The sequence below is a fragment of the Aliivibrio salmonicida LFI1238 genome (assembly GCF_000196495.1).
Lineage (GTDB): Bacteria > Pseudomonadota > Gammaproteobacteria > Enterobacterales > Vibrionaceae > Aliivibrio > Aliivibrio salmonicida.
Genome location: NC_011312.1, coordinates 2533687 through 2649029, shown reverse-complemented (window position 1 = coordinate 2649029; position 115343 = coordinate 2533687). Strand labels below are relative to the sequence as shown.

At 39.2% G+C, this 115343-nt stretch carries 110 protein-coding genes and 9 pseudogenes (1 of these 119 running past the window's edge); 73 read left to right on the top strand and 46 right to left on the bottom strand.

Going from position 1 to position 115343, the window contains the following annotated elements; translation table 11 throughout:
* Nucleotides 1-115 precede the first annotated feature (115 nt).
* The 5 genes and pseudogenes from grpE to VSAL_RS12910 form a co-directional block, all read left to right on the top strand.
* Nucleotides 116-700: a nucleotide exchange factor GrpE gene (grpE, locus tag VSAL_RS12930; protein WP_012550952.1), complete on the top strand. Its 585-nt coding sequence runs from the start codon at nt 116-118 to the stop codon at nt 698-700.
* A gap of 231 nt (nt 701-931) precedes the next feature.
* Nucleotides 932-1867, top strand: a complete 936-nt coding sequence (locus tag VSAL_RS12925; protein ID WP_231850851.1) for a hypothetical protein — start codon at nt 932-934, stop codon at nt 1865-1867.
* A 251-nt stretch (nt 1868-2118) separates the two neighbouring features.
* Nucleotides 2119-4020, top strand: a complete 1902-nt coding sequence (gene dnaK / locus VSAL_RS12920; RefSeq protein ID WP_012550950.1) for a molecular chaperone DnaK — start codon at nt 2119-2121, stop codon at nt 4018-4020.
* 318 nt (nt 4021-4338) lie between these two features.
* Nucleotides 4339-5481, top strand: a complete 1143-nt coding sequence (gene dnaJ, locus VSAL_RS12915) for a molecular chaperone DnaJ (protein WP_012550949.1) — start codon at nt 4339-4341, stop codon at nt 5479-5481.
* 181 nt (nt 5482-5662) lie between these two features.
* A pseudogene (locus tag VSAL_RS12910) lies at nt 5663-5998 on the top strand (DUF3541 domain-containing protein); the annotation flags it as partial.
* Between the two features lie 27 nt (nt 5999-6025).
* Here VSAL_RS12910 and VSAL_RS12905 read toward each other — a convergent pair.
* On the bottom strand, nt 6026-6907 hold the full coding sequence (locus tag VSAL_RS12905) for an IS982-like element ISVsa6 family transposase (RefSeq protein WP_012550948.1): 882 nt from the start codon (nt 6905-6907) through the stop codon (nt 6026-6028).
* 14 nt (nt 6908-6921) lie between these two features.
* Between VSAL_RS12905 and VSAL_RS12900 the strand changes: the two are divergent.
* Nucleotides 6922-7764 (top strand): annotated as a pseudogene (locus VSAL_RS12900) (DUF3541 domain-containing protein); the annotation flags it as partial.
* 85 nt (nt 7765-7849) lie between these two features.
* Here the strand turns inward: VSAL_RS12900 and VSAL_RS12895 are convergent.
* From VSAL_RS12895 to VSAL_RS12875, 5 genes are all read right to left on the bottom strand, one after another.
* Nucleotides 7850-8104: a YfhL family 4Fe-4S dicluster ferredoxin gene (locus tag VSAL_RS12895; protein WP_012550947.1), complete on the bottom strand. Its 255-nt coding sequence runs from the start codon at nt 8102-8104 to the stop codon at nt 7850-7852.
* A 3-nt stretch (nt 8105-8107) separates the two neighbouring features.
* Nucleotides 8108-9496: a prephenate-dependent tRNA uridine(34) hydroxylase TrhP gene (trhP, locus tag VSAL_RS12890; RefSeq protein WP_012550946.1), complete on the bottom strand. Its 1389-nt coding sequence runs from the start codon at nt 9494-9496 to the stop codon at nt 8108-8110.
* A gap of 150 nt (nt 9497-9646) precedes the next feature.
* On the bottom strand, nt 9647-10657 hold the full coding sequence (locus tag VSAL_RS12885; protein WP_012550945.1) for a LacI family DNA-binding transcriptional regulator: 1011 nt from the start codon (nt 10655-10657) through the stop codon (nt 9647-9649).
* A gap of 167 nt (nt 10658-10824) precedes the next feature.
* Nucleotides 10825-11841, bottom strand: coding sequence for a nuclear transport factor 2-like protein (locus VSAL_RS12880; protein ID WP_012550944.1), 1017 nt, complete (start codon nt 11839-11841; stop codon nt 10825-10827).
* A gap of 71 nt (nt 11842-11912) precedes the next feature.
* Nucleotides 11913-13208, bottom strand: coding sequence for an MFS transporter (locus VSAL_RS12875; RefSeq protein ID WP_012550943.1), 1296 nt, complete (start codon nt 13206-13208; stop codon nt 11913-11915).
* Nucleotides 13209-13535: 327 nt separating this feature from the next.
* Here VSAL_RS12875 and VSAL_RS12870 point away from each other — a divergent pair.
* Nucleotides 13536-14778: pseudogene (locus VSAL_RS12870) on the top strand (sodium:solute symporter family transporter); the annotation flags it as partial.
* 16 nt (nt 14779-14794) lie between these two features.
* Here VSAL_RS12870 and VSAL_RS22570 read toward each other — a convergent pair.
* From VSAL_RS22570 to tnpA (VSAL_RS12850), 3 genes and pseudogenes are all read right to left on the bottom strand, one after another.
* Nucleotides 14795-16284: pseudogene (locus VSAL_RS22570) on the bottom strand (IS66-like element ISVsa2 family transposase).
* Nucleotides 16285-16355: 71 nt separating this feature from the next.
* On the bottom strand, nt 16356-16703 hold the full coding sequence (gene tnpB, locus VSAL_RS12855; protein WP_012549126.1) for an IS66 family insertion sequence element accessory protein TnpB: 348 nt from the start codon (nt 16701-16703) through the stop codon (nt 16356-16358).
* Nucleotides 16700-17014, bottom strand: coding sequence for an IS66 family insertion sequence element accessory protein TnpA (gene tnpA, locus VSAL_RS12850; RefSeq protein WP_012548925.1), 315 nt, complete (start codon nt 17012-17014; stop codon nt 16700-16702). Before tnpA (VSAL_RS12850) ends, tnpB (VSAL_RS12855) begins: the two co-directional genes overlap by 4 nt.
* An 83-nt stretch (nt 17015-17097) precedes the next feature.
* Between tnpA (VSAL_RS12850) and VSAL_RS12845 the strand changes: the two are divergent.
* Nucleotides 17098-17409: pseudogene (locus VSAL_RS12845) on the top strand (sodium:solute symporter); the annotation flags it as partial.
* A gap of 72 nt (nt 17410-17481) precedes the next feature.
* Here VSAL_RS12845 and rdgC read toward each other — a convergent pair.
* Nucleotides 17482-18393: a recombination-associated protein RdgC gene (gene rdgC / locus VSAL_RS12840; RefSeq protein ID WP_026025370.1), complete on the bottom strand. Its 912-nt coding sequence runs from the start codon at nt 18391-18393 to the stop codon at nt 17482-17484.
* Between the two features lie 213 nt (nt 18394-18606).
* Between rdgC and phoB the strand changes: the two genes are divergently transcribed.
* The 8 genes from phoB (at nt 18607) to VSAL_RS12800 (ending at nt 27751) form a co-directional block, all read left to right on the top strand.
* On the top strand, nt 18607-19299 hold the full coding sequence (gene phoB / locus VSAL_RS12835) for a phosphate regulon transcriptional regulator PhoB (protein ID WP_012550941.1): 693 nt from the start codon (nt 18607-18609) through the stop codon (nt 19297-19299).
* A gap of 30 nt (nt 19300-19329) precedes the next feature.
* Nucleotides 19330-20628, top strand: coding sequence for a phosphate regulon sensor histidine kinase PhoR (gene phoR, locus VSAL_RS12830; protein ID WP_012550940.1), 1299 nt, complete (start codon nt 19330-19332; stop codon nt 20626-20628).
* Nucleotides 20629-20634: 6 nt separating this feature from the next.
* Complete coding sequence (locus VSAL_RS12825; protein WP_012550939.1) at nt 20635-21624, top strand: PstS family phosphate ABC transporter substrate-binding protein; 990 nt, start codon at nt 20635-20637, stop codon at nt 21622-21624.
* A 94-nt stretch (nt 21625-21718) separates the two neighbouring features.
* Entirely contained in the window at nt 21719-23926 is a 2208-nt protein-coding gene (locus tag VSAL_RS12820; protein WP_012550938.1) for an ABC transporter permease subunit, read from the top strand.
* A gap of 10 nt (nt 23927-23936) precedes the next feature.
* Complete coding sequence (pstA, locus tag VSAL_RS12815; protein ID WP_012550937.1) at nt 23937-25466, top strand: phosphate ABC transporter permease PstA; 1530 nt, start codon at nt 23937-23939, stop codon at nt 25464-25466.
* Nucleotides 25467-25470: 4 nt separating this feature from the next.
* Entirely contained in the window at nt 25471-26289 is an 819-nt protein-coding gene (gene pstB, locus VSAL_RS12810) for a phosphate ABC transporter ATP-binding protein PstB (RefSeq protein WP_012550936.1), read from the top strand.
* Nucleotides 26290-26324: 35 nt separating this feature from the next.
* A complete protein-coding gene (phoU, locus tag VSAL_RS12805; protein ID WP_012550935.1) occupies nt 26325-27023 on the top strand; it encodes a phosphate signaling complex protein PhoU in 699 nt (232 codons plus the stop codon).
* 167 nt (nt 27024-27190) lie between these two features.
* Nucleotides 27191-27751, top strand: a complete 561-nt coding sequence (locus VSAL_RS12800; protein ID WP_026025368.1) for a VC2662 family protein — start codon at nt 27191-27193, stop codon at nt 27749-27751.
* Between the two features lie 112 nt (nt 27752-27863).
* On the opposite strand, the gene VSAL_RS22865 is transcribed toward VSAL_RS12800, so the two are convergent.
* The 4 genes from VSAL_RS22865 to VSAL_RS12775 all read right to left on the bottom strand — a co-directional run bounded on the left by VSAL_RS22865 (nt 27864) and on the right by VSAL_RS12775 (nt 31297).
* A protein-coding gene (locus VSAL_RS22865) for an IS630-like element ISVsa8 family transposase (protein WP_085941784.1) occupies nt 27864-28870 on the bottom strand; the annotation gives its coding sequence in 2 pieces (ribosomal slippage) (nt 27864-28492 and nt 28492-28870; 1008 coding nt in all).
* 101 nt (nt 28871-28971) lie between these two features.
* On the bottom strand, nt 28972-29454 hold the full coding sequence (locus VSAL_RS12785; protein WP_044583313.1) for a hypothetical protein: 483 nt from the start codon (nt 29452-29454) through the stop codon (nt 28972-28974).
* Between the two features lie 123 nt (nt 29455-29577).
* Nucleotides 29578-30207, bottom strand: a complete 630-nt coding sequence (locus tag VSAL_RS12780; RefSeq protein WP_012550933.1) for a YadA C-terminal domain-containing protein — start codon at nt 30205-30207, stop codon at nt 29578-29580.
* A gap of 163 nt (nt 30208-30370) precedes the next feature.
* The gene (locus VSAL_RS12775; RefSeq protein WP_012550932.1) at nt 30371-31297 is read right to left on the bottom strand and encodes a LysR family transcriptional regulator; all 927 of its coding nucleotides are present in this window, start codon (nt 31295-31297) and stop codon (nt 30371-30373) included.
* Nucleotides 31298-31585: 288 nt separating this feature from the next.
* Between VSAL_RS12775 and VSAL_RS12770 the strand changes: the two genes are divergently transcribed.
* Together VSAL_RS12770 and VSAL_RS12765 are read left to right on the top strand one after the other, a co-directional pair.
* A complete protein-coding gene (locus VSAL_RS12770; protein ID WP_012550931.1) occupies nt 31586-32215 on the top strand; it encodes an AcfA family outer membrane beta-barrel protein in 630 nt (209 codons plus the stop codon).
* A gap of 44 nt (nt 32216-32259) precedes the next feature.
* On the top strand, nt 32260-32625 hold the full coding sequence (locus VSAL_RS12765; protein WP_012550930.1) for a NirD/YgiW/YdeI family stress tolerance protein: 366 nt from the start codon (nt 32260-32262) through the stop codon (nt 32623-32625).
* Between the two features lie 66 nt (nt 32626-32691).
* Here VSAL_RS12765 and VSAL_RS12760 read toward each other — a convergent pair whose 3' ends face one another.
* Nucleotides 32692-33435: a copper homeostasis protein CutC gene (locus tag VSAL_RS12760; protein ID WP_012550929.1), complete on the bottom strand. Its 744-nt coding sequence runs from the start codon at nt 33433-33435 to the stop codon at nt 32692-32694.
* 266 nt (nt 33436-33701) lie between these two features.
* Nucleotides 33702-34310: a peroxiredoxin C gene (locus tag VSAL_RS12755; RefSeq protein ID WP_012550928.1), complete on the bottom strand. Its 609-nt coding sequence runs from the start codon at nt 34308-34310 to the stop codon at nt 33702-33704.
* 148 nt (nt 34311-34458) lie between these two features.
* Between VSAL_RS12755 and VSAL_RS12750 the strand changes: the two genes are divergently transcribed.
* From VSAL_RS12750 to aceA, 3 genes are all read left to right on the top strand, one after another.
* Nucleotides 34459-35358: a hydrogen peroxide-inducible genes activator gene (locus VSAL_RS12750; protein ID WP_012550927.1), complete on the top strand. Its 900-nt coding sequence runs from the start codon at nt 34459-34461 to the stop codon at nt 35356-35358.
* A gap of 585 nt (nt 35359-35943) precedes the next feature.
* Nucleotides 35944-37548, top strand: a complete 1605-nt coding sequence (aceB, locus tag VSAL_RS12745) for a malate synthase A (RefSeq protein ID WP_012550926.1) — start codon at nt 35944-35946, stop codon at nt 37546-37548.
* Nucleotides 37549-37562: 14 nt separating this feature from the next.
* Nucleotides 37563-38891: an isocitrate lyase gene (gene aceA / locus VSAL_RS12740; RefSeq protein ID WP_012550925.1), complete on the top strand. Its 1329-nt coding sequence runs from the start codon at nt 37563-37565 to the stop codon at nt 38889-38891.
* 96 nt (nt 38892-38987) lie between these two features.
* Here the strand turns inward: aceA and VSAL_RS12735 are convergent, their stop codons facing one another.
* Nucleotides 38988-39431 (bottom strand): CBS domain-containing protein, encoded by a 444-nt coding sequence (locus VSAL_RS12735; RefSeq protein WP_012550924.1) that lies wholly within the window; start codon nt 39429-39431, stop codon nt 38988-38990.
* Between the two features lie 242 nt (nt 39432-39673).
* Between VSAL_RS12735 and queA the strand changes: the two genes are divergently transcribed.
* The 5 genes from queA to secF all read left to right on the top strand — a co-directional run bounded on the left by queA (nt 39674) and on the right by secF (nt 45346).
* A complete protein-coding gene (gene queA / locus VSAL_RS12730; RefSeq protein ID WP_012550923.1) occupies nt 39674-40726 on the top strand; it encodes a tRNA preQ1(34) S-adenosylmethionine ribosyltransferase-isomerase QueA in 1053 nt (350 codons plus the stop codon).
* 192 nt (nt 40727-40918) lie between these two features.
* On the top strand, nt 40919-42046 hold the full coding sequence (tgt, locus tag VSAL_RS12725; protein WP_012550922.1) for a tRNA guanosine(34) transglycosylase Tgt: 1128 nt from the start codon (nt 40919-40921) through the stop codon (nt 42044-42046).
* Between the two features lie 93 nt (nt 42047-42139).
* Complete coding sequence (yajC, locus tag VSAL_RS12720; protein WP_012550921.1) at nt 42140-42472, top strand: preprotein translocase subunit YajC; 333 nt, start codon at nt 42140-42142, stop codon at nt 42470-42472.
* 53 nt (nt 42473-42525) lie between these two features.
* A complete protein-coding gene (gene secD / locus VSAL_RS12715; RefSeq protein ID WP_012550920.1) occupies nt 42526-44382 on the top strand; it encodes a protein translocase subunit SecD in 1857 nt (618 codons plus the stop codon).
* A 13-nt stretch (nt 44383-44395) separates the two neighbouring features.
* Nucleotides 44396-45346 (top strand): protein translocase subunit SecF, encoded by a 951-nt coding sequence (secF, locus tag VSAL_RS12710; protein ID WP_012550919.1) that lies wholly within the window; start codon nt 44396-44398, stop codon nt 45344-45346.
* Between the two features lie 73 nt (nt 45347-45419).
* Here secF and VSAL_RS12705 read toward each other — a convergent pair whose 3' ends face one another.
* The 4 genes from VSAL_RS12705 to map all read right to left on the bottom strand — a co-directional run bounded on the left by VSAL_RS12705 (nt 45420) and on the right by map (nt 50603).
* The gene (locus VSAL_RS12705; protein ID WP_012550918.1) at nt 45420-45800 is read right to left on the bottom strand and encodes a DUF3461 family protein; all 381 of its coding nucleotides are present in this window, start codon (nt 45798-45800) and stop codon (nt 45420-45422) included.
* Nucleotides 45801-45955: 155 nt separating this feature from the next.
* Nucleotides 45956-46837, bottom strand: coding sequence for an IS982-like element ISVsa6 family transposase (locus VSAL_RS12700; RefSeq protein ID WP_012548944.1), 882 nt, complete (start codon nt 46835-46837; stop codon nt 45956-45958).
* A gap of 93 nt (nt 46838-46930) precedes the next feature.
* Nucleotides 46931-49552 (bottom strand): bifunctional uridylyltransferase/uridylyl-removing protein GlnD, encoded by a 2622-nt coding sequence (gene glnD / locus VSAL_RS12695; RefSeq protein WP_044583489.1) that lies wholly within the window; start codon nt 49550-49552, stop codon nt 46931-46933.
* A 223-nt stretch (nt 49553-49775) separates the two neighbouring features.
* The gene (gene map / locus VSAL_RS12690; protein ID WP_012550916.1) at nt 49776-50603 is read right to left on the bottom strand and encodes a type I methionyl aminopeptidase; all 828 of its coding nucleotides are present in this window, start codon (nt 50601-50603) and stop codon (nt 49776-49778) included.
* A 365-nt stretch (nt 50604-50968) separates the two neighbouring features.
* Here map and rpsB point away from each other — a divergent pair, with 365 nt between their 5' ends.
* From rpsB to VSAL_RS12585, 21 genes are all read left to right on the top strand, one after another.
* Entirely contained in the window at nt 50969-51700 is a 732-nt protein-coding gene (gene rpsB, locus VSAL_RS12685; RefSeq protein WP_012550915.1) for a 30S ribosomal protein S2, read from the top strand.
* A gap of 132 nt (nt 51701-51832) precedes the next feature.
* The gene (tsf, locus tag VSAL_RS12680) at nt 51833-52681 is read left to right on the top strand and encodes a translation elongation factor Ts (RefSeq protein WP_012550914.1); all 849 of its coding nucleotides are present in this window, start codon (nt 51833-51835) and stop codon (nt 52679-52681) included.
* A 170-nt stretch (nt 52682-52851) separates the two neighbouring features.
* A complete protein-coding gene (gene pyrH, locus VSAL_RS12675) occupies nt 52852-53583 on the top strand; it encodes a UMP kinase (RefSeq protein WP_012550913.1) in 732 nt (243 codons plus the stop codon).
* A gap of 34 nt (nt 53584-53617) precedes the next feature.
* Nucleotides 53618-54175: a ribosome recycling factor gene (gene frr, locus VSAL_RS12670; protein ID WP_012550912.1), complete on the top strand. Its 558-nt coding sequence runs from the start codon at nt 53618-53620 to the stop codon at nt 54173-54175.
* Nucleotides 54176-54310: 135 nt separating this feature from the next.
* Nucleotides 54311-55072, top strand: a complete 762-nt coding sequence (locus VSAL_RS12665) for an isoprenyl transferase (RefSeq protein WP_026025364.1) — start codon at nt 54311-54313, stop codon at nt 55070-55072.
* Between the two features lie 3 nt (nt 55073-55075).
* Nucleotides 55076-55915: a phosphatidate cytidylyltransferase gene (locus tag VSAL_RS12660; RefSeq protein ID WP_012550910.1), complete on the top strand. Its 840-nt coding sequence runs from the start codon at nt 55076-55078 to the stop codon at nt 55913-55915.
* Between the two features lie 108 nt (nt 55916-56023).
* A complete protein-coding gene (gene ispC, locus VSAL_RS12655; RefSeq protein ID WP_012550909.1) occupies nt 56024-57226 on the top strand; it encodes a 1-deoxy-D-xylulose-5-phosphate reductoisomerase in 1203 nt (400 codons plus the stop codon).
* Between the two features lie 2 nt (nt 57227-57228).
* Entirely contained in the window at nt 57229-58587 is a 1359-nt protein-coding gene (gene rseP, locus VSAL_RS12650) for a sigma E protease regulator RseP (protein WP_012550908.1), read from the top strand.
* A gap of 28 nt (nt 58588-58615) precedes the next feature.
* Nucleotides 58616-61036, top strand: coding sequence for an outer membrane protein assembly factor BamA (gene bamA / locus VSAL_RS12645; RefSeq protein ID WP_012550907.1), 2421 nt, complete (start codon nt 58616-58618; stop codon nt 61034-61036).
* Between the two features lie 75 nt (nt 61037-61111).
* Entirely contained in the window at nt 61112-61627 is a 516-nt protein-coding gene (locus tag VSAL_RS12640) for an OmpH family outer membrane protein (RefSeq protein ID WP_012550906.1), read from the top strand.
* An 8-nt stretch (nt 61628-61635) separates the two neighbouring features.
* Complete coding sequence (gene lpxD / locus VSAL_RS12635) at nt 61636-62655, top strand: UDP-3-O-(3-hydroxymyristoyl)glucosamine N-acyltransferase (RefSeq protein WP_012550905.1); 1020 nt, start codon at nt 61636-61638, stop codon at nt 62653-62655.
* Nucleotides 62656-62782: 127 nt separating this feature from the next.
* Nucleotides 62783-63235: a 3-hydroxyacyl-ACP dehydratase FabZ gene (gene fabZ, locus VSAL_RS12630; protein WP_026025362.1), complete on the top strand. Its 453-nt coding sequence runs from the start codon at nt 62783-62785 to the stop codon at nt 63233-63235.
* Between the two features lie 2 nt (nt 63236-63237).
* Entirely contained in the window at nt 63238-64026 is a 789-nt protein-coding gene (gene lpxA, locus VSAL_RS12625; RefSeq protein WP_012550903.1) for an acyl-ACP--UDP-N-acetylglucosamine O-acyltransferase, read from the top strand.
* Between the two features lie 76 nt (nt 64027-64102).
* Nucleotides 64103-65254, top strand: a complete 1152-nt coding sequence (gene lpxB / locus VSAL_RS12620; RefSeq protein ID WP_012550902.1) for a lipid-A-disaccharide synthase — start codon at nt 64103-64105, stop codon at nt 65252-65254.
* A 4-nt stretch (nt 65255-65258) separates the two neighbouring features.
* Nucleotides 65259-65882 (top strand): ribonuclease HII, encoded by a 624-nt coding sequence (gene rnhB, locus VSAL_RS12615; RefSeq protein WP_012550901.1) that lies wholly within the window; start codon nt 65259-65261, stop codon nt 65880-65882.
* Complete coding sequence (gene dnaE / locus VSAL_RS12610) at nt 65882-69361, top strand: DNA polymerase III subunit alpha (protein WP_012550900.1); 3480 nt, start codon at nt 65882-65884, stop codon at nt 69359-69361. The genes rnhB and dnaE overlap by 1 nt, the downstream gene beginning before the upstream one ends.
* Before the next feature lie 51 nt (nt 69362-69412).
* Complete coding sequence (gene accA / locus VSAL_RS12605; RefSeq protein ID WP_012550899.1) at nt 69413-70372, top strand: acetyl-CoA carboxylase carboxyl transferase subunit alpha; 960 nt, start codon at nt 69413-69415, stop codon at nt 70370-70372.
* A 107-nt stretch (nt 70373-70479) separates the two neighbouring features.
* Nucleotides 70480-71811: a tRNA lysidine(34) synthetase TilS gene (gene tilS / locus VSAL_RS12600; protein ID WP_012550898.1), complete on the top strand. Its 1332-nt coding sequence runs from the start codon at nt 70480-70482 to the stop codon at nt 71809-71811.
* A 52-nt stretch (nt 71812-71863) separates the two neighbouring features.
* A complete protein-coding gene (locus VSAL_RS12595; RefSeq protein ID WP_012550897.1) occupies nt 71864-72175 on the top strand; it encodes a c-type cytochrome in 312 nt (103 codons plus the stop codon).
* Between the two features lie 92 nt (nt 72176-72267).
* Complete coding sequence (glnB, locus tag VSAL_RS12590) at nt 72268-72606, top strand: nitrogen regulatory protein P-II (protein WP_012550896.1); 339 nt, start codon at nt 72268-72270, stop codon at nt 72604-72606.
* A 65-nt stretch (nt 72607-72671) separates the two neighbouring features.
* Complete coding sequence (locus VSAL_RS12585; protein WP_012550895.1) at nt 72672-73526, top strand: endonuclease/exonuclease/phosphatase family protein; 855 nt, start codon at nt 72672-72674, stop codon at nt 73524-73526.
* Here VSAL_RS12585 and VSAL_RS12580 read toward each other — a convergent pair.
* Nucleotides 73507-73869, bottom strand: a pseudogene (locus VSAL_RS12580) (YIP1 family protein); the annotation flags it as partial. The gene VSAL_RS12585 and the pseudogene VSAL_RS12580 overlap by 20 nt on opposite strands.
* A gap of 73 nt (nt 73870-73942) precedes the next feature.
* On the opposite strand from VSAL_RS12580, the gene tnpA (VSAL_RS12575) reads away from it, so the two are divergent.
* From tnpA (VSAL_RS12575) to VSAL_RS12565, 3 genes are all read left to right on the top strand, one after another.
* Nucleotides 73943-74257 (top strand): IS66 family insertion sequence element accessory protein TnpA, encoded by a 315-nt coding sequence (gene tnpA, locus VSAL_RS12575; RefSeq protein ID WP_012548925.1) that lies wholly within the window; start codon nt 73943-73945, stop codon nt 74255-74257.
* A complete protein-coding gene (tnpB, locus tag VSAL_RS12570; protein ID WP_012548924.1) occupies nt 74254-74601 on the top strand; it encodes an IS66 family insertion sequence element accessory protein TnpB in 348 nt (115 codons plus the stop codon). Before tnpA (VSAL_RS12575) ends, tnpB (VSAL_RS12570) begins: the two co-directional genes overlap by 4 nt.
* Before the next feature lie 71 nt (nt 74602-74672).
* On the top strand, nt 74673-76160 hold the full coding sequence (locus VSAL_RS12565) for an IS66-like element ISVsa2 family transposase (RefSeq protein WP_012549008.1): 1488 nt from the start codon (nt 74673-74675) through the stop codon (nt 76158-76160).
* 17 nt (nt 76161-76177) lie between these two features.
* On the opposite strand, the pseudogene VSAL_RS22860 reads toward VSAL_RS12565, so the two are convergent.
* The 3 genes and pseudogenes from VSAL_RS22860 to gloB form a co-directional block, all read right to left on the bottom strand.
* Nucleotides 76178-76522 (bottom strand): annotated as a pseudogene (locus tag VSAL_RS22860) (hypothetical protein); the annotation flags it as partial.
* Nucleotides 76519-78072, bottom strand: coding sequence for a lytic transglycosylase (locus VSAL_RS12560; protein WP_012550894.1), 1554 nt, complete (start codon nt 78070-78072; stop codon nt 76519-76521). The pseudogene VSAL_RS22860 and the gene VSAL_RS12560, both read right to left, overlap by 4 nt.
* Before the next feature lie 86 nt (nt 78073-78158).
* Complete coding sequence (gloB, locus tag VSAL_RS12555; RefSeq protein WP_012550893.1) at nt 78159-78917, bottom strand: hydroxyacylglutathione hydrolase; 759 nt, start codon at nt 78915-78917, stop codon at nt 78159-78161.
* A 54-nt stretch (nt 78918-78971) separates the two neighbouring features.
* On the opposite strand from gloB, the gene VSAL_RS12550 reads away from it, so the two are divergent.
* Nucleotides 78972-79712: a methyltransferase domain-containing protein gene (locus tag VSAL_RS12550; RefSeq protein ID WP_044583487.1), complete on the top strand. Its 741-nt coding sequence runs from the start codon at nt 78972-78974 to the stop codon at nt 79710-79712.
* Here VSAL_RS12550 and rnhA read toward each other — a convergent pair.
* Nucleotides 79709-80182, bottom strand: a complete 474-nt coding sequence (gene rnhA / locus VSAL_RS12545) for a ribonuclease HI (protein ID WP_012550891.1) — start codon at nt 80180-80182, stop codon at nt 79709-79711. The two genes, VSAL_RS12550 and rnhA, sit on opposite strands and share 4 nt — an antisense overlap.
* A gap of 37 nt (nt 80183-80219) precedes the next feature.
* On the opposite strand from rnhA, the gene dnaQ reads away from it, so the two are divergent.
* From dnaQ to VSAL_RS23665, 3 genes are all read left to right on the top strand, one after another.
* Complete coding sequence (gene dnaQ, locus VSAL_RS12540) at nt 80220-80951, top strand: DNA polymerase III subunit epsilon (RefSeq protein WP_012550890.1); 732 nt, start codon at nt 80220-80222, stop codon at nt 80949-80951.
* Between the two features lie 10 nt (nt 80952-80961).
* The gene (locus VSAL_RS12535) at nt 80962-82224 is read left to right on the top strand and encodes a TIGR03503 family protein (RefSeq protein ID WP_012550889.1); all 1263 of its coding nucleotides are present in this window, start codon (nt 80962-80964) and stop codon (nt 82222-82224) included.
* 171 nt (nt 82225-82395) lie between these two features.
* The gene (locus tag VSAL_RS23665; RefSeq protein WP_017021212.1) at nt 82396-82560 is read left to right on the top strand and encodes a hypothetical protein; all 165 of its coding nucleotides are present in this window, start codon (nt 82396-82398) and stop codon (nt 82558-82560) included.
* A gap of 78 nt (nt 82561-82638) precedes the next feature.
* Here VSAL_RS23665 and fadE read toward each other — a convergent pair whose 3' ends face one another.
* Both fadE and VSAL_RS12520 read right to left on the bottom strand, forming a co-directional pair.
* Nucleotides 82639-85086 (bottom strand): acyl-CoA dehydrogenase FadE, encoded by a 2448-nt coding sequence (fadE, locus tag VSAL_RS12525; RefSeq protein ID WP_012550887.1) that lies wholly within the window; start codon nt 85084-85086, stop codon nt 82639-82641.
* A 215-nt stretch (nt 85087-85301) separates the two neighbouring features.
* A complete protein-coding gene (locus VSAL_RS12520; protein WP_012548944.1) occupies nt 85302-86183 on the bottom strand; it encodes an IS982-like element ISVsa6 family transposase in 882 nt (293 codons plus the stop codon).
* A gap of 265 nt (nt 86184-86448) precedes the next feature.
* On the opposite strand from VSAL_RS12520, the gene lpcA reads away from it, so the two are divergent.
* The gene (lpcA, locus tag VSAL_RS12515; protein ID WP_012550886.1) at nt 86449-87030 is read left to right on the top strand and encodes a D-sedoheptulose 7-phosphate isomerase; all 582 of its coding nucleotides are present in this window, start codon (nt 86449-86451) and stop codon (nt 87028-87030) included.
* A 34-nt stretch (nt 87031-87064) separates the two neighbouring features.
* Nucleotides 87065-87892, top strand: a complete 828-nt coding sequence (locus VSAL_RS12510; RefSeq protein ID WP_012550885.1) for a class II glutamine amidotransferase — start codon at nt 87065-87067, stop codon at nt 87890-87892.
* Between the two features lie 57 nt (nt 87893-87949).
* Here VSAL_RS12510 and purN read toward each other — a convergent pair whose 3' ends face one another.
* Nucleotides 87950-88591 carry a phosphoribosylglycinamide formyltransferase gene (gene purN, locus VSAL_RS12505; RefSeq protein WP_173362144.1) on the bottom strand — a complete coding sequence of 214 codons (642 nt, stop codon included), beginning with the start codon at nt 88589-88591 and terminating at the stop codon, nt 87950-87952.
* A gap of 130 nt (nt 88592-88721) precedes the next feature.
* Entirely contained in the window at nt 88722-89762 is a 1041-nt protein-coding gene (gene purM, locus VSAL_RS12500) for a phosphoribosylformylglycinamidine cyclo-ligase (RefSeq protein WP_012550883.1), read from the bottom strand.
* A 225-nt stretch (nt 89763-89987) separates the two neighbouring features.
* On the opposite strand from purM, the gene upp reads away from it, so the two are divergent.
* On the top strand, nt 89988-90614 hold the full coding sequence (gene upp, locus VSAL_RS12495) for a uracil phosphoribosyltransferase (protein ID WP_012550882.1): 627 nt from the start codon (nt 89988-89990) through the stop codon (nt 90612-90614).
* 153 nt (nt 90615-90767) lie between these two features.
* On the opposite strand, the gene VSAL_RS12490 is transcribed toward upp, so the two are convergent.
* Nucleotides 90768-92018 (bottom strand): uracil-xanthine permease family protein, encoded by a 1251-nt coding sequence (locus tag VSAL_RS12490; protein ID WP_012550881.1) that lies wholly within the window; start codon nt 92016-92018, stop codon nt 90768-90770.
* A 206-nt stretch (nt 92019-92224) separates the two neighbouring features.
* Between VSAL_RS12490 and VSAL_RS12485 the strand changes: the two genes are divergently transcribed.
* On the top strand, nt 92225-93421 hold the full coding sequence (locus VSAL_RS12485; RefSeq protein WP_012550880.1) for a DUF2066 domain-containing protein: 1197 nt from the start codon (nt 92225-92227) through the stop codon (nt 93419-93421).
* 86 nt (nt 93422-93507) lie between these two features.
* On the opposite strand, the gene VSAL_RS12480 is transcribed toward VSAL_RS12485, so the two are convergent.
* The 3 genes from VSAL_RS12480 to bepA are packed head-to-tail and all read right to left on the bottom strand — an operon-like array spanning nt 93508 to nt 95800.
* Nucleotides 93508-93948, bottom strand: a complete 441-nt coding sequence (locus tag VSAL_RS12480; RefSeq protein ID WP_012550879.1) for a DUF2069 domain-containing protein — start codon at nt 93946-93948, stop codon at nt 93508-93510.
* Between the two features lie 20 nt (nt 93949-93968).
* Nucleotides 93969-94319: an arsenate reductase (glutaredoxin) gene (arsC, locus tag VSAL_RS12475; protein WP_012550878.1), complete on the bottom strand. Its 351-nt coding sequence runs from the start codon at nt 94317-94319 to the stop codon at nt 93969-93971.
* Between the two features lie 26 nt (nt 94320-94345).
* Nucleotides 94346-95800 carry a beta-barrel assembly-enhancing protease gene (bepA, locus tag VSAL_RS12470; protein ID WP_012550877.1) on the bottom strand — a complete coding sequence of 485 codons (1455 nt, stop codon included), beginning with the start codon at nt 95798-95800 and terminating at the stop codon, nt 94346-94348.
* A 187-nt stretch (nt 95801-95987) separates the two neighbouring features.
* On the opposite strand from bepA, the gene VSAL_RS12465 reads away from it, so the two are divergent.
* Together VSAL_RS12465 and VSAL_RS12460 are read left to right on the top strand one after the other, a co-directional pair.
* Nucleotides 95988-96215, top strand: coding sequence for a sulfurtransferase TusA family protein (locus VSAL_RS12465; RefSeq protein ID WP_012550876.1), 228 nt, complete (start codon nt 95988-95990; stop codon nt 96213-96215).
* A 1-nt stretch (nt 96216) separates the two neighbouring features.
* Entirely contained in the window at nt 96217-97284 is a 1068-nt protein-coding gene (locus VSAL_RS12460) for an AI-2E family transporter (protein WP_012550875.1), read from the top strand.
* A gap of 75 nt (nt 97285-97359) precedes the next feature.
* Here the strand turns inward: VSAL_RS12460 and bcp are convergent, their stop codons facing one another.
* Both bcp and VSAL_RS12450 read right to left on the bottom strand, forming a co-directional pair.
* Entirely contained in the window at nt 97360-97827 is a 468-nt protein-coding gene (gene bcp / locus VSAL_RS12455; protein ID WP_158306889.1) for a thioredoxin-dependent thiol peroxidase, read from the bottom strand.
* A gap of 30 nt (nt 97828-97857) precedes the next feature.
* Entirely contained in the window at nt 97858-98385 is a 528-nt protein-coding gene (locus tag VSAL_RS12450) for a glycine cleavage system protein R (RefSeq protein ID WP_012550873.1), read from the bottom strand.
* Nucleotides 98386-98660: 275 nt separating this feature from the next.
* Between VSAL_RS12450 and dapA the strand changes: the two genes are divergently transcribed.
* Together dapA and bamC are read left to right on the top strand one after the other, a co-directional pair.
* The gene (dapA, locus tag VSAL_RS12445) at nt 98661-99542 is read left to right on the top strand and encodes a 4-hydroxy-tetrahydrodipicolinate synthase (RefSeq protein ID WP_012550872.1); all 882 of its coding nucleotides are present in this window, start codon (nt 98661-98663) and stop codon (nt 99540-99542) included.
* Between the two features lie 11 nt (nt 99543-99553).
* A complete protein-coding gene (gene bamC / locus VSAL_RS12440; RefSeq protein WP_012550871.1) occupies nt 99554-100606 on the top strand; it encodes an outer membrane protein assembly factor BamC in 1053 nt (350 codons plus the stop codon).
* A 72-nt stretch (nt 100607-100678) separates the two neighbouring features.
* Here the strand turns inward: bamC and VSAL_RS12435 are convergent, their stop codons facing one another.
* The 4 genes and pseudogenes from VSAL_RS12435 to VSAL_RS12420 form a co-directional block, all read right to left on the bottom strand.
* Complete coding sequence (locus VSAL_RS12435) at nt 100679-100849, bottom strand: DUF2897 family protein (protein ID WP_012550870.1); 171 nt, start codon at nt 100847-100849, stop codon at nt 100679-100681.
* A gap of 2 nt (nt 100850-100851) precedes the next feature.
* On the bottom strand, nt 100852-101520 hold the full coding sequence (locus VSAL_RS12430) for a M15 family metallopeptidase (protein ID WP_012550869.1): 669 nt from the start codon (nt 101518-101520) through the stop codon (nt 100852-100854).
* A 59-nt stretch (nt 101521-101579) separates the two neighbouring features.
* Nucleotides 101580-102713, bottom strand: a complete 1134-nt coding sequence (gene dapE, locus VSAL_RS12425; protein ID WP_012550868.1) for a succinyl-diaminopimelate desuccinylase — start codon at nt 102711-102713, stop codon at nt 101580-101582.
* 32 nt (nt 102714-102745) lie between these two features.
* Nucleotides 102746-103094 (bottom strand): annotated as a pseudogene (locus VSAL_RS12420) (ArsC family reductase).
* Between the two features lie 190 nt (nt 103095-103284).
* Between VSAL_RS12420 and VSAL_RS12415 the strand changes: the two are divergent.
* A complete protein-coding gene (locus VSAL_RS12415; RefSeq protein WP_012550866.1) occupies nt 103285-103569 on the top strand; it encodes a type VI secretion system PAAR protein in 285 nt (94 codons plus the stop codon).
* Between the two features lie 165 nt (nt 103570-103734).
* A complete protein-coding gene (locus VSAL_RS12410; RefSeq protein ID WP_012550865.1) occupies nt 103735-104016 on the top strand; it encodes a winged helix-turn-helix domain-containing protein in 282 nt (93 codons plus the stop codon).
* A gap of 83 nt (nt 104017-104099) precedes the next feature.
* Here the strand turns inward: VSAL_RS12410 and VSAL_RS12405 are convergent, their stop codons facing one another.
* From VSAL_RS12405 to narQ, 3 genes are read right to left on the bottom strand one after another with little or no spacing between them, the layout of a single operon-like run.
* On the bottom strand, nt 104100-104435 hold the full coding sequence (locus VSAL_RS12405) for a DUF4156 domain-containing protein (RefSeq protein ID WP_012550864.1): 336 nt from the start codon (nt 104433-104435) through the stop codon (nt 104100-104102).
* 1 nt (nt 104436) lies between these two features.
* Entirely contained in the window at nt 104437-105048 is a 612-nt protein-coding gene (locus VSAL_RS12400; protein WP_012550863.1) for a response regulator, read from the bottom strand.
* Between the two features lie 23 nt (nt 105049-105071).
* Nucleotides 105072-106763: a nitrate/nitrite two-component system sensor histidine kinase NarQ gene (gene narQ, locus VSAL_RS12395; RefSeq protein WP_012550862.1), complete on the bottom strand. Its 1692-nt coding sequence runs from the start codon at nt 106761-106763 to the stop codon at nt 105072-105074.
* Nucleotides 106764-106951: 188 nt separating this feature from the next.
* Between narQ and napF the strand changes: the two genes are divergently transcribed.
* From napF to VSAL_RS22565, 6 genes and pseudogenes are all read left to right on the top strand, one after another.
* Nucleotides 106952-107470 carry a ferredoxin-type protein NapF gene (napF, locus tag VSAL_RS12390; RefSeq protein WP_012550861.1) on the top strand — a complete coding sequence of 173 codons (519 nt, stop codon included), beginning with the start codon at nt 106952-106954 and terminating at the stop codon, nt 107468-107470.
* An 11-nt stretch (nt 107471-107481) separates the two neighbouring features.
* The gene (locus VSAL_RS12385) at nt 107482-107754 is read left to right on the top strand and encodes a chaperone NapD (protein WP_231850920.1); all 273 of its coding nucleotides are present in this window, start codon (nt 107482-107484) and stop codon (nt 107752-107754) included.
* A pseudogene (napA, locus tag VSAL_RS12380) lies at nt 107751-110239 on the top strand (periplasmic nitrate reductase subunit alpha). The gene VSAL_RS12385 and the pseudogene napA overlap by 4 nt, the downstream one beginning before the upstream one ends.
* A 70-nt stretch (nt 110240-110309) precedes the next feature.
* Entirely contained in the window at nt 110310-110783 is a 474-nt protein-coding gene (locus VSAL_RS12375) for a nitrate reductase cytochrome c-type subunit (RefSeq protein ID WP_012550859.1), read from the top strand.
* A 32-nt stretch (nt 110784-110815) separates the two neighbouring features.
* Entirely contained in the window at nt 110816-111391 is a 576-nt protein-coding gene (locus VSAL_RS12370; protein ID WP_012550858.1) for a NapC/NirT family cytochrome c, read from the top strand.
* Between the two features lie 10 nt (nt 111392-111401).
* Nucleotides 111402-111530, top strand: a complete 129-nt coding sequence (locus tag VSAL_RS22565; protein WP_017021189.1) for a TIGR02808 family protein — start codon at nt 111402-111404, stop codon at nt 111528-111530.
* 71 nt (nt 111531-111601) lie between these two features.
* Here the strand turns inward: VSAL_RS22565 and VSAL_RS12365 are convergent, their stop codons facing one another.
* Nucleotides 111602-111958, bottom strand: coding sequence for a DUF2956 domain-containing protein (locus VSAL_RS12365; protein ID WP_012550857.1), 357 nt, complete (start codon nt 111956-111958; stop codon nt 111602-111604).
* A gap of 201 nt (nt 111959-112159) precedes the next feature.
* On the opposite strand from VSAL_RS12365, the gene VSAL_RS12360 reads away from it, so the two are divergent.
* The 3 genes from VSAL_RS12360 (at nt 112160) to VSAL_RS12350 (ending at nt 114005) form a co-directional block, all read left to right on the top strand.
* Nucleotides 112160-112615 (top strand): DUF2919 domain-containing protein, encoded by a 456-nt coding sequence (locus VSAL_RS12360; protein ID WP_012550856.1) that lies wholly within the window; start codon nt 112160-112162, stop codon nt 112613-112615.
* Between the two features lie 11 nt (nt 112616-112626).
* Nucleotides 112627-113016 carry a hypothetical protein gene (locus VSAL_RS12355; RefSeq protein WP_012550855.1) on the top strand — a complete coding sequence of 130 codons (390 nt, stop codon included), beginning with the start codon at nt 112627-112629 and terminating at the stop codon, nt 113014-113016.
* Between the two features lie 83 nt (nt 113017-113099).
* Nucleotides 113100-114005: a Dyp-type peroxidase gene (locus VSAL_RS12350; protein ID WP_012550854.1), complete on the top strand. Its 906-nt coding sequence runs from the start codon at nt 113100-113102 to the stop codon at nt 114003-114005.
* A gap of 93 nt (nt 114006-114098) precedes the next feature.
* On the opposite strand, the gene crr is transcribed toward VSAL_RS12350, so the two are convergent.
* Nucleotides 114099-114608, bottom strand: a complete 510-nt coding sequence (gene crr / locus VSAL_RS12345) for a PTS glucose transporter subunit IIA (RefSeq protein WP_012550853.1) — start codon at nt 114606-114608, stop codon at nt 114099-114101.
* 76 nt (nt 114609-114684) lie between these two features.
* Nucleotides 114685-115343, bottom strand: partial view of a phosphoenolpyruvate-protein phosphotransferase PtsI gene (gene ptsI, locus VSAL_RS12340; RefSeq protein WP_012550852.1) — the end only. It continues 1066 nt past the right edge of the window; 659 of the gene's 1725 nt are visible here — the last part of the coding sequence; the start codon falls outside the window, past its right edge; its stop codon occupies nt 114685-114687.

Below are 115343 nucleotides of genomic sequence, written 5' to 3'. Positions count from 1 at the left end.
TCGCTTTATTTAGTCCCCATAATAATGACAAAGTTTTAATTTGCTTGTAGAGCGTCGCCTTGGTTTGTATTAAGATCGCTTTATGGCTAATCAGCAGTCTTCTGGAGAAGCAAAAATGAATAACGAAGAAAAAAAAGTAAACGAAGAAATCGTAGTTGAAGATCAAATCGAAGCTATTGGTACTGAAGCCGATGTTGAGTGGAACGAATCTATGGAAGAAAGCCAAGACGCTAAAATTGCAGAATTAGAAGCGGCATTACTTGCAAGCCAAGCGCAGCTTAAAGAACAACAAGATGCGGTTTTACGAGCGAAAGCTGAAGAGCAAAATGTTCGTCGTCGTGCTGAAGGTGATATTGATAAAGCGCGTAAATACGCACTGAAGAAATTTGCTGGTGAACTACTGCCTGTTATCGACAATCTAGAGCGTGCTCTAGAAAGCGGAGATAAAGAAAACGAAGCGGCAAAAGTGTTGCTTGAAGGTGTTGAACTTACATTACAAACGTTTATTTCAACAATCGAAAAATTTGGTCTAACAGTGATTAACCCAGTGGGTGAAACCTTTAATCCTGAGCATCACCAAGCCATTGGTATGCAAGCAAGTCCAGATCATGAATCAAACACCGTAATGGTTGTAATGCAGAAAGGCTACTCATTAAATGAGCAAGTTATTCGTCCTGCAATGGTTATGGTTGCTCAATAATCAATTTTTTTGATTTATTAAGTTAATTTAAATTAAGCGGTACCAGCGATGGTACCGCTTTTTTTGTCTCTGCTTTAAGATGCTAAGTCTTTGTTTTGGGAATAAGTCTTAAAAATAAGGAACGAACGTCAAAGCTTGAGATGTAGCCCTTATGGAGAGTCGTTATTTATTTTGTTTTTTACTACATTTTAATCATCATGGATGTAATGAGTTTCGTTAATGGAAGTAAATATGAAATTAAAATCACTGTCGCTATTTTGTAGCGCCTTATGCTTGTATGCCCCTTTTAGTCTGGCTGCACATGTTGTCGCTTCTGAAACGTACGCTTCAATGGCACTGCCTAATGATGCGTTGTTATATGATGCTCCTTTAACTTCTGCTTGGGCTCATGGAGCTACGATTGTACAAGGGGTTCCTAGAGGGGATGCGGCGCCATCTTATTGGGCTAATGAAATCGTAGATAAAAGTATTACGACGTCTGATTATTGGAGTGGAATGACTCAATGGTTTACGGTATTTGAAGCGCAAGAGAATAAGGCGACAAATGTTCGTATCGCGATCGGTGATACTGACATTTGGTTATTACGTTCGGTTGATGGAAGTATGAATCCATCTACTGCGGAATGGGTAAATACCACTGAGGATAAACAGCCTATTTCTTGGGCGGCTTATTATTCTCATTATATAATTAAATACATAGAAGATGTTCCGTATCGTCGTTCTGATTCTGGTATCAAAGAATACAAGATTCATAGTAAGCATTATCCACTTCATGGGGGAACAAGTAAAGTTTCTATCGATGGTGAAAATGTCGTTGCTGCTTTTGTTCGAATCCAAGCTTGGTTGGTTACAGATAATGAAAACAACAAAAAAGACAATGAAGAGGCAAAAATATTAATAAGCACGGGGGCTGATTATTATCCAACGGTAAATACGTCAGTATCACATGGTGATTTATCAAACGCTAATTATCTACCAGGTGCAGGAGGAAGCCGTTTTCAGTATTTAACAACGACGCCGACTTGGTATTATATGGGGACCGTGGCTCCAGAAAATTTGTCAATTGTTGATAAGAATAGCCCTTATGTGAAAGCAGGAGGAAAAACCTATTTAACAAAAGATGAATGGTATGAGAACCCACCCCCTGTGAGTTTTTATGATCATTAAAATAAAATGAGTCTTGATTCTTTTGTAAGAGAGCGTTCTTTTTAAAGAAGAGCTGATAAGAATAAGAGCCTAGCCTAATTGCTAGGCTTTTTTGTTTATTTTTAAAATAAATGACACTTTTTTTATTTTTTCCCTTGAATTGTGATTTCACGCCCTTATTTATTAGTCATAGAATGAATTATGGGATTCAGTCCCAACCTTTACTCAAGTTGTTTTGAGTAAGTTTAAATAGATAAATTGGAGATAACCTGATGGGTAAGATCATTGGTATTGACTTAGGTACTACTAACTCTTGTGTTGCTGTTCTAGATGGCGATACGCCACGTATTTTAGAGAATGCAGAAGGCGAACGCACAACTGCATCGGTAGTTGCATACACTGATGGCGAAACTCTTGTAGGTCAGCCAGCTAAGCGTCAAGCAATTACTAACCCACAAAATACATTATTTGCGATTAAGCGTCTGATCGGTCGTCGTTTTGAAGACGAAGAAGTTCAACGTGATATCGAAATTATGCCATACAAAATTATCAAAGCTGATAATGGCGATGCATGGGTTGAAGCACGAGGCCAAAAAATGGCTGCTCCTCAAGTGTCTGCTGAAATTCTTAAGAAAATGAAGAAAACAGCTGAAGATTTCCTAGGCGAAGAAGTGACTGGCGCAGTAGTAACTGTACCTGCTTACTTTAACGATGCTCAACGTCAAGCAACGAAAGATGCGGGTCGTATTGCGGGTCTTGATGTTAAACGTATCATCAATGAACCAACAGCAGCAGCGCTAGCTTACGGTCTTGATAAGAAAGGCGGCGATCGCACTATCGCAGTATACGACCTTGGTGGTGGTACCTTCGATATTTCAATTATTGAAATCGACAACGTTGATGGCGAGCAAACTTTCGAAGTTCTTGCTACAAACGGCGATACTCACCTAGGTGGTGAAGATTTCGATAACCGTATGATCAATTTCTTAGTTGACGAGTTCAAAAAAGAACAAGGTATTAACCTTAAAACTGATCCACTTGCTATGCAACGTGTTAAAGAAGCAGCAGAAAAAGCGAAGATTGAATTGTCTTCAGCTCAACAAACTGACGTAAACCTTCCTTACGTTACTGCTGATGCAACTGGTCCTAAGCACATGAACGTTAAAGTAACACGTGCAAAACTAGAATCTTTAGTTGAAGACTTAGTTGTTCGTACTCTTGAGCCTCTTAAAGTTGCTCTAGCGGATGCAGATTTATCGGTAAACGAAATCACTGACGTTATCCTAGTTGGTGGCCAAACGCGTATGCCTATGGTTCAAGCTAAAGTTGCTGAGTTCTTCGGTAAAGAAGCTCGCCGTGACGTTAACCCTGATGAAGCAGTAGCAATGGGTGCTGCAGTTCAAGGTGGCGTATTGTCTGGTGATGTTAAAGATGTACTTCTTCTAGATGTAACTCCTCTGTCTTTCGGTATCGAAACGATGGGTGGTGTTATGACTAAACTAATCGAGAAGAACACAACGATCCCAACAAAAGCGGATCAAACGTTCTCTACAGCTGAAGATAACCAAAGTGCGGTAACTATCCACGTACTTCAAGGTGAGCGTAAGCAAGCGACATACAACAAATCTCTAGGTCAATTTAACCTAGAAGGTATTCAAGCAGCACCACGTGGCATGCCACAAATCGAAGTAACTTTCGATCTAGATGCTGATGGTATCCTAAACGTATCTGCGAAAGATAAATCGACTGGTAAAGAGCAGAAGATCACTATCCAAGCATCAGGTGGTTTAACTCCTGAAGAAATCGAAGCAATGGTACAAGAAGCAGAAGCGAATAAAGACGCGGACAAAAAGTTCGAAGAATTAGTTGTTGCTCGTAACCAAGCTGACCAAATGATTCACGGTACTAAGAAACAAATTGAAGAAGCAGGCGATGCACTTCCAGCTGACGAGAAAGAAAAAATCGAAGCAGCAATCAAAGCACTAGAAGACGTTAAGTCAGGCGATGATAAAGAAGTAATCGATGCGAAAACTCAAGAGCTAATGCAAGCAGCACAAAAGCTAATGGAAATCGCTCAACAGAAAGCGCAAGCACAAGGTGCTGACGCAGGTGAGCAACCTAAGCAAGAAGATGATGTAGTAGACGCTGAATTTGAAGAAGTTAAAGACAAATAATTGAGATTTAGTCGCTAGAAAGCTCGATTCCTGTGTCGGAAGTGCTCATTTGCGTTCGCAAACTCTGCGCTTCCTCCTTGGACTCAAACTTTCTAGCTTATAAATCAACAATTATTTCTAATTAGAAACTGATGTTTTTTATTAGAATTCTTCGTTGAAAATATATTGCGGGCGTTGGAGTTTTCTCTACCGCCCGCAAATTCGTAATTAATAGGTCAATCTAGATAATCATTCTCGAACGTTGAACCTGATTATCTAGATTGAACTCATACTGACGGTGTCACTGCCGGCAGTATCAAAAGAATTGGTGACCAAAGCATGTCTAAACGTGATTTTTATGAAGTATTAGGTGTTAGCCGTGATGCTTCTGAGCGTGATATAAAGAAAGCCTATAAACGTCTAGCAATGAAATTCCATCCAGACCGTAATCAGGGTGATGAAACTGCGCCAGAAAAGTTTAAAGAAGTAAAAGTTGCGTATGAAATCCTAACTGATGCTCAAAAGCGTGCGGCATATGATCAATACGGTCATGCGGCTTTTGAACAAGGTGGTATGGGTGGTGGCGGCGGCTTTGGCGGCGGTCAAGGTGACTTTGGCGATATTTTTGGCGATGTGTTTGGTGATATTTTTGGTGGTGGCCGTCGTGGCGGTCAGCAACGTGCACAACGTGGTTCAGATTTACGTTACAACATGGAACTTACGCTAGAAGAAGCGGTTCGTGGTTGTGAGAAAGACATTGAAATTCCAACGTTAGCGGCCTGTGAACCATGTGATGGAACGGGCGCTAAAAAAGGGACTTCTTCAACAACTTGTAGCACGTGTCATGGTCAAGGCCAAGTTCAAATGCGTCAAGGCTTCTTTGCTGTGCAGCAGGCATGTCCTACTTGTCATGGTAAAGGTAAGATCATTAAAGACCCATGTAATTCTTGTCATGGCGATGGTCGAGTACAAAAGACAAAAACACTTAACGTTAAGATTCCTTCTGGTGTAGATACGGGCGATCGCATTCGTTTATCTGGTGAAGGCGAAGCCGGAGAGCACGGCGCTCCAGCAGGCGATCTATACGTACAAGTTCATGTAAAAGAACACAATATCTTTGATCGTGACGGTAACAACTTATACTGTGAAGTGCCAGTAAGCTTTACGATGGCTGCGTTAGGTGGTGAAGTTGAAGTCCCTACACTTGATGGGCGTGTAAGCCTAAAAGTACCACTAGAAACACAAACGGGCCGTATGTTCCGTATGCGTGGTAAAGGGGTTAAAGGTGTTCGTACTCACAGTGCGGGTGACTTAATCGTTAAGTTAATTGTTGAAACTCCAGTTAAATTAACGAAACGCCAAAGAGAGCTACTTAAAGAATTCCAAGAATCATTTGATGGGAAAGATGCGAAGAAGCACAATCCTAAATCAGAAGGTTTCTTATCTGGTGTTAAGAACTTCTTTGATGATTTAACTAAATAAATCCGTTATTTCTTCAATCGCTATCAAAGCCTAATGATACTTATCTTGTATTATTAGGCTTTTTTTGTATCTCAAACATTTCCTTTTTACTGATTCTTTACTCATTTTTTACGGTGCTTTATACTTTTCGTTTATTATCTAATCAATTAGGTTTGAGTGTCTTATATTTAAGAGAGGATGTATGGAGTTATTCAAAGCAAAATTTTTATTATTAATTGCATTGCTATTGAGTTCAGCGTGCACTCAAGCTGAAATTATGGAAGGTGGGAGAACAACGCCCAGTTTTGAGCAAGATGCCGCCTCTATTCGCCATACTTATGAAAGCCAACTCTATACGTTGCCGGCATTTAAAGCGGGTCATTATGGATTGCGTATGTATCGTCAAACGATGGATCCGAAATACTCATCCGCTATATGGTCAGATATGGCGAGAGTGGCCAGTCGTTTGAATCAGTTTTCAACTGAGGTGCATACAAAAAAACAAATAGAAGCCTACGCTAATAAGCGGTTAAATAGTTAACCTGAATTCTGGATAAAACATGCTTTAAGCGAGGATTAGTTCAAATTCACATTCTGATAGCTTAATTCGTGGCTTTTGTTTTTTTAAACAATAAGCCACAACGCCTGAAATTACATTTAGCATGAAACCAGTCACGCTACGATGACGGCTATGTTCAATTTGAGAGATATTCTTCAATTGGTCATTTATCGTTTCGATAATGTATCTCTTTGATAACATAGCCTTATCAAAAGCACTTATCTCTTTTGCTTTCATGTTTTTTCGCGAGGTAGTCACTAAATCGACATCAGAGTTCTTTAAGCTCTCACTCAACTTTTTACCTATGTACCCTTTATCAGCGTACAATTTCCCCGAGAGTTCTTTGCATAAATCAGGTACAGGAGTCCTATCATTTACATTGCTAGCTGTGATTTTCAGCGAAATAATTTCTCCAAGATGGTTAATCAATAAATGAAGTTTGAAGCCGAAAAACCATCCCATGGTACCTTTTCCTCTTTTCGCAACACCATCAAAGACTTTATGGCGAGGAATTCGAATGTTATGGCATACTTTAAGACTCGTGGAGTCAACAAAAGCAATGCCAGTCGGCTTACCTTTGATAGATTGAAAATAGGCACACATTGGGGCGATTAGGCTAGGCATTTTGCTCACAAATCGAGTGTAGCTAAGTAAATTTGGAAAGTATCCTTTCCAATATTGATGAACTAACCCGATATAGAAGTTCTTGAAATCTCTATGATTTGATTGATGAAAAGCGATGACAATAGTCATACATTCACTAGTAGACATTACTGACTGACGTTTTCTTTTTCTCTCACTAGCCTCAACAAGGTATTTTTCCCATTGAGATAAGAATTGATAACAAAAATCATCGACATCACAAAATATATCAACTAATTTATTCATCTTGCCCACCTTTTAAAATACGTTCAAATAATTCTTGGTCGAAAGATCTGATCGTTAGGTGGGCAATTAGTTCAGCCTTATCCAGAATTCAGGTTAGTTATATTGATGAGAGCGATAGTCGCAGTATCCTTCGTTATCAAGCAACGAAAACGATGCCTGAGTATTTATATCTTGGTATTGATCTTTTAGGATCGATGGCAAGAGCGGATGAATATGGCTTAAAACATCGTAATGATAAAGAGCTGCGAGAAATCATTCGTCATTATGACTTTAAGAAGTACGCAACGAACGAAGCAATGATAAAGGCGTGGGCAGCGCAACTTGCTAATCAAGTGTATTGGTTGCGCCAGTTAGGCGAGCAAGATGTGGTTGATGAATTTATTGAGGCATTTAAATTAGCGTATCCAGATGATAAAGACGCCGGATTATCTCAACAGCAATTTGGCAATAAAATTTACGGTTTAACTCATATACTGTTGGCGGATTCAAAGTACTATCAACTTCCTTTAAAAGAATCGGGTCATCAATGGATATACGATTATCTTAGAAATAACATCGATATAATTTTAGAACGTTCGAAAGAAGATATTATTTCAGAGGTTGGAATTACGTTTTTATTGGCCGGATTAGAGAATGATCCTGTTGTTTATAAAACACAAAAACACATTCAAGATGATATTAATCGCCAAAAAAACATGGTGCCATCAACGACTGAAGGTACAGATTTGACGGATGGTGAACATCGGAATGTATTGGCGATAATGTTACTAGATTGGCAGACACCACATGCCGCTCCCACTATTCAAAATGAACCGAACATATTTCTTGGTAAGCCGTATGGACTTATCAAGAAATAAGAAACACACCGTTAAGATACAAAAATGCCCAATGACATTTAACGGTCATTGGGCATTTTTAGTGAAACAAGAAGAGCAGTAAAAACTAGGCGAGACCTTGAAGTTTCACAAATTTTTCTAATAGCTGATCATCCGTTTCTATGTTGTTTGGATCAGAAATAACGCAATTGTTAATCGGGCAAACTGACTGACACGTAGGGACTTCGTAGTGTCCCTTACATTCAGTACAAAGATCGGGATTGATTTCGTAGATCTTGTCGCCCATGGTGATCGCTTCGTTTGGACACTCAGGCTCACACATATCACAGTTAATGCATTTTTTATTGATCAATAACGCCATTACTTACTTACCGTGTGGGTTACGAGTGTCTTCACCCGTGTGTAAGTTACGCATTAATAGACCGTATTCTAAATCTACGTTTGCAGGAACAGGGATGAACACAAAGTGGCCATTTCCTTTCGCTGAATCAACGGCTTCACTCTTACGGTTTTCCATCATTTCTAGCGTGAAGGTTAAGTTACCTTGTGGCGTCATGATCTCAATAGAGTCGCCCACTAGGAATTTGTTTTTAACATCAACTTCCGCTAAATCACCACGACGTTTCCCCGTGAATTCACCAACGAATTGCTGAGAATCAGAGATAGAGTAACCGTAATCGTAGTTTTGGTATGTATCATGTGTATGACGACGTAAGAAACCTTCGGTGTAACCACGGTGAGCTAGGCTCTCTAGTGTCCCCATTAGGCTTTCATCAAATGGTTTACCTGCAACCGCATCATCAATCGCCTTACGATATACTTGAGCAGTACGCGCACAGTAATAGAAAGACTTAGTACGACCTTCGATTTTAAGCGAGTGAACGCCCATCTTGGTTAGACGCTCTACGTGTTGGATAGCACGAAGATCTTTAGAGTTCATGATGTAAGTACCATGCTCATCTTCAAATGCAGCCATTTTCTCTTCAGGGCGGTGTGCTTCAGAAAGAAGAACCACTTCGTCAGTTGGTTTGCCTAAACCTAATGTATTGTCGGGACGTTCTTCTTGAACTTCTACGTCTTGAATCTCAACACCGATAGGATTAGCTTCAACGATTTGACCGTTTTCGTCTTCTTTTGCTTCTTCAGCTTTGTATTCCCAACGACATGCATTTGTACATGTGCCTTGGTTTGGATCGCGCTTGTTCATGTAGCCAGAAAGTAAGCATCGACCAGAGTACGCCATGCATAACGCACCGTGTACAAAAATTTCTAATTCGGTATCAGGACAGTTTTCACGGATCTCTTCAATTTCTTCTAGTGATAATTCACGAGATAAGATCACACGTTCAACCCCTTGAGTTGACCAGAACTTCACGGTTGCCCAGTTAACTGCGTTAGCTTGAACTGATAGGTGAATAACAACCTCAGGGAAAGCTTCACGAACCATCATGATTAAACCAGGATCAGACATGATTAAGGCATCAGGGCCCATTGCTACGATAGGGGTTAAATCACGAATAAAGGTTTTTAACTTTGAGTTATGTGGTTGGATGTTACATACCACATACAGTTTTTTACCTTGCGCATGCGCTTCGTTAATACCGATCTCTAGGTTTTCATGGTTGAATTCGTTGTTACGAACACGAAGGCTGTAACGTGGTTGGCCTGCATAGACAGCATCAGCACCGTAAGCAAACGCGTAACGCATATTTTTAAGGCTGCCAGCTGGCGAAAGTAGTTCTGGTTTAAACATGATTGCTTCCCAATGTTGTATTCTGATCTCAGGTCAGGTCATATCTCATGGATATGAAGGAGGCCGGATTTTACATGGAAAGGAAGGGAAGTGCTAGAGATATGATCTTTCGTGTTTATAAAGGCCTTATCTCTTTTGGATGTGATTCAATTAACTTTGTATTGTCGTTTTTCGTTCAACAAAAGCGACTGGTATCATTAATCTTACTAGGTTTGTATTTTTGTTTTCTATCTGATCTACAATGATCTTAACGGATTCACGTGCTAAACGTTGAAAATCTTGTTTAAAGGTCGTGAGTTGATAATTTAGCCACTCGGTTTGAGGAATATTATCGAATCCAATTACTTGAAGATCTTCTGGTATGCGCAAGCCGCACTCTAAACGAGCCACATCCATGGCTGCCATCGCTAAATTATCCGTCGCGCAAAAGATAGCTTCAGGTCGATGAGGTTGAGAAAATAATTGTCGAATAGTATCGATTGAATCAGAATAATCATAAGTTGCTTCGACTACTTGAGCTTTATTCCCTGTTAATTCTTCGAAAGTCGTGCAAAAACCAAATTTACGTTCGTCGTTAGTAAATGTAGGTACTTCACCAGTTAAATATAATGCCGATTTCACATTGCTTTTATGAAAATGTTGAGCGGCTATTTGACCTGCGGTGTAGTTATCACTAATGACATAACTGCTTTTTGTTCCTTCGACTACTCGGGCGTATTGAATAATAGGAATATTAAACTCTTCACATTCTTCGTATAACGATTTGTTGAGCGTTGCTGAAGCGGCAATGACACCATCAACTCGGTACTGAAAGATATTAGGAATTGAATGTTGTTTATCTTCATCTAGTTGCCATGGGATCAATACGGCTGAAAATCCTTTTTTCTGTAATTCATTAGAGATTAATTGCAGTGTTTTCATGTGGATTGGGTAGTCGGCATCAGGAAAAACTAAACCAATAAGTTTCGATTCATTGGTCGTTAAACTGCGGGCAAATGCATTTGGTCGGTAGTTTAAGGCTTTTGCTGCTTCAAATACCTTTTGCTTTGTTTTTTCTGATGCGGAGCTACCAGGAATAAAAACACGAGAAACCGTAGATTGAGAAACTCCGGCAAGTTTTGCTACGTCTTTAGACGTTATCATTAATTTTGGAAGCGTCATATTTTATTGATTATCAGTCAATTAAGTTGCTTAGAGTCTACCATAGAATAAAATGGTATTCATAAACTCAACGTCTAAACGGTGATGGGAGAGTGCCTCATTTATGATAAGGCACACACCGGATAAGGTTGCGATAATCTAAAAGATTATTCGTTATTTTGGGTATATTACAACTCAGGATTCATGATTGTTTGAGTTCGTTCAAAAACATCTAAGCCTTGTTGTTTTAGCCAATAAGGAAGATCGATTAATACCCAGTTTTCAGACAGTTTATCGTTATCTCGGTAATACACATCGACGACTTGCATATCAGCACGCACTTCGCCGCCAGTCATACCCAAGAAACCACCTGTTGGCGTATTTGATAGATTTGGCCATCCGAAGAAACACGAAAAATTCCCCTCAGCAAAGCGACAGACGTGACCATTGAATTTTTTATCTTTTAAGTTATTACGGAATGGTAATTGATGTTGTTGTTGGTAGCGAGGGATGGTGTAAGAAGCACCGATACCACAAGGGCCATACCAAATCATATCTTTAGACCAGCTTTTTGCTAAGACTTCAGGAGGGCATCCCATTGCACCACTGTCATTAAGGGCTGAAAGGTCATCGACCATTTTATTCACCAATGCCAGCGTTGCAATTCCTTCTTCTGGTGCAGCATCTTCAAACAACAGACCATCATGGTTGCGTGGTCCAGGATAAACAAAATGCTTACCGGTTGAAGGGGGTAATGGATAGCAACCCGCTTGGTCCATCATGCCTAAAAGGTCTAAGAAAAGACCTGTTTTCGTTATTTTTCCATTTTGAACGCAGTTAAATTCAGCATAACGAACATTCATTATTTTTCCGGTAGGGCGCATACCTAAAAATTCAGCATCGAATAGACCCATAAAGTGGCCCATACTCATTACCCAAATTTCATCTGGATTAATTTCGTTATTACCACCGATGAAGATATCTTGACGACGTTGCATGCGTGTCATTGATTTTAGTATCGGTGACCAAAAAGTATCTGCAGCAGCTTGTGCCCCTTTTTGTTCACGAAATGGATAAACACTGCGCCATAAATAATCGTCAGAAGTGTGTGCTTTTAGTATGTCGGATACATTTTCGTGAGTTGCGTTTTCTATCGCATCAAAATATGCACGAACGATTCGTTTTGCTTCTTGATATTTAGACATCTTATTTCTCTCTTAATATTGGCGAGCTTAATGAAGCTCGCCTATTTTGATTGTGAGTAACTTATTTTGAATTAGGCTTGTGCTGTTTTACGCTTTTTATTTCTATCAAAAATGCCATCTTTCAACGTTTCAGGTAGTGATAACCACAGCAGACCCGCTAGGATCCAGATGATTGGAGACCCCCACATTGTAGTTTCAAGGCTTGAACGCTCTTGAATGAAAACAAGAACCATTGGAGCCCACATCCCGATAATACGACCACCATGAAAGAGTGCAGCACCGTAGCTGCGCAGATGAGCGGGAAACAGTTCAGAAAAATATCCTCCCCATACGGCAGATGCAGAAAGTCCAAAGTTGTATATAAGCCCTAATAGAGCGAGCATATTTAAACTACCAATCATGACGTCACTTGGCGCAATAAAGAAAATTGACACCATAATTCCGACAAGAATGAAGCCGAAAGCATTTACTTTACGGCCATATTTATCAGCGACGGCTCCCCATATCCAAGCACCAAATAATGAACCAAATGCAGATATTGAGAAAATCATACCAATGGTTGCACCGTCAAATTGGCGAACGTCGCGTAAGTAAGTTGTTACAAAGCCACTAAAAAATTGATATCCATAAAAGTTCAGGCCTGCCAGTAATAAACAAGTAATGGTTATTGTGCGATAAGGCTTACTTAGCATCTCGCCCCAGGTCCCTTTTTTCACTGGAGTGTCATTATTTGCTGCGTCGTTTTCGCTTTCTTCACCATAAGCAATGATCTTTTTATCGTTTGGTAGAATAAAAATCATAATGGCAGCAGCGACTAACGGAGGAATACCACCAACCCACATTAGGCTCTGCCAAGGAGCATCAATACTGGTAATGAAGGCCGCGTAAGCGCCCATGACCATTAGAGCGACAGAGAACATTGAAGAAGCGAATGCGGTTAATTTTCCTCGTACCGTTGGTGTGAAAAGGCCAATCATTAAACTCACCGCAACAGTGAAGTAGCCACCAAGTGAAATACCGATGATGAATCGCATTAGTGCCCACATGGTGTAATCGGTAAACATCATATTGAGAATTGTTGCGCCACCATTGAGAGCGGTGATCACGATTAATGTCGATTTTTTACCAAAGTTGGAAGCAACCCAAGCACAACTCAACGCACCAATAAGAGCCCCAACTGATTGCCAAGTATAGAATTGTGCGGTGTCAGCAAGGCTAATACCATCGTAGGCCTCTACAATATAAGGGCGAACATAATCAATAATTACAAAGTTATAGCAGTAGAAAAAATAGCCAACAAGAATGGCTAAATAGGCTGCTATTCTTTGGGCTATTGGGACTTCACTCATGTGTTTTTTGGTAGTCATCTTTATCAAACCTTATTTAATCCATTAGTTAGTTTTATTTCAGCACTGGTAGAACTGTGCGTTTTGATGATTTACTTTTATGGTGAATCATAGTTTTTTTAGAGATCAAAGATCGTGATCCAAGTCGAGTTTAAAATGGGTGCGTACCCATTTTTTCTTTTTTAGAGATCATGATCTCATTATGGCTATGTCTTATCATCGCTGTGTGCTTTTTCAGCATTTGTTAGTGATTTTTATCACGTTTGTTATTGTGGTTTGATTAAACTGGATGAATTTTAAGTAATATTGGTGCTGATCATTTTCTCAGGAAGACAGGAATAATTATAAATGGTTACGTATTCAAGTTTTGTGGTGGTGGCGATCTATGTGTTTTCGACCATGTTCATCAGTTATCTTGTGAATAAACGCCATAGTAAAGCAGGGGGACTTCTCCACTGGGGGGAAGCAGTTTGGCTGGTTTACCGCGGGTGTTTCGATACTGGCAACTTACATTAGTACAATGACATTTGTGGGCATGCCGGGGTGGGTTTATAGCTCTGGAATGGAAGTGATGAGTATTCATCTTAACTATCCCATTGTTATCTTTTTTACGGTGATTTTTTTTGTTCCTGTGTTTTATAAACTTGGATTAACGTCGATCTATGAATATTTAGAGCTTCGTTTTGGCGTGTATGCTCGAACCATCAATTCAATAGTGTTCATTTTAGTTCAATGCATCTCATCAGGGATTGTTCTTTATGCGGTCGCGTTGATTTTGGTGCAAGTTTTACCGATTAATATCTCGGAAGCAATCATCGCGATGAGTGTATTTACGGCGGTGTATACGTATTTCGGTGGCATTTCTACGGTTATTTGGACTGATGTATTGCAGTCTGCCGTTTTACTTGTGGGCAGTCTTTGTATTTTTGTATTTCTATTGATAGAAATTAATACGCCGAGCGTAGTGTCTCGCGAACATCTTAATATTATTAATCTTGAGTTTAATTTTGGGGTAGACACAACATTATGGGCAGGCGTGATTGCCGTGAGCTTTCTACATTTAAGCGTGTATGGAACGAATCAACTGATCATTCAGCGTACGTTGGCAACAAAATGTGAAAAGACAGCTCAAAAATCCATGTTACTTTGTGGGTATGGTGCTTTTTTTGTGTATTTATTCTTTGCCATTATTGGCGCTTTGTTAAGTGTGTTTTATCAAGACCAACATTTCACAAACAGCAATGAAGTTATTTTGGATTTTGTGTTTAATCATACAAACCCTATTGTTGTCGGCCTTATTATTTCTGCGTTGGCTGCGGCTGCGATGTCGACATTAGATTCGACCTATAACTCGATGGCAACGGTCGCTACGTTTGATCTATATAAGCGTTTTTTTAAACCTAATGAATCGTCGGTTCATTATGAATTAATTGCACGAAGAATGAGCTTATTGGCGGCCACCTCTGTTGTTATCCCTGCATTATTTGCGGTATCTAATGAATCGGTGTTAAAAGCCATTGCTGGTTTTACATCGATTTTTGTTGGTATCCGGCTCGGTTCATTTGTTCTTGGATTGTTTTTTAAAAAGGCAGTAAACGTGCGGGGAACTACACCTTGTCTTTTACATTCCAAGGTAAAAGTGAATCGATATCTGGCGATCCAACACATAAACGATCTAGACAATACCTAATATAATCGTAAGGGATTAATCCGTTTGCCTTTGCTGTTTCTACAATGCTGTAAAGCATTGCACTTGAATCTGCACCAGCCGTTGAACCCGAAAATAACCAGTTTTTCCGGCCGATAACAAACGGTTTAACCGCTCGCTCTGCTCGATTGTTATCAATAGATAACAATCCATCATCAATATAACGAACTAATTTATCCCATTGATTTAATGTATAGCTAATCGCCTCACCTAATTTTGTTTTAGGTGATACTCGACTAACTGCGCTATCAAGCCAATCACGGAGCTCTTTAAGTAAATCGCGGGCTTCTGTCTGCCTAGCAACATACTTGGCTTCAGGGGAAGCCTCTTTTAATAACGATTCGATCCGGTATAGCTTTTGGATTTTACTCAATACCCAATCTGCACTCCCTGTTTTCCCTTTTACTTGAACACGTTGAGCCTCAATAAATCGTCGACGTGCGTGTGCCCAACAGCCAACTAAAATCGCTTCAGTTTGTTCATAACCTTGGTAACCATCGGTATGTAAATACCCGTTATAACCTTTTAAAAAGTTAACTGGATGGTAGCCATGCCTGCTAGATTGATAATCATAAAGTACAATTCCAGGCAAAACACCAGAGCCTGGAGAATCATAGCCAGAGCAGTAGACCCACATATAACATTGTCGACTTTTGCAACATCCAACAGATTTACCGATGTATCATCACAATGCAGAGGGGGATGTTCAAGCGAAATACGATGTAACTCGTTATTAAGAGGGGTAAATAGTACCGAGCATTTTATTAACCAATCCGCCATCGTTCGCCGTCCAATAATGATACCCCATTGCTGAAATAACGTTTCTTGACGATAAAGTGGAAGACTGTATTGAAATTTAGCCGTAATAATTTGAGCAAGTAAACTTGCGGTCGCAATCCCTTTAGGGATTGGTGACGCTGGCATTGGGGCTTGTTTAATGTCTACTGAAGTATTGTTTTTTTCACAATTTCGGCAAGCATATTTAGGACGAACATGTTGAATAACTTCCACTTTAGCTGGTACAAATTCCAACTTTTCACTGATGTCTTTACCCATCGCATGCATCTCTAGACCGCAACACTTACAAGTTTTATCTTTTATGTCGTGGATAATAACAGTACGCGGTAAGTCTTCAGGTAAGCGTTGGCGTTTTGGCTTTTGACGAGTGTAGGTAATCGTTTGTGTGTCATCATTTTCAATGATGATTTCTTCTTCTGTTTCATTGAATAAATCAAATTGAGTCGAGTCAGATTCACTGCTTTTACCAAAGCGCTGATGTTGAGCCAGTCGAAATTGCTCTAGAAGACGGTTATATTTATTTTCAAGCTGAAGCACAAGTGCTTTCAGCTCGTCAATGGTATCAGGAAGTGGTTTTATTTTATCAGTCATGTAGATGACTATATAACGATAATACAGGTAATCAATCGGTTGCCTCCTATTCTTGACTGAGAATCAACTATTTAAAGGGTTGTTTGATAATGTACCGGTTGATGTCCTAAGATATCAAAACCTTGTAATAGCAGTGTCAGTTGCTGCTCTGATAATGCTAACGTATCGTTATTTATATTTCGTGGCCATTTGAAGCGGTCTTCATCTAATCGCTTGTACCATAAAGCGAATCCTGTTTTATCCCAATACAATATTTTGAGTTTATCACGAGGCTTATTGCAAAATATAAATAGAGCATCACTAAACGGTGATAGTTGCATTTCTTGCTCAACAATCACGACAAGGCCATTAATGGCCTTGCGAAAATCGACAAAATCACGATGAAGATAAATGGTGGAAATATCAGTAAATACATTCATGATTGATACCCTTTTAATAAGAGTCCTATCCAGTGAGGTTCAGTATTAGCTGGCAATGTTAATCGCAATTTTCCGATAGAAAGTTGAATATCTGGTAATTGTGGAGTGGCGATGATAGTTGATGTTAACGCTTCTACTTTCAAGAAAGTAGAAGCGTTAATCTTTTGTTTCCATCGTGCTTTACGTGCACTAAATGTCTTTGGCAGAATATTATGGTTACGACAAAATTCAGCGGCACTAAGCTTGCTAGATTGCTGAGATTCAAATAGAGCGTGCCATTGCTCTGGTGTTCTCTTTTTATCTTTTTGCATAATTACGTTCTCGTTAAATGAAAGATCGTAAGATACGCATAATGAATTTTATTTGTTAGGTGTAGTTCCCCGCACGCTTACAAAAGGCAAACGAGAAGGGGGTTATCGTAGGTAGCTTAGGGAGTATTATTTCTGTTTTAGGTACAATGTCGATGGAAATATCATGGCCTTGGTATGCGCCGATTGGAACGTGTGTTTTTCTTGTTTTAGGCGTGTTCGTCAGTCGTTATTGGGGAAGTATTAGTGCTGAACAGAAGATGTTTATTGATGGTCAAAAGCAGTTATTTTCGAAACCATTGCGAAGTCATTATGGCTTATTAGTTTTTGCTGTATTTACTATTGCTGCTTGTGCGGTTATTCCTGATTGGATTTATTCTGCCCTTTCTCATGAATGATGATAGGTATGAGTATCGAGGAGAAAAAGGTGGCTTGATTATGATGTCAAACCACCCTTTTTTATTCTAAAGTTACTCTTTCTCTTCAATGCCACCAAGTGCTTTGAAAAGGTCAGGCAGTAGAGCGTCAAGCTCTGAACTCATTAGAGAGAAATCAGCATCAAAACGAGCGGCTTTATCTTCAAAACCAATATCTTCGTTTTGATCTTTTACATCATCGCTGAATTTAAGGCGTTTTAGCGATAAATCATCTGCAAGGATAAACTCTAAACGGTCTTGCCATGTTAGCGCTAATTTAGTCACAACTTTGTTAGCATCAATATGAGCGTGAATTTCATCACACACTAATTCTTGTTGTTTACAACGGATCACGCCGCCGTCTTCTAAAATCGCTTTTAATTCTGCTTCTTCACCCATCTCAAAACCTTGAGGAGTGACGCCTGTTTTAACCCATTCGGTTAATGCATTCTCAATCGGTTGAGTGGCCGTTAGGGGAACAACAGGTAAGCTGCCAATAGATTTACGCAGTAATGCTAATAAATCTTCTGCTTTTTTGTAGCTACCAGCATCAACAATAATAAAACCAGATTCAGGAAGAATTAACGCATACGTTTGTTGGTGCTTGCTGAATGCACGAGGCAGTAAATCAATCACGATGTCATCTTTGATTGAATCTTTCTCTTTTTTCTTAAGAGGACGACCTTGTTCAAGTTCCATCGCATCAATTTTTGCGTTCATTGATTCTTTGATTACAGAAGCCGGAAGCATTTTTTCTTCTTTCTTAACACAGATAAGAATGTTGTTGCTTGCTACGTGAGTCAGCATATCGCCATGACGTCCCATTGCAGTTACCCAGCCAAATTTTTGCATATCTTGGCTGCCACAAGGTGTGAAACGGAAATCGTTCAGTTGTTTTTCAAGTTGCTCAGGATTGATATCAATCTCTTTAGTAAAACGATAAATTAAACAATTTTTAAACCACATCATGCTGCTGAATTCCTGTCTTTTTTAAGTCCGCTTATGATAGGAGATTTTGACGCATTATGCTTGTAGAGTTTTCGGGATTTTAAGGAAATGGCCACAAGGTTGAAATTCAATGATGAAATTATGAACTTTTCTTTTCAATAGTCACAAAAGTGTCATAATTACCTCTAATAATAGCGTTATAAATTTTGTTGGTTAAATTAGGTAAAGATAATGTCTAGAAGGATACTTGTCGTAGAAGATGAAGCGCCAATTCGTGAGATGCTGTGCTTTGTATTAGAGCAGAAAGGATACGAACCAATTGAAGCGGAAGATTATGATACTGCGCTTGCTTTACTCTGCGAACCCTACCCAGATTTAATTTTGTTGGATTGGATGTTACCTGGTGGCTCTGGCATTAATTTAATCAAACATCTTAAGCGTGATGAATTTACGAAAAAGATCCCTGTTGTGATGTTAACCGCTCGGGGTGAAGAAGAAGATAAAGTGCGTGGCCTTGAAGTGGGGGCGGATGACTACATAACAAAACCATTCTCACCAAAAGAATTAATGGCGCGTTTAAAAGCGGTAATTCGTCGTGTTTCACCGACTTCTGTTGAAGAATTAATTGATGTTCAAGGATTAAAACTTGATCCGGTTTCTCATCGAGTGACGGCAAATGATAAGCCGTTAGACATGGGACCAACAGAATTTAAAATGCTGCATTTCTTTATGACACATCAAGAACGTGTATATAGTCGTGAACAGTTATTGAATAACGTATGGGGCACTAACGTCTACGTTGAAGATCGCACTGTTGATGTTCATATTCGTCGTCTTCGTAAAGCGCTAGAAGCAGAAGGGCATGATCGTTTGGTTCAAACGGTTCGTGGTGCTGGCTACCGTTTTTCTGTGCAATGCGCATAACCGTCAATTATTAACGTAAAGGTAGGCTAAATGGTTGAGCGTCTGTCATGGAAAAAGCTGGTTGGAGAATTGGCTTTTTTCTATGTTCCTTGGATTATTGTAGGGTACTTATTTGATGCCTTATGGCCATTGTTGTTTCTCGCGTCGTTTATTTTATTGATTTGGCATTTGCACAATCAAATTAAAATGTCTCGTTGGTTACATGAAGGACGAAAAGCCACTCCGCCCTCAGCTTCTGGCAGTTGGGAGCCTATTTTTGATGAAACTTATCGTTTACAAAAACGTCATAAAAAACGCCGTAAAGAGTTATCTGTTTTAATTCGACGATTCCGACAAGGGGCAGAAGCATTGCCTGATGCCGTGGTGGTATTTCGTCATGAAGGTAACATTGTGTGGTGTAATTCTTTAGCGCAATCGCTATTGGGCTTTCGTTGGCCTGAAGATTCGGGTCATCCGATAACGAATTTAATTAGACCCCCTGATTTTGTACAGTATTTATTGGCGCAACAATTTGATATTCCATTGGATATGCCATCGCCAATTAATTCAGACAAAACCTTAGAAATACGTATCGCACCTTACAGTGAAGGCGAGTACTTGATGGTGGTGCGTGATGTTACTCAAATCAAGCAGCTCGAAGGCATGCGCCGTAATTTCTTTGCCAATGTATCGCATGAGCTACGTACACCAATGACGGTGCTTCGTGGTTATTTAGAAATGTCAGAAGATCCAGACATGCTTGTTGGCCCTATGTGGAATAGAGCGCACGGAGTCATGACAGAACAATTAACTCGGATGGAGGGGTTAGTTGAGCAACTATTAACGCTTTCTAAAATTGAAGCCGCCGCAACATCGATGTTAGAAGATGAAGTTGATGTACCGGCAATGCTTGATATTTTAGAGAAAGAAGCACAGGCGTTAAGTGGTGATAGAAACCATAATATTACGTTTAATATTGATCGCTTGCTTAAAGTTCAAGGCGATGAAGATCAATTACGAAGCGCGATTTCTAATTTGGTATACAACGCGGTTAAGCATACAACGGATGGTGCAAATATCGTCATTGATTGGCGTCTTTCTTCTGCGGGAGCGAAACTTAAAGTTACGGACAGCGGACAAGGGATTGAAGCGCAACATATTCATCGTTTAACCGAGCGTTTTTATCGAGTAGATAAAGCTCGTTCAAGAGAAACTGGTGGCAGTGGTTTAGGATTAGCTATTGTAAAACATGCGCTTAGCCATCATGATTCGCAATTAGAAATACAAAGCAAACTGGGTAAAGGGAGCACTTTCTCGTTTGTATTACCGAAAAAACTCATTCTAAAGTAGAGCATAATGAACGGATTTTATAGCACGAAGCGTAAGTGGTATCAGGTACTCACCCCTGTGGCACTGCTTTGGCTATGCGTTATTAATAATGGTATGGCTTATGATGGGCAATTGGCTCATTACGAGAGAGTATCAGGTGTCTCGGGGAATTTATCGTCGATAGGATCTGATACTTTAGCGAACATGATGACATTATGGGCAGAAGATTTTCAACGTATTTACCCTCGCGTTAATATTCAAATTCAAGCTTCTGGCTCATCAACGGCACCGCCAGCCTTAATCGAAAGCACCGCACAATTTGGTCCTATGAGCAGAAAAATGCGGCAAAGTGAAAAAGCGGCTTTTGAAAGACAATTTGGTTATCCTCCCACTGAAATCCGAGTCGCTATTGATGCTCTCGGAATTTTTGTTCATCAAGATAACCCAATTCAAGGGCTTAATTTCACCCAACTCGACGCCATTTTTTCAGCTACGTTACGTTGCGGAGCCGTAAAACCGATTAATCGTTGGCAAGATCTTGGATTAACAACAAGTTGGGCAAAACATAGAATTCAATTGTTTGGTCGAAACTCCGTGTCAGGCACTTATGGTTATTTTAAAATTAATGCCTTATGTGATGGCGACTTCAAGGTTAATGTTAATGAACAACCCGGTTCCGGGTCTGTGGTTCAAGGGGTTTCAGCCTCACTGAATGGTATTGGTTATTCTGGGGTGGGATATAAAATGTCTGGCGTTAAATTGATACCAATCAGTCGAGATGGAACCGATTACATTAATCCTACGACCGATAATATTATTAATGGTCAATATCCGTTAGCTCGATTTTTATATTTATACATAAATAAACCGCCTACGGCTAAATTACCGAAACTTGATGCTGAATTTATTCGCTATATGCTTTCAGAAGAAGGGCAACTAAGAGTAGAACAAGACGGATATATCGCACTTTCTGAACGGTTTGTTTTACAAGAATTATCGAAGTTGGATTTACATTAAGTAAATTAAAGAATCAGGAATGATGAACGTTTGTTGTCATTCAATTGTCACCCATATTTATTAATATCAATAAGAAAACAGAGGTTAACTCATCATGGCATACGCCAAACCTAATCAGATCACTCGAGATAAACAACGTCGTGTTGTTGATCTGATTATACGTGTTTGGGTGAAATCCAGTGGCGTAGGGATCATTGCGGCACTTATGCTTATCTGTTTTTATTTACTTGCTGTCATTGCCCCCATTTTTACGCCGGTCTCTGTTGAACCGTCTCATCAATATACTGCTCAATACTCGAATGCGACGTTAGCGATTGGCTCGGATGAACAAGGTAAAATGGTTTATCGTATTGATGACAGTGGTAAGGTGCAATTTATTGATTTAACCAATAACGAATTTGTTAGCGAACAACAAATTGTTGAACATCCAACCACATTTACGGCCACTATCGAAAGCCAAGATTGGTTTGCTTTTGGTGACGATAAAGGGAAAGTGACATTTTCTCAGATAGGTTTTCAGACCAATTATAAAAATGGTAAGCGACAACTTATCCCCTTTGCTGAGAAGTTTACGCCTTTTCCATCAATTCAAGTGGATGATAAAAAACAACCACTGACACAATTAGCGTTAAGTTTAACTCCCATTGAAGGTGTTATTTTAGCCAAAACTCAAGATGAACGATTTTTGGGTGTGGAACTCGATGGTTCTGTAAATAAAATGACAGGGGAAACTATTTGGAAAGCACAAGCGATTGAATTTAAAGCGATGGGCAGCACCAAAGGATTGCTTTCAATGGTCATTACACCAAATAACGATTTCATTTATTTATTGTTTGAGCATGAACTCCAAGTATGGACATTAAAAGATCATAAAGCGGAATTGCGAGAGAGCATTACTCTTAATGGCGTCGCGCAAAAATTAACATTGTTAGCAGGGGCAAACTCGGTATTAATCCAGTTTGCAGATGGCAGCGTGTCTCAATGGTTTGATACGATTAATAATGAAAAACGCTCATTAACGTCTATTCGTTCGTTCACGTTTGATGCTCCAATAGCACAATTAGCCCCTGAAGTTTACCGAAAAGGGGTAAGCGTGATTGATACTGAAGGTCAGTTATCCATTATTCATACGACGACAGAAAAAACATTATTCAGCCAACATCTGTTTAATAATAAAGTACTCGCTGTTACTCAACCACCGAATGCTGAGAAATTAATTGTTTTAACGGACAAGGGATGGGAATGCTTTAGTGTGACCAACCCTCACCCTGAAGTGAGCGTTCAATCATTGTTTGGGAAAATGTGGTACGAAGGGTACCCTGAGCCGACGTATACTTGGCAATCAACCGCAGCTAATGATGATTTTGAATCTAAATTCAGTTTAATGCCACTGGCTTTTGGTACGTTAAAAGCCGCATTTTATGCGTTGATATTTGCGGGTCCAATTGCGATTGGTAGCGCAATTTATACTGCGTATTTTATGTCAGCGAATGTACGTCGTTATGTTAAACCTACCATTGAAATTATGGAGGCTTTACCAACGGTTATTATTGGTTTGTTAGCGGGAATTTGGCTAGCTCCCATTATCGAAAATAATTTAACCGCCGTATTTAGCCTATTTATACTTTTTCCCTTAAGCATGATGATTATTGCCTTTATCTGGCATATTTTACCTGCTCATATAATGAGAAGGCTGCCTCGTGGTCAGCATGCCATTTTATTGATCCCCGCGCTGATTGGTGTGGGTTATCTCACATTTAACTATGGTTATGTTATTGAAGGGTGGTTTTTTGCTGGGGATTTAAGAAATTACCTTGGTGATAAAGGGTTAGGTTACGATCAACGTAATGCATTGGTCGTTGGTTTAGCCATGGGGGCCGCTATTATCCCTACTATTTATACCATTGCAGAAGACGCGATCTTCTCTGTTCCTAAGCATTTATCCGAAGGGTCATTAGCACTGGGTGCTACTCAATGGCAAACGTTAACTAAAGTGGTGTTATTAACCGCAAGCCCGGGTATATTTTCTGCCGTGATGATGGGATTAGGGCGTGCCGTAGGTGAAACGATGATCGTATTAATGGCGACAGGTAACACACCAATCATGGACGGAAACATTCTAGAGGGCATGAGAACATTGGCTGCGAATATTGCGATTGAAATGCCTGAATCTGAAATGGGAAGTACACACTTTAGAATGCTCTTTTTAGCGGCCTTTTTATTATTTGTTTTCACTTTCTTTGTGAACTCGTTGGCGGAGTGGGTTCGCCAAGGGTTACGCGAAAAGTACCGTAGTTTGTAGGCTGGTTTAAATGAAAATAAAGCATTGGATTAAATCAGGATCACCTTGGATATGGTTAACGGCTGGCTCAGTAAGCATCAGTATGATCACCGTGCTTGGGATCTTATTGCTTATCGGGTGGAAAGGGTTATCTTATTTTTGGCCTACGTCTTTGCAAGAATGGAAGACTGTAGAAGGTAATGTTGTTATTGGGCAACTTTATGACGTGCAAAAAATCCACAGTAATAATACGGAGAAAAAAGAACGTTTAGTGATTAAAGTCGGCAACAGAGACGTCAATGGTTTTGACTTTATTAGCTTAGACAGAGACCAAATAGCATCGGTGAGCAAACCAAAAGACTTAGTGGTGGTCGATAGAGTTCAGCACGGTAAGTTTTTTGGGACAATAATTAAAGCCTCAAGTGGTTTAGAACTTACTCGCCAACAAGTCGAATCTTGGGTGAAAAGTGAAAAAGCAAAAATAGATTTATTAGAGCAAGAACAACACAAGTTATATAAATTATTGGACGATCTTCCTGCGTTAAATTTGTCGAATGATGCATTTACACAAAAAGAGAAAACGTTAACGGAAGAGCTAACGTCGATTTCAAATCAGCTAACTCAAAGCTATTTAGTGTTAAAAGACAGCCAAAATCAATCTTACTTATTAAGCAGCGATAATGTCGTTAATATTTGGTACCCGAATGCGATGATCTTAAGTGAACAGCTTTCTCATTGGGTAAATACATTATATGACTTTTTATCTGAGCCTCCACGTGAAGCGAATTCTGAAGGCGGTGTATTTCCTGCCATTTTTGGTACCATTTTATTGGTGTTATTGATGTCAATTATCGTGATGCCATTAGGGGTGATCGCGGCTATTTATTTACATGAGTATGCAAAGCCAAATATATTAACTCGATTAGTTCGGATTGCCGTTATCAATTTAGCGGGTGTTCCTTCTATTGTTTATGGTGTTTTTGGGTTGGGATTTTTTGTTTATGTTGTTGGTGGAACGATTGACCAATTATTTTACTCAAACCAATTACCTACACCAACGTTTGGTACTCCTGGTCTATTATGGTCAGCACTTACGTTGGCAATTCTCACATTGCCCGTTGTTATTGTTGCTACAGAAGAGGGTTTAAGTCGTATCCCTAATTCAGTTCGTCATGGTTCGTTAGCGCTTGGGGCAACTCAATTTGAAACCTTATGGAAAATTGTGTTACCGATGGCCAGTCCTGCGATAATGACGGGATTAATTCTAGCAGTAGCAAGGGCAGCAGGAGAGGTTGCCCCATTAATGTTGGTCGGAGTGGTAAAGCTTGCACCATCATTGCCGATTGATAGCGTTGCACCTTATTTACATTTAGACCGAAAATTTATGCACCTTGGCTATCATATTTATGACGTTGGTTTTCAAAGCCCAAATGTAGAAGCCGCTCGACCAATTGTGTATGCCACGGCCTTTTTATTAGTGACTGTGATTATTGGTTTGAACTTAACCGCTATCGCGATTCGTAATAATTTACGAGAAAAATACAGAACGTTGGAGTTGTAGTTATATGTATTCATTATCACCAGATCTGTCTTTTTTATCATCAATGGATGTCAATGATTTAGCTGATGAAAGTACAGCGATAGAGATCAATAATCTGAGTTTGTCTTACGACAAAGCATCGGCGCTTTCAAATATTGATATGCGTATACCAAAAGGTCAAGTAACGGCATTTATTGGTCCATCAGGTTGTGGTAAATCAACTCTGTTACGCTGCATTAATCGAATGAATGATTTAGTCGATAATTGTAAGATTAGTGGCTCAATTAAATTGTTTGGTGATGATATTTATCAACCAAATACTGACATCCCATCGTTACGTCGTCGTGTTGGAATGGTGTTTCAACGACCAAATCCGTTTCCTAAGTCTATTTATGAGAACGTAGTTTATGGTTTACGTTTACAAGGGATTAAAGAAGCGCGAGTATTAGATGAAGCGGTAGAAGAAGCCTTAAAAGCTGCTGCATTATGGGACGAAGTAAAACATCGTTTGCATGAAAATGCATTTGGATTATCTGGTGGTCAACAACAGCGTTTAGTTATTGCCAGAGCGATTGCTATTGAACCTGAAGTTTTGTTATTAGATGAACCAACGTCAGCATTGGATCCTATTTCAACCTTGACGATTGAAGAGCTTATTTACGAATTGAAAAGTAAATATACGGTAGTTATTGTAACGCATAACATGCAACAAGCGGCTAGAGTTAGTGATCACACCGCTTTTATTAACCAAGGTAAATTGGTTGAATATGGTAATGCGAATACAATTTTCACCTCTCCAAAACACAAACAAACTGAAGATTACATTACAGGTCGTTACGGCTAAACGTTTCGATTTACTTACCTTAATAAGGACATTCCATGCAACTTGGTCGACATATTTCAGGCCAATTTAACACCGAGCTTGAAGCCATTAGAACCCATGTATTAACCATGGGGGGAATGGTAGAGCAACAGCTTATCTACGCACTTGAAGCGTTGCATAATCACGATGCCGAGCTGGCAAAGCGGGTAATGCATGAAGATCACAAAGTGAATGCCATGGAAGTGGCGATTGATGAAGCTTGTACTAGAATTATAGCTAAGCGCCAACCTACCGCGAGTGACTTGCGTTTGGTCATGGCAATTATTAAAACCATCACTGATCTTGAGCGTATTGGCGATGTGGCCTCTCAAATAGCCAAAGTCTCATTAGAAAATTTTACGAATAAACAGCATTCATTATTAGTATCACTCGAAGCTCTTGGTCGACAATCAGTCAAAATGATGCACTCGGTACTTGATGCATATGCTCGTATGGATGTAAAAGCCGCAACAGAAGCGTACAAGTTTGATGATAAAATTGATGAAGAATATGAAGCCGTAATACGTCAATTAATTAAATATATGATGGAAGACCCAAGTTCGATTCCAAGTGTCATGAAAGTGATGTGGGCTGCAAGAGCAATTGAACGAGTTGGCGATCGTTGTCAGAATATTTGTGAATACATTATTTACTTTGTAAAAGGTAAAGATGTTCGTCATATCGGCAATCAAAATATTGATGATGTTATACATTAAGTGATTGACTTAAATATAATAATCCAATAGATATTTTGAATGAGAACCTTTATTTATCATTCGAACAGAGTATATTATGAACTATTGCATAAACTTTATGCGATGCATGAGATATATAAATCGAATAAATAGATCTTAGTAATCCTAAAATAATGAAGGGAAATATTATGAATAAAGTTTTAGTTGGTACGTGTGCTGCATTATCGTTAATGTCATCAGCAGTAATGGCTGATAGTACGCCTGTGATGTTCTCATCATTAAATGGCTTTAATGCCCCTGCAGCAAGTGAAGTTAAAGGTGTTCGCCTTGCCGCTTTACATGGCAAAACGGGTGATGTAACTGGTGTTGATTTCGCATTAGGTATGTCTGAAAGTGATAATTTAACTGGTGTTAACTTCCCTCTGTTTATTGGTGCAAACAAAGTTAATGGCAACATGACGGGCGCATCTTTTGGCTTATTCAATTGGCATAAAGGCGAAGATGTTGGTGCTAACTTAGGTTTTGTTAACATTACGAACGATGTGACTGGTGCTAACCTTTCTGCAGTAAACTACTCAGAAGGTTACACAATGGTTGATGTTGGTGTTGCAAACCTTTCAAATGATTCACATGTTCAAGTTGGTTTATTTAATATGACATCTGACATTAAAGGTGTTCAGATCGGTCTTATCAACTGTGCGGAAAACGGTTTCCTACCTTGCTTTCCATTCGTAAACTTTGCGATGTAAGTTGATTTAAAAAATTAAATAAAAATGGCGCTGCTTTATTACAAAGCCGCGCCATTTTTGTATCTGTTTAATTAATATGTGGTTGGTATTAAAAAGTAAATGTCATAAGTAGTCACGCAAAAGTTATTGTGAATTTTTCGCCGTAATAATTTAATATGTTTTTGATGTTAATACTGAGGTCTTCAAACGTTTTGAACGCTTCACATGGTAACCATTCATATTTTACTTTCTTCCACAATATCTCAATGATATTGAGCTCTGGAGAGTACGGTGGTAGATAACAAACTAATACATCATTCATCAACCACTCATGCAATTTTTGTTTAAATTTTGCTGACCTATGAAAAGAGGCATTATCTAAGATAATAAAGCATGGCTTATCGTTTTTTCGTGCGTTGATAAAGTGCTCAAATGCATCAATTACTGTATCGGTAGTTACTCTTCCTTCCGTTGTTTGAAAACTCAATTTACCTTGTCTACTTAAGAAGCCAAGAACATTGAGCCGTTTGCTGTGTGAATGAGCAGGCCTTAGCGATTGAACACCGATAGGTCCCCAACAATAAGGAAGATTAGATTTCTGACTAAAGCCTGACTCATCAAAATAAAAGAGTTCACATTTATTCGTACGTTCCATTTCAATCAATGAATTCAATATATTACTGAAATTATTGAATTTCATATCGTCACGCTTTAACTTTAATGAGTGTCGGGCTCTTTTGTAACTGTAATCACTTTTTTTATATTTCGTTTAATAGTGTCTAAGCTGGATTTTTTACCTGTTTCTTCTTCAAGTATTGCTTGTGCTCGTTTAAGTTGATGTGGCTCTTCATCAACCAATGACTTCAAACGATATACTTCTGCTTCTGTGTAAATAGGTTTTCTACCTATACGAACAGCGTCATACAATCCGAGCATTCCACAGGCTTCCCAATGGTCTATCCATGACGATATGGTCTCAAATTTAGCGTCTAAAATATCAGTTAACGCTAAAATAGAGTAGCCTTTATCACTGAGAATAATCGCATGTGCTCGTATTCTTACTCTATTTTTTGGATGATTAGCGATCGCTTCTTTTAGGGTTATTTTTTCATTGTCTGTTAAAGGATTAACTGCTTTCATTATGATATAGACACTGACGTTAAAATACTCATTTTAATACCATATGGATATATGGATATATGGTAAAGGCGAAATCTTCATTCTCGAAAACTTATCATTAACTACTTACCAATATTAAAGTTAGTCGATAAATCATAAGGAATATAAGTATCACTCATTGGGAAATAGTTAAGATCAATACCAGCTCTTAAGCCTACTTGCTCAGTTGCTTGGAAAACATAAGCCGCGCCAAGGCTTGAACCTAATGTACTTTCTTTTGTTGTATCTCCACTTTTGGTTTTTTTACCATCATAGTTAGCAACTCCGACTTCAAATTGCACACCGTGTATTTTTGCTGAACCAAACATCTGTTGAACACCAAAACGATATGAATCTATGGTTTCGTCATACATTGAACTGCTATAAACCGTGCGACCATAACTTACATAGGCAGCATCGAAACCAAGTGCATCAGTCACACCTGCTTGAATACCAAAACCACCATAAGGACCAATCTTAATTTCTGGTGATATATGGATGTTATTAGCAAATGTATTTGCACTGAATAAAGTTGCGATAGCAAGGACTAGGTGTGTTTTTTTCATCTTGGATACTCTCTCATAATAGTTTAAAAGCATCCGTGCTTTGTTTAATTTTTAATTGTTTTGATGGGGAGGGGGGGAATAATAAAAAAGTGCCCTACCAATCCTTGGTGGGGCGAGAGTTATTTATTTAAAGCTGTATTGAACACCAACACCGCCAGCAACATCTGATGATGAGTAGCTGCCAGATGATTCATAATGGAAAGTACCAGAAACACTCAATTTCTCATTGATACCATAAGCACCACCCAGTGCTAATGCCTCTTTAGAACCCGAGAAACCGACGCCAGCACCTATCGCGAATTCACCATTAGTTACAAATGGACGCGCATTGGCGACCGCATGTAAGCCTGCACGAACACCATCGATTTTTTCATCTTGCTCGTTGAAGCGACGGTTGTTTTCTTCTGCTATCGTTTTAAAGTCATTTTCTAGTGTGGTAATGCGTTCACCGTCAGTTGTGTGTGGAATTCCCCAATCTGGAGAGTCATCCATTGGTGGTTGCACCGGAACTTGAGGTTGAGGTCGCTCAGGTGAATTATCGTCCATCGGTGGTTGAGTTGGACCTAGTCCCCAGTCGGGAGTGCTTCCAAAATTAGGACTTGGTCGTTCTGATACAGATGGAATAGAGTTGTCAATTCCTGGAAGTTCTGCTGGGTTCTGAATGGTTTCTGCCATAACAGAAGAAGAAAAGATGGCAGTTAGGGATAGTGCTAAAATAGTTTTTTTCATTTTATAACTCTCAATATTAATCATAAATTAGATTTAGTAATGAGCGTCCTTGCTTACCGATAAATCTGTTTCCGTTTGATGGAATGAATAATATTGAGAATGGTGATTACTTTCTAATCACCAGTTATTATATCAATAATAAGTACTGCTTATTATTTGGTTTGTTTTACCCTTTATTTATAAGTATTTAGTGGTGGGCATCAGATAATAAATCAGTAATGAGTTGATTTAGCCACGAGTGCAACGCGTTTTTCTTATGTCTTTGATGGTAATAGCTGTAAATAGGGTAATTTAAAGGAATATGATCCAGTGCAAGATCAATGCGCCTTAAGCCTAAGTACTGGTGAGTAGGAAACAACGACGTTGAAGGAAAATACATATTAGTATGTTGAACAACATCAATTAACGCCATTGGTAACTCTGAGCGAAAACCAATTTTATGTTTGATATTTAAATTTTCTAAGACTTTACCTGCGAGACTTTTATTATCGTTCCAACCTGGAATAATTAAAGAGGCAAGTTCATATCCTTCAAAGTCATGAGGGGTTGCTATTTGTTTTTTTATTGGGTGATCGGTTCTAACAATCACACAGCCTTTAATAGTCATTAAGTTACTTGAAATGAGCTCTTTTGGAACGTTGTCATACTCATAATTAATCGCGATATCTAGCTTTCCTTTGGTTAGATCGCTGAAGGTTGATGCTGACCAATTAAATAATTGTAAGTCGACATTAGGCGCGTTTTCTCTTATTTCGTGAAATAAAGCACCAGATAGGCAGGTCAATACTTGAGGAGCCAGTGCTATTTTTAGTGTCTGTTGTAACTCGCTTGGCTGAAAGTTTTTTGAGGTATTTAATACCGATGATAATCCATCAAGATAAGGGTGAATGCTTTCCGCTAACTCTTCAGAAAATGGCGTAGCTTTTAGGCCATGATGAACTTTCACAAAGAGCTCGTCATCAAAATGATTACGCAGCTTTTGTAATGCTTGGCTGATTGCGGGTTGAGACACAAATAAACGCTCAGAAGCTTTTCGCATATTCAATTCTTGAGAGAGAATTAAAAAAGTTCTTAGTAAGTTTAAATCTAACGTTGCAAAGAGATCTTTTGCCATATCTACTTATTTCCTATCAATAAATTGAGTTATTAAATAACTCTTCACGCATCCTTCGTTAACTCTTCTTATTGTATTGAATTTATGATGAAAAAGTATGTGTTTTTTAGATGCTGTAAATTATTACAGCTATTTAAAAACCTATAGAGCGAGTCTAATAATTCTTAATGAATTGATACAAATTGAATAGAGAGAATCTTCACACTTTCTTCACGATCTCTTCTTTATAGTATTCATATTGCGAATTAAGACCAAACTCAACACGATAACGATAGGATTAAATTTATAATGAAAAAGTATTTGTTTTTACTAATGGCTGCAACCTCAACAAGCGTATTCGCAGCACCATACGTAGGCTTAGAATATGGCGTAACAAACATGAGCCATGATTACTCTACGACTTTTTCAGATAATGTGTCTCTAACGCCTGATGATTCAAGTTCCGCTTTTGGTGGTTTTGTTGGTTATCGTTTTAACGAGTTTGGTTTAGAACTAGGTTATAAGAAATTTGAGAGTGATGACTCTAATAGTAAGAGATTATCTTATGTTCCACCTGTAGAAACAGAACGCGAGTGGAATGCTGATTTAGATGCGACTCAATTTACATTGAAACCAGTCTATTTTCATAATTTCAATGAGAAATTACAATTAAAAATAGGTCTAGGTTTAACGTATACTCAATATAAATATGATTCATCAGCGTATACAGAAACGGAAAATGATTTAACAGATCAAGAGTCAATTTCTGATTATGAACATGGAACGTCTAAATCAGAAAGTGTATTTGGTGCTATCGCAAGCGTAGGCATTGAATACATGGTGATCCCAAACCTAGCATTGGGCGCATCAGCAAGCTACCAAGTAGATAATATTGCGAATTCATCTTCATTCATGTTGAGTTCAGCTTACTACTTCTAATATGTAGTCATAGAAATTCATTAATCAAATTGGAAATAAATAAAATGAAAAAAATTATATTAGTAAGTGCATTAGTATTGGCATCATCAAGTGCGTTTGCAGCTCAAAACACTCAAGTGGTTAAAGGTGGTTTCACTGGGCCAAGTACGGTTACAGTGAATACGGTTCAAGTTGCTAAAGAAGCAAAAGATGATACACCAGTGACGTTAATTGGCTATATTGTTGCTTCATTAGGTGACGAAGAGTATCAATTTAAAGATGCAACAGGTGAGATGATTGTTGAGATTGATCATCGTGATTGGAATGGCATTGAAGCAACGCCTGAAACAAAATTAGTGATTCAAGGTGAAGTTGATAAAGAATGGAAACATACAGCCGTTGATGTAAATACGGTTCAACTAGCAAAATAATGAGCTGATTGTTTTCGATGAAAAAGGCCAGAGATAATTCTCTGGCCTTTTTATTTTATAGTGTATTTATTTGATGTTTTGTCTTACCGCATCGATTTTTTTAGAGTCAGTAACAGGGACAATAAAATCATCTAAATCACCGGCCCCCATTTTTACGCCGTCTAGCATCAATTTCATTTTACTTGGGCGTGTTGATTTACCTGATAAATGAATTTCAGTAACGCCTGTTTTTTCAATGATCTCTTTGGCATTTTCTGCGGTGACACCAGCTCCTGCAAGTATTTTAAAGCGGCCATTAGCCAGTTTTACCATATCATTTAATACTGTCATACCATCATAAGCATTCGCCGCTAATCCTGACGTGAGTATTCTCTCACAACCTAACTCAGCAATGTTCTCAATCGCTTTTTTATAATTGGAACATTGATCTACAGCACGGTGGAAAGTCACACCCAAGTCATTATCATTCGCTATTTTCATCAATCGAGTGGACAACGGCATGTCGATATCACCGTTTGCTTTTAGCACCCCAAATACAACGCCCTGTAAACCAGCTAGTTTAGCTGCATGAATGTCTTCAATCATGGCGGAGATATCATCATTATCATAGAGAAAATCGCCTTGACGAGGACGGATCATGGCATAAACCGGAACAGAAGAGATCGCTGCTGCTTTTTTCATAAAACCAAAGCTTGGTGTTAAACCACCGAGAGCAAGGGAAGAGCAAAGCTCAATTCTATCGGCACCACCATTTATCGCATTATGCAGAGATTCTAAGTTGTCGATACAGACTTCAATTTGGATAGGCATGAGAGTTTAGTCAAAATAATAGAGAATTTTTTAGTGTAAGGGAAAGTCGACTTTGGATGTGTGAAGAGTACGTCAAAATTGATGAGCAGATTAAGAGATTTGTTCAAATAAAGAAAAAGCCCTGAAGATAACTTCAGGGCTTTTAGTATTAGGCAAACTTTCTGATTTTAGGCTACTGCGTTTATACGCTTTTAATATTCTAGCCACATGCACCGTTGAGCGTAGGTGCATTCGAGTACTTTATTTAAAATACTCTATCTTAGCAATTACTTGCTTAGGTCGTCAGCGTGTTCAGATAGGAATGCTGCAACGCCTTTTGGAGATGCGTCCATACCTGCTTTGCCTTCTTCCCATTGTGCTGGACAAACTTCACCATTCTTCTCGTGGAAGTTTAGCGCGTCTACCATACGTAGCATTTCGTCGATGTTACGACCTAGTGGAAGATCGTTAACTACTTGATGACGAACAAGGCCATCAGCATCGATTAGGAAAGAACCACGGAAAGCAACACCAGCTTCTGGATGCTCAACGTCGTATGCTTTACAGATTTCGTGCTTAACGTCAGCAACTAGTGGGTACTTAACTTGACCAATACCGCCATCTTCGATAGCCGTGTTACGCCATGCGTTGTGAGAGAATTGTGAATCAATTGAGATACCAATTACTTCCGCGCCTTTAGCTTGGAAATCAGCTAGACGGTTGTCAAAAGCGATTAGCTCTGAAGGACAAACGAAAGTGAAGTCTAGTGGGTAGAAAAATACTACCGCTTTCTTACCTTTAGTGAATTCTTTGAAGTTGAAGCTATCAACGATCTCGCCGTTACCTAGAACAGCTGCAGCAGTAAAGTCTGGTGCTTGACGACCTACTAGTACCATTTTTGAATCTCCTAAAAGTTAGATTTTCCAAACTTCGTGTTTGGCTTTGTTTTTCAATACAATAAATTGTTTCAACAGGACAAACTATAGTACAAAAGGTATGATTGAAAAAAGCGAATTAAATAGATTGATGTAATCGAGAAAAGCGATGACTAAGTGGCCTTCATTAAAACAGTTACACTACTTTATTACTCTGCATGAAACTCGCCATTTTGGTGAGGCGGCAGAAAAATGTTTTGTGAGTCAATCAACATTAAGTAAAGGGATACAGAACCTTGAAGAGCTGATTGGTTGCCCATTATATGAGCGTGATAAAAAAACATTAATATTTACTCCAATTGGTGAAAAGGTTGTGGATCAAGGCCGCGAACTTTTAGCTAAAGGGCAAGATTTAATCGAACTTGGCTCTCTATGTCAGGGTGATGCAATGCAAGGACAGCTTCGTGTTGGTTGTATTCCGACGATTGCGCCTTTCTTATTGTGTGATTTAGTACAAGAAGTGAATAAGAGCTATCCACAACTGACCTTGCTATTAAGAGAAGATACAACAACAAATTTATTGGCCGCATTAAGACAGGGACAATTAGACGTTCTTATCTTAGCGTTACCGGTTGATATTTCAGGCATGGAAAGTTTGGTGGTTGGTTCTGATCCATTCAAAATGGTGATCAGTAAAGATCAAGTGAATTCTATTTCTACACCTATTCGTTACGATGAATTACCTGATGAGTTTGTTTTCTTATTAGAGAAAGAGCATTGTTTAACAGAGCATGCGGTTTCGGCATGTAAATTAACCAGCAAAGAAAAAATCAACCCTTTTACTGCAACGAGTCTGCATACGTTAGTGCAAATGGTGGCGAATGGATTAGGGACAACCTTTATTCCTCAAATGGCGATAAAACACGGATTACTTGATAATCAAAACTTGGTTGTTGTTGAACCACCCGGTCAAGAAGCCTCTCGAGACATTGGATTAGTATGGCGTCCAAGCTCTTCTCGCTTACAAACCTTCCATCAACTAGCAGAGGTTGTTAAAGGTATTTTATAATCTTTAATTCAAAACTTTGATATCAAGAGGCGTTTATTTATTCATTTAAATAAGCGCCTTTCTACTTTTGAATACTGTGAGGTTTTAGTGACCGAATTCTCATTTCTGTATATTTAATCGTAAACAGATCCGACCTGTCTATCTTTCCCTTTCTTGTTGTATATCGTCAGATTCTTTCTACCTACCCTTAAATAAGAGTCGCTCTTTTGTTTTTTTATGTCTATCCCTCTGTTTTATTTGTGTAATTAAAAGTGTGAATTTTACATGTTCAATTTTACAGGTTTAATTTGTGTAATTTTATTACGTTTTTACTGGATCTTTAATGTCTTTCAATGTTGATTGATTGTTAAAATTAATTTTTGACAATTGCCTCTATAGAGCATTTACTCATAACTCAACTTACTGAGGTTTAGCGACATATTGCTGATTTTTTAAGTAGTTATTAGCCTTTGGTAGGGGTTGTAATTGAATCTATCTTTAAGGAATGTAATAGGAGTTCACGGAAAAACAGTTTAATAGGATGAGACATAAAAACTAAAAGGTAGTTTTTTAGTTACAAATGTAATTTTGCCGGAGGCGTAAACTATGACAGATACCATGACAACCACAGAACAATCACTCTCAATAATTGCTCCTAATAGCTTACAAAGAGAAGAAATATTAACGTCTGGCGCAATACGTTTCCTTACTCATGTTGTCGATAAGTTTGCTCACCGCATTCCAGAATTACTTAATACTCGTCAGGATCGTCAGAGACAAATTGATGCAGGCCAATTGCCCGATTTTTTACAAGAAACGCGCTCTATTCGAGAATCTGAATGGACGATTCAAGGGATACCCACTGACCTTCAAGACCGAAGAGTTGAAATTACTGGACCGACAGATAGAAAAATGGTGATCAATGCATTGAATGCGAATGTAAAAGTATTCATGGCCGATTTTGAAGATTCATTAGCACCTTCTTGGGAGGCTGTGCTAGATGGACAGATAAACCTGAGAGATGCAATGAACGGCACGATTCAGTACACCAACCCAGAAACGGGGAAGGTGTACCAACTAAAACAAGATCCTGCTGTATTGATTTGTCGCGTTCGTGGTCTACATCTTCCTGAAAAACATGTGCTATTTAATGGTGTACCTATTCCCGGTGCTTTATTTGATTTTGCTCTCTATTTTTACCACAATTATCAAACGTCATTAAAGAAAGGCAGTGGTCCTTACTTTTATCTGCCTAAATTACAAGCTTACCAAGAAGCCGCGTGGTGGAGTGATGTGTTTAGTTTTGCAGAGCGAGAATTCGGATTAAAGCAAGGCACAATAAAAGCAACAGTATTGATTGAAACATTGCCTGCTGTGTTTGAGATGGATGAAATATTATATAGCCTTAAAGAGCATATTGTTGGATTGAACTGTGGTCGATGGGATTACATTTTTAGCTACATTAAAACACTTAAAAATCATCCCGACCGTGTATTGCCCGATCGCCAAGCGGTGACAATGGAAAAACCGTTTTTAAATGCCTATTCACGATTACTGATCAGAACCTGTCACCGAAGAGCCGCATTTGCGATGGGAGGAATGGCCGCCTTTATTCCATCAAAAGACCCGGTAAAAAATGATTGGGTTTTAAATAAAATTAAAACGGATAAATCATTAGAAGCAAATAATGGACACGACGGAAGTTGGGTTGCTCATCCGGGACTGGCTGATACCGCAAGAGCTGAATTTGACAAGGTATTGGGTGAGCGCTCTAACCAGTTAGACATTAGCCGAGATACTGATGCGCCAATTACGGCTGAAGAACTATTAGCACGGTGTGAAGGCGAAAGAACAGAAGAGGGAATGCGTCATAATATTCGAGTCGCAGTTCAATACATTGAAGCGTGGATAACGGGTAATGGATGCGTCCCTATTTATGGATTAATGGAAGATGCCGCAACGGCAGAAATATCACGAACGTCTATTTGGCAATGGATACAACATGGAAAGACACTAGATAACGGTGACACAGTGACCGCGGATCTGTTTAGAACCATGTTATTAGAAGAAATGAAAATAATAGAAGAGGAGTTGGGAACTGAACGTTTTGATTCAGGACAATTTATTCAAGCAGCAAAACTGATGGAGCAATTAACCACCAGCGATCAACTAACGGACTTTTTAACACTCACTGGCTATGACTATTTATAAAAGAGGGAACTATTATGACTACATTTAAACCGCAAACTCGCCAACAGCAAATTGATGCGTTAAAAAAAGATTGGGCTGAAAATCCTCGTTGGAATGGGGTAACTCGTCCATACACAGCGGAAGAAGTAATTAACCTTCGTGGATCTTTTGCACCAGAGAATACGATTGCTCAAAAAGGAGCCGATAAGCTGTGGGATCTCGTTAATGGGTCGTCTAAAAAAGGGTATGTGAATTGCCTCGGTGCGTTAACTGGTGGACAAGCGGTCCAACAAGCGAAAGCTGGGATTGAAGCAATTTATCTTTCTGGTTGGCAGGTGGCAGCAGATAATAATACGGCATCAACGATGTACCCTGATCAATCGTTGTATCCAGTAGATTCAGTACCTTCGGTAGTTAAGCGTATTAATAATTCTTTTCGTCGAGCGGATCAAATTCAGTGGTCAACAGGCACAACACCAGAAGAAGGCATTGATTATTTCCTTCCCATTGTTGCCGATGCAGAAGCGGGTTTTGGAGGCATTCTAAATGGCTATGAATTGATGCGTAATATGATTGAATCTGGTGCGGCAGGCGTTCACTTTGAAGATCAGTTAGCGTCGGTGAAAAAATGTGGTCATATGGGGGGCAAAGTATTGGTTCCAACTCAAGAGGCGGTTCAAAAATTAGTGGCGGCTCGATTGGCGGCTGATGTTGCAGGTACAACAACGTTAGTTATCGCAAGAACCGATGCAAATGCCGCCGATTTGTTAACCTCAGATTGCGATGCTTATGATCAAGAGTTTATTGAAGGTGAACGTACTGCTGAAGGGTTCTATAAAGTAACGGCAGGGATTGATCAGGCAATTTCTCGTGGTCTTGCTTATTCTCCTTATGCTGATTTAGTGTGGTGTGAAACAGCAACGCCATGTTTAGAAGAAGCGCGTAAATTTGCTGAAGCGATTCATGCCGAATATCCAGACCAATTATTAGCGTATAACTGTTCGCCATCGTTTAACTGGGAGAAAAATCTTGATTCAGAAACGATTGCGAAGTTCCAACAAGAACTGGCTGATATGGGATACAAATACCAATTCATAACACTTGCTGGCATTCATAGCATGTGGTTCAACATGTTTGAATTAGCGCATTCTTATGCTCAGGGTGAAGGCATGCGTCATTATGTTGAAATGGTTCAGCGTAAAGAATTTGAATCTGCGTCTAAGGGCTATACGTTTGTCGCGCATCAGCAAGAAGTAGGTACTGGGTACTTCGATAAGATGACAAACACGATTCAAGGCGGTAATTCATCAGTGACCGCATTAACGGGCTCAACGGAAGAAGAGCAGTTTAAAACGAATGCCTAAACCTAGATAGAACCCCATAACATTTTTTGCGGTATACATAATAAGAGATAAGCGTATTACCACGTTTGAGGGAGAATGGAGTCTCCCTTATCTTTTTTATTCATCAATTTCCATCGGATCCACTTCTTCTTGTAATTCCAATAAATTAATCGCAATCGTAACAAAATCAGAATCTGTGATTATGCCCACCAATTTGCCATGTTCAACCACTGGCAGGCAACCTACTTTGTGTTTTTGCATGAATACTGCAGCTGCTTTTAATCCCCCATGTGGAGAAATACTCATGACATTTTTGTGCATGATTGAGTTTAATGGGATATCTAACGTTGATATTTCTTCAAATGTTGGTTTTTCTAGGCAAGACTCTTGAGCTGCCAATAAGTCTCGTTGTGTGACTAATCCAATCAATGTGTCATCCGTTTCTATAATCGGTATGTGCCTAATACAATGTTCATCCATTAGTGTTTTAGCATCTTCTAATGAATTTGAACGAAGCAGGGTATGAGGATGTGTTGTCATCATATCGTTAACGGTAAACATAGCGTGCTCCTGTTATTTACGTGCTTCTTCTAAATATAGAAGCAGGAGAAATAAAAAAGTGAGAGCTAGCCTAGGATTTGAAGAGTTTTATATTGTGATTAAACTTTCTCTGTTTAAGGTCAACTTCCTTCTCTAAAGTGCATATTTTAGGAAAAAATGAGAGGTATATACCTTCACCTCTTGCTATTGCTCTTCGCGTGAATATACTACTCTGTCTGCCATTTTTGATGAAGAAGTAAACCATGCAAGTATCCGATTTCCATTTTGAATTACCTGATGAACTTATTGCGCGTTATCCTCAACCAGAGCGTACCGCAAGTCGCCTATTACATTTAAACGGTAATAGTGGTGAATTGCATGATGGTCAGTTTACTGATGTGCTTGATTTAGTACAGCATGGTGATCTTGTTGTATTTAATAATACGCGTGTTATTCCTGCTCGTATGTTTGGTGTTAAAGCCTCTGGCGGTAAACTGGAAGTGTTAGTTGAGCGCGTTCTTGATGATCATTCTGTGTTGGCTCATGTTCGTTGTTCAAAATCACCAAAACCAGGAAATCAACTGTGGTTAGGTGAGAACCAAGAATACGAAGCAGAGATGGTTGCACGTCACGATACATTATTTGAAATTCGTTTTACTTCAGAAAAGAAAGTATTGGATATTTTGGATGAAATTGGCCATATGCCATTACCACCTTATATTGATCGTCCTGATGAAGATGCGGATAAAGAACGTTATCAAACGGTTTACAATGAAAAACCGGGAGCGGTCGCTGCTCCAACTGCTGGTTTACACTTTGATACAGACATTTTAGAAAAGATGAAAGCAAAAGGGGTCGAATTTGCTTACGTCACCCTTCATGTTGGCGCTGGAACCTTTCAACCAGTACGGGTTGATAATATTTTAGATCACCATATGCATTCTGAATATGCCGAAGTATCTCAAGAAGTCGTTGATGCAATTAAAGCCACGAAGGCTCGTGGAGGTCGCGTTATTTCTGTTGGGACGACATCGGTTCGTTCTTTAGAAAGTGCAGCACAACACGCTTTAAAACAAGGGACGGAGTTAGCGCCATTTTTTGATGATACTGAAATATTTATTTACCCAGGGTATGAATTTCAAGTCGTTGACGCATTGGTGACAAACTTTCACCTGCCAGAGTCGACATTAATCATGTTAGTCAGTGCTTTTGCAGGATATGACAATACAATGAAAGCGTACGATCAAGCCGTAAATCATCAATACCGTTTCTTTAGTTACGGTGATGCGATGTTTATTACGAAGAAGACGTCGTAGTAAAAAGTGAGTTAGTGCTCATTCTTAATTCAAACTTCACTCACGGAGCCAGTGAAATAAGGAAAACAGGACGTTTTCAGCTAGACTACTCCTTTCAGTGAAAAGAGTAGCTAGAGGTGCATTTATTAAATGTCTTAATCAATGCAAAATAAACAAGTCGTCAGATTGTTTCTCTGGCTTATTGGAGGTTTCGTGAAATACGAACTGATCAAAAAACAAGGCCGCGCACGTCGTGGCCAACTGCAATTCGACCGTGGTACGGTTGAAACTCCTGCGTTTATGCCTGTTGGTACTTACGGTACTGTTAAAGGTATGACTCCTGAAGAAGTAAAAGATACAGGTGCAGAAATCTTACTAGGTAACACATTCCATTTATGGTTGCGTCCTGGTCAAGAAATCATGAAATTGCATGGTGACTTGCATGATTTCATGAATTGGAAAGGTCCTATTTTAACCGATTCAGGTGGTTTCCAAGTATTTAGCCTTGGTAAAACACGTAAAATCACAGAAGAGGGCGTGCATTTCCGTAGCCCTGTAAACGGTGATAAGATCTTCATGGATGCAGAGAAATCAATGCAAATCCAATATGATCTTGGTTCTGACGTTGTCATGATTTTTGATGAATGTACGCCATACCCAGCAACGCACGATGAAGCTCGTATTTCAATGGAACGTTCAATTCGTTGGGCTGATCGCAGCCGTAATGAGTTTGATCGCCAAGAAAACCCGAATGCATTATTTGGTATCGTTCAAGGTGGTGTATACGAAGATTTACGTGATGTTTCTGTTGAAGCACTAACGAAAATTGGTTTTGATGGTTATGCTGTTGGTGGTCTAGCAGTAGGCGAGCCAAAAGAAGACATGCACCGCATTTTAGAGCATACGTGCCCACTACTACCTGAAGATAAGCCACGATACCTAATGGGGGTTGGTAAACCAGAAGATTTGGTTGAAGGCGTTCGTCGCGGTATTGATATGTTTGACTGTGTTATGCCAACGCGTAATGCTCGTAATGGTCACTTATTTGTGACTGGCGGTATCGTTAAGATTCGTAATGCGAAACATAAAGTAGATACAACACCACTGGATCCTGAATGTGATTGTTATACTTGTCAGAACTACAGTAAATCTTATTTACATCATTTAGATCGCTGTAATGAAATTTTAGGTGCACGTTTAAATACGATTCATAACTTACGTTATTACCAACGTATTATGGCGAGCATCCGTAAGGCCTTGGAAGAAGATCGTTTCGAGCAGTTTGTAGAAGAGTTCTATGCACGCCGTGACCGTGAAGTTCCGCCATTAAAAGACCTTTAAAAGCAGAGTAATCACCCATATATCCATAGGGATATGTGTATGGTCACATTTTAGAAACCGGAAATTAGAAACTAGATACGAGGACGTTATTAAATGAATTTTTTCTCTCAAGCTCATGCAGCTGGTGAAGCAGGAGCGCAAGGCGGTGGCATGCAAATGTTTATCATGCTTGGTATGTTTGCTGTTATCTTCTACTTTATGATTTATCGCCCACAAGCGAAACGTCAAAAAGAACACAAAAACCTAATGTCTTCTATGGGCAAAGGTGATGAAGTCCTTACCGCAGGTGGCCTAGTAGGTAAAATTACGAAAGCATCTGACGAAAATGATTACATTGTTATTGAGCTTAACGCAAATAATGAAGTAACCATTAAGAAAGATTTTGTTTCAGCGGTTCTGCCAAAGGGCACTCTGAAATCACTATAAAAACTGTACCCTCTAACTTCGGTTAGAGGGTATTTTTCGTTAAGGACATCGCTGTGTTAAACCGTTTCCCTTTATGGAAGTATTTGATGGTAGTTTCTGTACTACTTATCGCCGCTCTGTATGCGCTTCCAAACCTTTATGGTGAAGATCCAGCCGTTCAAATCACGGGTAGTCGTGGTGCTGAGGTTCAAACCTCTACGCTGGATGTCGTTGCTGAAAATTTAAAAAACAATAACATCGCTTATAAGTCTATTGCATTCGAAAATGGCAGTGTTCTTGTTCGCTTTAAAGATACTGACTCTCAGATCAGTGCCAGAGATATTATTAGCCAGTCATTAGGTAAATATTACGTAGTGGCGTTAAACCTTGCTGCACTAACGCCTGATTGGTTAACGTCCATTGGTGCTAAACCAATGAAGTTAGGCTTAGATTTACGTGGTGGTGTTCACTTCTTAATGGAAGTGGATATGGATGCCGCAATGAGCAAACTTGTCGGCCAGCAAGAAGAATCTTTCCGTACTGATTTACGAGAAGCGAAGATCCGTTATCGTGCTATTCGCAGTTCAGGTAAAGAAAGTGTTGAAGTTGTTCTTCGTAATGCAGAGCAACTAGAAGAAGCCAAGAATGTATTATCAGATGCGCATCGTGATATGACGTTTGTTGATTCGGAATCAAATGGCCAATTTAAATTAATAGCAAGTTTTACTGATCAGCGTTTACAAGAGATCCGTAATTATGCGGTTGAGCAAAATATCACGATTATCCGTAATCGTGTTAATGAACTTGGTGTTGCTGAACCATTAGTTCAACGTCAAGGTGCAAGCCGAATTGTGGTTGAATTACCCGGTGTTCAAGACACCGCTCGTGCAAAAGAAATTTTAGGTGCAACGGCGACACTTGAGTTCCGCGAAGTGGATGACAAAGCGGATTTGTCGGCTGCAGCTAATGGCCGAGCACCGGCAGGAAGCGAAATAAAAGAAGATCGAAATGGTCGTCCTGTTGTTCTTAAGAAACGTATTATTCTTGGTGGAGCGAGCATTACAGATGCAAGTTCAAGTGCTGATGAATATGGTCGTCCTCAAGTTAACATCTCACTAGACAGTGAAGGTGGCAGTAAGATGACGGCGTTCTCTCGTAAAAATATCGGTAAGCTAATGGCAACCGTATTTACAGAGTATAAAGACAGCGGTCGTCGCACGCCTGAAGGTCGCGTTATTCTTGCTAAGACAGAAGAAGTGATTAACCAAGCAACGATTCAATCAGCTCTTGGTCGTAGTTTCCGTATTACGGGTATTGATTCTCAAGCTGAAGCTCATAACTTAGCACTTCTTCTTCGTGCTGGTGCACTAATTGCGCCAATCTCGATTGTTGAAGAACGCACGATTGGTCCATCAATGGGTCAGCAGAATATTGATATGGGTGTTCAAGCGTGTATTTGGGGTATGGTAGCCGTAATGCTATTTACTCTAATTTATTATCGTGGCTTTGGTTTGGTTGCTAACTTAGCGCTTGCCGCTAACTTGGTACTTATCATTGGTGTTATGTCGATGATCCCTGGAGCGACAATGACGCTTCCTGGTATTGCCGGTATTGTATTAACTGTTGGTATGGCCGTGGATGCAAACGTACTTATCTTTGAACGTATTCGTGAAGAGTTAAGAGATGGACGTAATCCGCAACAAGCGATTCATCAAGGTTATGCAAACGCATTCAGTACGATTGCTGATGCAAACATCACGACATTAATTACAGCGATTATCTTATTTGCTGTAGGTACTGGTGCGATCAAAGGCTTTGCAGTAACGCTATCAATTGGTATTTTGACTTCAATGTTTACGGCTATCGTCGGTACTCGTTGTGTTATTAACTTAGTTTACGGCGGTAAGCGCGTAGACAAACTGTCGATCTAAGGGAATATTTGTCATGTTTCAAATAATGAAAGCAGAGAAAACGATCGACTTTATGCGTTGGTCTAAGCCTGCCTTTTTCTTCTCCATGCTGATGATTGTAGCGTCAATTGCTACGCTATCAACAAAGTGGTTGAATTGGGGGCTAGATTTTACGGGCGGAACGTTAATTGAAGTCGGTTTTGAACAGCCAGCTCAGTTAGAAGATATTCGTGGCGCGCTACAAGCAAAAGGCTTTGGTGATGCGACGGTACAAAACTTTGGTACAGCACGTGATGTAATTGTTCGTCTTCAACCTCGAGAAGGCATGAAAGGAGAGCAATTAGGTAATCAAATCATTAGTGCGATTAAAGAAGGTACGGGCGATCAAGTTGAGATGCGTCGTATTGAGTTTGTCGGCCCAAATGTAGGGGGAGAATTAGCGGAGTCGGGTGGTTTAGCTATCCTTGTGTCTTTGTTATGCATCTTGGCTTATGTGTCGATTCGTTTCCAGTGGCGTTTAGCTGCGGGTGCTGTATTAGCATTGGCCCACGATATAATTATCACGCTAGGTATTTTCTCATTCTTACAAATTGAAGTCGATTTAACGATTATCGCGGCACTATTAACCGTTGTGGGGTATTCCTTGAATGATACCATTGTTGTATTTGATCGGATCCGTGAAAACTTCTTAAAAATGCGTAAAGGTGCTCCTGAAGAAATAATGAATGATTCCATTACTCAAACGTTAAGCCGTACGTTGATTACATCAGCAACGACTTTGTTTGTGGTTATCGCATTGTTTGTTCAAGGCGGAGCAATGATCCATGGTTTTGCTCTGGCATTACTATTAGGTATTACGGTTGGTACGTATTCTTCTATCTACGTAGCTTCTGCATTGGCTCTCAAATTAGGTATTACACGCGAACATCTAATGCCAACACCTATCGATAAAGAAGGTGAGGAAGAATTTGAAGAAATGCCTTAATCGGTAATTTTAATATTCTGCTCATAAAAAATGGACCGTAATTGGTCCATTTTTTTATTTGTATAAATGAATTTTACAGTTTATCGAGATCTCTTTCTATTTCTTCAATCTTACTCGCAACGACTTTTTCTAAATGACGAAGATCATTAAGGATTTTTTTCTTCACATCCGCGGGTGTTGTTTTTTCTGGACGTGTAATTTTATTTAACTCATCAATAATGAGGATAAGATTACGATTAATTTCAGTCGTTTCTTTATAACGGTGACTGCCACCATCGACTAAGACATTTTTCACTTGGCGAGGGTATTTAAACTTTACGCTTTTTGCGAATAATTCCCCTTTTTGCTTCGAAAAATAAATCTTTAAGACGTCTTTGTGCGCTTCTTGACGTAAAGAATAGCGTTCAATTTTTTCAGGTTCTGAAATTCCAAGGCTAACTAAATGTGGGTACATGGTTTACTCCATTATTATTATGTTGTCGCTTCAATCTTTATCTAAGATAGAAGAGATGACAAACAGTGTTCAGTAAACTTGTGGGATAGATCCGTTTAGTTGAAGGTATCCCACAGAAAAATATTAATTAACCTGAATTCTGGATAAAACATGCTTTAAGCGAGGATTAGTTCAAATTCACATTCTGATAGCTTAATTCGTGGCTTTTGTTTTTTTAAACAATAAGCCACAACGCCTGAAATTACATTTAGCATGAAACCAGTCACGCTACGATGACGGCTATGTTCAATTTGAGAGATATTCTTCAATTGGTCATTTATCGTTTCGATAATGTATCTCTTTGATAACATAGCCTTATCAAAAGCACTTATCTCTTTTGCTTTCATGTTTTTTCGCGAGGTAGTCACTAAATCGACATCAGAGTTCTTTAAGCTCTCACTCAACTTTTTACCTATGTACCCTTTATCAGCGTACAATTTCCCCGAGAGTTCTTTGCATAAATCAGGTACAGGAGTCCTATCATTTACATTGCCAGCTGTGATTTTCAGCGAAATAATTTCTCCAAGATGGTTAATCAATAAATGAAGTTTGAAGCCGAAAAACCATCCCATGGTACCTTTTCCTCTTTTCGCAACACCATCAAAGACTTTATGGCGAGGAATTCGAATGTTATGGCATACTTTAAGACTCGTGGAGTCAACAAAAGCAATGCCAGTCGGCTTACCTTTGATAGATTGAAAATAGGCACACATTGGGGCGATTAGGCTAGGCATTTTGCTCACAAATCGAGTGTAGCTAAGTAAATTTGGAAAGTATCCTTTCCAATATTGATGAACTAACCCGATATAGAAGTTCTTGAAATCTCTATGATTTGATTGATGAAAAGCGATGACAATAGTCATACATTCACTAGTAGACATTACTGACTGACGTTTTCTTTTTCTCTCACTAGCCTCAACAAGGTATTTTTCCCATTGAGATAAGAATTGATAACAAAAATCATCGACATCACAAAATATATCAACTAATTTATTCATCTTGCCCACCTTTTAAAATACGTTCAAATAATTCTTGGTCGAAAGATCTGATCGTTAGGTGGGCAATTAGTTCAGCCTTATCCAGAATTCAGGTTAATTAATCAATTCATCTACATTTTTGATTAGCGCTATTTTTAGTTCCGCTTGTTTTTCATCGTCAAGTCGTCCACCCGTTTCAGAGGTTAGAATAAATAAATCTTCTGCTCTTTCTCCAATGGTCGTTATTTTTGCTGCATGGAGGTTAACACCTAAGCGTGCAAAAGTAGCCCCGACAGTGGCGAGTAACCCCGGAGTATCTAAAGCGACAAACTCCATTAACGTTCGTTTCCCTGTTTTTGTTGGAAGGAACTCCATGCGAGTTTTTACGGTAAAATGTTGCAATTGACGTGGTGGACGGCGAGTTCTTATATGCGTATCTTGAGTTTCGAGCTCTACAGCATAAAGTTGATCAATTAATAGCTGTTGTCGCTCTTCATCAATCGGGTCATCATTTTGGTCAAGTACAATAAAAGTATCAAGCGCGTACCCATCTTTACTCGACATGATTTGAGCATCATAAATCGTAATACTTCGTCGATCGAGTTCAGCGGCGACGGTAGCAAAAAGATGAGCTTGATCTTTACTGTACACGAAAATTTCAGTCCCGCCTCTTGTCGCATTTTTACTAATCAGAATGAGTGATTTTTCTATGTCGTTATGCTGCAAAAGATTACTGGTATGCCAAGCAATTTGTTGTTGAGTGTGTCTTAAAAAATAATCGGCTTTAAAGCGACGCCATAGGCGATCTATCTCGCCCTGATTAAATCCATCACTTCGTAATTGTGCTGAGGCAAGATGTTGATTATGACGTATACGATCTCGAAGGTCGGGTGGGTTCTCTAAACCACGACGTAATGCTCGTTGGGTGGCATTGTACAAATCGGCAATGAGAGAGCGTTTCCAGCCATTCCATAAGTCAGGGTTGGTTGCACAAATGTCAGCAACGGTTAAGCAGACTAAATAATCGAGTCGTTCTTCATCACGAACTTGTTGTGCGAATTCAGTAATGACATCAGGATCATAAATATCTCTTCGTTGTGCCGTTACTGACATGAGTAAGTGGCTTTTTACTAACCAAGAGACAAGATTGGCTTCTGGCTTTGATAAACCATGTTCAATACAAAAATCATAAGCATCAACGGATCCTAATTTAGAGTGATCACCACCGCGGCCTTTCGCTATATCATGGAAAATTGCAGCAATAAGTAATAACTCTTTTTTATTGATCTTAGGGTAAACCTCACAACAAATAGGGTGCTTTTCTCTATTTTCAGGATCCGAAAATTTATTGATGTGTTTTAATAATCGAATGCTGTGTTCGTCCACAGTATAAGCATGAAAAAGGTCAAACTGCATTTGACCTACAATCTGGATCCATTGCGGCAAGTAAGCAGAAAGTACGCCTAATCGATGCATGACACTAAAGGCATTATGAAGCGCGTTAGGGTGTTGAGTTAGCGTCATAAACTTATTTCTTGCTTCGGGGATTTCACATAAAAAACGATTTAATCGACGGCGAGCAGTGCGCAATTGACGCATTGTTGGTGGTGAAACCCCTTCAATCGTAGAGTCATTTGCTATGAGCAAAAACATATCTAAGATGGTATCGGGTCTTGCTTGAAATAAGGCGGGTTTTCTTGCTTCGATTAAACGACCACGACGTTGAAAATCATCATTAATAATAATGGCTTTCTCTTGCTCGCCCTGATTGATAATTGCTTGATCAAAAATCTTCAACAGCATGCTATTGAGTTCAGCGACACGGCGTAGTGTTCGATAAAATTCTTTCATCATTCGCTCTACACCGCGATTTCCCTCACCTAGAAATCCTAAATGCTCAGCAACTTGAGGCTGATGTCCAAATGTGAGGCGATTGTCGTAGCGTTTTAACTCGATATGGAGCGCAAATCGAATTCGCCATAAGAACTCTTGGCATTCAACTAATTCTCTATACTCTGCATCTGTTAGAAAGCCAGCTTGGCTCATTTCTAGCAGTGAGGTGGCTCCAAAATGACGTCGAGCGATCCAACTTAAAGTATGAATATCACGCAGTCCACCAGGGCTTGATTTGATATCGGGTTCTAGGTTGTAGGTTGTATCGTGATAGCGAGAGTGACGTCTTTTTTGTTCATTTATTTTTGCTTGATAAAAAGATTCACTCGGCCAAAAGCTATCGGAATGAATATTTAATTTAAGTTTATGTGCGTATTCTTCATCCCCACAAATATAGCGGGCTTCTTGTAAATTTGTTGCGACAGTTAAATCGTCTTTTCCGATGGCAATGCATTCCGCTAAATTACGAACGCTGTGTCCTACTTCAAGTTTTAAATCCCAAAGTAAGGTGACGAAATCACTGACTTTACGCTGAAATGTCTCATCAATATGGGGGTTTGTTAAAATTAAAATATCAATATCAGAAAGAGGGTGGAGTTCATTACGCCCATAACCGCCAACAGCAATGAGTGATACTTCTGGCTGGGAATCGAATTCAAAAAATAGCCAGAGACGAGTAAGTAATTGATCAAAATATTGAGCTCGTTGGAGTACTAACTCTGACACTGGAGTATGTTGATGAAATTTATGAATTTGATAATCTGAGAAAAAACGTAATTGTTGTTTTAACTCAATGAGGGAGATGTCTTCGTTATTAAATAAAAGAGGAGAGATGTGATTCATAGCAATCCCTGCTGATATTGACAATCGCATTAATTACTTACTTATTTATACTTAGATGTAGAGTCTTAATTATTATGTTGGTTTTTCTATTACGAGAGTCGATGTAAATTAGAAAAAACGCTATCACAATTTCTGACGTACTTTTAAGTATAATAAATAAAACATCATTATTAATGAGTTTTGTATGAAAACAGAAGACCGAGGCCTTCTGTTTATTTAATGATTATTTGTTGTTCATATGACGAGGAATTGTTTCTTCCGCACGAAGGGTAAGCACTTCACAACCCGTTTCGGTTACTAATATTGTATGCTCCCATTGTGCTGTGTTTTTACCGTCACCAGTATACACCGTCCAACCATCGTTATCGTCTTGAAGACAACCAAATTTACCAGCATTAATCATTGGTTCAATCGTAAACGTCATGCCAGCTTTTAGCATAGTACGGTCATTATTTTTGTAATGAACCACTTGTGGTTCTTCGTGGAATTGAGAACCAATGCCATGGCCGCAATAATCACGAACAATTGAACATTTAGGTGTTGCGCCTTTAATGTATTTTTGAATCGCAGTACCAATTTCACCTAATTTAATACCAGGTTTTACTTTTTTCATTGCGATATACAAGCTTTCTTGTGCGATTAAACATAAACGCTTGTCCATTGGGCTTACATCGCCAACCAAGAACATTTTTGAAGTATCGCCATGGTAGCCATCTTTGATCACGGTAATATCAAGGTTAATAATATCGCCATTTTTTAAAATCGCTGGTTTTACGAAACCGTTATAGACTTCGTCTTCCGTCGCTGGAATACCGTGACAAACAATGTGATTAATTGAAGTACAGATAGACTTAGGAAAACCATGATAGTTTAAAGGTGCCGGTATTGCGCCTTGGACTTCAGTAATGTGCTTATGGCAAATTTGATCAAGTTCTTCTGTTGTAACCCCAACCTTTATAAAGGGTTCAATCATTTCAAGTACTTCGGCGGCTAATCGGCCGGCAACGCGCATTTTTTCAATTTCTTCTGCGTTTTTAATATTTACTGACATGAGCTTTTCTCTATCTAGAATAAATCGTTCTAGTTTAAACGATAATTGTTCTTAGTTTACCTAGGCTGTGTTTATCTTTCAACATGAGTGGAATGAAAAGTAATACCTAATTTTTGTCTGGTTATGAATGAATTTATTGAAAGTAGTAGATTTTAACAACGTTTTTATGATATAAAGCGCGCCGGATTAGTTAACTATTGTTTGATACAATGGCCTACCAAATCTACATACTTTTATCTTAAATCACACACATATCGTCACGCAGTCTGGGGTGCTCAATTTTTTGATTATTTAATCAATTAGTTAGGGTCGGATTATTAGCGGGATATGTGGAGGCTTAACCCCAATAACAGAGGAATTCTCAAATGGCAACTGTATCAATGCGCGATATGCTTAAAGCTGGTGTTCACTTCGGTCACCAAACTCGTTACTGGAACCCAAAAATGAAGCCATTCATCTTTGGTGCTCGTAATAAAGTTCATATCATCAACTTAGAAAAAACGGTACCAATGTTCAACGAAGCTTTAGCAGAACTTGCTAAAATCGGTAACAAAAAAGGTAAAGTTCTTTTTGTTGGTACTAAGCGCGCTGCATCTGAAGCTGTTAAAGAAGCTGCAATCAACAGTGACCAGTACTACGTGAACAACCGTTGGTTAGGCGGCATGCTTACTAACTTTAAAACTGTTCGCCAATCTATCAAGCGTTTAAAAGAATACGAAGTGCAAGCTCAAGATGGTACTTTCGAGCAAATCACTAAGAAAGAAGCGCTAATGCGTACGCGTAGCATGGAAAAACTAGAGAAATCTCTAGGTGGTATCAAAAACATGAACGGTCTTCCTGACGCGTTATTTGTTATCGATGCTGATCACGAGCACATTGCAGTTAAAGAAGCAAACAACCTAGGTATCCCAGTATTTGCTGTTGTTGATACTAACTCAAACCCAGATGGCGTTGACTACATTATCCCAGGTAACGATGACGCAATCCGCGCTATCCAACTTTACCTGAACGCTGCTGCTGATTCTGTAAAGTCTGGTCGTAACCAAGACGTTGCAGCTGCTGTAGCTGAAAAAGACGGTTTCGTAGAAGCTGAGTAATTTTCGACTCGTCGAATTATTATTTGCTCCTAGTGAGTCTTTTAGTTTCGTAGTAAACTAAAAATAGTTAGCAGGGGCCCAATTTGGCCCCTGATTTTTAACTTTAAATCTATTTATATTGAGGCATTGAGAATGGCAACTGTAACTGCTGCTCTAGTTAAAGAACTTCGTGAACGTACTGCTGCTGGCATGATGGAGTGTAAAAAAGCACTTGTTGAAGCTGAAGGCGACATCGAATTAGCAATTGAAAATATGCGTAAATCTGGCGCAGCAAAAGCGGCTAAGAAAGCAGGCAACATCGCTGCTGAAGGGACAATCATCATTAAAGAAGAAGCTGGCGTAGCCGTTCTTCTTGAAGTTAACTGTCAAACTGATTTCGTAGCTAAAGATTCTGGTTTCCTAGGATTTGCTAACGAAGTTGCAGAAGTTGCTCTAGCAGAACGTCTAAACGACATCGTTGCTCTTCAAGCTAAATTTGAAGATGCTCGTATCGCTCTAGTTACTAAAATTGGCGAAAACATCAGCATCCGTCGCGTTCAACTAGTTGAAGGCGTTGCACTAGCTTCTTACCGTCACGGCGAGAAAATCGGTGTTGTTATTGCTGGTGAAGGCGATGCTGAAACACTTAAGCACATCGCTATGCACGTTGCTGCCTCTAAGCCTGAATACGTTAACCCATCTGACGTACCAGCTGACGTTGTAGAAAAAGAAAAAGCAGTTCAAGTAGAAATCGCTATGAACGAAGGCAAGCCTCAAGAAATCGCAGAGAAAATGGTTATCGGCCGTATGAAGAAATTCACAGGCGAAGTTTCTCTAACAGGTCAAGCTTTCATCATGGAACCTAAGAAAACTGTTGCTGACATTCTTAAAGAAAAAGGCGCATCAGTATCTAACTTCGTACGTTTAGAAGTTGGTGAAGGTATCGAGAAAGCGGCTGAAATGAGCTTTGCTGACGAAGTAGCAGCAGTACAAAAAGGTTAATCCTTACGTATTGTTGAAAAAAGAGACCGTGGCTTTGCTGCGGTCTTTTTGTGAATGCGACATAAAGATTTAATCAATAGGCAAATGATAGTTGTAACTTTTTGTTTTTTTTGACTTAATATCAAAAGGTTACAGTTATTTCGACAACTCTTAGTGAAAAGGTAAGAACCATGACGACGAACCCGAAACCAGTATATCAGCGTATTCTATTAAAACTTAGTGGTGAAGCACTTCAAGGCGAAGAGGGTTTTGGTATTGACCCTGCAACTCTTGAGCGTATGGCTCAGGAAGTAAAAGAACTGATTGAACTTGGTGTTCAAGTTGGTGTTGTTATTGGTGGCGGTAATCTTTTCCGCGGAGCCGGTCTTGCTGAAGCAGGCATGAATCGTGTTGTTGGTGACCACATGGGTATGCTAGCAACGGTAATGAATGGCCTTGCTATGCGTGATGCGCTTCATCGTGCTTATGTTAATGCTCGTGTTATGTCTGCGATTCCTCTAAAAGGCGTGTGTGACGATTACAACTGGGCTGACGCTATCGCTCAACTTCGTCAAGGCCGCGTAGTGATTTTCTCTGCAGGCACAGGCAACCCATTCTTTACGACAGATTCAGCTGCGTGTTTACGTGGTATTGAAATCGAAGCTGATGTTGTATTAAAAGCAACCAAAGTTGATGGCGTATACACTGCTGACCCGGTATCTAACCCTGATGCAGAATTATATGATAAACTTGATTACAACACAGTTCTTGAAAAAGAATTAAAAGTTATGGACTTAGCAGCGTTTACTCTTGCTCGTGACCACAAAATGCCAATTCGTGTGTTTAATATGAACAAACCTGGTGCATTACGTCGTGTAGTAATGGGTGAGGCAGAAGGTACTTTAATCAGCAGTGCTGAATAATTGTCTGTAATAAAATAACATTTAAGGTGAAGTTGTGATTAACGAAATTAAAAAAGACGCTCAAGAGCGTATGGAAAAAAGCGTAGAAGCACTGAAAAATAACCTGTTAAAAATTCGTACAGGTCGTGCTCACCCAAGCCTTCTATCTGGTCTTAGTGTTGAGTATTATGGTGCAAGAACACCAATCAACCAAGTAGCTAACATCATTGCTGAAGATTCTCGTACTCTTGCAATTACTGTTTTTGACAAAGAACTTGCTGGTCTTGTTGAAAAAGCGATCATGATGTCTGATCTGGGTTTAAACCCTATGTCTGCGGGTACGGTAATTCGTGTACCACTTCCACCATTAACTGAAGAACGTCGTAAAAGTCTTGTTAAGATTGTACGTGGTGAAGCTGAAAATGGTCGTGTTGCCGTTCGTAATATTCGTCGTGATGCAAACGGTGATATTAAAGCGCTTCTTAAAGATAAAGAAATCTCAGAAGATGATGATCGTAGAACACAAGACGAGATTCAAAAACTAACAGACATCGCTGTTAAAAATATTGATGATGTACTTGCTGTTAAAGAAAAAGAGTTAATGGAAGTATAATTTACTTTTATTACTCATAGTTCAGGCTGATTTTTATCTATTTTTAGTGGTATGATGACGGCGATGAACACTGTAAGAAGCGCTATGTGCAGACATCAGCGCTTTTATTTTTAAGGGAGTTATATGACCAATCACATTCACACAGAAGCCTTATCATTAGATATATTGCCAAAACACATTGCGGTAATTATGGATGGTAATGGGCGCTGGGCAAAAGCTCAGGGTAAACCTCGTGTATTTGGTCATAAGGCTGGGGTTGATGCGGTAAGAAAAACCATATCAGCGGCCAGTAAATTAGGGATTAATGCCATTACTCTGTTTGCTTTTAGCAGTGAGAATTGGCGTCGTCCAGAAGAAGAAGTGAGTGTTCTCATGGAGTTGTTTATCACGGTACTTTCCCGTGAAGTAAAACGTCTTCATAAAAATAATATTCAGTTGCGTGTTATAGGTAATACCTCTCAATTTAGCTCTCGTCTTCAAAAGAAGATTTTAGAAGCAGAAGCATTAACACTTGAAAATTCAGGTTTAGTGTTAAATATTGCGGCTAATTATGGTGGAAAATGGGATATTACCCAAGCAGTGCAACGTCTTGCTTATCAAGTTGAGCAAGGTAATTTACAGGCAGATAATATTAACGAAGCATTGATCGCTTCGAAACTGACGATGTCAGATTTGCCTGATGTGGATTTGATGATAAGAACCAGTGGTGAATGCCGGATCAGTAACTTTATGTTATGGCAGATGGCTTATGCTGAGTTTTACTTCACTGACCAATATTGGCCTGATTTTAATGAACAAAGTTTAGCGAATGCAGTTGCTTGGTTTGTTAGTCGAGAAAGACGATTTGGTTGTACCGGTGAGCAAATCCAAGCTCTTATGAACGAAAAGGATCGATAAAGTTTGAAACAGCGTATAATTACAGCCCTTATTTTAGCTCCTCTAGTTATTGCCGGTATTTTCATGCTGCCAATGCAAGGTTTTTTAATCGCGATTATGGCCATTACATTGATTGGTTTTTGGGAGTGGACTCAATTTACTGAGTCAAAATCTCGTTATATAGCTATTATTCCTTCAATTGCTGCATTAGCGGCTTCATTTGTATTTCTCCCTACTTCAACGCTTGAATTAGCAATCCCATCTGATAGTCATTATATGATGCTCTTAGTTGGTTCGATTTGGTGGTTGATCGCTTCAGGCTTAGTGCTTACCTTTCCTAACAGCAAAAAAATGTGGCAAAACAATCTACTTTTAAAACATCTTTTTGGTTGGCTAACGATGATCCCATTCTTATGGAGTATTTTATTACTTCGTGCTGATAACTATGCGTTTGATGGTTATTATGGGGCAAAACTCGTGCTGTTAGTTTGCCTGTTTGTATGGGCAGCCGATAGTGGCGCTTATTTTGCTGGAAAAACATTTGGTAAACGAAAAATGTCACCTGCAGTTAGTCCAAATAAAACGATCGAAGGGTTGATTGGCGGGATCATCACTGCAATTATTATTGGTTGGGGAGCGGCAAGCGCTTTTGAGATCAAATTTGATAGTACCGCTGCGATGTTAGGTATTTTTATTGCTACCATCATTATTTCAGTACTTGGTGATCTTGTTGAAAGTATGTTTAAACGAGCATCTGGTATTAAAGATAGTGGAACTATCATTCCTGGGCACGGTGGTATTTTAGACCGTATTGATAGTTTAACGGCTGCCTTTCCTGTATTCGCATTTTTATATCTCTTTTAGTCATTCTTCAGCTCTTTACGTAGAGCAACATAAAAAATGATAGGTTTAATACGGCAGATAGTATGATCTGCCGCTTTTCTTTCTTACTTTCATCATGGTCACTTCATTATGCGCAAGTTAACCGTTCTTGGGGCTACAGGCTCTATTGGTAGTAGTACACTTTCAGTCGCAAAACAAAATTCACATCAATTTGAAATCGTTGCTCTCGGTGCGGGTTCAAATGTACAAAAGATGTTTGAACTATGTTGTGAGTGGCAACCTAAATATGCGGCGATGGCCGATCCAATTTCTGCTTTAGCTCTTCAACGCCAACTAAAATCAAACTCGATAAGAACTGACGTTTTTTCTGGAGAAGAAGGTCTATGCCATATTGCTCAACTTGATGAAGTTGATACTGTTATGGCTGCTATTGTCGGTGCTGCTGGCTTACTACCGACCATGTCTGCTGTTAAAGCGGGCAAACGTATTCTATTAGCGAATAAAGAAGCGTTGGTGATGTCGGGTCAATTATTTATTGATGCTGTTGAAAAATATGGGGCCGAATTACTCCCTGTTGATAGTGAACACAATGCTATATTTCAATGTTTACCAGAATCAATTCAAAGGAAATTAGGGCGTTGTGATTTAGATGCTCATGGTGTGAGTTCTATTTTATTAACCGGTTCTGGTGGTCCATTTCGATATACTGATATTTCAGAATTAGTGTCAGTGACGCCAGAAATGGCAATTGCTCATCCTAATTGGTCTATGGGGCCTAAAATATCCGTTGATTCAGCAACGATGATGAATAAAGGATTAGAGTACATTGAAGCTCGTTGGTTATTCAACACCACAAAAGAGCAACTAAAAGTAATTATTCATCCTCAATCTGTTATTCATTCTATGGTCCAATATAAAGACGGTTCTGTATTAGCTCAAATGGGACTGCCAGACATGAGAACACCAATAGCGTGTACCATGTCTTACCCTGAGCGTATTAGTTCAGGTGTTGAACCTCTTGATTTCACTAAAATTGGAGAGCTTTCTTTTTTAGAACCAGATTACTCTCGTTACCCTTGCTTAAAATTAGCTATTGATGCGTGTTACTCAGGTCAGCATGCGACAACGGGATTGAATGCGGCAAATGAACAGTCGGTTGCCGCATTTTTAAACAATGAAATTGGTTTTACGGATATCACTCGAATTAATGAGCAGGTTTTGAACAAAGTATGTGCAAACTTCCAAAACCTTGAGCTAGATAGCTTGGAAAGCCTGATCGACCTAGATAGAATGGCGCGTAATTATGCCGATGAGGCTCTTAAAAAGGTTTAACTATGTCAGAACTACTTTGGAATTTAGCATCGTTTATCATTGCTCTCGGTATTTTGGTTGCCGTGCATGAGTATGGCCATTTCTGGGTAGCTCGCCGTTGTGGCGTTATTGTTGAAAAATTCTCTATTGGATTTGGTAAATCTATTTGGAGTAGAAAAGGCAAAGACGGTACAGAATACAGCATTTCAATGATCCCTTTAGGTGGATATGTGAAGATGCTGGATGAGCGAGTCGATGACGTCCCTGAAGAATTAAAAAAACACGCATTTAATAATCGTCCGTTATGGCAACGAAGTGCAATTGTTGCTGCGGGTCCTATTGCTAACTTTATTTTTGCCGTTTTTGCTTGTTGGTTAGCTTTCATGATCGGGGTGACTGCATTAAAGCCAGTAGTTGGTTCTGTTGAAAACAACTCTATATTTTCTCAAGCAGGAATTGAATCTGGAGTGGAACTAAAAGCCATTTCAGGAATCAAAACCTCGGATTGGGAATCGGTTAATATGGCGATTGTTTCTCATATTGGTGATGAATCAATGACGGTAACTTATAGTGACAGCGATAATATTGGTGTTGATGTAACTAAGCGTTTGGATCTATCGTCATGGAAATTCGATCCTGAAAAAGATTCACCAATGCTAACGTTGGGTTTTAGACCTTACCGACCAGAAGTAACATTAACGATAGCTAATGTTAGTGATAATAGTGCCGCGAGTCGTTCTGGAATGTTAATTGGGGATATTCTTTCTTCAGTGAACGGTAAAGAATTATCCAAATGGCAGCAAATGGTGGATGAAATTCAAGGCAATCCTAGTGCGCCAATGTCAATTGTTGTTATTCGTGATGGCATTGATACGACATTGACGTTAACACCAGATAGCCGCGAGGATTCGGAAGGTAAATTAATCGGTTTTGCTGGTGTTTCACCTGAGTTTAAAGGGTGGCCTGAAGGATATCGTTATGAAAAACAATATGGTCCAATTGTTGCGTTAGAAAAAGCAATGATAAAAACTGGCAATATTATAGATTTAACATTAACCATGACTAAGAAGTTATTCACGGGTGATGTCGCTTTAAACAACCTAAGTGGTCCTATTTCTATAGCAAAAGGAGCAGGGGCCACCGCGGATTATGGTATTGTTTCATTTTTAGGATTTTTAGCCTTAATTAGCGTAAATTTAGGTATTATCAATTTATTACCTCTTCCGGTATTGGATGGCGGTCATTTACTGTTTTTTGCTATCGAGGGAATTACACGTAAACCCGTACCAGAAAGAGTTCAAGAAATCGGTTATAAAGTAGGAACAGCACTTATTATGTCTTTAATGGCTGTTGCATTATTTAACGACTTTATGCGCCTTTAAGCAGTAGCAAGGAATAATTAGACGTATTATGGCGATGAAAAAATTGTTGATTGCTACATTGCTTTTTAGCAGTGTAGCAGCACAAAGCGCAGAAACATTTGTAATTGATGATATACGCTTTGAGGGATTGCAGCGTGTAGCATTGGGTGCTGCGCTTTTAAAAACACCAGTCCGTGTTGGCGATAGTATGAGCCAACAAGATGTCTCTCAGGTAATTAAAGCTCTATTTGCCTCGGGTAACTTTGAAGATGTAAAAGTATTTCGTGATGGGAGCACGTTACTCATTCGAGTAACTGAGCGTCCTACGATTGCTAATATTTCCTTTTCTGGAAATAAAGCAATTAAAGAAGAACAATTACAACAAAATTTAGAAGCGTCTTCTGTTCGAGTAGGTGAGGCTTTAGATAGAACAACATTAAGTAACATAGAGAAAGGCTTAGAAGACTTCTACTATAGTGTTGGTAAATACAATGCAACAGTGCACGCCATTGTTACTCCGTTACCTCGAAATCGTGCTGATTTAAAATTTGTGTTTACTGAAGGTGTTTCCGCTAAAATTCAGCAAATTAACTTTATTGGAAATGAAGTCTTTACTGATGAGCAGCTATTAAGCCGTTTTAATCTAAATGTTGATGTTGCTTGGTGGAACTTTTTAGCGGATGAAAAGTATCAGAAGCAGGTTTTAGCGGGTGATATTGAAGCATTACGTTCGTATTACCTTGATCGTGGTTACTTAAAATTCCAAGTAGACTCAACACAAGTCTCAATCTCTCCTGATAAAAAAGGTGTGTATATCGCTTTAACCGTAAAAGAAGGTGAAGCTTATACTGTCAATGGCGTTAAATTCCAGGGCGACCTTATTGGTAAAAAAGAAGAGTTTGAAAAACTGGTTACTTTTGAAGATGGTGATGTTTATAACGGCTCAGCAGTTACGCGTTTAGAAGAAAGTGTAAAGCGTATTCTAGGTGAAGCGGGTTATGCATACCCTAAAGTTCGAACTATACCTGAATTTGATGATGAGAATCAGACCGTATCTTTGGCTATAAATGTTGAAGCGGGTAATCGCATATATGTGCGTGATATTAAATTTGTTGGTAACACATCAACAAAAGATGAAGTATTACGACGTGAAATGCGCCAGATGGAAAGTAGTTGGTTAAACTCTAAATCTATTGAAACGGGTAAAGCACGTTTGAACCGTCTAGGTTTCTTTGAAACTGTCGATGTTCAAACCGTACGTGTTCCTGGCTCTGATGATCAAGTTGATTTAATTTATTCAGTTAAAGAAGCGAACTCAGGAAGTGTTAACTTCGGTGTTGGTTATGGTACTGAATCAGGCGTAAGCTTCCAAGTTGGTCTGCAACAAGATAACTTCATTGGTTCTGGTAACCGTGTTGGTATCAAAGCCATGATGAACGATTATCAAAAGAACATCAGTTTAGATTATCGTGACCCTTACTGGAACCTAGATGGTGTCAGTCTTGGTGGTAAGATTTTCTATAATGAATTTGAAGCCTCTAATGCTGGTATCGTCGATTATACCAACCAAAGTTACGGTGGTAATTTAACGTGGGGTTTCCCATTTGATGAATTAAACTACTTTGAAATTGGTGTCGGTTATACGCATAACAAGATCTCTAATCTTAAAATGTATATGCAGATTGAACAATACTTGAATTCGGTTGGTGAAGCTTATGATGAAGCCGATCAAACACTGATTGTTAGTGATTTTGATGTAACATTATCATGGACGCGTAATAACTTGAACAAAGGGTATTTCCCTACAGCAGGTAACTACCAACGTGCTTCTTATCAAATAACAACACCAAACTCAGATTCTCAGTTCTTTAAAGCACAATATGAAGCTCGTCAATATTTCCCATTAACTAAGAAGCACGAGTTCGCTTTATTAATGCGTGGTAAAGTTGGCTATGGTAATGGTTATGGACAGACCGACGGTAACGATAACCTGTATCCATTCTATGAGAACTTTTACGCAGGTGGTTTTACAACGTTGCGTGGTTTTGGTTCAAACTCAGCAGGACCAAAAGCGGTTTATAATGAAAACTCAGTAGGGAATAACCCTAATTATAAAGCAACAGATGATTCTGTTGGTGGTAATGCAACCGCATTAGCAAGTATTGAGCTAATTGTACCAACCCCATTTGCAAGTGAAGAGGCTCAAGGTCAAATACGTACCAGTGTTTTCTTTGATATGGCAAGTGTGTGGGATACGGAATTTGATTATAAAGATCCAAAACCGGGTATGGACGGCGCTCAGTATTATTATGATTACTCTGATCCAACGAATTTCCGTTCATCTTATGGTGCAGCACTACAATGGATGTCACCAATGGGGCCGTTAGTATTCTCAGTTGCGAAACCAGTGAAGATTTATGAAGGTGATGATGAAGAATTCTTCAGTTTTACCATCGGGCGAACTTTCTAAGCATTGAATGCTCTAATAGAAAAGTGTTAATGTAAATGTTATCTATAGTAGATACTACAATAATTAAATAAGGGTATGATTTTGAATAAGTTGGTAAAAGCAGCCGCTTTAGGCACCGTTTTGTTAAGTGGTTCTTTTTTCGCTAATGCAGCAGAAGCAGCAACGAAAATTGGTTATGTAAACATGGCTCAAATTGTTCAGCAAATGCCACAAGGTGAAGCTATTTCAGAAAAGCTTCGTGCAGAATTTAAAGATCGTATCGATGAGCTTCGTGGCTTAGAGTCAAAAATCAAAGATAAAGTAGAAACGATTAAACGTGATGGTGAGCTACTTGGTAATTCAGGTAAAACAAAACTTGAGCGTGAAATTGCGTCTTTGCAATCAGATTATAAACTGAAGGCTCAAGCATTAGATGAAGATAATCGTCGTCGTCAAGGCGAAGAGCGTCAGAAACTAATCATGCAAGTTCAACAAACAGTTGAAAAAGTAGCAAACAAAGAAGGCTACGATATGGTTGTTGATGCAGCAACTCTACTTTGGGCACAACCTGAAGACAACCTATCAGAAAAAGTAATCAAAGCAATTAAATAAGGTTGAATATGACTCGTATTACGCTTGCTAAATTGGCAGAAAAATTAGGTGCAACCGTTCATGGTAACGGTGATGTTATTGTACATTCGATTGCTTCGATGAATAAAGCAAGAGAAGGAGACATTACGTTTCTTTCGAATGCAAAATATCGTAAGCAGTTAGCTGAGTGCCAAGCATCTGCAGTAATAGTAAAAGAAGCAGATGTTGAATTTTGCCAATCGAATGCATTAATAATGCGAGACCCATATTTAGGCTTTGCTCTAGCTGCACAGGCATTGGATACAACGCCTGCACCAGCTACGGATATCGCCCCTTCAGCTTATATTGCAGCTGATGCAATTATTGGTAAAGGGGTCGCTATTGGACACAATGCAGTCATTGAGTCAAAAGCGGTGATTGCAGATGGAGCGATTATTGGTTCTGGTTGTTTTATTGGACAAGAAGCAAAGATAGGTGAAAATACCAAGCTTTGGGCTAATGTTTCAATCTATCATCGAGTTGAAATCGGAAAATCCTGTTTAGTACAAGCTGGCACTGTTATTGGTTCTGATGGTTTTGGTTATGCAAACGATCGTGGCACTTGGGTTAAGATCCCACAATTAGGCACTGTTATTATTGGTGATAATGTGGAAATTGGTGCAAATGCAGCAATTGACCGTGGTGCGATTGATAATACGATTATTGAAAGTAATGTAATTATTGATAATCACATTCAAATCGCTCATAACGTACAAATCGGATCTGGTTCAGCGATGGCTGGTGGTACTATTGTTGCCGGCAGCACAAAAATTGGTAAACATTGTATCATCGGTGGCGGTTCGGTTATTAACGGTCACATTGAAATCACAGATGGCGTAACGATTACTGGCATGGGAATGGTAATGAGAGGCATCTCTGAGAAGGGAATGTACTCATCTGGTATTCCACTTCAGCCGAATAAAGAATGGCGTAAAACCGCGACACGAGTTCATAAAATTGATGATATGAATAAGCGTTTGAAAGCGGTAGAAAAAAAACTGGTTGATTAAGCTCAGTTTTTCAACATTCTAATTAATAAGTATTGGTCTGCATTTTGCAGGCCTTTGTCTATCTATTATTACTCTATTTGAGCTACACTATTACTCAGATATGATATTGTTTTACAGGAATACTATTTTGACTCGTGAAAATAAAACACTAACGATTACAGAGATTCAGGCACTATTGCCTCACCGTTACCCATTTTTATTAATTGACCGCGTAATCGACTTTGAAGAAGAAAAGTACTTGCATGCGATTAAAAACGTGTCAGTTAATGAGCCTCAGTTTACGGGTCACTTCCCTCAAATGCCTATATTTCCCGGTGTTCTTATTCTTGAAGCTATGGCTCAAGCAACGGGTTTGTTAGCGTTTAAATCGTTTGGTGCTCCTGCTGAAAATGAATTGTATTATTTTGCTAGTATTGATAAAGCAAAATTCCGTAAGCCAGTAGTGCCTGGTGATCAGCTTGTTCTTGAAGTTGAATTCATTAAAGATCGTCGCGGTATTGCTCTATTTAATGGTGTCGCAAAAGTTGATGGCGCTGTCGTATGTTCTGCTGAACTTAAATGTGCGAGACGAGAGTTTTAATTATGATTCATGAAACGGCTCAAATTCACCCATCCGCAGTTATTGAAGGTGATGTGACTATTGAAGCTAATGTATCTGTTGGCCCATTTAGTTATATTTCAGGCAATGTAACTATTGGAGAAGGTACAGAAGTAATGTCGCATGTTGTCATCAAAGGTGACACGATAATCGGCAAAGATAACCGTATTTTTTCATTCGCGATTATTGGTGAAGAAAGCCAAGATAAAAAATATGGCGGTGAAGCAACAAAAGTCGTTGTTGGTGATCGTAACTTTATCCGTGAAAGTGTTCAGATTCATCGCGGTACGGTTCAAGATCGTGGTGTAACAACCGTAGGTAATGACAACTTACTTTGTGTGAATGTACATATCGCGCATGATTGTATTGTTGGCAGTAACATCATCATGGGTAACAATGCAACGTTAGCGGGCCATGTCACTATTGAAGATTATGCGATTGTTTCTGCATTATCTCCAGTGCATCAGTTCTGTACAGTTGGAGCTCATAGCTTTATTGGCGGTGCATCTGTTGTTGTTCAAGACGTTCCTCCTTTTGTTATGGCACAAGGAAATCACTGTAAACCTTTTGGTATTAATATCGAAGGGCTAAAGCGCCGTGGTTTTGAAAAGCCTGAAATTCATGCTATTCGCCGTGCTTATAAAGCGCTTTACCGTAACGGTAATACGTTAGAAGAAGCAAAAGAAGAGATAAAGACAGAAATTGAAGCATTCCCAGTTCTTCAAGGTTTCTTAGATTTGTTTGAAAAATCTACGCGCGGTATTATTCGTTAATTATGGCGTTTAGATAATTATATAAGCATATTATAAAGGCCTATTTCGTGTAGGCCTTTTTTATTTTGGAGTAAATATGACCAAACCATTACGAATCGGTATCGTTGCAGGAGAACTCTCTGGTGACACGCTAGGTGAAGGCTTTATTAAGTCGGTTAAAGCACAATATCCTAATGCTGAGTTTGTAGGGATCGGTGGACCTAAAATGATAGCTCAAGGGTGTGAGTCATTATTTGATATGGAAGAGCTGGCGGTAATGGGCTTGGTTGAGGTTCTTGGACGTTTACCTCGTTTATTAAAAGTTAAAGCTGAACTTGTCCGTTATTTTTCTCAAAATCCACCGGATGTTTTTATTGGTATTGATGCGCCTGATTTTAACTTACGTTTAGAGAAAACGTTGAAAGATTCGGGTATCAAAACCGTTCATTATGTGAGCCCTTCTGTTTGGGCTTGGCGTCCAAAGCGTATTTTTAAAATCGATGCAGCAACTGATTTAGTTCTCGCCTTTTTACCGTTTGAAAAAGTATTTTATGATAAATACAATGTGGCTTGTGAATTTATTGGTCATACATTGGCAGATGCGATCCCAATGCAGAGTGATAAAATAGCGGCTCGTAAATTGTTGGGTCTAGAATTAGATCGCCAATGGTTAGCGGTATTACCTGGGAGCCGTGGTGGTGAAGTGGCATTAATCGCAAAACCGTTTATAGAGACGTGTCAGAGAATACATCAAAAACACCCTAATATGGGGTTTGTTGTGGCGGCCGTGAATGAAAAACGTCGTGAGCAATTTGAAGTGATTTGGAAAGAAACGGCTCCTGAACTTAAATTTATTATCATTCAAGATACCGCTCGTAATGTAATGACTGCCGCAGATTCTGTTTTATTGGCTTCTGGTACAGTAGCACTTGAATGTATGCTAATTAAAAGACCAATGGTTGTTGGTTACCAAGTGAATAAATTAACCGGATGGATTGCGCAAAAACTCTCTATCACCGAATTTGTTTCATTGCCTAATGTGTTAGCAGGAAAGGAATTGGTTCAAGAGTTTATTCAAGAAGAGTGTCATCCTGATTTTCTATACCCTGCGATGGAAAAAGTATTAAGCCAAGATAACAGCGAATTGATCGATAGATTTACAGAGATGCACCAGTGGATTAAAAAAGATGCAGATAAACAAGCTGCTAATGCCGTCTTACGTCTAATTAATAAAGAAACAGCAGAATAATCTAATGACAAAGAAAATAGATTCTAAAGAATTACCTCCATTTGAGTACCCACAAGGCTATCAGTTATTTGCGGGCGTTGATGAAGTTGGACGCGGCCCGTTAGTGGGTGCGGTTGTGACTGCTGCTGTTATTTTAGATCCTAATAATCCAATTGAAGGATTAACGGATTCAAAAAAATTGACAGAAAAAAAACGTGATTTGTTATTTCCTGAAATTCAAGAAAAAGCGTTAGCTTGGTCTTTAGGGCGATGTGAAGCACATGAGATCGATGAGTTGAATATTTTACAAGCCACAATGGTTGCGATGCAAAGAGCTATTGCTGGGTTGAAGGTTACTCCTGATTTCGCTCTAATTGATGGGAATAAGGTGCCTGAATTGCCAATGGCTGGTTTAGCGGTTGTAAAAGGTGATTTACGCGTTCAAGAGATCAGCGCGGCTTCAATTCTTGCTAAGGTTACTCGTGACAGAGAAATGGAAGTATTGGATAAAGAGTTCCCTCAATATGGCTTTGCTAAACACAAAGGTTATCCAACCAAGGCGCATTTTGCTGCGATTGAAGAGCACGGTGTTATTTCAGAGCATCGTCGTAGTTTTAAACCTGTAAAACGTGTTTTAGGGATCGAGTAATGTCTGAAACCAAATTCGTACACCTTAGGGTACACAGTGATTTCTCCTTAATTGATGGGCTTTCAAAGGTTCCACCATTAGTTAAAAAGATGGCTGAGTTAAATATGCCAGCGATGGGGTTGACTGACTTTACCAACTTGTGTGGTTTGGTTAAATACTATTTTGCAGCACATGGTGCAGGTATTAAACCGATTATTGGTGCTGACTTTAAAGTTCAATCAACAGAGTTTGGTAATGAACTGTTTAATTTGACCGTTTTGGCAAAAAATAATGAAGGTTATAAAAACCTGACTTTATTGATATCAAAAGCTTATTTGCGTGGCCATGTTCAACATACCCCTGTTATGGATAAAGAGTGGTTAATTGAACATAAAGAAGGATTAATTATCCTTTCTGGTGCGAAAAATGGGGATGTAGGTAAAGCCTTATTAAAAGGTAATCAAGAATTAGTTAATGAATGTGTCGATTTTTACAAAACGTATTTTCCTGATCATTATTATTTAGAATTGATCCGGACAGGGCGTGTTGACGAAGACAGCTATCTTCATTTTGCTGTTGATCTTGCTGAAAAAGAAGGGTTGCCAGTTGTAGCAACAAATGATGTTTGTTTTATCAAAGCCGATGATTTTGATGCTCATGAGATCCGTGTCGCGATTCATGATGGCTTTACTTTAGAAGATCCTCGTCGACCTAAAAACTACAGTTCACAACAGTATTTGAGAACGGAAGAGGAGATGTGTGAGCTTTTTGCTGACATCCCAGAAGCGTTAGAAAACAGTGTTGAGATAGCCAAGCGTTGTAATGTTACCGTTCGTTTAGGTGAATACTTTCTGCCTAACTTCCCAACGGAAGGAATGAAGATTGAAGATTTCCTCGTCAAGAAATCTCAAGAAGGATTAGAAAGACGTTTAGCCTTTTTGTTCCCAGATGAAAAAGTACGTTTAGAGCGTCGACCAGAATACGATGAACGTCTGCAAATAGAACTCGATGTAATTAACCAAATGGGATTCCCTGGTTATTTCTTGATCGTAATGGAGTTTATCCAGTGGTCAAAAGATAACTTAATTCCAGTTGGACCTGGGCGAGGGTCAGGTGCTGGTTCACTTGTTGCCTATGCGTTAGATATTACCGATCTCGATCCACTTGAATATGACCTGTTATTCGAACGATTCTTGAACCCTGAGCGTGTCTCGATGCCCGATTTCGATATCGACTTCTGTATGGATAAGCGTGATAAGGTTATTGAGCACGTTGCTGAAATATATGGTCGTGATGCGGTATCCCAAATTATTACCTTTGGTACGATGGCGGCTAAAGCGGTAATTCGAGATGTTGGTCGAGTGCTTGGTCATCCTTATGGTTTTGTTGATCGTCTTTCAAAGTTAATACCGACAGATCCTGGTATGACGTTAGCGAAAGCTTTTGAAGCAGAACCACAACTGCCTGAACTGTATAATGCAGATGAAGAAGTTCGTGCTCTTATCGATATGTGTAGAATCTTAGAAGGTTGTACACGAAATGCAGGTAAGCATGCGGGTGGTGTTGTTATTTCACCAACGACGATTACGGATTTCTCACCATTGTATTGTGATGCGGATGGTAATTTCCCTGTTACACAGTTTGATAAGAATGATGTTGAAACCGCAGGTTTAGTTAAATTCGACTTCTTAGGCCTACGAACCTTAACGATCATTGATTGGGCGTTGGGTTTAATTAACCCTCGACGAGAAAAAGAAGGAAAAGAAGCGGTTCGAATCGAATCGATCCCTCTTGACGATCAAGCGTCCTTTAAGTTGTTACAAAATTCAGAAACGACCGCGGTATTCCAGTTAGAATCTCGTGGAATGAAAGATCTGATCAAGCGATTACAGCCCGATAGCTTTGAAGATATCATCGCTTTGGTGGCACTTTTCCGTCCTGGTCCTTTGCAATCAGGGATGGTAGATAACTTTATTGACCGTAAACATGGTCGTGAAGAGGTGTCTTATCCTGATGTAAATTGGCAGCATGAGTCATTAAAAGAAACGCTAGAACCAACGTACGGCATTATTTTATACCAAGAACAAGTAATGCAAATTGCACAGATCTTAGCGGGTTATACGCTAGGTGGCGCCGATATGCTTCGTCGTGCTATGGGTAAGAAAAAACCCGAAGAAATGGCAAAACAGCGTGGTACGTTTAAAGACGGTGCGATTGCGAATGGCGTAGATGGCGAGTTGTCGATGAAAATCTTCGACTTGGTAGAAAAGTTTGCCGGTTATGGTTTTAACAAATCGCACTCAGCGGCCTATGCTCTGGTTTCTTATCAAACATTATGGTTAAAAACGCACTATCCAGCCGAATTCATGGCAGCGGTAATGACGGCCGATATGGATAATACGGACAAAATCATCGGCTTAGTTGATGAATGTTTTCGTATGAAACTGAAAGTATTACCGCCAGATGTAAATGCGGGCCTTTATCGTTTTAATGTTGATGAAGATGGCGCCATTGTTTACGGTATTGGTGCGATTAAAGGGGTTGGTGAAGGCCCTATTGAAAATATTATCGAAGCACGAAATAAAGGTGGTTATTTCCGTGATTTATTCGATTTTTGTTCTCGAATTGACACGAAAAAAACCAATAAACGTATTGTGGAAAAATTAATTCGTTCTGGTGCTTTGGATCGCCTTGGTCCTCATAGAGCCGCATTAATGGCATCGGTAGAAGATGCAATGAAGGCGGCAGGTCAACACCATCAAGCAGAATCGTTTGGGCAATCAGACATGTTTGGGGTATTAACTCAAGCACCAGAAGAAGTCGAACAAGCTTATACGCATGTTCCGCGATGGCCAGAGAAAGTATGGCTTGAAGGGGAGCGGGAAACCTTAGGTCTTTATCTAACGGGGCACCCCGTTAATGCGTACATTAAAGAATTGTCTCGATATACAACGTGGCGTTTGAATGATGCTCACGTTACGAGACGCGATCAAACTGTAACGGTTGCAGGTTTAGTTATTGCTGCTAGAGTAATGACCACCAAACGAGGCAGTCGTATTGGTTTAATGACATTAGATGACCGATCTGGCCGAATGGAAGTGATGTTGTTCTCTGATGCCCTTGATCGATACGCTGATTTGCTAGAAACTGACAAAATAGTGCTTGTTTCTGGACAGGTCAGCTTTGATGATTTCAATGGGGGGCTTAAAATGTCTGCCCGTGAAGTGATGTCATTGGGAGATGCACGAGAAAAATACGCTCGTGGATTGTCCGTTTCTGTTACCGATGCGCAAATTAACAACCAATTTTTTGAACGCTTTAGTCAAATACTAGAGCCTAATCGGGCAGGGACTGTCCCGGTAAACGTATATTATCAGCGAGCCGATGCTCGTGTTAAGTTGGTCCTAGGGACGGAGTGGCGAGTTACGCCAACAGACCAACTAATAGATGATTTGAAGTCGTTGCTTGGCGAACAGCAAGTCGAGCTTGAATTTAACTAGAATAAGTAAGGCTGCTAATTTGAGCGGCCTTGAACTAACAAGGATTCTTTAATGAGCCTAAATTTTCTTGAATTTGAAAAACCAATTGCAGAACTAGAAGCTAAAATTGAAGCGCTGCGTGATATTTCTCGTCGTGGTGGTGATAATGCACTTGATCTAGATAAAGAAATTAAGCAATTAGAAGATAAATGTTTAGATCTTAAAAAGAAAACATTTAGTGATTTAGGTGCGTGGGAAGTTGCTCAACTTGCTCGTCACCCAGAACGTCCATATGTATTAGATTACATTGAACTTATGTTTACTGAGTTTGATGAATTAGCCGGTGATCGTGCTTTTGCTGATGATAAAGCATTAGTGGGTGGTATGGCTCGTTTAGATGGCCGTCCTGTGATGATAATTGGTCATCAAAAAGGACGTGGCACGAAAGAAAAAGTACGTCGCAATTTTGGTATGCCAAAACCTGAAGGTTACCGTAAGGCAAAACGTTTAATGCAAATGGCTGAGCGTTTTAAAATGCCGATCATTACTTTTATTGATACTGCTGGTGCTTATCCAGGTGTTGGTGCTGAAGAACGTGGTCAATCTGAAGCCATTGCTACGAACCTTAAAATCATGTCTGAGCTAAGTGTTCCTGTGATTTGTAATGTTGTTGGTGAAGGCGGTTCTGGTGGTGCTCTTGCTATCGGTGTAGGTGATTATGTTAACATGCTTCAATACTCTACGTATTCAGTGATTTCTCCTGAAGGTTGTGCTTCAATTTTATGGCGTGATTCAGATAAAGCACCTCAAGCGGCTGAAGCAATGGGACTTGTTGCTCCTCGTTTAAAAGAGCTAGAGTTGATTGATACGATCATTGATGAACCATTAGGTGGTGCGCATCGTAATCATAAAGCAACGGCTGAGAATATTAAGCAACGTTTAATTGAACAATTGAACGAGCTTGAAGGTTTTGATGAAGAAGCGTTGCTTGAACGTCGTTATCAACGTTTAATGAATTACGGTTACTGCTAATAATTATGAGTAAAGTTCGGAACTAGATTCGCGAATTTTAATAATATAGAGTAAAGTGAAAACGAGCCTTAGTGCTCGTTTTTTTCATTTTTAGGTTTTAATTTTATATGCTTTCTTCTCATTTCTCTCAGACATTATCTCTTTATATTTCACCTAAATCAGAACTCGTGGTTGCATTCAGCGGCGGTGTTGATTCTGTTGTATTGCTTCATCTAGCGGCTTATTACTCTAAGTTACATCAATTACCTTGTGTTGCTGTTTATGTAAATCATGGATTAAGTGAACACGCTGTTGAGTGGGAAGTTTTTTGTCAATCTTATTGCGATAGCCTTGGTATCTCGTTGTTTATTGAACGAGTTAACTTAGATATTGGTCCACAACAGAGCTTAGAAGAAGTTGCGCGAGAAGCACGTTACGATGTGCTTGCAAAACACATTAATAACCATTCTTTGTTATTAACAGGGCAACACCAAGATGATCAAGTAGAAACCTTTTTCTTAGCATTGAAAAGAGGAAGTGGTCCTGCTGGTTTATCGTCAATGCCCGTAATAGCCCCTTTTGTTACGGGACGAAAATGTCGACCATTATTGTCTACTTCTCGGTGTGATATTGAAGCGTATGCAAACGTGAATCAATTGAAATGGGTAGAAGATGAAAGCAATAAAGATACTCGCTTTGACCGAAACTTCTTACGCCACAAGGTAACCCCATTGTTGCGTCAACGTTGGCCTAGTTTTGCTTCAGCGGTGAATCGCAGTGCACAATTATGTGCAGAACAAGAGCAGTTATTGACTGAACTACTTCAACCAAAAGTGAAGGCTTATCAAAATACGATTCAAGGTATTTCGATTGAATCGCTTGCACTTGAATCTGAAGCGGCTTGCAAGGTTATATTAAGGTTATGGTTAAAACAGTTTTCTATTCTTTTGCCGACCCAAGCTCAATTAGGCGTGCTATGGAACGAAGTGGCTAATGCACAGCAAGATGCAAATCCTTGTTTAGAAATTAATTCGATCCAATTACGACGTTTTCAAGGTTACCTGTATTGCCTTCCACAATATGGCGATGTCTCGCAGTGGAACTCGGAATTAAAGGAAATATTAACCTTACCTGATGGGTTAGGAGATATCGAATTGAAGCAAACAGTAGGCGGCAATGATTCTGATTTGATGCCTTTATTTCTGCGATCGCCTTTGAGCGGTGAGAGAGTGACGGTGCGTTTTGATAGTACGGGATTAATTGCTCATCCAGAGGCAAGACAACATAGTCGTAAAATGAAAAAGTTGTATCAAGAGTATGGGATCCCTAGTTGGCAAAGAACACGATTGCCGCTCATTTTTTATAATGACCAATTAGCGGCTGTTACTGGGTTATTTGTATGTAAAGCATTTTCAGGAAAAGAGTGTGAGCTGATCTGGCATAAATCAGGCTCAATATAGACATTCGGAATTTACTTGGCAAAATGACTAAAAAAATAAAGGAGCAGTGTAAATGAAAAAAGTAATTGGACTGGCAGTTATCGGCTTATTGGTATCAACGTCTACATTTGCAGCGGGTGATGCCGCAGCAGGGAAAGCAAAATCTGCAATTTGTGCTTCATGTCATGGGGCGAATGGTATTGCGGTGATTCCGGGTTACCCGAACTTGAAAGGGCAGAATGCACAATATATCGAATCTTCATTAAAAGCTTATAAGAGTAAGCAGCGTAATGGCGGTAATGCGGCAATTATGCAACCAATGGCGGCAATGCTGAATGATACTGATATCTCAAATTTAGCGGCTTACTATTCTACGATGAAATAGAGCGGAAGTAAGTAATGCGATTCCTTGGTTGAATGTTGATGGCCCCTCGACGATAATGGTCTGATATTTACTATTGATGTTAAGGGATTAATATGAAGAAGATCGAAGCAATCATCAAACCGTTTAAATTAGATGATGTGCGAGAAAGCCTTGCTGATGTAGGTATCACAGGTATGACTGTCTCTGAAGTAAAAGGCTTTGGACGTCAAAAAGGTCATACTGAATTATACCGTGGCGCTGAATACATGGTCGATTTCTTACCGAAAGTAAAATTAGAAATTGTTGTGAATGATGATGTTGTCGATCAATGCATTGACGCTATCATTGAAACGGCGCAGACTGGAAAAATTGGTGATGGTAAAATTTTCGTCACTGACGTAAGCCGTGTTATTCGTATCCGAACGGGCGAAGAAGACGAAGACGCAATTTAATTAATACTGTTCTGTTTGAATGGTATAACGTAAGGAAGGAGTGATGATTCACTCCTTTTTTGTTTATGAAAAAGAAAACAATATTTATATCAACCGTTGCACTGCTTATTGGTGCGATGATTATGGCTAAATCGTTTATTTTTACGATCCCTTTAAAACCAGAGTTAATAGAACTTACGCCTGATTCTATGGATTATAAGACGGGTTGTGCTGAGTTCGATGAATCAAAACCTATCGACCGTGATGGTACTATCAACGTACTTGTTTGGAATATTTATAAACAACAAAAACAAGACTGGGAACCTGCGTTAAGAAAGTTAACTCAAAAAGCAGATTTGGTTTTATTGCAAGAAGCGAGTTTAACGCCTGAATTAAAAGCGTTTATTATTGATAAAAGTTATTCTGCTGAATTGGTCAGAGCGTTTGATGTGTTTGATACCAGTGCGGGAGTGTTAAGTCTTGCAAAAGTACAAGCGGAGCGCGCCTGTGCCCATACCGCGATAGAACCTTGGTTACGTTTACCTAAATCAGCGTTATTATCTGAATACGCGTTATCTAATGACGAATCGTTAATGGTGGTTAATGTTCATGCCATCAATTTCACATTAGGAATCGAAGATTATCAACGCCAAATGAGTGATTTAGAAAAGGAAGTTAAAAATCATGTTGGGCCACTGATTTTGGCGGGTGATTTTAATTCTTGGAGTAGTGCTAGATTAGAGGCATTAGATCAAGAAGTGGCTCGCCTTAGATTAAAAGAAGTTCGGTTTACGCCTGATGAGCGAATGATATTTATGACAGGGTTACCTTTGGATCATGTTTTTTATCGAGGTTTAAATGTAAAAGAAGCGCACTCAATAAAGAGTAACGCTTCTGATCATAATCCATTAGAAGTTAGTTTTAGCCTGAAAAGGCCGTAATTAATCCCCATAATGTAAAGCAAGCAACCCATGGAAGGGCGGAGATTATAAGTGCTCTTGCTCTGTCTAAATCCGTCCATGCGCCAAGAGCTGCATAGCCTAAAACAATGTACCAAGGCATTAATAACGGGAATGAACTCGCGTAAGCAGACCAATGATCTGTCATTGGTAGCTTGATTAAGCCATTCAAGCTATTTAAATCAGCCGCGTAAGGCATCGTATTCGCGTGATTTAGTAAAAGACTTATATAGCTAGCAATATCGCCAATAAGCGCTGGAAACATCACTATTGTGCTTGCAGCGACCCATTTAAAGTAACCATGTTGGTACTTGCTTGTAAGCGTGCGGGGAACTACACCTAACAAATAAAATTCATTATGCGTATCTTACGATCTTTCATTTAACGAGAACGTAATTATGCAAAAAGATAAAAAGAGAACACCAGAGCAATGGCACGCTCTATTTGAATCTCAGCAATCTAGCAAGCTTAGTGCCGCTGAATTTTGTCGTAACCATAATATTCTGCCAAAGACATTTAGTGCACGTAAAGCACGATGGAAACAAAAGATTAACGCTTCTACTTTCTTGAAAGTAGAAGCGTTAACATCAACTATCATCGCCACTCCACAATTACCAGATATTCAACTTTCTATCGGAAAATTGCGATTAACATTGCCAGCTAATACTGAACCTCACTGGATAGGACTCTTATTAAAAGGGTATCAATCATGAATGTATTTACTGATGTTTCCACCATTTATCTTCATCGTGATTTTGTCGATTTTCGCAAGGCCATTAATGGCCTTGTCGTGATTGTTGAGCAAGAAATGCAACTATCACCGTTTAGTGATGCTCTATTTATATTTTGCAATAAGCCTCGTGATAAACTCAAAATATTGTATTGGGATAAAACAGGATTCGCTTTATGGTACAAGCGATTAGATGAAGACCGCTTCAAATGGCCACGAAATATAAATAACGATACGTTAGCATTATCAGAGCAGCAACTGACACTGCTATTACAAGGTTTTGATATCTTAGGACATCAACCGGTACATTATCAAACAACCCTTTAAATAGTTGATTCTCAGTCAAGAATAGGAGGCAACCGATTGATTACCTGTATTATCGTTATATAGTCATCTACATGACTGATAAAATAAAACCACTTCCTGATACCATTGACGAGCTGAAAGCACTTGTGCTTCAGCTTGAAAATAAATATAACCGTCTTCTAGAGCAATTTCGACTGGCTCAACATCAGCGCTTTGGTAAAAGCAGTGAATCTGACTCGACTCAATTTGATTTATTCAATGAAACAGAAGAAGAAATCATCATTGAAAATGATGACACACAAACGATTACCTACACTCGTCAAAAGCCAAAACGCCAACGCTTACCTGAAGACTTACCGCGTACTGTTATTATCCACGACATAAAAGATAAAACTTGTAAGTGTTGCGGTCTAGAGATGCATGCGATGGGTAAAGACATCAGTGAAAAGTTGGAATTTGTACCAGCTAAAGTGGAAGTTATTCAACATGTTCGTCCTAAATATGCTTGCCGAAATTGTGAAAAAAACAATACTTCAGTAGACATTAAACAAGCCCCAATGCCAGCGTCACCAATCCCTAAAGGGATTGCGACCGCAAGTTTACTTGCTCAAATTATTACGGCTAAATTTCAATACAGTCTTCCACTTTATCGTCAAGAAACGTTATTTCAGCAATGGGGTATCATTATTGGACGGCGAACGATGGCGGATTGGTTAATAAAATGCTCGGTACTATTTACCCCTCTTAATAACGAGTTACATCGTATTTTGCTTGAACAACCCACTCTGCATTGTGATGAAACAACGGTAAATGTGTTGGATGTTGAAAAAGCAAAATGTTATATGTGGGTCTACTGCTCTGGCTATGATTCTCCAGGCTCTGGTGTTTTGCCTGGAATTGTACTTTATGATTATCAATCTAGCAGGCATGGCTACCATCCAGTTAACTTTTTAAAAGGTTATAACGGGTATTTACATACCGATGGTTACCAAGGTTATGAACAAACTGAAGCGATTTTAGTTGGCTGTTGGGCACACGCACGTCGACGATTTATTGAGGCTCAACGTGTTCAAGTAAAAGGGAAAACAGGGAGTGCAGATTGGGTATTGAGTAAAATCCAAAAGCTATACCGGATCGAATCGTTATTAAAAGAGGCTTCCCCTGAAGCCAAGTATGTTGCTAGGCAGACAGAAGCCCGCGATTTACTTAAAGAGCTCCGTGATTGGCTTGATAGCGCAGTTAGTCGAGTATCACCTAAAACAAAATTAGGTGAGGCGATTAGCTATACATTAAATCAATGGGATAAATTAGTTCGTTATATTGATGATGGATTGTTATCTATTGATAACAATCGAGCAGAGCGAGCGGTTAAACCGTTTGTTATCGGCCGGAAAAACTGGTTATTTTCGGGTTCAACGGCTGGTGCAGATTCAAGTGCAATGCTTTACAGCATTGTAGAAACAGCAAAGGCAAACGGATTAATCCCTTACGATTATATTAGGTATTGTCTAGATCGTTTATGTGTTGGATCGCCAGATATCGATTCACTTTTACCTTGGAATGTAAAAGACAAGGTGTAGTTCCCCGCACGCTTACACTTGCTTTGCTTTGTCGCTAATTTGAACCACAAAGCTAATAGCAATACAGAAGCAATTCTTCCCATCACGTCGTTAATCACTTCCCCAGCTAACAGAATTTCTTTTGTTAGCCACTCTGCTTTTACTTGCCCGCCAATGCTGTCAATTTGTTGAGTTAAACTTGTTACGACCCAATTAAAATTAACAAGGTCAAAGTACGTACCCCAAAAGATAAAAGGCGAAAAAATCAAGAGCAAGAAAGGAAGCCAAGCCCATTTTCCATGTTCATATAACGCGGCGAAACAATCTGTTGGCGATCGAAAAATATCGACTAATAAAATTAACGGATTTGAAGAAGGGGTCATACATTTGCCTTAGTAACATCAAAGTAAAGTTTTAATTTTTGTCCCGGCTTAATATAAGAGCCACGTTCGATGCTATTCCATTTCATGATGTCTGTCACAGAGACACTGAATTTTTGTGCAATAGAGCTAAGGTTATCGCCTTGACGGATTTGGTAATGAACCGTACGGATTATCCCACCATCAGAATTGCTTTTCCAAATGACTAATTTTTGTCCAACACGCAATGAATCTTTTGGTGCCATGCCGTTCCATTTTGCTAAATCACGATAAGAGATGCTGTTATCACGAGCGATGCTCCATAACGATTCTCCATCTTTAACGGTATGGTCAGATTTGTATTTTCCTTTTGCTTTGGCTTGAGTTTTCTTTAAGCGCTGTGGTGCACTTAATGCATAGGTTTTATTGCCTTGAGAAGCCGTTGGAATTAATAAATATTGATCAACTCGAATGCTCGTACCATTTAAGTCATTGGTTTGTTCAATGATGCTAGAGGTCGTATTATGCTTCACTGCTAATTGACTGATTGTATCGCCGGATTGAACTTTGTAGCGCACAACTTTCATTGTTTTATTGCCATTCTTTTTCAGATTGGCATTAAAACGATCGACTTTATCAATCGGTAATAATAGATGATAAGGGCCATCTGGTGACGTTGCCCATTGATTGTATCCAGGGTTATAGCCTTGCAATTCAGAGATTGAAATACCCGCAAATTCTGCCGCAATCGCCAAATCTAATTGTTTATTTGGGTCTACCATTTCGAGTACAGGTTTGTTGGCAATAGGTGGCAATTCTACCCCGTATTTTTCATGGTTTTTAATGATGTCAGCTAATGCTAATAATTTAGGGACATAACCGCTGGTTTCTTCTGGTAAATCTAATGAAAAGAAATCGGTAGGTTTACCTAAGTTTTTATTTTTTCGGATTGCTCTAGATACTCGTCCACCACCACTGTTGTAAGATGCAATCGCTTGTTGCCAATTGCCATCAAAGCGACGGTCAAAATATTCCATGTAATCTAATGCTGCATTCGTTGCCGCAGGTACATCACGACGACCGTCATACCACCAATTACGTTCTAATTTAAAGCGATCAGCCGTTCCTGGGACAAATTGCCATAGACCAGCGGCACTGCCGTGGGAGTAAGCAAAAGGGTCAAACGCACTTTCAACGATAGGAAGAAGAACTAACTCCATAGGAAGTCCGCGTTTTTCAATTTCAACAGTGATCATATACAGAAACGGTTGAGCTCGTTTGGCAACAGTACGCAGGTGACTTGGGTGTTTAATGTACCAATTACGATAATAATCGACCGATTTATGATCTGGAATTGGCATATTTAATTGCATTGCAATACGTTGCCATACGTCTTCTTGTTCTTGAGGGGTAAGCTCCGGTTTTTCGATTGATTTAATTTCTGCTGGTTTGGTATCTTGCTTTGAAGGCGTAGAGATAGCAGAAGTCGTATCAGGCTGTGTTTTTTCTGATGGTGGAGCACTTTGACAGCCTGCCAATAACGCTAATCCAATCCAATGGAGCTTAAGTTTCATTAATTATTGCCTTCAAGTTGTGTTTGATTATTTTTTATTTGGGTGCAGATAATACTTGGCAACAATCGTCCAGACAAGTTTCATCATTAAAACTCGTCTTTCCATCTCCTTAATGCGGCAAAGGTTGCAACTTCGGAATCATTTTCTACTTTGGACGAAACGGCTTGTTTTACACTTGCTTCACTGGTTCTTAAAAAAGGATTAATGAGCTTTTCTCGTTGCATCGTTGTTGGGATCGTTGCTTTTCCATTTGCTCGAAGTCGTAAAACTTTTTCACGATATTGTTGTAAATAATCGTTATCAGGTTCAACCGCCAACGCAAAAGCAAGATTGGACGCAGTGTATTCATGGGCGCAATACACTTCTGTTTCATCGGGTAATGCGGCCAATTTTTGCAGTGAATGAAACATTTGTTCTGCGGTGCCTTCAAATAAGCGACCACAACCGGCTGAGAAAAGGGTATCACCACAAAATAGTTTTTCATCACCAATGTAAGCGATATGACCTTTTGTGTGTCCTTCAACGCCTAGCACCATGAATTTTTCATTGAATAATTCAACAAAATCACCATCACCAACGGGATGAGTGAGGGTTGGAATAGGTTCATTTTCAGGGCCTACAACATTGATGTTTGGAAATTGACGAACAAGTTCAGGAACCCCACCAATATGATCATGGTGGTGGTGCGTAATTAAAATTGCATCTAAAATAAGACCATGCTCTTTAAGGCAGGCAAGCACTGGGGCTGCTTCTCCTGGATCAACCACAACACAATGATTATCATTGTTGTGAATTAACCAAATGTAATTATCATTAAATGCAGGTATGCTTTTTATTAATAGCATTCACCTTTCTCCAAATTTTTATAAAGTATTAATATTTTGTAGGTAACTGTATTGATTAAGCCAGCACTGCTTGATAAAAAAATTGAAAAACCGCATTCATGGTCGTCTATTCCTCATGGGAACTGGATTCGTGAGTTGATCCAATCACGCCTTGATGAATGGTGCCCTAAGCTATTTGGTTATCATATGCTAAAAGTGGGTGGTTTGAGTGCTGAGCTAGATAGTTACTTTTGTAACATTAAACACCAAGTTAGCTTAGATAACAAAAATTCCCTAAAAAATATTTGCGCTGATTTACCTCAACTCCCTTTTCTTGAGAAAAGTATAGATGCGTGTGTGCTAGCACACCAACTTGATTACTCATCGGACCCTCATCAATTATTGCGAGAAGTTGATCGTGTTTTAATTCATGATGGCTACGTGATCCTTACTGGATTTAACCCAATGAGTGCCATTGGTATCGCAAGTTTATTCCCTTGGCGTAAAAACAATTTACCTTGGAGTGGGCGAATGTTTACTCCTCATCGAATTAAAGATTGGTTAGCGGTGTTAAATTTTGAAGTGGTATATAGCGATTGTTTCGCTTTAGCGCCGTTAACTCGCTATCAAACGATTTGGACATGGTTTGAGAATTTAGGGGGAGAGTCGGTAAAACCGGTAAGTGGTATTTATTTTATTGTAGCAAGAAAGCGGACCTATCCATTAAAAGCGATAAAATCGGCCTGGAAAAAGAAGCCAAAATTGGCTCCAATTTCGGTAGCACAGACTCGTCAGGGAAAAGTGAACTCAGATTAGCCTGGGTAACCTGTATCGTCCTGGGTTGGATTCTCTGCGGCGGTACGTGCTAAATCGTCACACATTTCATTCTCACGATGACCAGCATGACCTTTAACCCAGCGCCAATCGACCGTGTGACGTTCTGCCTCTGCATCTAATTGTTTCCAAAGGTCGGCATTTACGACTGGTTTTTTATCTGCTTTTTTCCACCCTCGTTTTTTCCAACCATGTATCCATTGAGTGATACCTTGACGAACGTATTGGCTATCCGTCGTTAACACCACAATACAAGGTTCTTTAAGGTTACGTAAGGCGACGACAGCAGCAAGCATTTCCATACGGTTGTTTGTGGTTTGGTTAAACCCACCTGAAAATGTTTTTTCTGTGCCTTTATAGCGCATAACAATACCATAGCCACCAGGACCAGGATTGCCTAAGCAAGAGCCATCTGTGAAAATTTCAACCTGTTTCATTATCTCTGTTATCATTAGAGGAATTTAGAAATAGTCTGACACAAATGAGCCTATGAATACTAGCGACAATTCCCCGAATAGAATTATTGTTCTCGATACAGAAACCACCGGTATGAATTTATCTGGCGGCCCTATTTATGAGGGTCACCGTATAATTGAAATTGGTGCGGTAGAAATAATCAACCGAAAATTAACTGGAAATCATTTTCATGTATACATTAAGCCAGATCGACTGATTGATCTTGAAGCTATTGATGTTCATGGTATTACCGATGAATTTTTGTATGGTAAGCCAGAATATAAAGACATCCATGATGAATTTTTAGCGTTCATTAAAGGGGCTGAGCTTGTCGCTCACAATGCACCCTTTGATGTTGGGTTTATGGATTATGAATTCAGTAAACTTAACAAACTTATTGGTACCACGGATCAGTATTGTAAGATCACCGATACCTTGGCCATGGCGAAGAAAATTTCCCCTGGTAAGCGAAATAATCTAGATGTGTTATGTGGTCGTTACGGCATAGATAACTCGCATCGAACGCTTCACGGCGCTTTACTCGATGCCGAAATACTGGCAGATGTTTATCTGTTAATGACAGGCGGACAAACCAGCTTAAGTTTCTCAGCAGGAGGAAATGAGTCTGATTCTTCTGAAGAAAGTATTAATAGATTGAATTTAGGACGAAAAGGATTAAAGGTTTTACGTGCAACGGCCGATGAATTAGAAGCGCATGAAAAGCGCTTGGATATCGTTGGTGATGCCTGTTTGTGGCGTAATTAGGAGTTTTAGTATGTGGCGGTTATTGATAATTGCACTTTTTGTACCGATAGTGAGTTGGGCAAAGAGCACCGAAATGTCGTGGTTGGACAACCGCTTTAGAGTTGATCCTACGATTAAGCAAGTGTCATTTTTAGTTCATAGAGAGAGAGCCTATCAAGCCGTTACTCTTGTGCGTCCTGATGGAACAAAATATTACGCATGGAAACACCCAGATAACGTGGCGTGGTATGAAGAAAATGGCATGGATATTATCTCTATTGAGAATCCTATGCCTGGACCATGGCAAGCGATAGGTAAAGTAACACCGGATAATAAGATAAAAATTCTATCTAATTTAACGCTGAACGTAGATTCGTTACCAAAAAAATTATATCAATCTGAAAGTTTAAAATTTACGGCTCGTTTACTTGAAGATGGAAAACCATTGGTATTACGAGAGTTTTTAAACCGTATCAAATTGAATGTGACGTTTACGCCTTATCTTGCGAATGAAAAAGATCTAGTTAAAGAAGCTCGCCCATTGGCTGAAGTATTAGGTACGTTTGAAGATAATGGTGAAGATCTCGATGAAGTGGCTGCTGACGGTATTTTTACTGTTAACTTACCAATAAAGATAAAACCGGGTAAATATTGGGTTCGTATTCAATCGCGTAATGGTGTTTTCTTGAGAACGGTAGAGCAAGATGTCTTGGTTTATCCTGCTCCTATTCGAGCAACTTTTACTCAAGCTCGTGATGACAGTACAAAGCATTCAATGAACATTGATACTGAAGCTGGAGTGATTAAAGCGGGATCGTTAGCGGCTCATATTGAACAATTTAATCCAAAAGATCGCAAAACAGTAACTGAAGCACAATCTGAAAAAGACGAATCAAAGCTTTATTTTTCGTTGCCTAATGATTATATGTCCGGAAAAAACAGTTGGACAGGTTGGGTATACGCAACAGATAAGGCAACGAGTCGACCATTGCAATTTTACCTTGGCTTGCACAATTATGGGGTGACAGAGCCGATTGATTTAAAAGCGGCTTATGAAGCACGAGTAAAAGAAGCGGCAATACAACGTAAAATAGAAGAAGAAAAAAGACTTGAAGAAGAAAGAGCGACTGCTCGTCAACATTTTTGGGTTTACGTTATTGTTGGAAATATAGTTATTATATTGTTAATTTTTGGCGGTATTTTTGGGTGGAAGAAATTTAAATTGCTGAAAGAGAAAAAAGCATTTGCCCCTAAATCTGAAAAATTAACAATGCCGCCACCGCCTAAAGTATAAAATACTTGAGTAATAAGAAAAAACCGCAGTTATGGCGGTTTTTTATTTATCAAGGCCTTTTTTGTAGCTTTTTGTTACATTTATCCAGAAGTTAACGATTGCTTTTTTATAAAGTTTGAATTGTCGACTTTGGTTAAATATACTGCTCCATTCATTGAAATGGAGAATGTTGTGAATAAATATAAATCTAAGTTAGAGGCAGCATTTAAACAAGCACTCAAAGTGAATGATGATACAAAAATCAATCACGAGTTGTTAGGCCTAAACAATGAGAGTATTAGCTACTTATCGCTTGAAGAAATAATTTATCTAAAGTTAGTCGTCAGCCTTAAATAAATAAGATGTATATAGAAAATAAAAAGGCCAGAACAGTTCATGTTCTGGCCTTTTTTATGTTTTAGATAAGAGAATTAACTAAGCAATTTTACTGTGTTCAAAATGATTAACTTCTGGCTTTACGATAAGCTCACTTGGGTCAAAATCTTCAACACTAATCGTCGCTAGTCGACTTTTCTCTGCTTTACGAAGTAGTAGGGCTTCTTTATCTGAAATAATATTTAACTCTAAACCGATTTTTGCAACACGATCTAATTGCATGAAGGGTAGACGTTGTTTTGATTCTTTACATACACGATCATAAATTGGTTCTGCGGTTAAGATATCAATCAGTGCTTCTTCCATTTTACCTACCGGATTAAAGCGACTCGCCTCTAAGAACAGACCTCGACCAATTCGACTACGGACTCCTGATGGCTCTTGAAGAATTCGAGCTAATTTATGATCCAGTTTATCACTTGGGCGTTGACGACGAAGCCCGGTTGGAAGCAGGATTAAACGCATTGCTTTGGCGATAAATTGATTTGGGAAATTACTTAATAACCCATCAATCGCTTGCTCTGCTTGATGTAACGAATCTTGCACGCTCCAATGTACTAATGGTAAATCTTCCTTCTGACGACCTTCATCATCAAAACGCTTAAGTACTGACGTTGTTAGATACAGTTGACTTAAAATGTCACCTAGACGTGCTGACATGCGTTCACGGCGCTTCAAACTGCCGCCAAGAACAGCCATTGATACATCAGATAGTAATGCTAAGTTCGTACTATAACGATTTACTTGTTGGTAATAACGTTTGGTTTCATCGTTAAAGGCGGTTTTTGAACCACGACCATCGGTTAGGCCAAACCATAAACTGCGTACAAAATTACTGATCCCAAAGCCAATATGACCAAAGACAGCAGCATCGAATTTATCAAGAGACGCTTGCTTATCTTCTAAGTAGGCCGCGTCCATTTCTTCAAGAACATAAGGGTGGCAGCGAATAGCACCTTGACCGTAGATAATCATTGAACGGGTTAGTATGTTTGCGCCTTCAACGGTAATGGCGATTGGTGAACCTTGATAACTGCGCGCCAAGAAATTAGAACTGCCTAGACAGATCCCTTTACCACCAGCGATGTCCATACCATCAATGGCAATACGTTGTGCACGGTGGGTACAGTGATATTTTACAATGGCAGAGATAACCGATGGCTTCTCGCCTTGCACAATACCAGCAACCGTTAGCGCACTTGCTGCGTCCATCATGTAAGCATTACCAGCCATACGCGCTAATGGCTCTTCAATCCCTTCCATTTTACCAATGGGTAATTTGAATTGGCGACGAATTCGTGCATAAGCTCCCGTAGCGAGTGCGGCCGTTTTTGCGCCACCCGTTGCATTGGATGGTAAGGTGATTCCTCGACCCACAGACAGACATTCAACCAGCATGCGCCAACCGTGACCTGCCATTTTTTCACCACCGATGATGTAATCAAGTGGAACAAATAAATCGTCACCTTGTGTTGGACCATTTTGAAATGGAACATTCATAGGGAAATGGCGGCGTCCAATTTTAACGCCTTCTAAGTTTGTTGGAATAAGAGCACAAGTAATGCCTAGGTTTTTCTTATCGCCTAATAAACCATCAGGATCTTGTAATTTAAACGCCAAACCTAAAACGGTAGCGACAGGGGCTAGGGTAATGTAACGCTTATTCCAAGTAAGGCGCATACCTAGTACTTCTTTACCTTCCCACATGCCTTTTGTCACGATACCAAAATCAGGAATTGACCCTGCATCGGAGCCCGCTTCTGGGCTAGTTAGTGCAAAACATGGGATTTCCTTACCTTCGGCTAAGCTAGGTAAATAATGATTTTTTTGATCTTCAGTACCGTAATGTTGAAGAAGTTCGCCTGGACCTAATGAATTCGGAACCCCAACCGTAATAGATAAAACACCAGAAACACTGGTCAATTTTTGTAGAACAGAAGATTGTGCATAAGCTGAGAATTCTAAACCACCGTATTTTTTCTTAATGATCATGGCAAAGAATTTGTTATCTTTCAGGTATTGCCATACTTCTGGTGGCAAATCAGCAAGCTCATGAGTGACTTCATAATCATTGATCATGCGGCACACTTCGTTTACTGGGCCATCCATGAATGCTTGTTCTTCATCGGATAGTGTATTTTTAGGAATATTATGAAGGAATTTCCAATCAGGATTTCCCTTAAACAGCTCTGCTTCCCACCAAACCGTACCCGCTTCAATGGCATCTTTTTCTGTTTTTGACATTTCAGGCATAACACCTTTAAACATCGATAAGGCTTTATTACTAAACAGAGATTGCCTAATTGAAGGGATGTTTAGAGGTACCGCGATTGCTAAAAAAATAGCCCAAGTGATAACGCCGGCATAACCTAATCCGGTACTCACCGCCAAAATTGCTGCCGTTACTAGCGTAGCAGTTTGTAATGATTGTCGATGATAACTTAATGCAGCAAGTGCAATTAATGTTGTTAGTAGTGTGAGGGCCATGTGATTCTCCTTTTCCGGCGCTGTTTCTGTTTGTAGGAACAGAATTGATTACGATACTCGGTCGTAATGTTATTGTTTGTTTAAAGCTCTTTCTGATAAGAGGTCTAACTAGTTGAAGTTAGTGTAGATCAAATGTTAATAAAAAGTAAATCTACATAATGGTTAAAAAGTGATCTAGCTTGAGTAATTAACCTGAATTCTGGATAAAACATGCTTTAAGCGAGGATTAGTTCAAATTCACATTCTGATAGCTTAATTCGTGGCTTTTGTTTTTTTAAACAATAAGCCACAACGCCTGAAATTACATTTAGCATGAAACCAGTCACGCTACGATGACGGCTATGTTCAATTTGAGAGATATTCTTCAATTGGTCATTTATCGTTTCGATAATGTATCTCTTTGATAACATAGCCTTATCAAAAGCACTTATCTCTTTTGCTTTCATGTTTTTTCGCGAGGTAGTCACTAAATCGACATCAGAGTTCTTTAAGCTCTCACTCAACTTTTTACCTATGTACCCTTTATCAGCGTACAATTTCCCCGAGAGTTCTTTGCATAAATCAGGTACAGGAGTCCTATCATTTACATTGCCAGCTGTGATTTTCAGCGAAATAATTTCTCCAAGATGGTTAATCAATAAATGAAGTTTGAAGCCGAAAAACCATCCCATGGTACCTTTTCCTCTTTTCGCAACACCATCAAAGACTTTATGGCGAGGAATTCGAATGTTATGGCATACTTTAAGACTCGTGGAGTCAACAAAAGCAATGCCAGTCGGCTTACCTTTGATAGATTGAAAATAGGCACACATTGGGGCGATTAGGCTAGGCATTTTGCTCACAAATCGAGTGTAGCTAAGTAAATTTGGAAAGTATCCTTTCCAATATTGATGAACTAACCCGATATAGAAGTTCTTGAAATCTCTATGATTTGATTGATGAAAAGCGATGACAATAGTCATACATTCACTAGTAGACATTACTGACTGACGTTTTCTTTTTCTCTCACTAGCCTCAACAAGGTATTTTTCCCATTGAGATAAGAATTGATAACAAAAATCATCGACATCACAAAATATATCAACTAATTTATTCATCTTGCCCACCTTTTAAAATACGTTCAAATAATTCTTGGTCGAAAGATCTGATCGTTAGGTGGGCAATTAGTTCAGCCTTATCCAGAATTCAGGTTAATTAATAAACAAATTGTTAATTTGAGTGAGTGAACTCTACTTTTATTTCCTACGGTTTTAGGAATTTGTGGTGTGTAGAAGAAATATGAAGTGAATTGCTTTAAATGGTTTACTGGGATAGGTACACTGAGATGAACCCCATTAGGGAATATAATAAAGAGAGAATCCTATGTCTTATCAAGATCTGATCCGTTCTGAGCTAACAGAAGCAGCTCAAGTACTGAATGACTTTTTAGCTGATGATAAAAACCTTGCTCAAATTGAGCTAGCTGCCAAAACGATTGCTGATTCATTTAAACAAGGCGGCAAAGTATTGTCGTGTGGTAACGGTGGCTCTCACTGTGATGCAATGCATTTTGCGGAAGAATTAACGGGTCGTTACCGTGAAAATCGTCCCGGTTATCCTGGTATTGCGATTTCTGATCCAAGCCACTTATCTTGTGTTAGTAACGACTTTGGTTATGACCATGTATTTTCTCGTTACACTCAAGCGGTTGGTTCAAAAGGTGATGTGTTATTTGGTTTATCGACTTCAGGTAACTCGGCCAATATTTTAAAGGCGATTGAAGCGGCCAAAGAAAAAGGCATGAAAACCATTGCACTGACAGGTAAAGATGGCGGAAAGATGGCGGGTCTTGCTGATGTGGAAATTCGTGTTCCACATTTTGGATACGCCGATCGTATTCAAGAGATCCACATTAAAATTATTCATATAGTGATTCAACTGATTGAAAAAGAAATGGAAAAATAATCCATTGAATTGCGAATAAAGGAGTAACGCAAGAATGTGTGAATTGCTCGGAATGAGTGCAAATATACCAACGGATATTTGTTTTAGTTTTAAAGGTTTGGTTCAACGTGGTGGCAATACCGGTCCGCATCGTGATGGCTGGGGGATTACTTTTTATGAAGGGAAAGGATTTCGTACATTTAAAGACCCTAAACCAAGTTGTCATTCTAAAATTGCAGAATTGGTTCAAGATTACCCAATAAAAAGTAATGCAGTAGTGAGTCATATTCGACAAGCTAACCGAGGGGAGGTGAATTTAGAAAATACACATCCTTTTACGCGTGAATTATGGGGTCGATACTGGACTTTTGCACATAATGGGCAGCTTACTGGGTTCGATGAATTATCAACTGGGCGTTTTCGTCCTGTCGGTGAAACAGATAGTGAACGTGCTTTTTGTTGGTTATTAAATCAGCTTGAAGAAAAGTATCCAGAACCCCCCCAAGATATGATGCTGATGTTTGAATATATTTCAGAATGCAGCGATCAACTAAGAGCGCTTGGTGTTTTTAATATGCTATTGAGTGATGGTGAATACGTAATGACGTATTGCTCGAATAATTTGCATTGGATCACTCGACGGGCTCCCTTTGGGCAAGCTTCTTTGATTGATGAAGACGTGACCATCGATTTTCATAAAGAAACGACACCAAACGATGTCGTGTCAGTGATTGCAACTCAACCTCTGACTGATAATGAAGAATGGCATAAAATGAAAGTGGGTGAATATGCTCTGTTTCATTTTGGTGAACTAAGTGCCGGAAATCACGATACGGTGCTTGATATGGCGCCGCCGCCTTCTGAGTGTCCAGTAAATACATAATAAAATATAAACGTCATCTTATGGTTTAAGATGACGTTTTTACTAAGTGATATTATTTTACTCTTCTGTTTCTAATCCAAATGTCCCTAGCGCATCTCCATCAAGAACTGCTTTTCCATCTGTCATTATTAAACGCTCTTCTATAATCCAATTAGCAACCATAGGGTAAATGACGTGTTCTTGAGCTTGAACACGTAAAGCGACATCTTCAGCAGTATCTTCATCAAAAATAGGCACTTTTGCTTGAAGAATAACAGGACCTCCATCGAGCTCTGGCGTGACAAAATGAACACTTGTACCATGTTCTTCATCTCCGGCGTCAATCGCACGTTGGTGAGTATGTAATCCTGTATATTTCGGTAGAAGAGAGGGGTGGATGTTCAGCATCTTACCTTGATAACGTAAGACAAAATCTGCACTTAAAATACGCATAAAACCGGCCAGAATAATTAAATCAGGCTGATAAAGATCGATAAGAGTAGATAGTGCGATATCGTACTGCTCACGACCTTCATAGCCCGCAGCACTTAAGCTGTGTACATCAATATCGGCATTAATTGCACGTTGTAGTCCATAAGCATCGCTTTTATTTGAAATAACCGCAGAGATGCGTGCATTTGGAATTTTGTTACCACAAGCATCGATAAACTCTTGTAGGTTACTGCCGTTTCCTGAAACTAATACAACAATATTCTTCATCATAATCTTTTTTAGTTATTGTTTAATGAGAACCATTCGAACACAAATTACAGATATAAAAAAGGTGACCGAATAATTGATCACCTTTTATTTATTCTTTATGAACTAGTTCAAAGTTTGTAAGTCCCGATTAACGGATCTCAACTTGTTCTTCGCCTTGCTCTGCTGCCGCTACTTTGCCAATAACCCAAGCGTTTTCGCCTTCCGCATTCAATAATGCGACAGCTTGTTCAGCTTGTTCTTTTGGAAGGGCAACAATAAGACCAACACCACAGTTAAAGGTACGGTACATTTCGTAGGTATCTACGTTGCCTTTTTCTTGTAGCCAGTTAAAGATAGCAGGCCACTCCCAACTCTTACCATCAACAACCGCTTTAGTTCCTTCAGGAAGTACTCGTGGAATATTTTCCCAGAAACCGCCACCCGTAATATGAGAGATAGCATGAATATCATGCTCTGCAATCATTTTAAGTGCTGATTTAATGTAGATTTTTGTTGGTTCGATTAAATGATCTGCAATCGTTCTGCCATTTAATTCTTCTGTAAGATCCGCATTTGATACTTCAAGGATTTTACGAATTAATGAATAACCATTTGAGTGAGGGCCACTTGAACCTACAGCGATTAATGCATCACCTGCAGCGACTTTAGTGCCATTAATGATGTCTTCTTTCTCGACAACACCGACACAGAATCCAGCAACATCATAATCTTCGCCTTCATACATGCCTGGCATTTCAGCCGTTTCACCACCGATCAATGCACAACCAGCTTGAATACAACCTTCACCAATGCCCGTCACTACTTGAGCTGCGACATCAATATCGAGTTTGCCTGTTGCATAATAATCAAGGAAGAACAGAGGTTCACCACCTTGAACAATTAGGTCATTTACACACATAGCCACTAAGTCGATACCAATCGTATCGTGCTTGTTTAGGTCTAAAGCTAAACGAAGTTTAGTTCCTACACCATCAGTACCAGAAACTAAAACAGGTTGTTTATATTTCGTTGGAAGTTCACATAACGCACCAAAACCACCAATGCCACCCATAACTTCTGGGCGACGAGTACGTTTCACTACGCCTTTAATTCGATCAACAAGTGCATTACCAGCATCAATGTCTACGCCAGCATCTTTGTAGCTAAGAGAAGTTTTGTTGTCGCTCACGGTGGTGTCCTCGCCATAGGTTGGATTTCAAAAATCCGCGCCATTCTAACAGCACAATGTAAAAAGGGAAACGTTTGCGTAAGGAAATTTGGAGAAATTTTGTAATTAAAAATGAGTAAGTTAGTTATTTGAGAATGACGGCATAAATTATTTTAATGTGTAGTCATTTTTTATATGAAAAGTATGTATAATTGAAAGGTTTGATTAATGTATCTGGAGTCAGAAATGAAAGTTGTTGAAGTAAAACATCCGCTAATAAAACATAAAATTGGTTTAATGCGCGAAGGCGATATCAGCACTAAGCGTTTTCGTGAATTAGCAACTGAAGTAGGTAGCTTACTTACTTATGAAGCAACATCAGACTTTGAGACAGAAAAAGTAACTATCAATGGCTGGAACGGCCCTGTTGAAGTTGACCAAATTAAAGGTAAAAAAGTAACGGTAGTGCCAATCTTACGTGCAGGTCTTGGCATGATGGATGGCGTTCTTGAGCACATCCCAAGTGCGCGTATCAGTGTTGTTGGTATTTACCGTGACGAAGAAACGTTAGAGCCTGTACCTTACTTTAACAAGTTAGCGTCTAACATCGATGAGCGTATTGCTTTAGTTGTTGATCCAATGCTAGCGACTGGCGGTTCTATGATCGCAACGCTTGATCTTTTAAAAGAGAAAGGCTGTAAGAACTTTAAAATTCTTGTTCTTGTTGCTGCTCCTGAAGGCATTGCTGCATTAGAAAAAGCGCATCCAGATGTTGAGCTTTATACTGCGGCTATCGATGAGAAGTTGAATGATAAAGGTTACATCATTCCAGGTCTTGGTGATGCTGGTGATAAGATCTTCGGTACTAAGTAATCGGCACCATTAAGTAATTATATGTACTGGATGCTTTAAGCATTAAAAAAGGATTGATGGGTAACCATCAATCCTTTTTATTTACCCTAGACCTAGACCTAGACCTAGACCTAGACCTAGACCTAGACCTAGACCTAGACCTAGACCTTAGGTTTATTTATCATCTTCCATTTGTGTATTATCAACAACATGGTTTTCACCTAAGTCATCAGGAAGAATTAAATTAAGAGCAATAGCTACAATCCCACAAAGACTTACGCCCTGTAAGTTAAAATCGCCAATACCCACAGCCATACCACCAATACCAAATACCAAGGTAACGCCAACAATGGTTAAGTTACGTGCTTTATGTAAATCAACTTGGTTTTTAATCAGAGTATTTAGACCAATCGTCGCGATTGAACCAAACAGTAAGATCATAATGCCCCCCATTACAGGGACTGGAATAGTTTGTAATATTGCGCCTAATTTACCCACAAGAGCCAAAACAATCGCACAGACGGCAGCCCATGTCATGATCACTGGATTAAACGCTTTAGTCAGCATTACCGCACCAGTCACTTCACTGTAAGTTGTATTTGGTGGCGCGCCAATAAGAGAGGCTGCCATGGTTGCAATACCATCACCAGTAATGGTGCGGTGCAAGCCTGGTTTTTTAAGGTAGTCTTTTCCGGTTACATTTGAAATTGCCAACATATCACCCACGTGCTCAACCGCAGGGGCGATGGCGACTGGGATCATAAATAGAATGGCATTAATGTTAAATTCAGGATAAGTGAAGTTGGGTAGTGCAAACCATGCCGCTTGTTGTACTGGCGTAAAATCAACGATGCCGAAAATTAAACTTAATGAGTAGCCAACAATGATGCCTGAGAGAATAGGTAATAATCTAAAGAACCCTTTTGAAAAAACACTCACCCCAATTGTGGTAAATAATGATGCAGCGGCAATCCAGAAAGCCAATTGGCCATCAACTAATTGAAATCCACCATCGCCCGTTTTTCCTAACGCCATATTAACCGCTGTTGGCGCTAAGCCTAGGCCGATCACCATAATTACAGGGCCAACAACAACAGGAGGCAGTAACTTATGAATGAAAGCGACCCCTTTCACTTTAATAACGGCACCTAACGCAACATAAACTAAACCGGCAACCATTAGGCCACCCATTGTTGCTGGGATCCCCCATGTTTGGGTTCCATAAATAATAGGGGCAATAAAAGCAAAAGAAGACGCGAGGAAGATAGGCACTGAACGACGAGTAACAAGTTGAAAAAGAAGAGTACCAACACCGGCACCAAAAAGAGCGACGTTAGGATCGAGCCCAGTAAGAAGAGGAACAAGAACAAGGGCACCAAATGCAACAAAAAGCATCTGAAAACCTTGGAATAAATTGTATAGCATTACTATTTCCAGTAGTGAATTTGAGGGATTCTATCACTTTTATAATAATAAATATCTTGATTTTAATCGTGAAAAAATAAAACTTTTACACAAAGTATCACTCTAATAGCTTGAAAGTTAGATCTGAGTCAATTCGAATCCTTGCTGAATAAGGGGATAGCCCTTATTATCAGCGGTAAATTATAAAAGTATTTATAGGTTGTTTGATGTTACGTATTTTTTGTTTATTAATCTTTATGGTTGCGGGGCCTGTGTGGGCGCAGCAACAAGCAGATATCTATCATACTGAAGTTCAGTTAACTGCCTCTGATAATGCTGAAAGTGTGGCAAAGAAAGAAGGCTTGGTTAATGTACTAATTAAAGTATCAGGTCAAAGAGACATTGCTAATAACGGTGTAATAAAAAAAGCACTGACACAAAGCGATCGTTATGTAACTCAAATGAGTTTTGTTGACCATAAAGATGCCCCTCGCGGTATGAAATTAGGGTATAACCCAAAAATGGTGACGCATTTACTGACTCAATCTGAGCAACGTATTTGGGAAGCACCACGTAAGCCAGTATTGGTTTGGATCGTAAATGAATATAACTACCAACGTAGTATTATTTGGGAACAATCAGATAGCAATTTAATCACTAGAATCAAACAAGCGGCTTATGATCGAGGCTTACCTGTTTTATTCCCTGTCGGTGATTTTGATGATGTGACCTCTATTGAGATCCCTGATCTGTGGGGTAGTTTTAAAAAACCGATTGCAGCTGCGAGTGAGCGCTATAACCCTCAAGCCATTTTAGTCGTAAAAATTCGTGGCAATAGTTTATCGTGGGATCTTTTTGATACTACGCCTCAATACTTGGTCAAAACCTCGAAAAAAGCAATTGAAGGTACGGCTTCTGGTGCTGTACAGCTTTCTGATATGATTAATGATGTTAGTGATTATTTTGCTGATACGTATTCTAAGAAGCTAGGCACGACGGTGAGTCAATCTGAAATGATTTCAATTGCAGGCATTCACTCTACTGAAGGGTTCTTCACGTTAGAAAAACAATTGAAGCAATTGAATTCAGTCGCTAGCGTTCAGGTGGATAGTATTCAAGGTGATAAAGTTATTTACACATTGAATTTACTTGGTGATTGGGCGCAATTTAATGCGGAATTGCTTAGCCGAAATACAAGAATTAGTGTGGTTCCTGAAGAGGTGATTACCTCTGACAATAATACGATAGACGCTAATGTGGATGCCGGTGCAACAGAGCAGAACAATGTTACAGATACGACGTTAGTAAATAAATCTACGATTATTGATGCATCAAAACCGGATGCCGTGATAGCAAGTGATAAAGACCCCGTTAATCAAAAAACGGACACATCAGTGATACACGCTTATCAACTGAAGAAGTAAATAATATTGACTCAATAAAAAAGGTGGCTTATGGCCACCTTTTTTATTCAATTATCAGACGATAAATGCAAGAGAGAACATGCAGATTAATCTTGTTTGTTTTCTGCGTAACTGGCTTTTTCTATTTTTTCAACTTCCGATAAAAGTTTAAGTTTTAAACCTAACTCTTTACCTCGTAGACGAGCGTAATAAATGTTTCCAATAAACGCTCCAGAGGTAAGGATGAGTTCTATTACCGCCAAATAACGCTCTCCTTCATCGACCCATAATAAGGTGAATCCATGAAGAAAATAAAACATTAATATAAAATTAGCCCATGCGTGAGTATAAGGCTTCCCTTCTAAAATGCCTTTTAATGGCAATAGCAGCGGTATCATCCAAGCAATCATCAGCCCATAAGGATTGATTTGAGGATGCGGGGAAATAACACTGTGCCATAGCATGACAAAAATCAATAACGATAAATTACAGAAAAGAGCCAGCAAACGGTAACGTTTTGTTTGCGATCCTAACTCAACGACGTCCATGTTCACTTCCTTACTAGTAGCTATAAAATATCCAGAACTTGTTCCGGTGGGCGACCTATTTTAGCGTGGTTATTATGAACAACAATAGGGCGTTCAATTAGTTTTGGATTCGCGTTCATCGCTTCAAATAACTGTTCATTACTTAATGCGTTTTCACCTAAGTTTAGTTCTTTGTAAATATCTTCTTTAGTTCGCATCATCTCTCGAACAGAACTGAACCCTAGTTGAGAGAACAGTGTTTTTAACTCATCAATACTTGGTGTTTGTTCAAGGTATTTTATGACCTCTGGTACGATTCCTTTTTCTTCTAATAAAGCCAAGGTTTGACGACTTTTAGAGCATTTTTGGTTGTGATAAATAACAACAGACATAAGTTTTCCTTTTTATTTTTCTTTCGTTATAACGTGCTGAATCTTTCTCTAGAGAGGCGTAACTGATCTATTCTTGCATCATATCGAGCTTGATCTAAGCTGCCCAACTCGGCGAGTTGGCTTGCTTGTGTGTAATTACTTAACGCTTTATTCCACATGCCTTTAAGCGCATAAACCTCAGCTCTTGCTGCTAATTCTCCATCGGAGCTGCCGTCATCATAGTAGGCTTTAGAGAGTAATTGCCACCCAGTCGGATCTTTAGGGTGGTCATGAGTGTAGCGTTGAAGAATTCGAACCGCTTGAGGCGTTTTCCCCGATTCAGATAAAGCATGGGCGTAATTGATCATTAATACTGGGTTGTTGGGCAGATGAATTAATCCATTTTCTAAGCGTTTTATCGCCTGTTCATTTTTCTTTGTATACAGATCTAAATCGGTAGCTGCATCAATATAAAACGTATTTAGAGGATCATTTTTGAGTAACGTTGACATTATTGGTGTGGCTTTATCATATTGGTTTGAATCAATATAAACTAAGGCTTTACCGTATTCGATGGCTGTCTTTTGATCGACTTTAGCCGACTTTGATTTACGAGAAAACCAATCAAGCGCGGCATTACTATCAATACCAGCAAAGCGAGCGACGATACGAGAGCGAGCAAGTTGGTATCGCAGGGATGTGTTTACACGGCGCATTGGGTATTGTTGTGCTCTAGCTCGGCTGTCTGTTATTCGGTCTGCGGGTAAGGGGTGAGTTAGAAGCATTGGTGGTGGTGTACTTGCGTATCGATATTGGTCGGCTAATCGTGAGAAAAATCGTGGCATTGCCGTTACATCAAATCCTGATTTTGCGAGTGTATCAATCCCAAACCTGTCGGCTTCTTTTTCATTGCTTCTTGTATAGTTAATTGAGCTTTGCATTGCTCCAGCGGTTGTTGCATGAATCGCGGCAATGCCTGCTTCTGGTGCTGCAATTGCCAATAATAAAGAGCCAACAAGTGCTGCAATCGTTGCTGGTGAGCGTCGAGCTTGATCTTCCATACTTCGAGCAAGGTGACGCTGTGTAATATGCGCAATTTCGTGAGCAACCACTGAGGCTAATTCGCTTTCCGATTGTGCGTATAGAAATAATCCTGAATGCAACGCAACATAACCACCAAAAAAAGCAAAGGCGTTAATTTCTCTATTATTGATTAAGAAGAAGTGGAAAGGGGTTTTGACATCACTTGCATTAGCAACTAAGCGGTGGCCTAGATTTTGAACATATTCAGTTAATACTGGATCATTAATGACTGGTTGGCTAGCACGGAGCATCCGCATGTACGCATCACCATAAACCAGTTCTTGATCTATGGTCAGAGTACCCGCTGCTGTGGTTCCTATTTCAGGCAAATCTAAATCGTTATTTGCACTAGCAGGTAGTGAGCTTGTTAGCAATGAGGCAATGAGTAAACTACTGGCCAGCTTTTTTAATTTGAACATGTATTATTCACAAATCCTTTTAATAACATTCCACTATGAAAGAGATGGATATCTGTAATGAGAGTGGAGGCTGCTTATCTTAATATTATAAGAGTAGCAAATCTGTTATTGGTTTCTTTTCTGTCATAATTATGTGACTTATACTCTCTATACATGGAATCTATCATATCTATAGTCGAGTCGTCGAATGGAAACCCAACACTTAGATTTATCAAAACACCGTTGTCCTATGTCTTTATTATTGGCTAAGCGTGCAAGTCACCGCTTAATAGACAGCGAAAAATTAATCATTAAAGTCGTCGACAAAGTGTCTTTACAGGATATGATGACATACTTTCAGCAATCCTCTTTCCATACTCATCTAGAGCAAGCTGAACCGTGTTCTTTTTTAACCGTAACGAGAAGCAGAACTTAATATGTTAGACATGGTTACTCAATGGTATAAACGTCGTTTTTCCGATCCTCATGCTGTTAGCTTAGTGGCAATATTAGTCGTCGGGTTTATTACTATTTATTTCTTTGGACATTTAATTGCGCCTTTATTGGTTGCTATTGTATTGGCTTATTTACTTGAATGGCCAGTCGCAAAGCTGAGTAAGTTTGGTTTACCAAGAACGCTTGCCGTTATGTTTGTTGTTTTGCTTTTTATTAGCCTGATGCTATTGGCTGTGTTTGGCCTTGTTCCTACTATTTGGAATCAAGTTGGTAATCTAATTAATGACATACCATCCATGTTTAATGGGTTACACAGTTTATTATCAAGCTTGCCTGATCGTTATCCTGAATTCATCCAGCCTCAATCCATTGATACGTTATTAGACACCGTACGTGGCAAAGTATTAGGCATGGGAGAAACGATGGTTAAAGGGTCATTATCTTCTTTAATAAGTTTAGCCGCATTAGGGGTATATCTTATCTTGGTTCCATTACTCGTTTTCTTCTTACTAAAAGATAAAGATGAAATGGTCAGAACGATGAGTAATATATTACCTAAAAATCGCCGTCTAGCGACGAAGGTTTGGGTTGAAATGAATGAACAAATTAGTAACTATATTCGTGGCAAAGTCGTTGAGATTCTTATTGTAGGAACGGTGAGCTACGCTACCTTCTTTATTATGGATCTGCGTTACGCATTATTACTTGCCGTTATGGTTGGGTTTTCTGTGTTAATTCCTTATATTGGTGCCGCTGCTGTAACGGTTCCAATTGCAATTGTTGCGTTATTTCAATGGGGGCTTACCCCCGATTTTTATTGGCTAATTCTTGCTTACGCTATTATTCAAGCATTGGATGGTAATGTGTTGGTGCCTGTTCTTTTCTCTGAAGCGGTAAACCTTCACCCTGTGGCGATCATTGTGTCAGTTTTAGTGTTTGGTGGGCTGTGGGGGTTCTGGGGTGTATTCTTTGCGATTCCATTAGCGACACTGGTTAAAGCGGTTTGGAAAGCACTGCCAGCAACCGATGAAGTCTTTAAAAAAGCGTAACAATCATTATTAGATAAAAGAAAGGCGGTGCTTTAGATGAGCACCGCCTTTTTTATTTTTCGTCTTTAAAAATGATTATTTTTCGTTTAAATAATCCAGAACGACTTCATGGTGTGTTTTGGTTTTAAATTTAGTGAAGACGTGTTCAATAATGCCGTCTTCATTAATTAAGAAACTAATGCGGTGCAGACCGTCATACACTTTGCCCATGAATTTTTTCTCACCCCAAACACCAAAAGCATCCGCAGCCGAGTGATCTTCATCAGACAGTAACGTAAAGTTTAATTGGTCACGCTCAATGAATTTACCTAAGCGTTTCACCGCATCAATGCTCACGCCTAACACGACAACATTATGCGCATCTAATTCTGCTTTTACATCTCTAAGGCCTTGAGCTTGAACAGTACATCCTGGTGTCATTGCTTTTGGATAGAAATAGAATAAAACCTTTTTTCCTTTTAGATCGGAAAGAGAAATAGTCTCTCCATTTTGATCCAAAAGAGAGATATCTGGTGCAGGAGAGCCTGCCGCTAATGGTGTGATCATAATATTTCCTTAACGTTGACGGTATATTTAGTTTTTATAAAAATTGATTTTTCCGCTGACATTTAATGTTGAGCATAAATGTTCAAATTCTTCTTGGATTTCCATAATATGACATTCTTGAAAAATCTCAGCTGTAATTTGAATTTGAAACGAATTCTGGTTAGTTGCTTTCTTTAATGTTTGAGCACTCAGTGTTTTTAGATCAATGTCTCTGTTGGCTAAGAAATCAGTAAACTTCTCCGTTAAGCCCGGACGATCTTCCGATTCAACAAACGCATCAATCGTATAGAAAGTGTCTCTTTCTTGATGAGGCGATGTGCGCTTTATTATCGTTATTAGATCGTGTTGTTGACCTAATAAAGGCAAGGTATTTTCAATTCGAGAAACGGCATTTGCGCTTCCTGACAACAACATGATCAATGTGAATTCATTACCAAAAGATGCGATACGGCTATCTATGATATTACAGCTTGATTCAGTGACGAGGCGAGTCACCTTATTCGAGATACCAGGTCTGTCAGTTCCGACCGCAGTAATTACAAGGTATTGGGACATAAAAATCTCGTTGTTGATAAATATAAAACCATACTAACACGCAAGTGATTGTGTGATAAGCAAGCAATAGTGAACAATCGTCAAAAAAAAGACTCTACAACATAGCCTTTAATGTAATATCCTTGAAGATTATTGATTTGATAATTCGACTTATTACATAGAAGATGAAAATCATGTGATTGTATGATGAACAAGGGCGATAACGCTTTGCCATCATATTAATGAATAACTCAATTTGTTCGCCATTCTCAGGCTGATTAAAAAGGGAGAAGGATATGTTCTCAGGTAGCATTGTCGCCTTAGTGACACCATTGGACACCGATGGTGAAGTTGATTACACAAGTTTAAAAAATCTCGTTGATTATCATATTAATGCAGGTACAGATGGCATTGTTGCTGTTGGCACTACTGGTGAGTCAGCGACATTAAGTGTAGAAGAACATGTCAAGTTAGTGATGAAAACGCTTGAGTTTTCTGATGGCAGAATTCCTGTTATTGCCGGTACTGGCGCAAACGCGACTCATGAAGCGGTAACGTTCAGTAAATTATTTCGAGATTCAGGTGTTGCTGGCTGTTTAAGCGTAACGCCTTATTATAATAAGCCAACACAAGAAGGTTTATTCTTACATTATAAAGCGATTTCTGAATCCACGGATGTACCTCAAATCCTTTACAATGTTCCGGGTCGCACGGCCGTAGATTTATTGCCAGAAACGGTAGCTCGTTTAGCTGAATTTGATAATATTGTCGCTTTAAAAGATGCGACAGCAGAATTAGACCGAATTGCAATTACGCGTGAACTTTGTGGTGATAAATTTATCCAACTAAGTGGTGATGACGCAACGGCACTTGAATTTGTTAAAATGGGCGGTCATGGTGTTATTTCTGTAACGGCAAACGTAGCAGCAAAAGACATGGCAACCATGTTTGCATTAGCGGCTCAAGGTAAGTTTGAAGAAGCGGAAATTATTAATCAACGCTTAATGCCATTACATCAGGATTTGTTTGTTGAAGCGAATCCAATGCCTGTTAAATGGGCCACTCATCGTTTAGGGATGATTACTCACCCTGATATTCGTTTACCACTAACAGAATTAAGTCATTCAGCACAACCAGTTGTTGAACAAGCATTAATTCGTGCTGGTGTGTTGAAGTAGTAGGATAAAAAATGAAAGTGAACACTCGCTTTGTTGTTGGATCATTGATGGTTGCTATGTTAGCGGCTTGTTCAAGCAGTCCAACTGAGCGTCGCCAAGCTAAACAAGATTTTAAATATTTAGATACGGCACCATTAAAAGAATGGCAACAGCCAGCGGAAGCTAAACCTGAGTTCTATCCTCAATATGATATTCCTAAAGGGGAGTATGTTGGTGGCGTCGGAAAAGGTGTCGATATTCGACCTCCTCAGCAAGTATTAGAACTGATCCCAGGGGCTCGTATAGAAGAGCAACAAGGGGAAGTCTCTGTATGGCTTGTGAAAGATGAAGATCTTGATAAGCTTTGGCAAACGGTGTTGGGCTTAATTAAAAAACGAAATATCACATTACTAAAACAATCGGATACTGAACTTGAAACTGATTGGTTAACGTGGAATTCAGAAGATGAAGATCATGAGTTTGGTTCTCGTTATTTGATTACTAAGTTAAATCAAAATAATCGCTCAGGATTTAAAATTGTTCTGATTGATTGGCAAGTTGATGGTAAACAAGCTGAAGTTACTCAAGCAAATAAAGCGCGTTATAATATTTTAATGACGAATTTAGTGACGTCTGCTTATGACGAGCAGCTTCGCGAAGAAGCGCGTATTCGTGCTGAAGAGCTTGTTAAGCGTATCCCTATTTCTATGGGACAAGATCGCAGTGGTCTTCCTGTGATAATCGCTCGTGCGCCTTATAATGTTTTCTGGGAGCGTCTTGGTGATTTATTGCCTATGATGGGACTGAATATTGAAGATAGAAACCGTTCGCAAGGAACCATTGAGGTTAAATATAAAGAGCCTGATGATGAGTTCTGGCAAGAGATTGGTACAAAACCATTGTCTTTTGAAGGTCGCACTTACAACCTACTATTAGGTGATCTTGGTAACCGTACTTCTATTAATGTAACGGATGCTGCGGGTAAACCGGTAGATGAAGCGACTCTTGATTCATTAGTTCCTGTGTTGGCTGCAATGATTGAAAAATCAAATAAGAAGCCAAAAACAGAAATAACGGAAGAATAGACACGTTTGTTATATAAGAAAGACGCTCAAATTATTGGGCGTCGTTTTTTTCGTCTTCAGATTGATTCATTGCTACCGATTCATTTTTTCAGAACCTAATTCGTCCTCTTTTTCTTGTGGTGCTATCGGTTTTTTCGGCTGTTTAAATTTCATATTTGCCGTCGCTTTTAATGCGGCAAGGTTCCCAATAACAACACTTAAAACGATGACGATAATAACCCAAGGGTTCATTAACCATTCCATGACTATTCCTTATTTATGTTCATGATGTAACGATGAAATAAGATATCGATATGTTTAATGATACTCTCTTTTCCTGCCAGTTCTACATTTCGCCATGCTTGAAGTAAATGTTCAGGTGTAAGTTGTGACATATATTTATCACTGGTTGTTTTGTAACTAAGGTGCCAAGGTTCAATCGCGACGCCTTTTTTATCATGCTTATAAGGGAAGAAAAAACCATATTTAGGGGCATTTTCAAATAACCATAGACTGAATTCTTTTTGATGTCCTGTTTCGTACTCCCAAGGTTCAAGCTGCAATGTGACCCCTTTAGGAAGATGGTTGCTCGCATAGACATCAAGATCGGTCCCCCAATGATGGCGACTTCCTCCTGGCAATGCAGACCAACGCATAATGGCGTGAATCTTTTCAATATCACTCATCTTATTCGTATCTAGCACTTTACTGTCAGTTCCTAGAATGGGACGAATACCTGTAAACTTATTATTCCAAATCATTAATTGACGTTCAAAATCACGAAAACTGCTTGCGATAGTGAGAGTAAATCCCGCTTTTTTTGCCGCAATTTCTAGTGCCTTAAATGAAGAAATACAATCATGGTGAAGTTGGCGATGGGGGTTAACAACGGAGAGGTGTTGAGTTGATAGACCGGTGAGCTGTGTATATGTCATAAGGTACCTAATAAAAAACGAGAGGATCAAGACCCTCTCATCATATACTTAAAAGGTGGCTAAGCGAGTAAATTATTTAGGACTTCTTGATACATATCAGTCAGTTTTTCTAAATCATCAACCTTTACACACTCATTCACTTTATGAATAGTGGCATTAACCGGACCAAGCTCAATTACTTGTGAACCCATTTGAGCAATGAAGCGGCCGTCGGATGTTCCACCTGTTGTTAGTAATTCAGGCTTCTGTTGATTAACAGTGGCAACGGCATCAACAACGGCTGTTAATAGATCGCCAGTATCGGTTAAGAACGGAAGTCCATTGATAATCCAATCCAGATCGTATTCTAAATTGTGTTTATCTAAGAGTTCAATCACACGCTGTTGTAGGCCTTCGACGGTAGATTCAGTGCTGAAGCGAAAGTTAAACATGATTTCCGCTGTTCCAGGGATCACATTAGAAGCACCTGTACCACTGTTCATGTTCGGAATTTGAAAGCTGGTTGGTGGAAAATAAGCATTACCTAAATCCCATTCAGTCATTGTCAGTTCAAGTAGTGCCGCCATTGATTGGTGGATCGGATTTCGTGCAATGTGCGGATAAGCAACGTGACCTTGAATGCCTTTGACGGTTAAGTTTCCAGTTAAAGAGCCTCTACGACCGTTCTTGACTACATCGCCAACATATTGGGTGCTTGACGGTTCACCAACAATACACATATCAATAATTTCATTACGCTCTTTTAGCGTATCAACCACACGTGTTGTGCCATTAATGAATGGACCTTCTTCATCTGAAGTGATTAAGAAAGAGAGTGAACCTTTATGTTCTGGGTGCTCAGAAATGAAACGCTCAACAGCAACAATCATGCAGGCAAGAGAGCCTTTCATATCGGCAGCTCCACGAGCGTATAACATGCCATCGATGATCGTTGGCTCAAAAGGATCGGTATTCCACTGCGTTAATGATCCTGTTGGAACGACATCTGTGTGGCCTGCGAAGGTAAATAAAGGTGCCTCTGTTCCACGGCGAGCCCAAAAATTGGTGGTGTCTTCAAATACCATGATTTCAATTGTAAAACCAAGAGCCTTAAGGCGTTTAATCATTAACTCTTGGCAGCCCGCATCTTCTGGAGTGACTGATTGGCGACTGAGAAGATCTTTCGCGAGAGTGAGTGTTGGAGTGTCAGGCATGTTGTATTCCTTTACTTATCTTTAAAATAAAATTAACCGTTAAAAATTGCATCATATTGAGCTGGTTTGAAGCCTAAATGGTAGAGATCGTTATGGATTAAAATTGGGGCGCTTTATCATTGCCTGCATTTCTAGTAAAAGATCAATCGCCGTAGTTTCATTTAATGATGCTTTTTGCTCATCATTGAGTTGACGGTAAGTAGTACCTCGCTTATTTACGACATTTTCCCAACCAAGTTGTTGAACAAAAGTCGTAATCATTTCTTTATCAATGCCATCAGTACGGTAGTCATGGTAAGTGAAATTAATGTCGTTTGCTTCAAGCCACTTTTTGCATTTTTTTATCGTATCGCAGTTTTTTATTCCGTAAATTATAGTCATGACTTTCTTCATTATGTTATTAATTATGCTTCCTTTATAACGAGAATTGAACAAATACGCCAGTGTTGGAGAGTATTTAGTGTTTTGTTAATTATATTTTGAAGTGACTCGTCTTTTTCTTTTCTAAAATCGTCATTATTGTTCATTAAACATACACTTGTTTTTTGATGTATGAAATGGACAAAAGAGAATGGGAAATGCAGTGAAAGTGGGTGATATAGGTACTGCCCATGATGGGTTTCATCCAAGTCCGATATTAGCGGGTTCGGGAACGGTTAAAGTTGATGGTGTACCTGCAGCCAGAAAGGGGGATCCTCTTGCTCCTCATAGTAAACCTAAACATCCACCACACCCGCGAGCCATTTCTGAGGGATCGAACTCTGTGTTTATGGATGGGCAGCCGGCGGCGAGAAGTGGAGATGCGGTTGGATGTGGAGGTAAAGTTCAAGGTGGTGGAACGGTTAATATTGGTTAGAGGTTCTGCTTTTATAATGATAGTTATGAAAATTAATTACAAAAAAAAACAGATTTATGAGTTATTTCGTTAAATTGTAGGATTATTTTCGTAATTAGTTGATCAATCTCAACATCATTAATATTAAATGATTAATAATTACTCTTATTAAATCAGGAGGTATCAATGGAGTTGAATCCAGTGTTCGCCAGACGCTTGTATTTAGCGTTGTTGGTGCATAATTTAGAAAGGCCTAATGTACCTAAACTTGTAGAGTTAACAGGGTGGCCTCGTCGTACAATTCAAGATGTACTAAAAGCATTACCAGGCATAGGCATTGAATTGATGTTTATACAAGATGGACGCCGTCATAATGATGGTTATTATCGTCTTTCTGATTGGGGACCTTATGATCCTGATTGGGTATGCTCGAGAGAAGATCAAATTGCTTCCACGTTATACCATTAAAATGTAAATCAGTTTTATACGTGGATATGGACAGACAATAATAAAAAAGCCAACTTACGTTAAGTTGGCTTTTTTGTGTCAATTTATAACGAGGGGCATAAATAGGCAGATCCAAGCAGAGTGACTGACGTGTTAAAGGCTGAAGGAGAATGGATAACAATGCTGTTTCCTCCTAATTGGGTGGCTTCATTTTTCATGTCATTAACGGCTGATATGAGTAACTCTTTATTTGTAATAAAGAAAAAAGTATACCAATGGCCTTCACTGCCTGTAACGGTTCCGACTGGAGTACAATCTGTAATTGAACTGTCATCAAAATATAAAAAAACCTTATCTATATTCGTATTTTCTACTTTGGTTGTTGATGCACAACCTGAGAGTAGTGATAGCAATATTAAAGAACATAAGGCTGTTTTCATTTTATGCATCCAAATAAAGTAAGGTTGCTGCTACTCTCGATTTTACATTGAGTTTTTTAAGTAGGCTCTTCATGTGCACTTTTACTGTTGCTTCTGAAATGAACAGTTTGTCTGCTACTTGTTTATTTCTCATTCCTTTCGCTACATTTTGTAATATTTCAAGTTCACGAGCGGTTAAACTAGACAGTTTATCATCACCATTCTTGCCTTCTTCTAAACAAATTTTTACTTGCTCTGAATAGGCTTTATCACCTTGTATTGCTTGCTTTAGCAGTGCAATAAGTTCGTCAGGTTCACTGTCTTTAAGTAAGTAACCGTCAGCACCTGCTTTTATTAAGGTTTTAATGTCTTGTTTATTATCGGATACGGTAAGAATAACAATCGGGCAAGTTACGCCTTCATTGCGTAATGCATGCAACGTATCAAGGCCTGACATGCCTTTCATATTGAGATCGAGAAGAACAAGGTCGGGTTCATCTTTAGAGATTAGAGCAACGGCATCTGTGCCATTACTTGCTTCTCCTGCTAGGGTAAATTCATCTTCAAAAGAAAGAAGTTGGCCAATGCCTCGGCGCATTAAAGGATGATCGTCAACGATAACAACATTCCACATAGGGTATATACCTTTTAAATTAATTATTGGTTAAGTGGAAACGTAACGTTCACTGCACAACCGTGTTCTAATTCTGATGCAATGGATAAAGTACCTCGAACGAAGTTTGCTCGTTCTTGCATTATTCTTAATCCATAATGATTTATTTTTTCTTCGGTGGAATCAAATCCTACGCCATCATCTTCAATGTTAATGTAACCTTGCTCACCTTCTTGGTAACACGTAATGATAATATTACCAGCTTTTGAGTGTTTGATGGCATTTAATGTTGCTTCGCGTATTAATTGCAACAAATGTACGTGCTGTTGTGCATTAATTGGTAAAGATGGCAGTTCATTATTTACATGTATACGAATGGCTGTCTGCGATTGTAAGGTATTTATAATCTCTTGTAATGCTTCACCAAAGTGCGCCTTATTAATCGTTAATCTAAAGGTGTTTAATAATTCTCTTAACTGAGTATAGGCACTTTTAAGTCCCTCATCCAATTCCGTCAATGTACTCCCCGTGTTTTGACAATCACATTTCTTAAGTTGGCGTTTCAATAAGGTCGTTTGAATTTTTAAATAAGAAAGCGATTGTGCCAGTGAATCATGCAGTTCTCGTGCAATTGCTGCTCGTTCTTCAAGAAGAATAAGTTGATGCGTTTGTTTTTGGGTTAAGTCATAGAACAACCCACGAGCAAGAATATTTGCGATATTGATGATTAGCTTTTGGTCTGGGCATGGAAGAGAAAATTGCCACAATAAGTAACCTAATTTTTCTCCATCAATGATCAGCTCTTCTAAACTCCAAGGTGAGTTGTTTGGGGTTCCACTTGTTATTTCCCAATCACCCCCAGACTCTTCTTCTACAATTAACCTTGCACTAATAACACCTTCAATATTAGTAAACATGTTAAGAATGTTTTTAAAGGCTTTTTCATCAAGTTGAGACGCTGATAGCTCTTGAGAGCAAGCATAAAGAGTGGTTAGCGATCGATTTGCTTGACTGAGTTTTCTGGTTTTATCTTCAACATGACTTTCGAGCTCGCGGTAGCTAGAGTGCACTTGTTTTGCCATGTGATTAAAGGCGCTGCCTAATTGCCCTAATTCATTACCACTATTTAAATCCACTTGTACTGAAAAATTGCCTTTTGTCATTGAGTGACTTGCGGCAACAAGATGATGCAGCGGACTCACAATTTTTCGTTGAGTAAATGAAATAATAAAAAGGCCAAGACAAAGAATGAGAGATAAACCTATCGCACCAATAAAAGAAAGCAATTGAAGTTTTCGCTCTGAAAATTGCTGTAAGCGTAGAACGAAATGATCGATTTCATCCACAAAGAGCGACACTTTAGTGAGATAAATTTGTTTATCATCACTTAGTAATGCAGGTTGCAATAACTGCCACTGTAATCGAATGTCAGAATAATAGGATTCAATGTCGTCCGGTACAAACCATTGATCTAAAGAGTGGAAAGCGGGTGATTCAATGGATTCTGAAAACTTGGCTAAGTGATCTAGCATGTATGGTGAATTGGTTTCAATATCGTAGGCCAAACGATAACTTTGCATGCGTAAAGAACCGGCAATATTGACCGCTTCGGCGTCTTTTAAACTTGATGATAATGTGACCAAAGCTAAGCTTGTTGTAATGATAGAAATAAGGACAATCCACAACATCACTTGAGCTATTGTTTTTGTTAATATTGATGTTTTGTTATGTTTCATAATTGTTGTGGCTAGCCTATAGTTAAAAGGAGGGGATAATAATCTATTCTGTTGTTTTTATTTGTTTTAAAAATTGATCTAGAACAAGTTCCCCCCTTGTTTAACCATTATGAGGTATATCAATAAATATGACAAAATTTAAAATTCATCATATAAAAATGTTAATAGATGCGCGGAGTTGTGAATAGATGAGTCAAGATAATTCAGTTGACCATTCCAAGCGGGGATTTTTTCGCCGTTTGTCTCCTCAGAAAAAAATACATCCTTTAACACAGCAGCGTTTGCCTTGGGTTCATAATGAAGCTGAGTTTGTCTCTGCTTGTACTCGCTGTGAAAAGTGCATTACCGCATGTGAAGAAAGCATAATTGTTAAAGGCGATGGGGGTTTTCCTATCGTTGATTTTACAAAAGGTGAGTGCACTTTTTGTGAACAATGTGCATCAGTATGCCCTGAACACTTATTTACTGTAACTGAAAAATCAGCTTTCTCTCATCGAATTACAATAAATGAAAGTTGTTTAGCAAAACGAGCCGTTGAATGTCGTAGTTGCAGTGATATGTGTGACACGCAAGCGATTCGTTTTCAACTTACGCTGGGCAGTGTAGCTCAGCCTAAACTTAATTTTGATGACTGTAATGGATGTGGTGCTTGTGTTGCAGCATGCCCAACTTCAGCTATCAGCATGACACTGGAAGAGCAAACATAATGCTAGAAAATTTGCCTGAGAACGAAGTTCATATTTCAAGTGTAGTCGTACATGTCAAACCTGAATTTTTAGAACAAACAAAAGCAAAAATATTAGAAATACCGAATGCGGAAATCTACGGAGAAAGTGAAGAGGGCAAATTAGTTGTTGTGCTTGAAACAGAAAACCAAGGATATATCACCGATTCAATCGATAAAATAAATGACTTCGAAGGAATACTAACGGTTGCTTTAGTATTCCACCAAATCGAGCACTTTGATTCGCAATGTGAGGATGAATCATGAAAATGACAAGACGTGCGTTTGTTAAAGCAAACGCCGCAGCATCAGCTGCAGCTGTCGCAGGGATTACACTGCCTGCTTCAGCAACTAATTTAATCGTTAGTTCTGACGAAACAAAAATTAAATGGGATAAAGCGCCTTGTCGTTTTTGTGGTACTGGTTGTTCTGTACTAGTAGGGACTCAAAAAGGTCGGGTTGTTGCGACTCAAGGTGATCCTGAAGCACCAGTAAACAAAGGTCTTAACTGTATTAAAGGTTATTTCCTATCTAAGATCATGTATGGCAAAGATCGTCTTCAAACACCAATGTTACGTATGACTGATGGTCAATACGATAAAGAAGGTGAGTTTACGCCTGTTTCTTGGGATGTTGCTTTTGACACGATGGCAGAGAAATGGAAAGCGGCTCTGAAAAAACATGGTCCAACAGGTGTTGGTATGTTTGGTTCAGGTCAGTGGACTGTAATGGAAGGTTATGCAGCGGTTAAGCTGATGAAAGCCGGTTTCCGTTCAAATAACATTGATCCAAACGCACGTCACTGTATGGCTTCAGCCGTTGGTGGTTTCATGCGTACTTTTGGTATTGATGAGCCAATGGGTTGTTACGATGACTTTGAACACGCAGACGCTTTTGTTTTGTGTGGGTCAAACATGGCTGAAATGCACCCAGTATTATGGACTCGTATTTCTGACCGTCGTTTAAGTAATCCACACGTTAAAGTGAACGTATTATCGACTTACTACCACCGTTCATTTGAATTAGCAGACAAAGGGTACATTTTTGAACCTCAATCTGACCTTGCTATTGCTAACTTCATCGCTAATTACATTATTGAAAACGATGCGATTAACTGGGACTTCGTAAATAAACACACGAATTTCAAGCAAGCAACAACAGACATTGGTTACGGTCTCCGTGATGATAACCCGCTTCAAATGGAAGCTGAGAATCCTAACTCAGGTGCCATGACTTCAATTAACTTTGAAGAATATAAAGCATCTGTTGCGCCTTATACGGCGAAGAAAGCGTCTGAGATGTCTGGTGTATCAGAAGAAGATCTGATCACTCTGGCTAAGCAATACGCGGATCCAAACACAAAAGTAATGTCGTTATGGACAATGGGTATGAACCAACATACTCGTGGTGTTTGGATGAACAGCCTTGTTTATAATATTCACTTATTAACAGGTAAATATCGACGCCTGGTAATAGTCCGTTCTCATTGACAGGTCAGCCATCAGCGTGTGGTACGGCTCGTGAAGTCGGTACGTTCTCACACCGTTTACCTGCCGATATGATGGTTGCTAATCCTAAGCATCGTAAGATTGCTGAAAACATCTGGAAACTACCTGAAGGTACGATCCCTGCGAAACCAGGTGCTCATGCTGTTGTACAAGATCGCATGCTTAAAGATGGCAAGATTAATGCTTACTGGGTTATGTGTAACAACAACATGCAAGCAGGCCCTAATATTAATGGTGAGCGTCTTCCGGGTTACCGTAATCCAGAAAACTTCATTGTGTGTTCTGACCCATACCCAACAGTAACTGCTCAAGCATCTGATTTGATTCTTCCAACAGCAATGTGGGTAGAGAAAGAAGGGGCTTATGGTAATGCAGAGCGTCGTACTCAAGCTTGGTACCAACAAGTACAAGCAACAGGTGAAGCAAAATCTGATTTATGGCAAATCATGGAATTCTCAAAACGCTTCACAGTAGAAGAAGTGTGGGGCGAAGAGCTATTAGCTAAAGCACCTGAGTTCCGTGGTAAAACTATGTATGACGTACTTTACAAAAATGGCAACGTAGATGCCTTCCCATTATCTGAAGCTCAAGAGCTAAATGATGATGCGAAAGATCAAGGCTTCTATGTTCAAAAAGGCCTATTTGAAGAGTATGCAACGTTTGGTCGTGGTCATGGTCATGATTTAGCACCATACGATACTTACCACCAAGTACGTGGCTTACGTTGGCCTGTTGTTGATGGTAAAGAAACATTATGGCGCTTTAAAGAAGGCTCAGATCCATACGCTAAAAAAGGGTCTGATTGGGACTTCTATGGCAAGCCTGATGGTAAAGCTCTGATTATTTCTGCACCATATGAAGCGCCTCCTGAAGTTCCTGGTGAAGAGTTTGATATGTGGTTATGTACGGGTCGTGTTCTTGAGCATTGGCATACAGGAACAATGACTCGTCGTGTTCCTGAACTGTATAAAGCCGTTCCAGATGCACTTTGTTATATTCATCCAGCGGATGCGAAAAAACGTGATTTACGCCGTGGTGAAGAAGTATTAATTTCAAACAAACGTGGTGAAGTTCGCGTTCGTGTTGAAACTCGTGGTCGTAACCGTCCGCCAGAAGGATTGGTGTTTGTCCCATTCTTTGATGCTCGTATCTTAATTAATAAGTTGATTTTGGACGCAACCGATCCGCTTTCTAAGCAAACGGATTACAAAAAATGCCCAGTTAAAATCACTAAAATTGCTTAATTAATAATTGATAGACCATCTGATGTGGTGGTCTATTTCAAAGAGTTTGCCTTAAGGCGGAGAAAGTAGAATGAAAAAATTCATTATAACGCTTCTATCAATTGGACTGTTGTTTGCTGGTGCAGTACAAGCAGAAGCTGAACAAAAAACGGAATTAAATAATCCTGGTGGTATCGGTGGCGTTGAATCATTACGTGGGGCTTCAGAGTTAGAAACGACGCGTCCAGCGGATGACTTTAAACGTTTTCCTCGTGACCATGCGTTAGAAAGTGACTATGTTTATCAACCACCATTGGTCCCTCATACTATTCGTAATTACGAAGTGTCTTTAAACGTGAACAAATGTTTATCATGTCACAGCTGGAAAAACGCGAAAGAAATGGGCGCTACGAAGATCAGTGTAACGCATTACGTGAATCGTGAAGATGCTGTATTATCTGATGTATCACCTCGTCGTTACTTCTGTCTACAATGTCATGTTCCTCAAGCGGATGCTAAACCACTGGTTGAGAATGAATTTAAACGTGTGGACTCATTGCGCTAGTTAATAGGCAATACTGTTAAGAGAGGCTATACATGAAATTTTTAAAAGCATTTTGGAAGCGTTTTTCTTCTCCAAGTAAAGCTGCAGTAGGTATCGTCCTATTTATGGGCTTTATGGGGGGGTTGCTTTTTTGGGGTGCATTTAACACGGGTATGCAAGCAACGAACTCAGAAGAATTCTGTTCTGGTTGTCATGCTCCGATTGTTAAAGAGATCCAAGAAACCATTCACTATTCAAACCGATCTGGTGTTCGTGCTATCTGTTCTGATTGTCACGTACCTCATAATTGGACAGATAAAATCGTACGTAAAGTTCAAGCATCAAAAGAATTGTTTGCTCATTACGTAACAAAGACGATTGATACTGAAGAGAAGTTCAAAGAACGTCGGGGTCATTTAGCAGAGCGAGAATGGCATCGAATGAAAGAGAATAACTCTCAGGAATGTCGTAATTGCCATGAATTTAATTATATGGATTTCTCTGAGCAAGGCCCTCGTAGTGCGAAACAGCATTCAACGGCACTAGCATCAGGTGATAAAACATGTGTTGATTGTCATAAAGGTATTGCACATAAACTGCCTGATATGTCCGGCGTTGAAGGGTGGTAAGGAGCTTACTATGAGTACGTTAGAATCGGTTATTTGGCATACGTTAGGTTATATAGCGATGCCTTCAATAATCCTCGGTGGATTTGTTGTTGTTGCTGTGATTTCTATGGGGATTTTATCTTTAAAAGTAGATAAGTAACCACTATAGATAACTAATAAAAAAGAGATGACCCTTATGGCTCATCTCTTTTTTTGTTTAAGACTCATCAATTAATAACCTAAAAAGAAGTAGTAAATAAACCCCACCCAACTAAGGCCTAATAATATCCACGGTAACGGTTTATTGGATTGAGTATTGGTTTTATTTTGGTGTTCTTTTTTGTCTTCTTCTTTGTTTGAATTAGATTCATTTAATTGCTTTTGTCGAACTTCTTTTTTCCTTGTTTTATCCGCTTCACGTGCTTTTTCTTTATGTTGTTTTTTGTAAAGCGTGATCCCTTTCTCAATACCTTGTGCAATGAGTTTGGTTTGTTCTTTTGTTTGTGCTGGTTTTTGTGTAGCTTTAGCTACCTTCATTGCTTCTTGTTGAGTTTCAACTGAGATTGGTTCTTTTTTATTTTTGATCATAATATGTCTTTATTATTAATAATTAACGGCATTTTTACATATTTTGAAAGTCTACACTTAGAAAAATGTGATGAGAATAGAGCTTTTGATTTATAGATTGTAGCTAGCTCAAATTTTTAATTTTCTTCAATCGTTATTTTTAATCATTTAAGTAAGCTGAACAAGTCTACTTAGTGGTTTATTTATTATTCAGGTAGATAAATGCAATATTCTTTCGATGCATACGATGAGCATGGGTGGCTAAAGCCACCGTTGTGGTTGTGGTTATGGTTTGGTTGGGTACTATTGATTCGCTCTGTCGTCGTTTTTATCATGGCAGGTGCAAGTCGGCAGCAGGGAAATGATCTTCTTGCTCTGTTTTATCCTAATCACTCTCATTTTTACATGAGTTTATGCATGAGCTTACCGATTGTATTTTTGATGTGGTTAAGTAATTTTAAAAAGCCCAATAGACCTTTTATGCAGACCCTTTGGAAGCAAGGTCGATGGCTAACTATTTTAATGGTAGTTATTGAGTTATCAATGTTAATACAGTCGATTGTTATTAACAGAGGAGAGTTCCAGCTAGAGAGTGCAGTGGTTATTTTATTACTTAGCTGGTTTTTGATTTTTTTATTCCGAAGCAAAAGAGTCAAAATATGCTTTAGTCTTACTTAAGAGGGAAGACGATGGATTTATCAACAGGTGCACTTCTTTTTAGTGCTTTATTAAGCCCGTTAGCTATGGCTGATTGGCAGCTAGATTTGGGGTTAGAAATAAATCGCCCTGACTTGCAGCGCATTACTAATTCTTCGACATCTTTAGTGTTGGGCGAAGAGACGCTTGTGTTCAATTCGATAGATAAGCAGTCCCAAGTGAAAGCATGGGCTGAAATTAAAAATATTAATGCTGAGAATGTAGAAATTGCTTTTCGGGTGACAGAAGAGGGAAATGGAAGCGTTCGTACATTGTGTGCACCGACAATAATCACTAAATTAAATAATCAAGAGTCCTATATGGTGTCTGATTCTTCAGCGAATGAGACCGTTAAATTGTCCGTAGAAGTAATTTCTTCGTAATCTCTTATTTATAATCAAACAATCTAATGCTTAATTTCATATAATGAACTCAGTTAATTCAAAATAAGAAAGGAACTGAGTTCATGTCTTACACTCCTCAAACTGCATTATTGCCAGAACCAGATCGATTTGCACTGTACGTAACGTTAACTGTGAAAAATAATCCTCAACAGGTTTTAGAGCAGCTTCAAGCGTTACCACTTTTGATCTCTGAATTAAATGAAAGCCAACCAGATGCCAATATAAGTAGTGCTATTTCTTTTGGTGCTGATTTTTGGGCTACATTGTCTGCACCTATGCCACCAGAGTTATCTAAATTTAAAGCATTGGGTAAAGGGGATATCATCGCACCAGCGACTCATGGTGATGCGTTTATTCACCTGCATTCAAATCGTCATGATTTACACTTTTATATCTTACGTAAATTAATGAGTTCTATTTCTGAATGTATTCAAGTCGATGAAGAAGTTTCTGGTTATCGTTTTCTTGATTCTCGTGACATGACTGGTTTTGTTGATGGAACAGAAAATCCTAAGAATGAAGCTAGAGCAGAAGTTGCCCTAATTGCGGATGGGGAATTTAGTGGTGGCAGTTACATGATGTGTCAGCGCTTCCTTCATAACATACCTGCGTGGAATCGCTTATCTGTTTCTGCTCAAGAAAAAGTAATTGGTCGTACTAAGCCTGATTCTATTGAACTAGACGACGTTCCTGCCGCTTCTCACGTAGGACGTGTTGATATTAAAGAAAATGGTAAGGGTGTTAAGATTCTACGCCACAGCTTGCCGTATGGCTCGGTCTCAAGTGATCACGGTCTATTGTTTATTGCGTATTGTCATAGTAAACATAACTTCCAAATTATGTTAGATAGCATGTACGGTGAAATGGATGGGAAAACGGATCAATTATTACGTTTTACTGATGCCGTTACTGGGGGGTACTTCTTTACTCCATCACAAGAAATGCTTGCTGATCTTACCGTTCGATAAGTAATCAGCAAACGATAGATATAAAAAAGCCACTATCAAATAGCGGCTTTTTTTTATTCTTTATTTAGCTAACTAATTATCTATTAAAAGAAATTACTTAGTTACTTTAAGAACTGGAGATTCACCAACAGTAACAGCACCAGAAAGCTTAGTTAGCTCTTTGATTTCGTCCATGTTAGAAATAACAACAGGAGTAAGCGTTGATTTCGCGTGCTCTTCAAGATACGCAAGATCAAATTCGATTACGATATCGCCAGCTTTAACTTCTTGACCTTCTTCAGCAATACGAGTGAAGCCTTGGCCTTTAAGTTCAACAGTATCAATACCGAAATGAACGAAAAGCTCAATGCCGTCTTCAGATTCGATTGAGAAAGCGTGGTTAGTTTCGAAGATTTTACCGATCGTACCGTTTACTGGAGCAACCATTTTATTGCCAGAAGGTTTGATAGCAATACCGTCACCAACGATTTTTTCAGCGAACACTACATCTGGCACATCTTCGATGTTTACGATTTCACCAGAAAGAGGTGCGATGATTTCAATTGCACCAGCGGCAGCACTTTCAGAAGAAAATGCGCTTTTAATTTTGTCAAACAGACCCATTGTGTTGCTCCCTAAAGTTTGTATTAAATAGCCACTAAAACTTAGTGGCTATATTTAATTCTTTGCAACTATACTATTACTTAGTATTTTCTGCGATAAATTTTTCAACGTGTGCTTCAATTTCTGCTGCTGTAGGCATTTGAAGTGCTTCATCTGCCATTGCTTTTACTGCTGCAAAGTTTGAGTTACGAACGATTTTCTTAACAAGAGGGATAGAAATACCGCTCATGCTGAATTCGTCTAAGCCCATACCAAGAAGAAGTAAGCTTGCACGATCATCACCCGCTAACTCGCCACACATACCTGTCCATTTGCCTTCTTTATGAGAAGCATCGATTACTTGCTTGATTACAAGCAGAACCGCTGGAGATAGTGGGTTGTATAGGTGAGAAATCATTTCGTTACCACGGTCAACAGCAAGAGTATATTGTGTTAAATCGTTAGTACCGATAGAGAAGAAGCTAACTTCTTTCGCTAAATGATGTGCAATGGCAGCGGCTGCTGGCGTTTCAACCATAACACCGATCTCGATGCTTTCGTCAAACGCTAGGCCTTCAGCTCGAAGTTCTACTTTGTATTCTTCGATTGCTTTTTTCAGCTCACGGATTTCTTCAACAGAAATGATCATTGGGAACATGATACGCAGTTTGCCGTGTGCTGATGCACGTAAAATACCACGTAATTGGTCACGTAGAATTTCACGACGGTCTAAACTGATACGGATTGCACGCCATC

What these genes read in the sequence shown, in the direction of transcription:
- grpE (WP_012550952.1), top strand. Translation starts at nt 116, where the DNA reads ATGAATAACGAAGAAAAAAAAGTAAACGAAGAAATCGTAGTTGAAGAT.
- VSAL_RS12925 (WP_231850851.1), top strand. Translation starts at nt 932, where the DNA reads ATGAAATTAAAATCACTGTCGCTATTTTGTAGCGCCTTATGCTTGTAT.
- dnaK (WP_012550950.1), top strand. Translation starts at nt 2,119, where the DNA reads ATGGGTAAGATCATTGGTATTGACTTAGGTACTACTAACTCTTGTGTT.
- dnaJ (WP_012550949.1), top strand. Translation starts at nt 4,339, where the DNA reads ATGTCTAAACGTGATTTTTATGAAGTATTAGGTGTTAGCCGTGATGCT.
- VSAL_RS12905 (WP_012550948.1), bottom strand. Translation starts at nt 6,907, where the DNA reads ATGAATAAATTAGTTGATATATTTTGTGATGTCGATGATTTTTGTTAT.
- VSAL_RS12895 (WP_012550947.1), bottom strand. Translation starts at nt 8,104, where the DNA reads ATGGCGTTATTGATCAATAAAAAATGCATTAACTGTGATATGTGTGAG.
- trhP (WP_012550946.1), bottom strand. Translation starts at nt 9,496, where the DNA reads ATGTTTAAACCAGAACTACTTTCGCCAGCTGGCAGCCTTAAAAATATG.
- VSAL_RS12885 (WP_012550945.1), bottom strand. Translation starts at nt 10,657, where the DNA reads ATGACGCTTCCAAAATTAATGATAACGTCTAAAGACGTAGCAAAACTT.
- VSAL_RS12880 (WP_012550944.1), bottom strand. Translation starts at nt 11,841, where the DNA reads ATGTCTAAATATCAAGAAGCAAAACGAATCGTTCGTGCATATTTTGAT.
- VSAL_RS12875 (WP_012550943.1), bottom strand. Translation starts at nt 13,208, where the DNA reads ATGACTACCAAAAAACACATGAGTGAAGTCCCAATAGCCCAAAGAATA.
- tnpB (WP_012549126.1), bottom strand. Translation starts at nt 16,703, where the DNA reads ATGAATGTATTTACTGATATTTCCACCATTTATCTTCATCGTGATTTT.
- tnpA (WP_012548925.1), bottom strand. Translation starts at nt 17,014, where the DNA reads ATGCAAAAAGATAAAAAGAGAACACCAGAGCAATGGCACGCTCTATTT.
- rdgC (WP_026025370.1), bottom strand. Translation starts at nt 18,393, where the DNA reads ATGTGGTTTAAAAATTGTTTAATTTATCGTTTTACTAAAGAGATTGAT.
- phoB (WP_012550941.1), top strand. Translation starts at nt 18,607, where the DNA reads ATGTCTAGAAGGATACTTGTCGTAGAAGATGAAGCGCCAATTCGTGAG.
- phoR (WP_012550940.1), top strand. Translation starts at nt 19,330, where the DNA reads ATGGTTGAGCGTCTGTCATGGAAAAAGCTGGTTGGAGAATTGGCTTTT.
- VSAL_RS12825 (WP_012550939.1), top strand. Translation starts at nt 20,635, where the DNA reads ATGAACGGATTTTATAGCACGAAGCGTAAGTGGTATCAGGTACTCACC.
- VSAL_RS12820 (WP_012550938.1), top strand. Translation starts at nt 21,719, where the DNA reads ATGGCATACGCCAAACCTAATCAGATCACTCGAGATAAACAACGTCGT.
- pstA (WP_012550937.1), top strand. Translation starts at nt 23,937, where the DNA reads ATGAAAATAAAGCATTGGATTAAATCAGGATCACCTTGGATATGGTTA.
- pstB (WP_012550936.1), top strand. Translation starts at nt 25,471, where the DNA reads ATGTATTCATTATCACCAGATCTGTCTTTTTTATCATCAATGGATGTC.
- phoU (WP_012550935.1), top strand. Translation starts at nt 26,325, where the DNA reads ATGCAACTTGGTCGACATATTTCAGGCCAATTTAACACCGAGCTTGAA.
- VSAL_RS12800 (WP_026025368.1), top strand. Translation starts at nt 27,191, where the DNA reads ATGAATAAAGTTTTAGTTGGTACGTGTGCTGCATTATCGTTAATGTCA.
- VSAL_RS12785 (WP_044583313.1), bottom strand. Translation starts at nt 29,454, where the DNA reads ATGAAAAAAACACACCTAGTCCTTGCTATCGCAACTTTATTCAGTGCA.
- VSAL_RS12780 (WP_012550933.1), bottom strand. Translation starts at nt 30,207, where the DNA reads ATGATTAATATTGAGAGTTATAAAATGAAAAAAACTATTTTAGCACTA.
- VSAL_RS12775 (WP_012550932.1), bottom strand. Translation starts at nt 31,297, where the DNA reads ATGGCAAAAGATCTCTTTGCAACGTTAGATTTAAACTTACTAAGAACT.
- VSAL_RS12770 (WP_012550931.1), top strand. Translation starts at nt 31,586, where the DNA reads ATGAAAAAGTATTTGTTTTTACTAATGGCTGCAACCTCAACAAGCGTA.
- VSAL_RS12765 (WP_012550930.1), top strand. Translation starts at nt 32,260, where the DNA reads ATGAAAAAAATTATATTAGTAAGTGCATTAGTATTGGCATCATCAAGT.
- VSAL_RS12760 (WP_012550929.1), bottom strand. Translation starts at nt 33,435, where the DNA reads ATGCCTATCCAAATTGAAGTCTGTATCGACAACTTAGAATCTCTGCAT.
- VSAL_RS12755 (WP_012550928.1), bottom strand. Translation starts at nt 34,310, where the DNA reads ATGGTACTAGTAGGTCGTCAAGCACCAGACTTTACTGCTGCAGCTGTT.
- VSAL_RS12750 (WP_012550927.1), top strand. Translation starts at nt 34,459, where the DNA reads ATGACTAAGTGGCCTTCATTAAAACAGTTACACTACTTTATTACTCTG.
- aceB (WP_012550926.1), top strand. Translation starts at nt 35,944, where the DNA reads ATGACAGATACCATGACAACCACAGAACAATCACTCTCAATAATTGCT.
- aceA (WP_012550925.1), top strand. Translation starts at nt 37,563, where the DNA reads ATGACTACATTTAAACCGCAAACTCGCCAACAGCAAATTGATGCGTTA.
- VSAL_RS12735 (WP_012550924.1), bottom strand. Translation starts at nt 39,431, where the DNA reads ATGTTTACCGTTAACGATATGATGACAACACATCCTCATACCCTGCTT.
- queA (WP_012550923.1), top strand. Translation starts at nt 39,674, where the DNA reads ATGCAAGTATCCGATTTCCATTTTGAATTACCTGATGAACTTATTGCG.
- yajC (WP_012550921.1), top strand. Translation starts at nt 42,140, where the DNA reads ATGAATTTTTTCTCTCAAGCTCATGCAGCTGGTGAAGCAGGAGCGCAA.
- secF (WP_012550919.1), top strand. Translation starts at nt 44,396, where the DNA reads ATGTTTCAAATAATGAAAGCAGAGAAAACGATCGACTTTATGCGTTGG.
- VSAL_RS12705 (WP_012550918.1), bottom strand. Translation starts at nt 45,800, where the DNA reads ATGTACCCACATTTAGTTAGCCTTGGAATTTCAGAACCTGAAAAAATT.
- VSAL_RS12700 (WP_012548944.1), bottom strand. Translation starts at nt 46,837, where the DNA reads ATGAATAAATTAGTTGATATATTTTGTGATGTCGATGATTTTTGTTAT.
- glnD (WP_044583489.1), bottom strand. Translation starts at nt 49,552, where the DNA reads ATGAATCACATCTCTCCTCTTTTATTTAATAACGAAGACATCTCCCTC.
- map (WP_012550916.1), bottom strand. Translation starts at nt 50,603, where the DNA reads ATGTCAGTAAATATTAAAAACGCAGAAGAAATTGAAAAAATGCGCGTT.
- rpsB (WP_012550915.1), top strand. Translation starts at nt 50,969, where the DNA reads ATGGCAACTGTATCAATGCGCGATATGCTTAAAGCTGGTGTTCACTTC.
- tsf (WP_012550914.1), top strand. Translation starts at nt 51,833, where the DNA reads ATGGCAACTGTAACTGCTGCTCTAGTTAAAGAACTTCGTGAACGTACT.
- pyrH (WP_012550913.1), top strand. Translation starts at nt 52,852, where the DNA reads ATGACGACGAACCCGAAACCAGTATATCAGCGTATTCTATTAAAACTT.
- ispC (WP_012550909.1), top strand. Translation starts at nt 56,024, where the DNA reads ATGCGCAAGTTAACCGTTCTTGGGGCTACAGGCTCTATTGGTAGTAGT.
- rseP (WP_012550908.1), top strand. Translation starts at nt 57,229, where the DNA reads ATGTCAGAACTACTTTGGAATTTAGCATCGTTTATCATTGCTCTCGGT.
- bamA (WP_012550907.1), top strand. Translation starts at nt 58,616, where the DNA reads ATGGCGATGAAAAAATTGTTGATTGCTACATTGCTTTTTAGCAGTGTA.
- VSAL_RS12640 (WP_012550906.1), top strand. Translation starts at nt 61,112, where the DNA reads ATGATTTTGAATAAGTTGGTAAAAGCAGCCGCTTTAGGCACCGTTTTG.
- lpxD (WP_012550905.1), top strand. Translation starts at nt 61,636, where the DNA reads ATGACTCGTATTACGCTTGCTAAATTGGCAGAAAAATTAGGTGCAACC.
- lpxA (WP_012550903.1), top strand. Translation starts at nt 63,238, where the DNA reads ATGATTCATGAAACGGCTCAAATTCACCCATCCGCAGTTATTGAAGGT.
- lpxB (WP_012550902.1), top strand. Translation starts at nt 64,103, where the DNA reads ATGACCAAACCATTACGAATCGGTATCGTTGCAGGAGAACTCTCTGGT.
- rnhB (WP_012550901.1), top strand. Translation starts at nt 65,259, where the DNA reads ATGACAAAGAAAATAGATTCTAAAGAATTACCTCCATTTGAGTACCCA.
- dnaE (WP_012550900.1), top strand. Translation starts at nt 65,882, where the DNA reads ATGTCTGAAACCAAATTCGTACACCTTAGGGTACACAGTGATTTCTCC.
- accA (WP_012550899.1), top strand. Translation starts at nt 69,413, where the DNA reads ATGAGCCTAAATTTTCTTGAATTTGAAAAACCAATTGCAGAACTAGAA.
- tilS (WP_012550898.1), top strand. Translation starts at nt 70,480, where the DNA reads ATGCTTTCTTCTCATTTCTCTCAGACATTATCTCTTTATATTTCACCT.
- VSAL_RS12595 (WP_012550897.1), top strand. Translation starts at nt 71,864, where the DNA reads ATGAAAAAAGTAATTGGACTGGCAGTTATCGGCTTATTGGTATCAACG.
- glnB (WP_012550896.1), top strand. Translation starts at nt 72,268, where the DNA reads ATGAAGAAGATCGAAGCAATCATCAAACCGTTTAAATTAGATGATGTG.
- VSAL_RS12585 (WP_012550895.1), top strand. Translation starts at nt 72,672, where the DNA reads ATGAAAAAGAAAACAATATTTATATCAACCGTTGCACTGCTTATTGGT.
- tnpA (WP_012548925.1), top strand. Translation starts at nt 73,943, where the DNA reads ATGCAAAAAGATAAAAAGAGAACACCAGAGCAATGGCACGCTCTATTT.
- tnpB (WP_012548924.1), top strand. Translation starts at nt 74,254, where the DNA reads ATGAATGTATTTACTGATGTTTCCACCATTTATCTTCATCGTGATTTT.
- VSAL_RS12565 (WP_012549008.1), top strand. Translation starts at nt 74,673, where the DNA reads ATGACTGATAAAATAAAACCACTTCCTGATACCATTGACGAGCTGAAA.
- VSAL_RS12560 (WP_012550894.1), bottom strand. Translation starts at nt 78,072, where the DNA reads ATGAAACTTAAGCTCCATTGGATTGGATTAGCGTTATTGGCAGGCTGT.
- gloB (WP_012550893.1), bottom strand. Translation starts at nt 78,917, where the DNA reads ATGCTATTAATAAAAAGCATACCTGCATTTAATGATAATTACATTTGG.
- rnhA (WP_012550891.1), bottom strand. Translation starts at nt 80,182, where the DNA reads ATGATAACAGAGATAATGAAACAGGTTGAAATTTTCACAGATGGCTCT.
- dnaQ (WP_012550890.1), top strand. Translation starts at nt 80,220, where the DNA reads ATGAATACTAGCGACAATTCCCCGAATAGAATTATTGTTCTCGATACA.
- VSAL_RS12535 (WP_012550889.1), top strand. Translation starts at nt 80,962, where the DNA reads ATGTGGCGGTTATTGATAATTGCACTTTTTGTACCGATAGTGAGTTGG.
- fadE (WP_012550887.1), bottom strand. Translation starts at nt 85,086, where the DNA reads ATGGCCCTCACACTACTAACAACATTAATTGCACTTGCTGCATTAAGT.
- VSAL_RS12520 (WP_012548944.1), bottom strand. Translation starts at nt 86,183, where the DNA reads ATGAATAAATTAGTTGATATATTTTGTGATGTCGATGATTTTTGTTAT.
- lpcA (WP_012550886.1), top strand. Translation starts at nt 86,449, where the DNA reads ATGTCTTATCAAGATCTGATCCGTTCTGAGCTAACAGAAGCAGCTCAA.
- VSAL_RS12510 (WP_012550885.1), top strand. Translation starts at nt 87,065, where the DNA reads ATGTGTGAATTGCTCGGAATGAGTGCAAATATACCAACGGATATTTGT.
- purN (WP_173362144.1), bottom strand. Translation starts at nt 88,591, where the DNA reads ATGAAGAATATTGTTGTATTAGTTTCAGGAAACGGCAGTAACCTACAA.
- upp (WP_012550882.1), top strand. Translation starts at nt 89,988, where the DNA reads ATGAAAGTTGTTGAAGTAAAACATCCGCTAATAAAACATAAAATTGGT.
- VSAL_RS12490 (WP_012550881.1), bottom strand. Translation starts at nt 92,018, where the DNA reads ATGCTATACAATTTATTCCAAGGTTTTCAGATGCTTTTTGTTGCATTT.
- VSAL_RS12485 (WP_012550880.1), top strand. Translation starts at nt 92,225, where the DNA reads ATGTTACGTATTTTTTGTTTATTAATCTTTATGGTTGCGGGGCCTGTG.
- VSAL_RS12480 (WP_012550879.1), bottom strand. Translation starts at nt 93,948, where the DNA reads ATGGACGTCGTTGAGTTAGGATCGCAAACAAAACGTTACCGTTTGCTG.
- arsC (WP_012550878.1), bottom strand. Translation starts at nt 94,319, where the DNA reads ATGTCTGTTGTTATTTATCACAACCAAAAATGCTCTAAAAGTCGTCAA.
- bepA (WP_012550877.1), bottom strand. Translation starts at nt 95,800, where the DNA reads ATGTTCAAATTAAAAAAGCTGGCCAGTAGTTTACTCATTGCCTCATTG.
- VSAL_RS12465 (WP_012550876.1), top strand. Translation starts at nt 95,988, where the DNA reads ATGGAAACCCAACACTTAGATTTATCAAAACACCGTTGTCCTATGTCT.
- VSAL_RS12460 (WP_012550875.1), top strand. Translation starts at nt 96,217, where the DNA reads ATGTTAGACATGGTTACTCAATGGTATAAACGTCGTTTTTCCGATCCT.
- VSAL_RS12450 (WP_012550873.1), bottom strand. Translation starts at nt 98,385, where the DNA reads ATGTCCCAATACCTTGTAATTACTGCGGTCGGAACTGACAGACCTGGT.
- dapA (WP_012550872.1), top strand. Translation starts at nt 98,661, where the DNA reads ATGTTCTCAGGTAGCATTGTCGCCTTAGTGACACCATTGGACACCGAT.
- bamC (WP_012550871.1), top strand. Translation starts at nt 99,554, where the DNA reads ATGAAAGTGAACACTCGCTTTGTTGTTGGATCATTGATGGTTGCTATG.
- VSAL_RS12435 (WP_012550870.1), bottom strand. Translation starts at nt 100,849, where the DNA reads ATGGAATGGTTAATGAACCCTTGGGTTATTATCGTCATCGTTTTAAGT.
- VSAL_RS12430 (WP_012550869.1), bottom strand. Translation starts at nt 101,520, where the DNA reads ATGACATATACACAGCTCACCGGTCTATCAACTCAACACCTCTCCGTT.
- dapE (WP_012550868.1), bottom strand. Translation starts at nt 102,713, where the DNA reads ATGCCTGACACTCCAACACTCACTCTCGCGAAAGATCTTCTCAGTCGC.
- VSAL_RS12415 (WP_012550866.1), top strand. Translation starts at nt 103,285, where the DNA reads ATGGGAAATGCAGTGAAAGTGGGTGATATAGGTACTGCCCATGATGGG.
- VSAL_RS12410 (WP_012550865.1), top strand. Translation starts at nt 103,735, where the DNA reads ATGGAGTTGAATCCAGTGTTCGCCAGACGCTTGTATTTAGCGTTGTTG.
- VSAL_RS12405 (WP_012550864.1), bottom strand. Translation starts at nt 104,435, where the DNA reads ATGAAAACAGCCTTATGTTCTTTAATATTGCTATCACTACTCTCAGGT.
- VSAL_RS12400 (WP_012550863.1), bottom strand. Translation starts at nt 105,048, where the DNA reads ATGTGGAATGTTGTTATCGTTGACGATCATCCTTTAATGCGCCGAGGC.
- narQ (WP_012550862.1), bottom strand. Translation starts at nt 106,763, where the DNA reads ATGAAACATAACAAAACATCAATATTAACAAAAACAATAGCTCAAGTG.
- napF (WP_012550861.1), top strand. Translation starts at nt 106,952, where the DNA reads ATGAGTCAAGATAATTCAGTTGACCATTCCAAGCGGGGATTTTTTCGC.
- VSAL_RS12375 (WP_012550859.1), top strand. Translation starts at nt 110,310, where the DNA reads ATGAAAAAATTCATTATAACGCTTCTATCAATTGGACTGTTGTTTGCT.
- VSAL_RS12370 (WP_012550858.1), top strand. Translation starts at nt 110,816, where the DNA reads ATGAAATTTTTAAAAGCATTTTGGAAGCGTTTTTCTTCTCCAAGTAAA.
- VSAL_RS22565 (WP_017021189.1), top strand. Translation starts at nt 111,402, where the DNA reads ATGAGTACGTTAGAATCGGTTATTTGGCATACGTTAGGTTATATAGCG.
- VSAL_RS12365 (WP_012550857.1), bottom strand. Translation starts at nt 111,958, where the DNA reads ATGATCAAAAATAAAAAAGAACCAATCTCAGTTGAAACTCAACAAGAA.
- VSAL_RS12360 (WP_012550856.1), top strand. Translation starts at nt 112,160, where the DNA reads ATGCAATATTCTTTCGATGCATACGATGAGCATGGGTGGCTAAAGCCA.
- VSAL_RS12355 (WP_012550855.1), top strand. Translation starts at nt 112,627, where the DNA reads ATGGATTTATCAACAGGTGCACTTCTTTTTAGTGCTTTATTAAGCCCG.
- VSAL_RS12350 (WP_012550854.1), top strand. Translation starts at nt 113,100, where the DNA reads ATGTCTTACACTCCTCAAACTGCATTATTGCCAGAACCAGATCGATTT.
- crr (WP_012550853.1), bottom strand. Translation starts at nt 114,608, where the DNA reads ATGGGTCTGTTTGACAAAATTAAAAGCGCATTTTCTTCTGAAAGTGCT.